At 68.2% G+C, this 113,822-nt stretch carries 102 protein-coding genes, 4 tRNA genes, 1 pseudogene and 1 riboswitch (2 of these 108 only partly in view); of the genes and pseudogenes, 71 read left to right on the top strand and 36 right to left on the bottom strand.

All coding sequences use genetic code 11. The features are described 5' to 3' along the window. Window positions 1-1,690 carry the 5' portion of an acetate--CoA ligase gene (locus QN206_00835; protein ID MDR7613351.1) on the bottom strand. 266 nt of this gene lie to the left of the window's left edge, so only the first 1,690 of its 1,956 coding nucleotides appear in the window; the start codon lies at window positions 1,688-1,690; its stop codon lies beyond the left edge, outside the window. A 73-nt stretch (window positions 1,691-1,763) separates the two neighbouring features. On the opposite strand from QN206_00835, the gene QN206_00830 reads away from it, so the two are divergent. Beyond that, window positions 1,764-2,483: a uracil-DNA glycosylase gene (locus QN206_00830; protein ID MDR7613350.1), complete on the top strand. Its 720-nt coding sequence runs from the start codon at window positions 1,764-1,766 to the stop codon at window positions 2,481-2,483. Next, a complete protein-coding gene (gene tadA, locus QN206_00825; protein ID MDR7613349.1) occupies window positions 2,480-2,935 on the top strand; it encodes a tRNA adenosine(34) deaminase TadA in 456 nt (151 codons plus the stop codon). The genes QN206_00830 and tadA overlap by 4 nt, the downstream gene beginning before the upstream one ends. A gap of 3 nt (window positions 2,936-2,938) precedes the next feature. Here the strand turns inward: tadA and QN206_00820 are convergent, their stop codons facing one another. Further along, window positions 2,939-4,690: a hypothetical protein gene (locus QN206_00820; protein MDR7613348.1), complete on the bottom strand. Its 1,752-nt coding sequence runs from the start codon at window positions 4,688-4,690 to the stop codon at window positions 2,939-2,941. A 111-nt stretch (window positions 4,691-4,801) separates the two neighbouring features. Between QN206_00820 and QN206_00815 the strand changes: the two genes are divergently transcribed. Continuing rightward, complete coding sequence (locus tag QN206_00815) at window positions 4,802-5,776, top strand: TAXI family TRAP transporter solute-binding subunit (GenBank protein ID MDR7613347.1); 975 nt, start codon at window positions 4,802-4,804, stop codon at window positions 5,774-5,776. A 6-nt stretch (window positions 5,777-5,782) separates the two neighbouring features. Here the strand turns inward: QN206_00815 and rpe are convergent, their stop codons facing one another. Continuing rightward, window positions 5,783-6,454 (bottom strand): ribulose-phosphate 3-epimerase, encoded by a 672-nt coding sequence (gene rpe, locus QN206_00810; GenBank protein ID MDR7613346.1) that lies wholly within the window; start codon window positions 6,452-6,454, stop codon window positions 5,783-5,785. Between the two features lie 87 nt (window positions 6,455-6,541). On the opposite strand from rpe, the gene QN206_00805 reads away from it, so the two are divergent. Together QN206_00805 and QN206_00800 are read left to right on the top strand one after the other, a co-directional pair. Continuing rightward, complete coding sequence (locus tag QN206_00805; protein MDR7613345.1) at window positions 6,542-7,276, top strand: DUF2334 domain-containing protein; 735 nt, start codon at window positions 6,542-6,544, stop codon at window positions 7,274-7,276. Continuing rightward, window positions 7,269-7,970, top strand: coding sequence for a glycosyltransferase (locus tag QN206_00800; GenBank protein ID MDR7613344.1), 702 nt, complete (start codon window positions 7,269-7,271; stop codon window positions 7,968-7,970). Before QN206_00805 ends, QN206_00800 begins: the two co-directional genes overlap by 8 nt. Here the strand turns inward: QN206_00800 and QN206_00795 are convergent. Continuing rightward, window positions 7,964-8,320, bottom strand: a complete 357-nt coding sequence (locus QN206_00795; protein ID MDR7613343.1) for a hypothetical protein — start codon at window positions 8,318-8,320, stop codon at window positions 7,964-7,966. The genes QN206_00800 and QN206_00795 overlap by 7 nt on opposite strands. 88 nt (window positions 8,321-8,408) lie before the next feature. Here QN206_00795 and QN206_00790 point away from each other — a divergent pair, with 88 nt between their 5' ends. The 3 genes from QN206_00790 to QN206_00780 are packed head-to-tail and all read left to right on the top strand — an operon-like array spanning window position 8,409 to window position 10,440. Further along, a complete protein-coding gene (locus QN206_00790) occupies window positions 8,409-9,560 on the top strand; it encodes an acetoin utilization protein AcuC (GenBank protein MDR7613342.1) in 1,152 nt (383 codons plus the stop codon). Continuing rightward, a complete protein-coding gene (locus QN206_00785; GenBank protein MDR7613341.1) occupies window positions 9,557-9,922 on the top strand; it encodes a hypothetical protein in 366 nt (121 codons plus the stop codon). Before QN206_00790 ends, QN206_00785 begins: the two co-directional genes overlap by 4 nt. Next, complete coding sequence (locus QN206_00780; GenBank protein MDR7613340.1) at window positions 9,919-10,440, top strand: GNAT family N-acetyltransferase; 522 nt, start codon at window positions 9,919-9,921, stop codon at window positions 10,438-10,440. The genes QN206_00785 and QN206_00780 overlap by 4 nt, the downstream gene beginning before the upstream one ends. Here QN206_00780 and QN206_00775 read toward each other — a convergent pair. Further along, on the bottom strand, window positions 10,420-12,480 hold the full coding sequence (locus tag QN206_00775) for a DEAD/DEAH box helicase (GenBank protein MDR7613339.1): 2,061 nt from the start codon (window positions 12,478-12,480) through the stop codon (window positions 10,420-10,422). The genes QN206_00780 and QN206_00775 overlap by 21 nt on opposite strands. 36 nt (window positions 12,481-12,516) lie before the next feature. Between QN206_00775 and QN206_00770 the strand changes: the two genes are divergently transcribed. From QN206_00770 to QN206_00760, 3 genes are read left to right on the top strand one after another with little or no spacing between them, the layout of a single operon-like run. After that, complete coding sequence (locus QN206_00770) at window positions 12,517-13,515, top strand: TGS domain-containing protein (protein MDR7613338.1); 999 nt, start codon at window positions 12,517-12,519, stop codon at window positions 13,513-13,515. 50 nt (window positions 13,516-13,565) lie between these two features. Further along, window positions 13,566-16,190, top strand: coding sequence for a PAS domain S-box protein (locus QN206_00765; protein ID MDR7613337.1), 2,625 nt, complete (start codon window positions 13,566-13,568; stop codon window positions 16,188-16,190). A 19-nt stretch (window positions 16,191-16,209) separates the two neighbouring features. After that, entirely contained in the window at window positions 16,210-17,271 is a 1,062-nt protein-coding gene (locus QN206_00760; protein ID MDR7613336.1) for an isocitrate/isopropylmalate family dehydrogenase, read from the top strand. Here QN206_00760 and QN206_00755 read toward each other — a convergent pair. After that, entirely contained in the window at window positions 17,262-18,437 is a 1,176-nt protein-coding gene (locus tag QN206_00755; protein ID MDR7613335.1) for an AI-2E family transporter, read from the bottom strand. The genes QN206_00760 and QN206_00755 overlap by 10 nt on opposite strands. Before the next feature lie 57 nt (window positions 18,438-18,494). Between QN206_00755 and QN206_00750 the strand changes: the two genes are divergently transcribed. The 8 genes from QN206_00750 (at window position 18,495) to QN206_00715 (ending at window position 27,480) form a co-directional block, all read left to right on the top strand. Continuing rightward, a tRNA-Asn gene (locus tag QN206_00750) sits at window positions 18,495-18,569 on the top strand. 77 nt (window positions 18,570-18,646) lie between these two features. Then, complete coding sequence (locus QN206_00745) at window positions 18,647-20,137, top strand: hypothetical protein (GenBank protein ID MDR7613334.1); 1,491 nt, start codon at window positions 18,647-18,649, stop codon at window positions 20,135-20,137. A 10-nt stretch (window positions 20,138-20,147) separates the two neighbouring features. Beyond that, window positions 20,148-21,236: a type IV pilus twitching motility protein PilT gene (locus QN206_00740; protein MDR7613333.1), complete on the top strand. Its 1,089-nt coding sequence runs from the start codon at window positions 20,148-20,150 to the stop codon at window positions 21,234-21,236. Window positions 21,237-21,248: 12 nt separating this feature from the next. Continuing rightward, window positions 21,249-22,310, top strand: a complete 1,062-nt coding sequence (locus QN206_00735; protein ID MDR7613332.1) for a PilT/PilU family type 4a pilus ATPase — start codon at window positions 21,249-21,251, stop codon at window positions 22,308-22,310. 173 nt (window positions 22,311-22,483) lie between these two features. Next, window positions 22,484-23,860, top strand: a complete 1,377-nt coding sequence (locus QN206_00730) for an ammonium transporter (GenBank protein ID MDR7613331.1) — start codon at window positions 22,484-22,486, stop codon at window positions 23,858-23,860. A 172-nt stretch (window positions 23,861-24,032) separates the two neighbouring features. After that, entirely contained in the window at window positions 24,033-25,472 is a 1,440-nt protein-coding gene (glnA, locus tag QN206_00725; protein ID MDR7613330.1) for a type I glutamate--ammonia ligase, read from the top strand. 73 nt (window positions 25,473-25,545) lie between these two features. Beyond that, entirely contained in the window at window positions 25,546-26,109 is a 564-nt protein-coding gene (locus QN206_00720; protein MDR7613329.1) for a response regulator, read from the top strand. Window positions 26,110-26,193: 84 nt separating this feature from the next. Then, window positions 26,194-27,480 carry a hemolysin family protein gene (locus QN206_00715; GenBank protein MDR7613328.1) on the top strand — a complete coding sequence of 429 codons (1,287 nt, stop codon included), beginning with the start codon at window positions 26,194-26,196 and terminating at the stop codon, window positions 27,478-27,480. On the opposite strand, the gene QN206_00710 is transcribed toward QN206_00715, so the two are convergent. Continuing rightward, the gene (locus QN206_00710) at window positions 27,477-30,173 is read right to left on the bottom strand and encodes a UPF0182 family protein (GenBank protein MDR7613327.1); all 2,697 of its coding nucleotides are present in this window, start codon (window positions 30,171-30,173) and stop codon (window positions 27,477-27,479) included. The two genes, QN206_00715 and QN206_00710, sit on opposite strands and share 4 nt — an antisense overlap. Window positions 30,174-30,334: 161 nt before the next feature. Between QN206_00710 and QN206_00705 the strand changes: the two genes are divergently transcribed. Beyond that, window positions 30,335-30,679 carry a metal-sulfur cluster assembly factor gene (locus tag QN206_00705; protein ID MDR7613326.1) on the top strand — a complete coding sequence of 115 codons (345 nt, stop codon included), beginning with the start codon at window positions 30,335-30,337 and terminating at the stop codon, window positions 30,677-30,679. 6 nt (window positions 30,680-30,685) lie between these two features. Continuing rightward, complete coding sequence (locus QN206_00700) at window positions 30,686-31,207, top strand: hypothetical protein (GenBank protein MDR7613325.1); 522 nt, start codon at window positions 30,686-30,688, stop codon at window positions 31,205-31,207. Here the strand turns inward: QN206_00700 and QN206_00695 are convergent, their stop codons facing one another. Beyond that, on the bottom strand, window positions 31,208-32,566 hold the full coding sequence (locus QN206_00695; GenBank protein ID MDR7613324.1) for a nicotinate phosphoribosyltransferase: 1,359 nt from the start codon (window positions 32,564-32,566) through the stop codon (window positions 31,208-31,210). Between the two features lie 119 nt (window positions 32,567-32,685). Between QN206_00695 and QN206_00690 the strand changes: the two genes are divergently transcribed. From QN206_00690 to QN206_00680, 3 genes are all read left to right on the top strand, one after another. Further along, the gene (locus QN206_00690; protein ID MDR7613323.1) at window positions 32,686-34,941 is read left to right on the top strand and encodes a xanthine dehydrogenase family protein molybdopterin-binding subunit; all 2,256 of its coding nucleotides are present in this window, start codon (window positions 32,686-32,688) and stop codon (window positions 34,939-34,941) included. Window positions 34,942-34,976: 35 nt separating this feature from the next. After that, window positions 34,977-35,054, top strand: a tRNA-Asp gene (locus QN206_00685). A gap of 3 nt (window positions 35,055-35,057) precedes the next feature. Then, window positions 35,058-35,133, top strand: a tRNA-Phe gene (locus QN206_00680). A gap of 107 nt (window positions 35,134-35,240) precedes the next feature. On the opposite strand, the gene QN206_00675 is transcribed toward QN206_00680, so the two are convergent. After that, window positions 35,241-35,423: a helix-turn-helix domain-containing protein gene (locus QN206_00675; protein ID MDR7613322.1), complete on the bottom strand. Its 183-nt coding sequence runs from the start codon at window positions 35,421-35,423 to the stop codon at window positions 35,241-35,243. Window positions 35,424-35,733: 310 nt separating this feature from the next. Here QN206_00675 and QN206_00670 point away from each other — a divergent pair, with 310 nt between their 5' ends. Then, window positions 35,734-36,729 carry a site-specific integrase gene (locus QN206_00670; GenBank protein MDR7613321.1) on the top strand — a complete coding sequence of 332 codons (996 nt, stop codon included), beginning with the start codon at window positions 35,734-35,736 and terminating at the stop codon, window positions 36,727-36,729. A gap of 540 nt (window positions 36,730-37,269) precedes the next feature. On the opposite strand, the gene QN206_00665 is transcribed toward QN206_00670, so the two are convergent. Beyond that, on the bottom strand, window positions 37,270-39,801 hold the full coding sequence (locus tag QN206_00665; protein MDR7613320.1) for an AAA family ATPase: 2,532 nt from the start codon (window positions 39,799-39,801) through the stop codon (window positions 37,270-37,272). 241 nt (window positions 39,802-40,042) lie between these two features. Beyond that, on the bottom strand, window positions 40,043-40,258 hold the full coding sequence (locus QN206_00660; protein MDR7613319.1) for a helix-turn-helix domain-containing protein: 216 nt from the start codon (window positions 40,256-40,258) through the stop codon (window positions 40,043-40,045). Window positions 40,259-42,146: 1,888 nt separating this feature from the next. Here QN206_00660 and QN206_00655 point away from each other — a divergent pair. From QN206_00655 to QN206_00565, 19 genes and pseudogenes are all read left to right on the top strand, one after another. After that, the gene (locus tag QN206_00655; GenBank protein ID MDR7613318.1) at window positions 42,147-42,476 is read left to right on the top strand and encodes a hypothetical protein; all 330 of its coding nucleotides are present in this window, start codon (window positions 42,147-42,149) and stop codon (window positions 42,474-42,476) included. A gap of 231 nt (window positions 42,477-42,707) precedes the next feature. Further along, on the top strand, window positions 42,708-46,061 hold the full coding sequence (locus QN206_00650; GenBank protein ID MDR7613317.1) for a DUF3883 domain-containing protein: 3,354 nt from the start codon (window positions 42,708-42,710) through the stop codon (window positions 46,059-46,061). A 59-nt stretch (window positions 46,062-46,120) separates the two neighbouring features. Continuing rightward, the gene (locus QN206_00645) at window positions 46,121-46,858 is read left to right on the top strand and encodes a hypothetical protein (protein MDR7613316.1); all 738 of its coding nucleotides are present in this window, start codon (window positions 46,121-46,123) and stop codon (window positions 46,856-46,858) included. Continuing rightward, complete coding sequence (locus QN206_00640) at window positions 46,855-48,144, top strand: Piwi domain-containing protein (GenBank protein MDR7613315.1); 1,290 nt, start codon at window positions 46,855-46,857, stop codon at window positions 48,142-48,144. The genes QN206_00645 and QN206_00640 overlap by 4 nt, the downstream gene beginning before the upstream one ends. Further along, window positions 48,132-49,337, top strand: a complete 1,206-nt coding sequence (locus QN206_00635) for a TIGR02391 family protein (protein MDR7613314.1) — start codon at window positions 48,132-48,134, stop codon at window positions 49,335-49,337. Before QN206_00640 ends, QN206_00635 begins: the two co-directional genes overlap by 13 nt. A 478-nt stretch (window positions 49,338-49,815) precedes the next feature. Continuing rightward, a complete protein-coding gene (locus QN206_00630; protein MDR7613313.1) occupies window positions 49,816-51,186 on the top strand; it encodes an ATP-binding protein in 1,371 nt (456 codons plus the stop codon). A 147-nt stretch (window positions 51,187-51,333) separates the two neighbouring features. Beyond that, the gene (locus QN206_00625) at window positions 51,334-54,012 is read left to right on the top strand and encodes a DEAD/DEAH box helicase family protein (protein ID MDR7613312.1); all 2,679 of its coding nucleotides are present in this window, start codon (window positions 51,334-51,336) and stop codon (window positions 54,010-54,012) included. Continuing rightward, window positions 54,009-55,508 carry a class I SAM-dependent DNA methyltransferase gene (locus tag QN206_00620; GenBank protein MDR7613311.1) on the top strand — a complete coding sequence of 500 codons (1,500 nt, stop codon included), beginning with the start codon at window positions 54,009-54,011 and terminating at the stop codon, window positions 55,506-55,508. Before QN206_00625 ends, QN206_00620 begins: the two co-directional genes overlap by 4 nt. Beyond that, the gene (locus tag QN206_00615) at window positions 55,501-55,821 is read left to right on the top strand and encodes a nucleotidyltransferase domain-containing protein (GenBank protein MDR7613310.1); all 321 of its coding nucleotides are present in this window, start codon (window positions 55,501-55,503) and stop codon (window positions 55,819-55,821) included. The genes QN206_00620 and QN206_00615 overlap by 8 nt, the downstream gene beginning before the upstream one ends. Then, window positions 55,818-56,213: a HEPN domain-containing protein gene (locus QN206_00610; protein MDR7613309.1), complete on the top strand. Its 396-nt coding sequence runs from the start codon at window positions 55,818-55,820 to the stop codon at window positions 56,211-56,213. Before QN206_00615 ends, QN206_00610 begins: the two co-directional genes overlap by 4 nt. Further along, the gene (locus QN206_00605) at window positions 56,206-57,465 is read left to right on the top strand and encodes a restriction endonuclease subunit S (protein ID MDR7613308.1); all 1,260 of its coding nucleotides are present in this window, start codon (window positions 56,206-56,208) and stop codon (window positions 57,463-57,465) included. The genes QN206_00610 and QN206_00605 overlap by 8 nt, the downstream gene beginning before the upstream one ends. Before the next feature lie 3 nt (window positions 57,466-57,468). After that, window positions 57,469-58,347, top strand: a complete 879-nt coding sequence (locus QN206_00600; GenBank protein MDR7613307.1) for a hypothetical protein — start codon at window positions 57,469-57,471, stop codon at window positions 58,345-58,347. A 94-nt stretch (window positions 58,348-58,441) separates the two neighbouring features. Continuing rightward, window positions 58,442-59,644: a hypothetical protein gene (locus QN206_00595; GenBank protein MDR7613306.1), complete on the top strand. Its 1,203-nt coding sequence runs from the start codon at window positions 58,442-58,444 to the stop codon at window positions 59,642-59,644. Between the two features lie 191 nt (window positions 59,645-59,835). Next, a complete protein-coding gene (locus tag QN206_00590; protein MDR7613305.1) occupies window positions 59,836-60,063 on the top strand; it encodes a hypothetical protein in 228 nt (75 codons plus the stop codon). Further along, window positions 60,056-60,415 carry a nucleotidyltransferase domain-containing protein gene (locus tag QN206_00585; protein MDR7613304.1) on the top strand — a complete coding sequence of 120 codons (360 nt, stop codon included), beginning with the start codon at window positions 60,056-60,058 and terminating at the stop codon, window positions 60,413-60,415. Before QN206_00590 ends, QN206_00585 begins: the two co-directional genes overlap by 8 nt. Further along, window positions 60,402-60,707, top strand: coding sequence for a HEPN domain-containing protein (locus QN206_00580; GenBank protein MDR7613303.1), 306 nt, complete (start codon window positions 60,402-60,404; stop codon window positions 60,705-60,707). The genes QN206_00585 and QN206_00580 overlap by 14 nt, the downstream gene beginning before the upstream one ends. A 17-nt stretch (window positions 60,708-60,724) precedes the next feature. Then, entirely contained in the window at window positions 60,725-64,096 is a 3,372-nt protein-coding gene (locus tag QN206_00575; GenBank protein MDR7613302.1) for a Swt1 family HEPN domain-containing protein, read from the top strand. Window positions 64,097-64,155: 59 nt separating this feature from the next. Beyond that, entirely contained in the window at window positions 64,156-64,626 is a 471-nt protein-coding gene (locus QN206_00570; GenBank protein MDR7613301.1) for a gamma-glutamylcyclotransferase family protein, read from the top strand. 52 nt (window positions 64,627-64,678) lie between these two features. Further along, a pseudogene (locus QN206_00565) lies at window positions 64,679-64,768 on the top strand (type II toxin-antitoxin system HicA family toxin). A gap of 196 nt (window positions 64,769-64,964) precedes the next feature. On the opposite strand, the gene QN206_00560 reads toward QN206_00565, so the two are convergent. Both QN206_00560 and QN206_00555 read right to left on the bottom strand, forming a co-directional pair. Continuing rightward, on the bottom strand, window positions 64,965-65,267 hold the full coding sequence (locus tag QN206_00560; protein MDR7613300.1) for a transcriptional regulator: 303 nt from the start codon (window positions 65,265-65,267) through the stop codon (window positions 64,965-64,967). A gap of 2 nt (window positions 65,268-65,269) precedes the next feature. Further along, a complete protein-coding gene (locus tag QN206_00555) occupies window positions 65,270-66,226 on the bottom strand; it encodes a sodium-dependent bicarbonate transport family permease (GenBank protein MDR7613299.1) in 957 nt (318 codons plus the stop codon). A gap of 283 nt (window positions 66,227-66,509) precedes the next feature. Here QN206_00555 and QN206_00550 point away from each other — a divergent pair, with 283 nt between their 5' ends. Both QN206_00550 and QN206_00545 read left to right on the top strand, forming a co-directional pair. Further along, window positions 66,510-66,692 carry a hypothetical protein gene (locus QN206_00550; GenBank protein ID MDR7613298.1) on the top strand — a complete coding sequence of 61 codons (183 nt, stop codon included), beginning with the start codon at window positions 66,510-66,512 and terminating at the stop codon, window positions 66,690-66,692. After that, on the top strand, window positions 66,689-66,892 hold the full coding sequence (locus QN206_00545) for a DUF2283 domain-containing protein (protein ID MDR7613297.1): 204 nt from the start codon (window positions 66,689-66,691) through the stop codon (window positions 66,890-66,892). The genes QN206_00550 and QN206_00545 overlap by 4 nt, the downstream gene beginning before the upstream one ends. Before the next feature lie 127 nt (window positions 66,893-67,019). On the opposite strand, the gene QN206_00540 is transcribed toward QN206_00545, so the two are convergent. Next, window positions 67,020-67,397: an OsmC family protein gene (locus QN206_00540; protein MDR7613296.1), complete on the bottom strand. Its 378-nt coding sequence runs from the start codon at window positions 67,395-67,397 to the stop codon at window positions 67,020-67,022. Between the two features lie 196 nt (window positions 67,398-67,593). On the opposite strand from QN206_00540, the gene QN206_00535 reads away from it, so the two are divergent. Further along, entirely contained in the window at window positions 67,594-68,094 is a 501-nt protein-coding gene (locus QN206_00535; GenBank protein MDR7613295.1) for a protein-tyrosine phosphatase family protein, read from the top strand. 116 nt (window positions 68,095-68,210) lie between these two features. Here QN206_00535 and QN206_00530 read toward each other — a convergent pair whose 3' ends face one another. Next, the gene (locus QN206_00530; protein MDR7613294.1) at window positions 68,211-68,744 is read right to left on the bottom strand and encodes a hypothetical protein; all 534 of its coding nucleotides are present in this window, start codon (window positions 68,742-68,744) and stop codon (window positions 68,211-68,213) included. 227 nt (window positions 68,745-68,971) lie between these two features. On the opposite strand from QN206_00530, the gene QN206_00525 reads away from it, so the two are divergent. Both QN206_00525 and QN206_00520 read left to right on the top strand, forming a co-directional pair. Next, window positions 68,972-69,181, top strand: a complete 210-nt coding sequence (locus QN206_00525) for a DUF2892 domain-containing protein (GenBank protein MDR7613293.1) — start codon at window positions 68,972-68,974, stop codon at window positions 69,179-69,181. A gap of 32 nt (window positions 69,182-69,213) precedes the next feature. Further along, window positions 69,214-69,675, top strand: a complete 462-nt coding sequence (locus QN206_00520; protein ID MDR7613292.1) for an OsmC family protein — start codon at window positions 69,214-69,216, stop codon at window positions 69,673-69,675. A 175-nt stretch (window positions 69,676-69,850) separates the two neighbouring features. On the opposite strand, the gene QN206_00515 is transcribed toward QN206_00520, so the two are convergent. Continuing rightward, a tRNA-Glu gene (locus QN206_00515) sits at window positions 69,851-69,928 on the bottom strand. A gap of 182 nt (window positions 69,929-70,110) precedes the next feature. Here QN206_00515 and QN206_00510 point away from each other — a divergent pair. Genes QN206_00510 through QN206_00490 form a run of 5 tightly spaced genes read left to right on the top strand, consistent with a single transcriptional unit; the run spans window position 70,111 to window position 74,549 of the window. Next, on the top strand, window positions 70,111-70,548 hold the full coding sequence (locus QN206_00510) for a carbon monoxide dehydrogenase subunit G (GenBank protein ID MDR7613291.1): 438 nt from the start codon (window positions 70,111-70,113) through the stop codon (window positions 70,546-70,548). Between the two features lie 49 nt (window positions 70,549-70,597). Beyond that, window positions 70,598-71,545, top strand: coding sequence for a diacylglycerol kinase family lipid kinase (locus QN206_00505; GenBank protein ID MDR7613290.1), 948 nt, complete (start codon window positions 70,598-70,600; stop codon window positions 71,543-71,545). After that, complete coding sequence (locus tag QN206_00500; protein MDR7613289.1) at window positions 71,542-72,672, top strand: glycosyltransferase; 1,131 nt, start codon at window positions 71,542-71,544, stop codon at window positions 72,670-72,672. Before QN206_00505 ends, QN206_00500 begins: the two co-directional genes overlap by 4 nt. Next, the gene (locus QN206_00495; protein MDR7613288.1) at window positions 72,669-73,850 is read left to right on the top strand and encodes an MFS transporter; all 1,182 of its coding nucleotides are present in this window, start codon (window positions 72,669-72,671) and stop codon (window positions 73,848-73,850) included. The genes QN206_00500 and QN206_00495 overlap by 4 nt, the downstream gene beginning before the upstream one ends. Window positions 73,851-73,856: 6 nt before the next feature. Continuing rightward, the gene (locus QN206_00490) at window positions 73,857-74,549 is read left to right on the top strand and encodes a polysaccharide deacetylase family protein (protein MDR7613287.1); all 693 of its coding nucleotides are present in this window, start codon (window positions 73,857-73,859) and stop codon (window positions 74,547-74,549) included. Here QN206_00490 and QN206_00485 read toward each other — a convergent pair. Beyond that, the gene (locus tag QN206_00485; protein ID MDR7613286.1) at window positions 74,514-75,107 is read right to left on the bottom strand and encodes a hypothetical protein; all 594 of its coding nucleotides are present in this window, start codon (window positions 75,105-75,107) and stop codon (window positions 74,514-74,516) included. The two genes, QN206_00490 and QN206_00485, sit on opposite strands and share 36 nt — an antisense overlap. Beyond that, the gene (locus QN206_00480; GenBank protein MDR7613285.1) at window positions 75,108-76,289 is read right to left on the bottom strand and encodes a CaiB/BaiF CoA-transferase family protein; all 1,182 of its coding nucleotides are present in this window, start codon (window positions 76,287-76,289) and stop codon (window positions 75,108-75,110) included. It abuts the gene before it with no gap. A 65-nt stretch (window positions 76,290-76,354) separates the two neighbouring features. On the opposite strand from QN206_00480, the gene QN206_00475 reads away from it, so the two are divergent. The 10 genes from QN206_00475 to trpA all read left to right on the top strand — a co-directional run bounded on the left by QN206_00475 (window position 76,355) and on the right by trpA (window position 85,603). Beyond that, a complete protein-coding gene (locus QN206_00475) occupies window positions 76,355-76,873 on the top strand; it encodes a TIGR00725 family protein (protein MDR7613284.1) in 519 nt (172 codons plus the stop codon). A 316-nt stretch (window positions 76,874-77,189) separates the two neighbouring features. Continuing rightward, window positions 77,190-78,044, top strand: a complete 855-nt coding sequence (locus QN206_00470) for a prephenate dehydrogenase/arogenate dehydrogenase family protein (protein ID MDR7613283.1) — start codon at window positions 77,190-77,192, stop codon at window positions 78,042-78,044. Beyond that, window positions 78,041-79,513 carry an anthranilate synthase component I gene (trpE, locus tag QN206_00465; GenBank protein ID MDR7613282.1) on the top strand — a complete coding sequence of 491 codons (1,473 nt, stop codon included), beginning with the start codon at window positions 78,041-78,043 and terminating at the stop codon, window positions 79,511-79,513. The genes QN206_00470 and trpE overlap by 4 nt, the downstream gene beginning before the upstream one ends. Beyond that, entirely contained in the window at window positions 79,510-80,124 is a 615-nt protein-coding gene (locus QN206_00460; protein MDR7613281.1) for an aminodeoxychorismate/anthranilate synthase component II, read from the top strand. The genes trpE and QN206_00460 overlap by 4 nt, the downstream gene beginning before the upstream one ends. Then, window positions 80,121-81,146, top strand: a complete 1,026-nt coding sequence (gene trpD, locus QN206_00455) for an anthranilate phosphoribosyltransferase (GenBank protein ID MDR7613280.1) — start codon at window positions 80,121-80,123, stop codon at window positions 81,144-81,146. Before QN206_00460 ends, trpD begins: the two co-directional genes overlap by 4 nt. Further along, a complete protein-coding gene (trpC, locus tag QN206_00450; protein MDR7613279.1) occupies window positions 81,143-81,925 on the top strand; it encodes an indole-3-glycerol phosphate synthase TrpC in 783 nt (260 codons plus the stop codon). Before trpD ends, trpC begins: the two co-directional genes overlap by 4 nt. A 13-nt stretch (window positions 81,926-81,938) precedes the next feature. Further along, on the top strand, window positions 81,939-82,982 hold the full coding sequence (gene trpS, locus QN206_00445; GenBank protein ID MDR7613278.1) for a tryptophan--tRNA ligase: 1,044 nt from the start codon (window positions 81,939-81,941) through the stop codon (window positions 82,980-82,982). Then, window positions 82,979-83,620, top strand: a complete 642-nt coding sequence (locus QN206_00440) for a phosphoribosylanthranilate isomerase (protein MDR7613277.1) — start codon at window positions 82,979-82,981, stop codon at window positions 83,618-83,620. The genes trpS and QN206_00440 overlap by 4 nt, the downstream gene beginning before the upstream one ends. Then, window positions 83,608-84,810, top strand: coding sequence for a tryptophan synthase subunit beta (gene trpB, locus QN206_00435; protein ID MDR7613276.1), 1,203 nt, complete (start codon window positions 83,608-83,610; stop codon window positions 84,808-84,810). Before QN206_00440 ends, trpB begins: the two co-directional genes overlap by 13 nt. Then, window positions 84,797-85,603, top strand: coding sequence for a tryptophan synthase subunit alpha (trpA, locus tag QN206_00430; protein ID MDR7613275.1), 807 nt, complete (start codon window positions 84,797-84,799; stop codon window positions 85,601-85,603). Before trpB ends, trpA begins: the two co-directional genes overlap by 14 nt. Before the next feature lie 22 nt (window positions 85,604-85,625). Here the strand turns inward: trpA and QN206_00425 are convergent, their stop codons facing one another. Further along, window positions 85,626-86,513, bottom strand: a complete 888-nt coding sequence (locus QN206_00425) for a manganese catalase family protein (GenBank protein ID MDR7613274.1) — start codon at window positions 86,511-86,513, stop codon at window positions 85,626-85,628. A 65-nt stretch (window positions 86,514-86,578) separates the two neighbouring features. On the opposite strand from QN206_00425, the gene QN206_00420 reads away from it, so the two are divergent. Next, entirely contained in the window at window positions 86,579-87,529 is a 951-nt protein-coding gene (locus QN206_00420; GenBank protein MDR7613273.1) for an AraC family transcriptional regulator, read from the top strand. Window positions 87,530-87,536: 7 nt separating this feature from the next. Here the strand turns inward: QN206_00420 and thiO are convergent, their stop codons facing one another. Genes thiO through ribD form a run of 5 tightly spaced genes read right to left on the bottom strand, consistent with a single transcriptional unit; the run spans window position 87,537 to window position 92,094 of the window. Then, complete coding sequence (thiO, locus tag QN206_00415; GenBank protein ID MDR7613272.1) at window positions 87,537-88,682, bottom strand: glycine oxidase ThiO; 1,146 nt, start codon at window positions 88,680-88,682, stop codon at window positions 87,537-87,539. A 2-nt stretch (window positions 88,683-88,684) separates the two neighbouring features. Then, a complete protein-coding gene (gene ribE / locus QN206_00410) occupies window positions 88,685-89,158 on the bottom strand; it encodes a 6,7-dimethyl-8-ribityllumazine synthase (GenBank protein MDR7613271.1) in 474 nt (157 codons plus the stop codon). Further along, entirely contained in the window at window positions 89,142-90,374 is a 1,233-nt protein-coding gene (gene ribA, locus QN206_00405; GenBank protein ID MDR7613270.1) for a GTP cyclohydrolase II, read from the bottom strand. The genes ribE and ribA overlap by 17 nt, the downstream gene beginning before the upstream one ends. Further along, a complete protein-coding gene (locus tag QN206_00400) occupies window positions 90,371-90,961 on the bottom strand; it encodes a riboflavin synthase (GenBank protein ID MDR7613269.1) in 591 nt (196 codons plus the stop codon). The genes ribA and QN206_00400 overlap by 4 nt, the downstream gene beginning before the upstream one ends. Beyond that, window positions 90,961-92,094 carry a bifunctional diaminohydroxyphosphoribosylaminopyrimidine deaminase/5-amino-6-(5-phosphoribosylamino)uracil reductase RibD gene (ribD, locus tag QN206_00395; GenBank protein ID MDR7613268.1) on the bottom strand — a complete coding sequence of 378 codons (1,134 nt, stop codon included), beginning with the start codon at window positions 92,092-92,094 and terminating at the stop codon, window positions 90,961-90,963. The genes QN206_00400 and ribD overlap by 1 nt, the downstream gene beginning before the upstream one ends. A gap of 470 nt (window positions 92,095-92,564) precedes the next feature. On the opposite strand from ribD, the gene QN206_00390 reads away from it, so the two are divergent. From QN206_00390 to nadC, 5 genes are all read left to right on the top strand, one after another. Next, window positions 92,565-93,503 (top strand): VOC family protein, encoded by a 939-nt coding sequence (locus tag QN206_00390; protein ID MDR7613267.1) that lies wholly within the window; start codon window positions 92,565-92,567, stop codon window positions 93,501-93,503. Between the two features lie 25 nt (window positions 93,504-93,528). Next, window positions 93,529-94,950: an aminomethyl transferase family protein gene (locus tag QN206_00385; protein MDR7613266.1), complete on the top strand. Its 1,422-nt coding sequence runs from the start codon at window positions 93,529-93,531 to the stop codon at window positions 94,948-94,950. Window positions 94,951-94,961: 11 nt separating this feature from the next. Beyond that, window positions 94,962-96,497: an ABC transporter substrate-binding protein gene (locus QN206_00380; protein MDR7613265.1), complete on the top strand. Its 1,536-nt coding sequence runs from the start codon at window positions 94,962-94,964 to the stop codon at window positions 96,495-96,497. A gap of 82 nt (window positions 96,498-96,579) precedes the next feature. Next, window positions 96,580-97,560 carry a quinolinate synthase NadA gene (nadA, locus tag QN206_00375; GenBank protein ID MDR7613264.1) on the top strand — a complete coding sequence of 327 codons (981 nt, stop codon included), beginning with the start codon at window positions 96,580-96,582 and terminating at the stop codon, window positions 97,558-97,560. Between the two features lie 2 nt (window positions 97,561-97,562). Beyond that, window positions 97,563-98,417 (top strand): carboxylating nicotinate-nucleotide diphosphorylase, encoded by an 855-nt coding sequence (nadC, locus tag QN206_00370; protein ID MDR7613263.1) that lies wholly within the window; start codon window positions 97,563-97,565, stop codon window positions 98,415-98,417. Between the two features lies 1 nt (window position 98,418). On the opposite strand, the gene QN206_00365 is transcribed toward nadC, so the two are convergent. Together QN206_00365 and QN206_00360 are read right to left on the bottom strand one after the other, a co-directional pair. Further along, complete coding sequence (locus QN206_00365; protein ID MDR7613262.1) at window positions 98,419-99,405, bottom strand: ribonucleotide-diphosphate reductase subunit beta; 987 nt, start codon at window positions 99,403-99,405, stop codon at window positions 98,419-98,421. A gap of 12 nt (window positions 99,406-99,417) precedes the next feature. Then, window positions 99,418-101,760, bottom strand: coding sequence for a ribonucleoside-diphosphate reductase subunit alpha (locus tag QN206_00360; GenBank protein ID MDR7613261.1), 2,343 nt, complete (start codon window positions 101,758-101,760; stop codon window positions 99,418-99,420). Between the two features lie 109 nt (window positions 101,761-101,869). Further along, window positions 101,870-102,067: riboswitch (cobalamin riboswitch) on the bottom strand. A gap of 111 nt (window positions 102,068-102,178) precedes the next feature. Between QN206_00360 and QN206_00355 the strand changes: the two genes are divergently transcribed. Continuing rightward, complete coding sequence (locus QN206_00355) at window positions 102,179-103,798, top strand: heme o synthase (protein ID MDR7613260.1); 1,620 nt, start codon at window positions 102,179-102,181, stop codon at window positions 103,796-103,798. Between the two features lie 18 nt (window positions 103,799-103,816). Here the strand turns inward: QN206_00355 and QN206_00350 are convergent, their stop codons facing one another. From QN206_00350 to QN206_00305, 10 genes are all read right to left on the bottom strand, one after another. Further along, on the bottom strand, window positions 103,817-104,464 hold the full coding sequence (locus QN206_00350) for a MarR family winged helix-turn-helix transcriptional regulator (protein MDR7613259.1): 648 nt from the start codon (window positions 104,462-104,464) through the stop codon (window positions 103,817-103,819). Beyond that, a complete protein-coding gene (locus QN206_00345) occupies window positions 104,461-105,783 on the bottom strand; it encodes a hypothetical protein (GenBank protein MDR7613258.1) in 1,323 nt (440 codons plus the stop codon). Before QN206_00345 ends, QN206_00350 begins: the two co-directional genes overlap by 4 nt. Window positions 105,784-105,789: 6 nt before the next feature. Further along, entirely contained in the window at window positions 105,790-106,725 is a 936-nt protein-coding gene (locus QN206_00340; protein ID MDR7613257.1) for a hypothetical protein, read from the bottom strand. Then, window positions 106,718-107,128: a cytochrome c-type biogenesis protein CcmH gene (locus QN206_00335; protein MDR7613256.1), complete on the bottom strand. Its 411-nt coding sequence runs from the start codon at window positions 107,126-107,128 to the stop codon at window positions 106,718-106,720. Before QN206_00335 ends, QN206_00340 begins: the two co-directional genes overlap by 8 nt. 4 nt (window positions 107,129-107,132) lie before the next feature. Continuing rightward, window positions 107,133-109,175: a heme lyase CcmF/NrfE family subunit gene (locus QN206_00330; protein MDR7613255.1), complete on the bottom strand. Its 2,043-nt coding sequence runs from the start codon at window positions 109,173-109,175 to the stop codon at window positions 107,133-107,135. 63 nt (window positions 109,176-109,238) lie between these two features. Continuing rightward, the gene (locus tag QN206_00325) at window positions 109,239-109,676 is read right to left on the bottom strand and encodes a hypothetical protein (GenBank protein ID MDR7613254.1); all 438 of its coding nucleotides are present in this window, start codon (window positions 109,674-109,676) and stop codon (window positions 109,239-109,241) included. Window positions 109,677-109,736: 60 nt separating this feature from the next. Beyond that, window positions 109,737-110,867 (bottom strand): chromate efflux transporter, encoded by a 1,131-nt coding sequence (gene chrA / locus QN206_00320; protein ID MDR7613253.1) that lies wholly within the window; start codon window positions 110,865-110,867, stop codon window positions 109,737-109,739. Between the two features lie 67 nt (window positions 110,868-110,934). Then, entirely contained in the window at window positions 110,935-112,137 is a 1,203-nt protein-coding gene (locus QN206_00315; GenBank protein ID MDR7613252.1) for a thiolase family protein, read from the bottom strand. Window positions 112,138-112,150: 13 nt separating this feature from the next. Next, the gene (locus QN206_00310) at window positions 112,151-113,812 is read right to left on the bottom strand and encodes an AMP-binding protein (protein ID MDR7613251.1); all 1,662 of its coding nucleotides are present in this window, start codon (window positions 113,810-113,812) and stop codon (window positions 112,151-112,153) included. Window positions 113,813-113,818: 6 nt separating this feature from the next. Beyond that, window positions 113,819-113,822, bottom strand: the final stretch of a protein-coding gene (locus QN206_00305; GenBank protein MDR7613250.1) for an ATP-binding cassette domain-containing protein. Its footprint extends 731 nt past the window's final position; the window shows 4 of its 735 coding nt (coding positions 732-735); its start codon lies beyond the right edge, outside the window; its stop codon occupies window positions 113,819-113,821.

The raw sequence follows: 113,822 nt of genomic DNA, 5'->3' as shown, positions 1-113,822 counted from the left end.
CCTTAAGCGGGTGCGGCACCCCGATGGCCGCGGCCTCCGTCACCGCGGGGTGCGCGGTGAGGGCGGACTCTACCTCCGCGGGGCCCACCCGCTTCCCCGCCACCTTGATGGTGTCGTCGGACCGCCCCAGGATGTACCAGAATCCGTCCTCGTCCCGCACCGCCCAGTCCCCGTGCACCCACACCCCGGGCCAGCGGGACCAGTAGGTCTCGAAGTAGCGCTGCGGGTCCCGCCAGAACCCCCGGGTGATCCCGGGCCAGGGCCTCGTGACCACGAGCTCCCCCACCTCTCCGGGACCCGCGGGACGGCCCTCCGGGTCGTAGATGTCCGCGGCGATCCCGAGGCACGGCCCCGTGAACGCGCACGGCCGGCAGGGATGGATCACCGTCCCGGCGACGAGGCCGCCCGAGACCTCGGTCCCGCCGGAGTAGTTGATGATGGGACAACGCCCCCGGCCCACCTGGTGGAAGTACCAGAGGTAAGGCTCCGGGTTCCACGGCTCACCGGTGGAGCCCAGGACGCGCAGGGAGCCGAGATCTGCCCTCCGCACGGGCTCCTCGCCGTACCGCATGAGGGCCCGCACCGCGGTGGGCGTAAGCCCCAGGATCGTGACCCGGTGCCGGTCCACGAGCGCCCAGAGCCGACCCGGGTGGGGGTGATCGATGGCCCCTTCGTACAGCACCAGGGTGGCGCCGAGGGAGAGGATCCCGAGCACTTCCCACGGCCCCATCATCCACCCCATGTCCGTGAGCCAGAACATCACGTCGTCTTCCTGCACGTCGAAGTGGAAGACCATGTCCTGGGCTGCCTTGACGGGAAAGCCCGCGTGCACGTGTACGGTTCCCTTGGGGCGGCCGGTGGTTCCGGAGGTGTAGATGATCATGAAGGGGTCCTCGCTGTCCATGACCTCCGTGGGGAATTCCTCAGGCGCCCCGGAAGTGGCCTCATGCCACCACACGTCCCGGCCCGGCTGCCACCCCTCCGCTTCGCCGAGGCGCTGCACCACGAGGAGGTGCTGCACGCTGGGGCACCGCCGCGCGGCCTCGTCCGCCACCGGCAGCATCCGCACCCGTTGTCCCCGTCGGTAGAATCCGTCCGCGGTGACGATCACCCTCGCCTCGCAGTCCTGGATCCGGGCCGCCAGGGCCTCCGCGCCGAACCCGGAGAACACCGGGGTGAAGATGGCACCGATCTTCGCGCACGCCAGGACGGCCACCGCCACCTCCGGGATCATGGGGAGATAGATGGCCACCCGGTCGCCCCGCCCCACGCCCAACTGCCGCAGGGCCCAGGCCGCCCGGCACACCTCCGCGTGGAGCTCCCGGTAGGTGAGGGTCCGGACCTCCCCGTCCTCTCCTTCCCACCGGACCGCGATCTTCCCCGCGAGGGGGCTAGACCGGTGCTTGTCCACGCAGTTGTGCACCAGGTTCAGCTTTCCGTCCACGAACCAACGGGGCCACTCGATCCCCCGGGAGATGTCCAGCACCTCCGTGTAGGGCTGGTACCACTCCATCCGCATCTCCGCCAGCGCCGCGTTCCAGAACCACGCCATCTCCTCCACGCTCCGCCGATACAGCTCCTCGTAGCAGGAGAACCCGTGGGCCTGCAGGAACCGGTACAGGCGGCTGCGCTCCACCCCCTCGGGGGTGGGCCGCCACACGATCTCCCGTCCCAGCACGGAAGTCCCCAACCCGACCACCTCCCCTCAGGGTTTTCCCCGTCCCCGGGCGCTCTCCTCCTCGGGCGGAGAGCGGGACGCTACCATGGATCCCGTGGAATCCCTGGAGGGTCTGGCGCGGGAGATCGTCCGGTGCCGGCGGTGCCCCCGACTGGTGGATTACCGGGAGGCGGTGGCGCGCACCCGGCGCGCGTACGCGGGCTGGACATACTGGGCGAAGCCGGTCCCCGGATTCGGGGATCCGCGGGCGCGGCTGCTGGTGGTGGGGCTTGCGCCCGCGGCCCATGGCGCCAACCGGACGGGCAGGATGTTCACCGGGGATCTCCCCGACGGGGCGTCCGTATGGCTGGTACGGGCCCTGTACCGGGCAGGGTTCGCGAACCAGCCCACGAGCCTCCACCGCGGGGACGGGCTGCGCCTCCTGGACGCCTACCTCACCGCCGCGGTGCGGTGCGCGCCGCCCCAAAACCGTCCCACCCCGGCGGAGTTGGAGGCGTGCTTTCCCTTCCTCGTGCAGGAGTTCCAGCGGCTTTGCCGGGTGCGGGTGGTGGTGGCCCTGGGGCGGGTCGCCCACGAGACCGTGCTGCGGCTGTACCGCCACTTCGGGGTTCCGCTCCCCAGACCCCGACCCGCTTTCGCGCACGGCGCCCTCCACCGGTTTCCGGGTGAGATCCTGGGCCGGCCGGTGCCCGCGGTGCTGTGTACGTATCATCCCAGCCGGCAGAACACCAACACGGGCCGGCTCACGGAGCGGATGCTGGACGAGATCTTCGCCCGGGCCCGCGCCCTGTTGGAGGAGGCGTGACGGACGAGGCCTTGATGCGGGAGGCCCTAGAGGAGGCCCGGCGGGCGGCCGCCTACGGGGAGGTGCCCGTGGGGTGCGTCGTGGCGTACCAGGGCCGCGTCATCGCCCGGGCCCACGACCGCCGGGAGAGCCTGGGGGATCCCACGGCCCACGCGGAGATCCTGGCCCTCCGGGCCGCGGCCCGGTTCGTGGGCTCCTGGCGGCTGGAAGGGTGTACGCTCGCGGTGACCGTGGAACCGTGCGTCATGTGCGCGGGGGCCCTGATCCTGGCCCGCATCGCCCGCCTGGTCTACGGCGCGGCGAGCCCGAAGAGCGGCGCGGTGCGTAGCCTCTTCCGCATCTGCGAGGATCCCCGCCTGAACCACCGGGTGGAGGTGGTCCCCGGGGTCCTGGCGGAGGAGGCGGCCGCGCTGCTGCAGGCGTTCTTCAGCCGCCTCCGGGGATTCCGGTGACCCCTACCGCACGGTGATGGGGAGGGTGACCGCTTCTCCCCCAACCGCCCACGGCGTGCGCACCAGCTCCGAGGGGTAGCGCTGGAGCTGGGAAAACCGGCGTGCCGGGGTCTGGGCGGGTGGGGCGTCCGCGGGGAGGAGCTGCACGACCACGTCGGTGTTGCGGCCGAAGGTCTCGAACGCCGTGACCTCCTCCTCCAGGCGCTCGAAGGCGGGCGCCTCAGGCTGAGGATCCGATCCCGGGAGAAGTCCCGCGGGGATCACCACGAGGCGCGCGCTTCCCCGGGGGAAGTCGGGGGGAATCGGGAGTTCTACGGTGCGCTCCTCCGGCGGTCCTCCGGTGGGTCGAAGCCGCAACTTCACCCGGAGGGTCTCCCCGGCCGTGACCGTGCGCTCCTGCGGCTCCGCATCCACCAGGACTGCGGTGCGGGCCGCCCGCGTGATCTTGACCTCTAAGCGGAGATCCACGGGCCGTACGGCGTCGTCGGGTCGGAACACCAGGCGCAGGGCCCGCAGGACGTCGGGGAGCACCGCGGCTGGCGCGTTCGTGGGGCTGTAGACCACCTGCGTGCGCACCGCCTCGCGCGGCAGGCCGATGCCGCGGGCGCGCACGGTGATCTCCGCGGTCCCCTCCCCTCCCGCGTCCCAGCCCCGCTGGATGGCGCTCAAGACCACGGAGGGCACCAGGAGCCGGACGAGATCCCGGCGGGACACCACCTGCATGCGCAGGGTGGCGGACCGCCCGCTCTCCACGTCCGTGGTGGTGACCTGCACGGAGAACACGGGAGGGATCGAGCCGATCTCCCCTCCGATGGCAGCCCGCCGGTCCTGGCGCACCACCCCCACCGCGGGCCCCAAGTCCCCCAGCTTGAAGGGAAGGACCGTGCTGCGGACCACCGCGTGCACGTAGGCCGGGGTGAGGAGGTAGCGGGCCTCTCCCAGACCCAGCAGAGGGTGGCCGAAGGCCAGGAAGCGGCGGCCCTCCCGGTACGTGAGGGTCCCGATGGCGGCGATGGAGACGTCTCCCCGGACGAGGACTGCCCCGATGGCGCTCCCCGGCACGAGCGGTGCCTCGAACGCGCGGGATTCCACCGGTACCTGGAGCGGAAGGAGGGGGTAGGATTCCAGGGCCTGCCGCAGCATCCGGAAGGCGGGTCCCTCGATGCCCGAGACCAGAAGCGGCGTGGTCACGGGCGTCATGGCCGCCACCGGCCCACCCGCGTCGTTCATCCGCCGCGCCCGCACGGGATCCTCCACCAGGACCACGGAGCGCACCGTGCGACCCGAGATCCGCACGGGCCGGTCCAGGGCCGTGGGCCCCCGGGGGACGGAGTCCATCCGCAGCACGTCCAGCATGGCCTCGATGGGGGTGAACAGGCCGAGGTCGCTGTCGGGCCCCGCGGAGGCGTAACCGTAGGAGAGGGCGCCCGCGATCCGGCCCTGGAGGTACATGGGGCTTCCGCTCATCCCCGCGGCGATCCCCCCGGATCGCCGGATGAGGGGACCGGAGGCCCGGAACAGCACGAGGGGGAATCCGGGGCCTCGGGTCACCCCCAGCACCTCGAACGGGAACTCCTCCACCCGGGTACCCGACACCACCGTGCGTCCCACCCCCCGCATCCCGGACCGGATGCCCTCCAGGGGAAAGATGCCCGGTTCGTCCCGGGCCGCTGCCGCCCCCGCCACCATCAGGAGCACGAGTCCTACCAGGATCCCGCCTCGCACCGCGTCATCCTCCCGAAACAGATCCATCATGGGCGACCTTTGCCCGCACCGCAACGGGGCTTCCCCCGGCGCGGGTGGGGCCTTGGGGAGAGGAGGGAGCAACGGGGGTGGAGAAGAAGAAATTTGAGGAGGGAGAGGACCATGCGGGCGACAGGGAGAGTGCGGCTTGGAGGTGCGGTCCTCGCGGTGCTCCTGCTCGCGGGGACGGTGGTCTCCGGCCCAACCGTGCGCCGGATCTCCATCGCCACGGGCGGGACCGGCGGCGTGTACTTCGTGCTGGGCGGGGGGCTCGCCCGGCTCATCTCCCAGTACATCCCGGGCGTCCAGGCCACCGCGGAGGTCACCAGCGCCTCCGTGGACAACATGCGCCTCATCGGCGCCAAGCGGGCGGACATCGCCTTCACCCTCAACGACACCGCCTACGACGCGTGGAAGGGACTCGCGGACTTCCGAGGAAATCCCATTCCCATCCGGGTACTCGCACCCCTTTACGACAACTACAACCACCTGGTAACCCTGGAGGGGACCGGGATCAGTACGGTGGCGGACCTGCGGGGCAAACGGGTCTCCGTGGGCTCTCCGGGGAGCGGCACAGAGGTCACGGCCCTGCGCATCCTCCGGGCCGCGGGCCTGGATCCCGACCGGGACATCCGCAAGGAGCGGCTGGGCGTGGCGCCCAGCGCGGATGCCCTGCGGGACCGGAAGATCGACGCCTTCTTCTGGAGCGGAGGCCTGCCCACCCCCGCGGTGCTGGACCTCGCCAGCTCCCCGGGGATCCGGATCCGGCTCGTGCCCCTGGACCCGGTTCTGGAGGCCCTGCAGAAGGAGTACGGCCCGCTGTACGCCCGCGGCGTGATCTCCCGCATCGCCTACCCGGGGATGGAGCGGGACGTGCCCACGGTGATCGTGGCGAACCTCCTGGTGGTGCATAAGGATTTTCCCGAGGACCTCGCCTACGAGATCACGAAGCTGCTCTTCGAGCGCAAGCGGGAGCTGGAGACGGTGCACGCAGAGGCGAAGAACATCAGCCTGCTGCGGATCGCGGGACGCACGCCCATCCCGTTCCATCCCGGAGCCGTCCGCTACTACCGGGAGAGGCACGTCCGGGGGTTCTGAACCGAATTATCGGGGAAGGGCGGAGCCGGCGGCCTCCCGGAGGGCCTGCACCGTGGTCGCCGGGTCCTTGTCCGGTCCGAACACCGCGGAGGCGGCCACCAGGATGGTGGCCCCCGCCTCCACCAGGGCCCGGGCGTTTCCCGGGTGCACTCCGCCATCCACCTCGATGTCCGTGGATAGCCCCCGGGCCTCCAACAGGGCCCGCAGCCGCCGCACCTTTTCCAGGCTTGCGGGGAGAAAAGCCTGACCGGAGAACCCCGGGTTCACGCTCATCACCAGCACCGTATCCACCTCCGGGAGGATCTCCTCCAGCACCCAGAGGGGGGTTGCGGGGTTCAGGGCCACGCCCGCCCGCAGGCCCAGCTCCCGGATCCGGCTGACCGTCCGGTGCAGGTGCGGGCACGCCTCCACGTGCACCGTGAGCCCCCATGCCCCGGCCGCCCGGAACGCCTCCAGGAACCGGTCGGGATCCGCCAGCATGAGGTGGACGTCCAGGGGGAGGCGCGTGCGGCGGTGGAGGGCCTCCACCACCAGCGGTCCCACGGTGAGGTTGGGGACGAAGTGACCGTCCATCACGTCCACGTGGAGCAGGTCCGCGCCGCCCGCCTCCGCCCGGCTCACCTCCTCCCCCAGCCGCCAGAAGTCCGCGGCGATGATGGAGGGCGCGATCCGGACCACCCGCCACCTCCAGAGCACCCGGGGCCTGTGCACCCAGGGCTTTGCTGCGCGCGCCGCGAGCAGTGTACCATAAGTTTCAGTTTTTCCGTGGCGTGGGTGGTGGTCTGCGTTCACGACGTGTGCCCCTCACAGCAGGAGGGCGTGCGCTGGCTCCTGGATGCCCTGGACGGCTTCGGCGCGGTTCCCCGGGTGCTCCTGGTGATCCCGCGGGAGGGAGGGAGGGAGCCGCTTGCGGATCACCCGGGCCTGGTCCGGCTGCTGCGGGAGGAGTGTGAGAAGGGCTCGGAGGTGGTGCTGCACGGGTACACCCACCGGATCGCGGGTGCCCTGCGGGGGGATGTCCTCACCCGGTGGCGCGGGCGGTATTTCGCCCCCCGGGATGCGGAGTTCGCAAGCCTCCCGGAGGCGGAGATGGAAACCCGGATCCGGGAAGGACGCCGGGCGCTGGCAAGCCTCGGGATCCCGGTCCAGGGGTTCTGCCCCCCGGGGTGGCTCGGGACGCCGGAGCTCCCGGGAGTGCTGCGGCGCCTGGACTTCCGGTACCTCCTGGGGATGAGCACCCTGCTGGAGGTCCAGACGGGCCGACGGCGGTTCCTCCCCTGGTTCGGACACATGGGCACGGGAGGGGCGCACGAGGCCCTGATAGGGCTCGGAGGCTGGGCGGGACTTGCGCTCGCCCGGTTGGGGTTCCCCTGCGTCACCGCCTTCTTCCACCCCCAAGACGCCCCCCGTTCATCCTCGGCGCGCCTCCGGCTCGAGCAGCTGGCCCGCCTCCTCCGCGGGCGACGCCCCACCACGTACGGAGCCCTCCTCGATGCCTGAGGTGGAGTTCTCCATCGTGATCCCCGCGCGGGACGAGGAGGCCTACATCCTGGGAGCGCTCCGATCCGTGCTGGACCAGCGTTACCCCCTCGACCGGGTGGAGGTGGTGGTGGTGGACAACGGGTCCCGGGATCGCACCGCGGAGGTGGTGTCCGGGTTCGCGGGGAAGCACCCGGACCTTCGCCTGCGGCTCATCCGGGAGCCCACCCCCGGTCGGGCCCGGGCGAAGAACCTGGGGGTGGCCGCATCGCAGGGCCGGTGGGTGGTCTTCCTCGACGCGGATTCCCGCATGAGTCCTGATCTTCTGGACGCCATCGCCCGTCGCACCGCGTCCGGGGAGCAGGCCGCGAGCATCGCGGTGCTCGCGGACTCGGAGGATCCCGTGGATCAGGGGTTTTTCGCCCTCATGGAGTTCGGGAAGCGCCTGTTCGGCATCCGGGCCCAGATGTTCTACTGCGCCCGCGACCTGTTCAACCACTTCGGGATGCTGGACGCGCAGCTGCAGATCGCGGAGGACCTGGAGTTCCTCCAGCGGCTGCAGCGGGGCGGGATCCGGGTCGGGCACGTGGTGGAGGCCGCCATCTACACCTCCCCGCGCCGGCTGCGGGCCCTTCCCCTCCGCCTGGGGGTGTTCGTGGTGTTCTTCCGCTGGGCCCTGGCCCACGTGGGGATCGGCCGGCGGTGGCCCTACTGAGCGGACGCCTCAGGCCGGATCCGTCCGCGGATCCGGGCCACGAGCTGCGCGATGGTGAACGGGCGGGAGAGCACCTCCAGCCCCAACCGCCGTGCCCGCTCCTGCTCCACCGCGCCCCCGAGGGCCAGAAGAGGAGCCTGAGCTTCCTCCCGCAGGCGGAGGATCGCCTCGTCCGGCTCCCTCAGCGCCACGAGGTCCAGCACCACCAGCCCGGGGCGGAGGCCCTGACGCAGGAGCAGGCGGCCGTGCCGCACGGTGGGGACCGCGGCCACCCCGTAGCCTTCTTCGCCGAGCTGGGCGAGCAGCAGCGACCGCACCCTCCGATCCGGCACGATGAGGAGGAGGTCCACACCCCCAGGATACGAGGGATCATGGACAGAAGGCACAGGCTCCGGGAGGATAGATCGGGAAGCCCCGGTCGGCTCAGGAGGGAGTTCCGTGGATACCTCGCCGAAATCCCCCCTGATCTACAGCGAGGCCTGCCTGCGCTATGACTTCGGCGGAGGACACCCGCTCAACAGCCGGCGCCTCCAGCTCACCGTAGACCTCCTTCGGGATCTGGGCGTTCTGGAAGAAACGGACATCCTCCCGCCCCGGCAGGCCACGGAGGAAGAGCTCCGGACCATCCACGACGCGGACTACATCGCCGCGGTGCGAGCCCTGAGTGCAGATCCCACGCGGCCTGTCCTGAGCCGCATGTTCGGGTTCGGGCCGGGGGACAACCCACCGTTTGCGGGCATGCACGAGGCGGCGGCCACCATCGTGGGCGGAGCCCTGGTGGCGGCGGAGGGGATTTTTACAGGGCGCTTCCCGCACGCCTTTCATCCCTCCGGAGGGCTGCACCATGCCATGCGGGCCCAGGCGAGCGGGTTCTGCGTCTACAACGACGTGGCCGTGGCGTGCGAGTTCTTCCGGCGTCGGGGCTGGCGGGTGCTGTACGTGGACGGGGATGCCCACCACGGGGACGGGGTACAGGCCATCTTCTACGAGGACCCGGGGGTCCTCACCCTCTCCCTGCACGAGAGCGGGGAGTACCTCTTCCCCGGCACGGGGTTCGTGAGCGAGACGGGCCGGGGCGCGGGCGCGGGGTATGCGGTGAACGTGCCGCTCCTCCCCGGCACGGACGATCTCTCCTGGATCGAGTGCTTCGAGCTGGTGGTGCCGGAGGTGGCACGGGCGTTCCGCCCCGATGTGATCGTCAGCCAGCACGGGTGCGACACGCATCGACTGGATCCCCTCACGGATCTCCGCTGCACCACCCACACCGCGGAGCACTTCGCCCGGAGAATGCACGAGCTCGCCCACGCGCTCTCGGGAGGGCGGTGGCTCGCCACGGGCGGGGGCGGCTACGACATCTGGCGGGTGGTCCCCCGGGCATGGAGCTTGGTGTACGCCGCGGTCTCCCACCGGGAGGTCCCGGAGGAGGTTCCTCCTTCCTGGATCGCCCGCTGGCAGCCGGAATCCCCCGTGGAACTCCCCAGGCGCATGCGGGACGACCCCTCCCGGGATGCGCCGGCGAGTCTCCGGCGGAAAAACCGGGAGACCGCTCAGCGGGCCCTGGACCAGGCCCTGGCGGCGTTGGGGGGATGAAGGTGCGGCCGGTGCTCTGGCTGGAGGACACGGAGGCGGGGTGGGAAGCCTTCCGGTACGCCCGGGAGCTGGCGGCCCTTCGCGGGGTGGAGCTCGTGGTGGTGTGCCCGCAAGGACTTGTGGACCGGGTGCGCTCCGAGGCGGAGGCTGCGGGAGCGGGGGTAGAGGTGCGGGTTTCCCCGGAGGCGGAGGGGGTGGTGAGCCTGCTGCGGGCCGCAGAGGAAGAGGGCGGGGAGATCGTGGTGGCCGCTCACCGCACGCCCACGGGCAAGGTGGTGCTGGGAGACCGGGTCACCACGGTGCTGCTGAACGCGCCCGGCCCCGTGGTGGTCTTCAAGCCCCAGCGGAAGGTGGGCGGGTGAGCGTCCGAGAGGGTGCCGTTCTGGAACGGTTTTCGGACCGGAGGGGCCGGGGCATCATGCTGCGCCCCGGGGGTCCCGGCTGGGAGGAAGCCCTCTACGGGATGTACCGGACGTACGACCCGTCTCAGCAGGCCCAGGGCATCCCGCCCCTCCACCCCGGGCGGCTGCGGGAGTGGCTGCGGTCTCTGCTGCTGGAGGGCATCAACCTCTTGGCGGTCCACGGGGATCGGGTGGTGGGGCACGCGGTGTTGATGCCGGACCGGCCGGGCTCGTATGAGCTCGCCATCTTCGTGCACCAGGACTTCCAGGGCGCGGGAGTGGGGAGCCGGTTGCTCCGGGCGCTGATCGTCCATGCCCGGAAGCAGGGAGTGGAGGAGATCTGGCTCAGCGTGGAAGCCTGGAACCACCGGGCCATCCGGATCTACCGCAAGGCCGGGTTCGGGAAGGTGGAGGGGGATCAGTGGGAGCAGATCTGGAGGCTGCGACTCGTCGGTGCCTCACACCAGGGGCGGCCGTAACAGGAGATCCCGGGCCCTGGCCGCGGCCTCCCGGAATGCGGGGTGGGGGAGATCCGCGAGTTGGTTGGCGATCTCCGCCGCCTGGAGGAGGATGCGTTGCAGATCCCCTTCCTGGGCGTCCAGCTGCGCGGCCAGGGCTCCGAACGCCACGCCCCGGATCCAGAGGACCGCGGCGGTGGCCCGCCGATCCGCGGGCGGCGGCAGCAGACGCCGTCGGATCCGATCCCACTCCGGTCGGAACTCCTCCACGAAGGGGTCCGGCTGCACCCCCGCCTCCGCTTCCCGGGCCGCGATCTCCCGGACCAGGGCCCGCAACGGCCCCAACTCCATGTCCTCCCCACGCCGGGGTGCCTGCTCGCTGCTGAGGGCCGCGGCGTAGGCCGAAAGCCGCTCTTCCTCCAGGGGCAGCAGGCCCCTCCGCACCAGCTCCGCGAGCACCAGGGCCCGGGGGTGGCGGATGAGGGCCGCCCAGGCCCCGTCCGGGGTGAGCCGCAGGTCCTCATCGAGGTAGCCGAAGGACTGCAGGACCCTGGCGCGTCTTAAGAACTCCTCCCGGAGCCCGCCTTCCATCTCCCGGAGGGTTTGCTCCAGCTCCCTGCGGCGGCGCTCCCGGCGGCGCAGCTGCCCGAGGGATCGGGCCGGGCCGGTCGGCAGCTGGGCCAGCAGACGCCGCAGCCGGGCGATCTCCTTCCGGCGCTGGTGGGCCGCGAGGGACCGGTCCAGTTCCGCGAGGGCCTCCTCCAGGGTGCGCCACCGGAGGAGGTTGAGGATGGAGGCGTAGCCGGGGGTGAAGGCGGACCGGATGGGCTCTGGCTCCGCGGAGAGCAGGGCCTCCCCGTCCGCGAGCTCCCCGGGCCGGGTGGCGGGGAGCACCACGAATCCAAGGGTGTCCCGGCCGCGGCGGCCCGCCCTGCCCGCCATCTGGTGGAACTCCGTGGCGGAAAGCCCCACGGGGCCTTCGGGGCTGTTTCGCACCAGGGTGGTGAGGAGGACGGTGCGGGCGGGCACGTCCAGGCCCGCGGCCAAGGTGGTGGTGGCGCACACCGCGCGCACAAGCCCCCGCTCCAGGAAGTCCTCCACCACCATGCGCCAAGCGGTGAGGTGGCCCGCGTGGTGCGCGGCCACCCCGGCGCGCAGGAGGCTGCGGCGCTGCGGGTGATCCCGTAGGTACGGGAACTCCTCCTCCCACACCGCCCACGCGGAATTCCGCTCCTCCTCCCCCGGGGCTCGGGCGGTCGCGAGCTCCCGCACCGCCTCGTCGCACTGCCGACGGGTGGGGAAGAAGAGGATGGCGGGCAGCAGCTGTGCCTCTTCCAGGGACCGCACCACCCGTCGGACCCAGTCGGGCGTCCGATCCAGCCTGGCCATGCGGTGAGCCAGCTCCAGGGGCAGCAGACGGCCCAGGCCGTCCGCGGCGATGGCGACGAGGGGCACGGGCCGGTGCTGCTCCTCCACGATGGCGGGCCTCCGACCTCGGACCTCCCGCATCCAGTCCGCGAGTTCCTGGATGTTGGGAAGGGTGGCGGAGAGGAGGAGGAGGGTGGTGGTGGGCGGCGCGTACAGGATGATCTCTTCCCACGCGGTGCCCCGCTCCGGATCGCTCAGGTAATGGGCCTCGTCCAGCACCACCAGGTCCGGCCGGATGGCACCCTCGTAGAGGGCGTTTCGGAGGATCTCCGTGGTGGCCACGATCACGGGGGCCTGCGGATGGATGCGACGCTCCCCCGTGAGGAGGCCGACCTGTTCGGTCCCGTACAGGCCGCAGAACCGCCGGTACTTCTGGTTGGAGAGAGCCTTGAGCGGCGTGGTGTACCAGGCGGTGCGGCCCTCCTGGAGTCCCTCCCGGATGGCCTCCTCCGCGATCCAGGTCTTGCCGCTGCCGGTCGGCGCCTCCACCAGCACGTCCCCCGTCCTCAGGGCTTCCAGGGCCCGGAGCTGGAACTCCGAGGGGGTAAAGGGCTGCGCCGGAGGACTTCCCACCTTCCGGAGGAGGGGCTGGAGGGCCGGGTGAACACCGGATTTCCGCGTTCGCGTCCGCATCCCTTTCATGATACGCGTGTGTAATCTAATAGCGGGATGCCGGCGAACCTGACCCCGGAGTACTTGGCCGCGGAGCAACGCTTCCGGGAGGCCTCGAGTCCTCAGGAGAAGCTGGAGGCCCTGGAGGAGATGCTGCGTACCGTCCCCAAGCACAAGGGGACGGAGAAACTGCAGGCGGACATCAAGCGCCGCATCGCCCGTCTCCGGCAGGAGATGCAGGCCCGCCGGGGAGCTTCCCGCGCCCAGCCCTTCTACCACGTGGAGCGGGAGGGCGCGGGACAGGTGGTGGTGATCGGCCCCCCGAACGCGGGCAAGTCGAGCCTGGTGGCGGCCCTCACCAACGCCCAGCCCGAGATCGCGCCCTATCCCGTCTCCACCCGAGCACCGGTCCCCGGCATGATGCGGTTCGAGGACGTGCAGATCCAACTGGTGGACACCCCGCCCATCTGCCCGGAGATGGACGAGGGATGGCTGTATGCCCTCATCCGGGCCGCGGACGCGGCCCTCTTCGTGCTGGACTGTAGCGACGACGGCATCCTCTACCTGGAGGACGCCCTGCGCTTGCTCCCCGCGGGCCGGGTATTCCTGGAGCGGGAGGACGCGCGTCTCGAGGACGACCCCTCCCTCCCCCGGGGGGCCCGCAAGCGCACCCTGGTGGTGGCCAACAAGTGGGACCTCCCCCGGGCGGAGGAGAACCTCCGGGTGCTGATGGAGCTGGTGGGCGATCAGCTCCCCGGTTCCCCGGTCCCCGTCTCCGCGGTCACCGGGTACGGACTCCAGCAGCTGCCGGGCCGGGTCTTCCGCATGCTGGACGTGATCCGGGTCTACAGCAAACCCCCGGGCCGCAAGCCGGACCTGTCCGTCCCCTTCGTGCTCCCCCGGGGCGCCCGGGTCCTGGACGCCGCGGAGGCCATCCACAAGGAGCTCGCGGAGCAGCTGAAGTACGCCCGGCTGTGGGGCCGGACCTCCCAAGGACAGATGGTCGGCCGGGATCACCTCCTGGAGGACGGGGACATCCTCGAACTGCACGGCTAGCTCTTTAGGAAACGGCACGAAAATTGCTGAACCTCTGAGGCTGCGTGGGCATGCTCTGGAAGAAGCCCGGTCCGCAGCGGCGCGCAGAGGAGCTCCGCGATCAGCTGGACCTCCTGTGGGATCTCGTGCCCGTCCCCCTCCTGCACGTGGGAGCCGACGGGAGGATCCTGCGGGCGAACGAGGCGGCCGGCCGACTGGTGGGCCTCCGCGCCTCTTCCCTGGTGGGGTTTTCGCTCCGGGACCTCCTGGAGCGGAGTTCCGACTCCCTGCGGTTCCTCCGGGCTCTCCCTCCCCTGTACACCCGCGGGGGGCGCCTCCGTCTCCGCCGGGTGAGCGGGGAGGTGGTGGAGGTGGAGGCCCGGGGGAGGAGAGCGGCGGACGGCTCCGCGTACCTGGCCTTCTCGGAGCCCCCGGGGATCCATGGGCGACCCCCGGTGGAGTGGATCCGGGGCGCCATCACGGACCTGCCCGTGGCGGTCGGGGTCTACGATCCCGAGGGCAACGCGGTGGTCACCAATCCTGCCTGGCAGCGGCTGTTTGGCATTCCTCCGGAGGAGGCCGGGCACCTGCTGCGCGATAGCCCGGTCTTCAACCCCGGGGATCGGCCTCTCCTGGAGGCGGCCCTGCGGGGGCACGTGGTGCGCCTTCCCCCCCGGGAATGGACCCCTCCCGACGGGAGCGCTCCCCGGGTGGTGGAGATGGTCCTGGCCCCTCTTCGGGATCCCCGGGGGACCTTGCACCACATCGCCGCCTTCGCCCACGACGTCACCGGCCGTTGGCGGATCGAGGAGAGCCTGCGGGAGTCCGAGGCCCGGTATCGGGTTCTCATCGAGGGATCTCCGGACGCCATGTTCTTGCTGGAGGACGGGCTGTTCCGGTTCGTGAACCGCTCCTTTGTTCACCTCTTCGGCGTCTCCTCCGTGGAGGCGGTGCACCGGATAGGGCTGCTGGCCCTGTGCGTGGAGGAGGATCGGCCCCGGGTGGCCGAGTACCTCGCGGATCGCCTGGCGCAGAGGGGGCGCGAGGAGGCGGTGGTGTTTCGGGGCAGACGGTCGGACGGGAGCGTGATCACGTGTGAGCTGCGGGCGAATCGGGTCCTCTTGGAGGGAAAGCCCGTCCTGATGGGGATCCTCCGGGACATCACCCATGAGCGCCACATGGAGCAGGCCCTCCGGTTCCAGGCGGAACTTCTGGAGTGCGTGCACGACGCCATCATCGCCACGGACTGGGAGGGGCGTATCCTGTACTGCAACCGGGCCTGCGAGGCGCTGTACGCGTGGCGGGCGGAGGAGGTGGTGGGCCGCCGACTCCAGGACCTGCTCCGGCCGGAGGGACGTTCCTTCGATCTCGACCGCATCCGGGCCGTCCTCCAGCGGGCGGGACGGTGGCGGGGGGAGCTGCAGCACCGTCGGGAGGACGGGCACCTCGTGTGGCTCTCGGCCACCCTGTCCGTGAACCGGAACGAGGCCGGGGAGGCGGTGGGGATCGTGGGCGTGTACCGGGACGTGACGGAGCAGAAGCGCCTGGAAGAGCAACTGATCCAGGCCCAGAAGATGGAGAGCCTGGGAACGCTGGCGGGCGGGATCGCCCACGACTTCAACAACATCCTGGGGTCCATCGTCGGCTACCTCGGCCTCATCAAGGAGGATCTCCCCGCGGAGGCCACCCTCCGCCAGTACTTCGAGGTGGTGGAGCGCAGCGCCCTCCGGGCCAGCGAGCTCACCCGGCAGCTGTTGGGATTCGCCCGCCGGGGGAAGTTCACGGTCCAGCGGGTGCAGCTCAGGACCCTGTGCGAGGAGGTGCTGAACCTGTTCCGGAGCACCCTCCACGAGCGGATCGAGGTGCGGACCCGCTTCCCGGAGGACTTGCCCGAGGTGGAGGGGGATCCCGCGCAGTTGCAGCAGGTGGTCCTGAACCTGTGCATGAACGCCAAGGACGCCATGCCCCAGGGCGGGGTCCTGACCCTGGAGCTCGGGGAGGCCCTCGCGGACGATCCCACCTCCCAGGGGCCTCCGGACCTCCGGCGCTACGTGGTCCTCACCGTCCGGGACACCGGGGTGGGCATGGACGATTACGTGAAGAGCCGGGTCTTCGAGCCCTTCTTCACCACCAAGGAGCCCGGGAAGGGCACGGGGCTCGGCATGGCCATGGTCTACGGGATCGTGCGCAACCACGGCGGGTTCGTGGACCTTCAGAGCGAGGTGGGCAAGGGGACCACGGTCCAGGTGTACCTGCCCGTGCCGGTGGAATCGCAACCTCAACCCGAGGAGGAGGCAGCAACGGGCGTGGCGGAAGGATCCGGAGAACTCATCCTCGTGGTGGACGACGAGGAGCCCCTGTGCAACCTGCTCCGGGAGGTCCTCACCCGCCGGGGCTATCGGGTGCTGGTGGCTCGCAGCGGCGAGGAGGCCGTTGACCTCTACCAGCAGTGGCGGGACGAGGTGGACCTCGTGATCCTGGACATGGTCATGCCCGGGATGAGCGGGGCGGAGGCCTTCGAGGCCATCCTCCGCCTCAACCCCAAGGCCCGGGTGCTCCTCAGCAGCGGCTACACCCAGGAAGGGGCGGCGGGGGAACTCCTGCGAAAGGGAGCTCGGGGCTTCCTGCAGAAGCCCTACCTCATCACGGAGCTCACCGCTAAGGTGCGGGAGGCCCTGGAGCCGAAGGACGGGTGAATCCGGGCCGGAGGGATCCTTGCCCACCCTCGTGGTGCTGCACGGGGACCAAACAGGAGAGGAGCTTCTGCTTCAGGCCCTCCGGGTGCTTGCCCCGGAGGTCATCGGCCTGGAGCTGGAGCTCCTGCACTTTGATCTGAGCCTGGAGAGCCGGCGGGCCAGCCGGAACCGCGTGGTCTACGAGGCCGCGGAAGCCCTCAAAACGTACGGCGTGGGCCTGAAGGCGGCCACCATCACCCCGGAGGGACCTGGGGACGTGGGGAGCCCCAACGCCCTCCTCCGGGAGGCCATCGGAGCGCAGGTCATCCTCCGCACGGGCCGACGGATCCCCGGGGTCCGCCCCGTGACGGGGGTGATGAATCCCATCAGCGTGGTGCGCATGGCGGTGGAGGACGCCTACGGGGCCCGGGAGTGGCGGGAGGGAGGTGGGCTCGAGGAGGTGGCTTACCGCACGAGTCGGATCACCCGCCGGACCTGCCGGGTCGTGGCGGAGTTCAGTTTCCGGCATGCCCGCCGCATTCGGGGCAAGGTGTTCGGAGGTCCCAAGTACACCGTCAGCCCCGTCTACGAGGGGATGCTGAAGGAGGAGCTGGATGCGGCCGCTTCCCGCCACCCGGACGTCCCCTACGAGCCGCAACTCATCGACGCGGTCTACGCCCTCCTCCTGCAGCCCAGCGAGGAAGCCCTCGTCATCCCCGCCCTCAACCGAGACGGCGACACCTTATCGGACCTCGTGCTCCAGATGTTCGGGAGCATCGCGGGCGCCGAATCGCTCGTGCTGGCCCTCGATGAGTCGTTCGAGCCCCGGGTGGTGCTCGCGGAGGCCCCGCACGGGACCGCCCCGAGGCTGTATGGCAAGAACATCGCGAACCCCATGGCCATGATCCTGGCCGCGGCCGCGGCCCTCGGTTATCTCCCGGACCCCCGGGCCGGACAGGCCTCCCGCGCCGTCTACGAGGCCACCTTTGAGACGGTGCAGGCCGGCGTGCGCACCCCGGACCTGGGCGGAGCCGCCACCACCACGGAGTTCACCGAGGAGGTCATCCGCCGGGTCGAGCAGGGACGACGGGCTCAGGGATAGAGCTCTCCCCCTCCCTCAGCCGCGGGGGCCTCCGGAGCCTCCCTGGATCTCCCGGAGGCCTGGGGGCCCCGCGCGCTTCGGGGGGCGGGGGTCTCGGGCGGGAGGTAGGCTTCAGACCGCGCGTGAGGGAGGGCCGCGGGCACCAGCTCCCCGAAGATCACCTGGAGGGCCGCCGCCACGGGAATGGAGAGGAGGACGCCCACGATCCCCATGAGGGCCCCGCCGACGAGCACCGCGAAGATGGCGAGAATAGGCGAGAGCCCGACCGCCCGGCTCATCACGCGGGGCACGAGGAAGTTCTGCTCGATCTGCTGGGCCAGGACGTAGAGGACGATCACCGCCACCAGCTTCCACGTGGGTTGGAACAGGGCCACGATCACCGCGGGAACGGCCCCCAAAAACGGCCCCACCACCGGGATGAGCTCCGTGAGCCCTGCCACCAGGCCCAGGAGGAACGGGTAGGGGATCCCGATGAGGATGAGCCCCACGGTGTCGATGGCGAAGATGGAGAGGGCCAACACGAAGGTGCCCCGGAGCCACCCGCTGAACTTCTGGGCGATGCGGTCCAGGACCAGGTCCACGAGCGGCCTCCGCTCCACGGGCCAGAGGCGCAAAAACCCCCGCTTCAGCCGGGGCCCCTCGATGAGCATATAGATCACGATCACGAGGACCGTGGTCACGGTGAACAGCCCGCTCACGAACCGACCGAAGACCTGGGCCGCGGTGCCGAAGTACCGGGAGAAGTTCTGCACCTCCTCCGGGAGCCGGCTCAGCCACCGGCTCACGTCGGGCATCCAGGGAAACCGCGCGCGGAGCTGGGTGAACCACCGCTCCGTCTCCTGGACGTACTCCGGGAGATGCGCCACCAGGGCGCTGAATTGCTGCACCACGGGCGTGAGGAGGATGGTGAGCACGAGCACCAGGGCCGCGAGGATGAGCACCACCACGAGGAAGAGGGCAAGCCCCCTGCCGAGCGTTCGGCCACCCGGAAGCCGGATCCGCTCCAGGGCCCCCACCGTGGGCGCGAGGCCCGCGGCCAGGATGGCGGAGATGAGGAAGAGCACCAGGATGTCCGCGAGGCGCACCGCCAGCCACAGCACCCCATAGGTGGTGGCCACCACCAGGGTGACGATGAGGGCATGGACCGCGACCTCGGTTCGCTGCATGTGGCCCCTTTGACAGGATACGGGATTCCGGCCTATGATCCTCGTGGCAGTTTGCGTTCCGCGGTAGCTCAACGGTAGAGCGCCCGGCTGTTAACCGGGGGGTTGCAGGTTCGAGTCCTGCCCGCGGAGCCACCTCCTCCGGCCCCCCAGGACGGCACGGATCTTGCTTATCCCCGGACCCGAAGGGCTGCCCGGGAAAGGAATCCGGAATGCGCACCCGACTCGGCGAGATCCTCCTGCAGGCCAACCTCGTCACCCCGGAGCAGCTGGAGGAGGCCGTGCGCCTCCAACGGCAGACGGGGCTGCGGATCGGTGCGGCCCTCATCCAGTTGGGGTATGCCTCGGAGGACGACGTGGCGTGGGCGCTGGCGACCCAGCTGCAGATCCCCTACGTCCACGCTTCCCCGGAGATGGTGGACCCCGCGGCCGTCCAGCTCCTGCCCCCTCACCTGATGGAGCGGTTCGAGGTCTTTCCCCTCCTCGTCTCCGGGGACGAGCTGACCCTGGTGATGGGGGACCCCACGGATGCGGAGGCCATCGCGGAGGTGGAGCGTGCCACGGGGCTGCGGGTCCTCCCCGCGGTGGACCTCTCCAGCAACGTCCGCCGGCTCATCCGGTCCTTCGCCCGGGGCCGCAGATCCCGGGGAGGGCCGGAGCTCGCGGAGATCCGGTTTCACCTCAGCGCGGCCGCGCAGGCTGGGGCCCACGAGGTCTACTTCGAGCCGTCCGGGGCTGGGGTCCGGGTCCGGTACCGTACCGTGGCGGGATTGGTGGAGAGCCGGGGCCCGCGGGTGGACCCCGGGGTCCTCGCCCGGCTCGCGGAGGATCCCGATCTCCTTCGCTTCCGGATCTCCCTCGCGGACCACGCGGTGACCGCCGTCCTCCGATCCCTCCAGGCGACCGGCGGTCACGCGCTGGTGGGGGTCCTGGAACCCGAAGCCGTCCCTACCCTGGCCGCCCTGGGTCTGGACCCTGCGATCCGCGACGGCATCGAGGAGATCCTGCGGGGCGGCGGGCTCCTGGTGGTGGGGTCCCCGGACGGCCTCTTCCGCCGCCGGCTCCTGCGGGCGCTGGCCCAGCAGGCCGCCCGGAACCCCGGTACCCGGACCGTAGCCGCGGGCCTGTGGCCTCCCGAGCCGATCAAGGGGGTCCTGGCGGTGGAGTCCCTCGAAGCCCTCTCGGAGACCTATGCGGAGTACCTGATCGCGGACGCGGGTCTGGACCTGGAGACCGCGGGCCAGCTGTGCCGGGCCCTGAGGCCGGGCTGTACCCTCGTGCTGGGCCTCCCGTACCTGCGGGTGAGCTGGGCCCTGGAGGGGTTGCTCTCCGCGGGCCGCCTCCTCCTGGAGCGGTTCCTCGCGGGCGCGCTGTGCGGGATGCCTGTCCCGGCTCTCTGCGGCTGCGCCGAGGTCCACGGGTTCCCGCCGGAGTGGCCCGGGGCATCCCCTCCGGGCCGGTGGGCCTCCGCGGTGGGATGCGAGCGGTGCCGGAACACGGGATACGAAGGGCAGGTCCCCATCTACGAGTGGTACCGGGCCGGCCCGGGCCTTGCCGAGGTGCTCCGGGCCCCGACCCACGCGATCCCGGACCTTCTGGCCCCCGCCCTCTCCCCCTCCCTCGAGGCCTGCGCCCGGGCCGCGGTGGAGCACCTGCGGGCAGAACCCCAGGCGGTGGCGCCCCTCGTGCAAGCCCGTGCGTGAGGAGGAGACCGTGGACATCACAGATCTTCTGGTGCTCGCCCGGGAACGGGACGCCTCCGACCTCCATCTCACGGTGGGAAGCCCCCCTCGACTCCGACTGCGGGGGGAGCTGGTGGACGTGGAGGGATGGCCGCCCATCACCCGGGAAGAACTCCACGCCATGCTCTACGACATCCTCACGGACGCGCAGAAGGCCCAGTTCGAGGAGCACCTGGATCTGGACTTCGCCCTTGAGCTGCAGAGCCTCGGCCGGTTCCGGGTGAACATCTTCCACCAGCGCACGGGCGAGGGGGCGGCCTTCCGCGTGATCCCCTCCCGGATCCGGTCCCTGGAGGAGCTCGGCCTCCCTCCGGTGCTGCGGGAGCTCGCCCTGCGGGAGCACGGCCTCATCCTCGTCACCGGCCCCGCGGGATCCGGGAAGAGCACCACCCTGGCGGCCATGGTGGACCTCATCAACGCGACCCGCCGGGTCCACATCATCACCATCGAGGATCCCATCGAGTTCGTTCACCCGCACAGGAAGGCCCTCATCAACCAGCGGGAGGTGGGCGTGCACGCGAAGTCCTTCAGCGCGGCCCTGAGGGCCGCGCTGCGGGAGGATCCGGACGTGATCCTGGTGGGCGAGATGCGGGACCTGGAGACCATCGCCCTGGCCCTCACCGCGGCGGAGACCGGGCACCTGGTGCTGGCCACCCTGCACACCAGCAGCGCGGCCCAGACCATCCACCGGATCATCGACGTCTTCCCCAGCCACCAGCAGGAGCAGATTCGGGTGCAGCTGGCGGAGACCCTGGTGGCGGTCGTCGCCCAGGTCCTCCTGCCCACCGCGGACGGCCTCGGTCGAGTTCCCGCGGTGGAGGTGATGGTGGCGACCCCTGCGGTCCGGAACCTCATCCGGGAGAGCAAGGTGCACCAGATCCCCTCCGTGATCCAGACGGGGCTCCGGGAGGGGATGCAGAGCATGGACCAGAGCCTGCGGCACTTGGTGAAGACGGGGAAGGTCACGCCCGAAGTGGCCGTGCGGTGGGCTACGGAAAAGCAGGCCTTCGCCCGGCCGGGCCTCGGCGCGGCCCCTCCTGCCCAGAGCGCCTGGAAGTAGCGGGAGGTGGCCATGCACGTGCACGACCTCCTCCGGGAGATGGTGGAGCGGGACGCCAGCGACCTCTACGTGAAGGTGGGCTCCCCGCCCACCTTCCGGGTCCACGGGGAGCTCCAGCCGGGGCCCTGGGAGCGGGTGACCCCGGAGGTGAGCCGGACGCTTGCGGATCAGCTGCTGGATGACGAGCAGCGCCGGCAGCTCCGCACGGAGCAGAACGTGGACCTGGCCTACAGCTTCCCCGGCGTGGGACGGTTCCGGGTGAACGTCTACCAGCAGCGGGGTTCCATCGCCCTCGTGGCGCGCCGGGTGCGCACGGACATCCCCTCCTTTGAGCAGCTGGGACTTCCGGAGATCCTCGCGGATCTGGTCATGCGGCCGAGGGGACTCGTGTTCGTCACGGGTCCTACGGGCTCCGGGAAGACCACCACCCTCGCGGCCATGATCGATTACCGGAACACCCACGCCTCCGGCCACATCATCACCGTCGAGGATCCCATCGAGTTCCTCCACCCCGACAAGCGCAGCCTCGTGAGTCAGCGGGAGGTCGCCACGGACACCCCCAGCTTCCACCACGCCCTGCGGGGAGCCCTGCGCCAGGCCCCGGACGTCCTCCTCATCGGCGAGATGCGGGACCGGGAATCCGCGGATGCCGCCCTCTACTTCGCGGAGACCGGCCACCTGGTGCTCAGCACCCTGCACTCCATCAACGCCTCTCAGACCCTGGAGCGCCTGCTGGCCTTCTTCCCCGCGGATCACGTCCAGGAGGTCCTGCACCGCCTCTCCCTCACCCTGGAAGGCATCGTCAGCCAGCGCCTGGTGCCCCGGTCGGACGGGCAGGGCCGGGTGGTGGCGGTGGAAGTCCTGGTGGCCACGCCCCGCATCCGGGAGCTCATCCGGCGCGGGGACCTCGCGGGGATCAAGGCGGCCATCCAGGCGGGAGGGGGAGAGGGGATGCAGACCTTCGATCAGGCCCTCTACGATCTCTACCGGAAGGGGCTCATCTCCCTGGAGGATGCCCTCCGGGCCGCGGACTCCCCCAACGACCTGCGCCTGCGGATTCGGGGTCTGGCATAGGCCCCGGAAAAATTTTTGCCGGAAATTCCCAAGAAGATGGTTGACAAGGACCCGGCCAGGTGATAGACAGACCCTAGACAGTTTCACAGGAATTTGTCCGTGGGCCGGGACGCCCACACCGATCGGTGTGGGCGTCCCTCTTTTTCATCCCGGTTCGGGGCAGGAGGCGTTCGATGCGAAGGGTTCTGCCCGTACTCCTCGTACTCCTGGTGCTCTGCGTGGCTGCACCCGGGTGGAGCGCAGACCCCAGCGGGGCACAGACCATCAAGCAGAAGCCGGAAGCGGCGGTGAACTTCGCCTGGACCCTCATCGCGGCGTTCCTCGTGTTCTTCATGCAGGCGGGATTCGCCCTCCTGGGGGCCGGGCTCATCCGATCCAAGAACACGGTGAACTACCTCACGAAGAGCTACATGGACTTCAGCATCGCCGCCCTCTCCTACTGGGCCTTCGGGTTCGCTCTCATGTTCGGTGGAAGCCAGCTCAGCAGCGGATTGGAGCACGGGAACGCGTGGATCGGGCTCTCCGGGTTCTTCCTGAGCGGGGCCGCCTACGACGTGACCACCATCCTCTACTGGTTCTTCCAGATGGTCTTCGCGGCCACCGCGGCCACCATCGTGGCGGGCGCGGTGGCGGAGCGGACGAAGATCACCGCCTACCTGGCCTACAGCTTCATCGTCTCCGCGGTGATCTACCCCATCTACGGGCACTGGGTGTGGGGCGGGGGGTGGCTGGCGAACCTGCCCTTCGGGGTGGGGGCCCGCGACTTCGCGGGCTCCGGGGTGGTCCACGCGGTCGGGGGGCTGCTGGGGCTCGTGGGCGCCGCCATGGTGGGCCCCCGCCTGGGCAAGTACAACCCGGACGGCACCCCGAACCCCATCCCCGGCCACAACATGACCTATGTGGTGATCGGGACCTTCATCCTGTTCTTCGGGTGGTTCGGATTCAACCCCGGCAGCACCCTGGCCGCCACGGACCTGCGCATCTCCGTCATCGCGGTGAACACCTTCCTGGCGGGGGCCGCGGGCGCGGTGGTGGCCCTGTACGCGAGCCTCGTACGCACGGGCAAGGCGGACATCGCCATGGCGTGCAACGGGGCCCTGGCGGGCCTGGTGGGGATCACCGCGCCGTGCGCGTACGTGGCCCCCTGGGCGGCGGTGGTGATCGGAGCCATCGCGGCCCTCGTGATGATGTGGAGTCTGGGGTTCGTGGAGCGGACCCTGAAGGTGGACGATCCCGTGGGCGCGGTTTCCGTGCACGCGGCCGGAGGGCTGTGGGGACTGTTGGCCGTGGGGATCTTCGCGGACGGCACGTACGGGGGCGTACGGGGCCTCATCGTGGGGGAGGTAGGGCAGCTCGTGGCCCAGCTCATCAGCATGGGGGTGGTGACCGCCTGGTCGCTGATCACGGGATACATCATGTTCGCTCTGATCCGCAGCACCATTGGCCTGAGGGCCTCGCGGGAGGAGGAGCTCCAGGGGCTGGACCTGCCGGAGCACGGCACGCCCGCATACGTCCTCGAGCCTACCCCGGTGCCCGCGGGCGGAGCGTGAAATCCAAGGAACGGGAGGGAACGCGATGGAAGCATGGCTCGCCCTGGGAACCTTCATCGCCCTGTTCTGCGCCTGGGTGGTTTTCCCCAGCCGCATCCTCCGGGGCCGCCGATCCACGGAGGAGGACGGTTAGCATCCGAACCCCAGCAGGCCACGGAAGGAGGGAGGCAACATGACGGGAAAGACGGCGCAGGATGTGCTGAGGCTGGTCAAGGAGAAGAACATCCAGATGGTGGATCTCCGGTTCACGGACGTGCCCGGGGTGTGGCAGCACGCCACCATCCCCGCCTCCGCCCTGGACGAGTCCACCTTCAAGAAGGGGATCGGGTTTGACGGCAGCAGCATCCGGGGCTTCCAGGCCATCCAGGAGAGCGACATGCTGCTCCTTCCGGATCCGGCGACCGCCTTCGTGGATCCCTTCCTGGAAGTCCCGACCCTGGTGATGATCTGTGACGTGGTGGATCCGGAGACCCGGGCTCCCTACAGCCGCGACCCCCGGTACGTGGCCAAGAAGGCGGAGGCCTACCTCAAGGAGACGGGCATCGCGGATGTGAGCTACTGGGGACCCGAGATCGAGTTCTTCATCTTCGACCACGTCACGTATGAGGTGCTGCCCCATCGCATGGGCTACTGCATCGACAGCCGGGAAGGGATCTGGAACACGGGGAACGACAACGGGAAGAACCTGGGCTACAAGATCCGTCCGAAGGAGGGCTACTTCCCGGCCCCGCCCAGCGACACCTTCCAGGACATCCGCAGCGAGGCGGCCCTGATCCTGGAGCAGATCGGGATCCCGGTGGAGATGCACCACCACGAGGTGGCCACCGCGGGCCAGGCGGAGATCGACATGGAGCGGGACACCCTGGTCCGGATGGCCGACAAGGTGATGATCTACAAGTACGTGATGCGCAACGTGGCCCGCCGACACGGATGCACCGTCACCTTTATGCCCAAACCCCTCTTCGGCGACAACGGCAGCGGCATGCACACCCACCAGAGCCTGTGGAAGGACGGCCGCAACCTCTTCTACGCAGAAGGAAAATACGCGGAGCTGAGCGACCTCGCCCTCCACTACATCGCCGGGCTGCTCACGCACGTGGACGCCATCCTGGCCTTCACGAGCCCCACCACGAACTCCTACAAGCGCCTGGTGCCCCACTACGAGGCGCCCGTGAACGTGGCCTTCAGCAAGCGGAACCGCAGCGCCTGCGTGCGCATCCCCATGTACTACACGGGCCCGGAGGCCGCGGCGAGCAAGCGCATCGAGTTCCGGCCTCCGGACCCCAGCTGCAATCCCTACCTGGCGTTCGCGGCCATGCTCATGGCGGGGGTGGACGGGATCCGGCGCAAGCTCGATGCCTCCCCCTTCGGTCCCCTGGACGTGAACACCTACGAGCTCCCGCCGGAGGAGGCGGCCCGGGTGAAGAGCGTGCCCGGTTCCCTCGGAGAGGTCCTCAGCGCCCTGGAGGCGGACCACGAGTTCCTCCTGGAGGGGGACGTGTTCACCCGGGACCTCATCGAGACCTGGATCGGCTACAAGCGGGAGAAGGAGCTCCACGAGGTGAGCATCCGGCCGCATCCGTACGAGTTCTACCTGTACTTCGACGTGTAACCGCGGCGCCCGCGCACACGGGCCAGGACGCCCCCGGCCAACGCCGGGGGCGTCTTTCGTTCGGGAGGTGCGTATGCGGATCCTCATCGCGGACGACGAACCCCTCATCCGGATGGGCGTGCGGCGCATCCTGCTGGACGCGGGACACGAGGTGGTGGGGGAGGCGGCTTCGGGCCGCGAGGTCCTGGAGCTGGTGGACCGGCTGCGGCCTGACCTCCTGGTGCTCGACATCCGCATGGAGCCCACGGACGGCATCGAGGTGGCCCGACAGGTTCGGGACCGGGTGCCGGTGGTCTTCCTCACCGCTTACGGTGACCGGGAGCTGCTGGCGGCGGCCGAGGCGGTCGGCGCCTACGCGTACATCACCAAGCCCCTGGTGGAGTCGGAGCTGCGGGCGGCGGTGGCCCTGAGTTACCAGCGGTTCCAGGAGGTGCGGAAGGCCCGGGAGGCCCTGGAGACCCGGAAGCTGGTGGAGCGGGCGAAGGGCATCCTGATGAAGCGGCTGGGCCTTGACGAGGAGGAAGCGTACCGCCTCCTGCAGCGGCGGGCCCGCAACCAGCGCAGGACCATGCGGGAGGTGGCCCAGGCCATCCTGGACTCCGACGCCCTGATCTCAGAGCGCCGCCCGCCCCGGTAACCGCCCGGTCCAAGAGGGCTCTGCCCTGCCGGTCCTGCCCGTGCAGCAGGGAGGAATCCGGAAGGGGGCGAACCTCAACCCCGGATGGCGTGGCTGGAGGAAGCCCTCGTCGTCCTCCTGCTGCTTCTGGCCAACGCGGCCTTCGCCGCGTTGGAGACGGCGGTGATCACGGCCCGCACCGCCCGCCTGGAGCGTCGACGGAGGGCGGGGGATCCGCGGGCGGAGGCGGCCCTGTACCTGATCCGCCACCGGGACCGGTTCCTGGCCGCGGTCCAGGTCGGGATCACCCTGGTGGGAACCTTGGCCTCCGCGTACTCGGGCGCCCGCATCGCGGAGCCCCTCGCCGCAGGCCTCCGGCGCTGGTCCCCCCTCGCCCCCTACGCGGATCCGCTGGCCCTGGGCCTCGTGGTGGTGCTCCTCACCTTCCTGTTCCTGGTGGTGGGGGAGCTCGCACCCAAGCGGGTGAGCCTGGCGCGGGCGGAGGAGGTGGCCGTGGCCCTCGCGCCCGCCATGCAGGGCTTCACGCGCCTCGTGGCGCCCGCGGTGGGGCTGCTGACCGCGGCCACGAACGCGGTGCTGTGGCTCCTGCGGCAGACCCGGGAAAGCGCCCCCCGCATGACCCTGGAGGACTTCGGCGCCCTGGTGGAAGAGAGCGCGCGCACGGGCCTCCTCCGGGAGAGCGCGGCCAAGGTCCTCTCAGGGGTGGTCCGGGTGACGAACCGGAGGCTCGTAGAGATCATGACCCCCCGTACGGAACTGGTGGGCCTCCCCACGCACGCGACCTTGGAGGAGGTGCTGCGCACCATCCGCGCTTCCACCTACTCCCGCTTCCCCGTCTACGACCGGGATCTCGACCACATCGTGGGGGTCCTGTACGCCCGGGATCTCGTGGGGTGTTCCGGGACGGAGGACTGGCGGAAGATGGTCCGGAGCGTGCCGAGCCTCCCGGAGACCGTGCGGGTCCTGGACGCCCTCCGGGTGCTCCAGGAGCACCGGGCCCACGCGGCGGTGGTGCTGGACGAGTACGGGGGGACGGCGGGGTGGGTGACCCTGGAGGACATCCTCGAGGAGATCGTGGGGGAGATCCCCTCGGAGTACGGGGAGGAGGAGCCGGAGATCGTGGTGCGGGAGGACGGGTCGCTTTTGGTGGACGGCCGCACGCCCCTCCACCAGCTCCTCTCCCGTCTGGGTCTGGAAGAGGAAGCCGTGGACACCGGAGAGGCCACCACTGCGGCGGGGCTCGTCCTGCACCTCATGGGCCGCATCCCCTCCGTGGGGGAGAAGGTGCGTTTCGGGGCGTACGAGATCGAGGTGGTGGACCTGGACGGCCGGCGCATTGACAAGCTGCTGGTGCGTCTGAGGACTTCCTAAGGCCGTAGCCGCCGGTGGAGCTCCCGCAGGAGACGGCCCACGGCCTCCATCTCCCGCTGGTATCCCCCGAGATCCCCCGACCGCAGCAGCCGCTGGGCCCGCTCGTAGTGCTCCAGCGCCTGCCCGACCAGCTCCGCGGATCGGGCGTCCAGGTCCGCCGGGGATCCCGCGGGGCGCTCTGCCGCGGCCCGGGTCCCGAATATCCGGCTCAGGGCCGCCTCCAGGGTCTCCTCCATGGCGATGCGGGGCCCGTGGGCCACGATCACCCGCTTGAGCTCGGGAAGCTGGCTCGTCTCCGACCGCAAGAAGATGGGCTCCACGTACAGGATGGAGTCCTCGATGGGGATCACCAGGAGATTCCCCCGGATCACCCGGGAGCCCTGCTGGTTCCACAGGGTGAGCTGGGCGCTGATCTGCGGGTCCTGGTCGATGCGGGATTCCACCTGCATGGGCCCGAACACCACCCGCTCCTTGGGGAAGAGGAACACTCGCAGCTCCCCCCGATGGGGAGGATCGTTTCGGGCCGCGAGCCAGGCCACCATGTTCTCCCGACGCTGGGCGGTCATGGGGAGGATGAGGGCGAACTCGGGTCCGGGCTCTCCCTGAAGCCGCAGGGTCACGTAGTACGGCTCCATGGGCTGCTGCTGCCCCGCGAAGATCTCCGTGGGCCAGGACCACGCGTCCTCCCGGTTGTAGAACACCCGGGGATCCCGCATGTGGTAGGTCGCGTACACCTGGGCTTGCAGCGCGAAGAGGTCCACGGGATACCGGAGGTGCTCCCGGAGCTCCGGAGGGAGGCGGTCTGCGGGCTGGAAGAGGCCCGGAAAGATGCGGGCCCACGTGCGGATGAGGGGATCCGCGGGATCCACCATGTAGAAGTCCGTGGTGCCGTGGTACGCGTCCACCACCACCTTCACCGCGTTGCGGATGTAGTTGATGCCCTCCACGGGCTGCGCGTACGGGTACCGGTTGCTGGTGGTGTAGGCGTCCAGAATCCAGAACAGGCGCCCGTTGGCGATCACGAGGTAGGGGTCCCTGTCGTATCGGAGGAAGGGTGCGAGCCGCCGCGCCCGCTCCAGGACCGTGCGGGCGAACAGCACCCGGCTCTCTGAGGTGATGTCCGTGGAGAGGAGGATGCGGAGGTTCCCGAACCGGGTGGCGAAGGCCAGCCGCCGCAGGGGGTGCGAGAGGGGAATCCCGCCCCGCCCCTGGTACCGGGTGGTGACGTTCTCCTCCCCTCGGGGGTAGTCGAACTCCGGGACCCGGGTCCGCACAATCACGTACTGGTGGGTGAGCTCCCCGAAGTAGATCTCGGGCCGGGTGATGCGGAGCTCCTCAAACTGCGCCTGCGGGGGGAGGTCCCGGATCCAGAACTCCGGCAGCCCCTCCGCGGAAGCCCGGTTCACGGGGCTTGCCACCGCCCCGTACCCGTGGGTGTAGACCAGGTGCTCGTTCACCCAGGTCCGGGCCTGCGGCGGGAGGCGGGAGAGGTCCAGCTCCCGGGCCGCCAGCATGAGCTGGCGCGCTCGACCCCCGATCCGGTAGCGGTCGATGTCCACGTCGTGGAAGGTGTAGTAGGCCCGCAGGGCCTGCAGCTGCCGGTAGGTCTCCAGGAGGGGCCGGTAGTCCCAGAGCCGCACGTTCTCCAGGGTGTCCCGGTTCCGCCCAAGGGCCTCCGGGGGGAGTTGCCCCGCGGCGGGAAAGACCTGCGTCCGCACCCCCTCCAGCCCGAAGGCGGCCCGGGTGGCCCGGATGTGGTGGGCGAGGTAGGGGGTCTCGCGGGTGAGCTCGCTCGGGGCCACCACCAGCTGCTGCACGAGCCCGGGCAACAGCCCCACGCCCACGAACCACGCCAGGATCTGGACGGCCACCACGCCCGCGGCGAACCGCACCGTGCGCAGCCACGCGTTCGCGAACAGCAGCCCTGAGGCCACCAGGGAGAGGTAGAAGAGGGCGTTCAGGGCGGGGAGGCGCGCGTGCAGGTCCGCGTACGTCATCCCGAAGAACAGGCCCCGCTGAGAGGTCAGCAACTCCAGGGCATCGAGCCGGAAGCCCACGGCCCGGACCAGGAAAAGCAGCGCCAGAAGCACGGAGAGGTGGGCCCGGGCTCCGGGCGGGAGGGCCCAGACCCCGCGGATCGCGAGGGTCGCGGTGTCCAGCAGGTACCCTGCGGTCACCCCCACCAGGGTGAAGAGCAGCCATCCCCACGTCAGGTCCACCAGGAACCGCCAGAAGGGCAGCCGCAAGAGGTAGGTGGAGAGGTCGAGCCCGAAGATGGGGTCCCGCGCGCCCGCAGGCTGCGCGTGCAGGAACTGCTGGAGGGCCAACCACTGGCCCGTGTTCGCCAGGGCCGCGAGGAAGGCGATCCCCGCGCACGTCCCGAGGAGGGCGCGCCGGGGCCACGGGGAGGGCGCCCGGGGGCGGAAACGGCCGCCGTCCCGGTACAGCTCGAGGATCTCCGGGCGGGTCCACCGGCGCAGGAAGGGCCGCGCGTTGAGGGAGAGGAGGGCGAACACGAAGGCGAAAACGAACCCTCCCACCAGGAGTCTGGACAGGAAGGGGATCCAGAACACCCGGGGATATCCGAGCTCCAAAAACCACAGCCACTCCGTGTACCAGTAGGCCAGGGCCGGCCACAGGACGACGCCCAGGAGGAGCAGGAGCGCGAGCAGCAGCCGCGGGAGGATGCTCACCGGGCGCCTCCCGCGGTCCCTGAGGGCTTCGCCTTCGGGGCCAAGGCCAGCTCAGCGTGAGGAGGGCGATCCCCGCACGGCATGCTCTTCCTCCACGTCCCCTCCATCCTAGCATCTCCCCACCCAGGGCCTGTCGGGTTTGTGTATGATGGGCGGGGGCGATGGACCCCAGTTCTGGGACCGGGGAGATGACCATGCCGAGTCGGGAGGAGATCATCGAGGTCCTCAAGACCTGCTACGACCCGGAGATCCCGGTGAACATCTGGGATCTGGGGCTCATCTACGACATCCAGCAGCAGGACGGCCGGATCTACATCCAGATGACCCTCACGGCCCTGGGCTGCCCCATCGGGCCCATCCTGGCGGAGGAGATCCGCGCGAAGCTGCTGGAGCTCCCGGGGGTGGAGGACGTGGAGGTGGAGATCGTCTTCTCGCCCCCGTGGACGCCCGAACGTCTCACGGAGGAAGGGCGACTCGTGCTGCAGAGCATGGGCTTCCCCGTATAGGTCCGTATGCCGGCACGCGACGGAAAGCAGGCGACCCGGAAGGCGGCCCCGCGTCCCGCTTCGCGGAGGGCGTTCGACCGGCTGTGGCCCTGGGTGTTCGGAGGCGTGGTGGTCCTGGGCGTGGCGGTGGTGGCGTACGGGATCCGGTCCCGGCCCAACTATCCCCGGGCCGGGGCCCACTGGCACGCGCCCTACGCGGTGGAGATCTGCGGGAGACGGCTCCCGCCGTTCCCCCCCAGCCCCGGCAACACCCACACCCACGGGGACGGGGTCATCCACGTGCACCCGGAAAGCAACGAGGAGGGGCGGCAGGCCACCCTGCGCACCTTCCTCCTCTCCGTGGGGGTTCTGGTGCGGGAACACGCCCTCACGCTCCCGGACGGCCGGACCTACCGGGACGGTGACCGGTGCCCGGATGGCAGGCCGGGGCGGTGGTCCGTGCTCGTGAACGGCAGGCGGCTGGAGGGCTGGCAGGAGTACTACCCCCAGGACGGAGACCGGATCCGATTCGTGTTCGGGCCGGAGTAACTAGAAGGCGGCACCCGCCATCGCCTGGAGCACGGCCTCCAGCTGCGGGCTGAGACGGACGGGATAGCGCCCGCCGTCCAACCGGCGGAGCTCGTCGGGGAGCATCCGGAAACGCTCGCCGCAGCGTCGGCGGGCGTCCTCCAGGCTCTCCCGGTGGATCCGGCGGCCCCCCCGCATGACCTCCACGAGGAGCGGCTCCGCCCCGGGCGGCGGGGGATCGTCCGCGAGGGCGATGATGTCCTCCTGCATCCGCCCTTCCCGGTACACCCGCCACACCTGCTTGCGGCCCGGGAGCGTGACCTTGCCCGTGCTGCGCTTGATGCGGTATCCCGCGGTGTCTTCCACCAGCTTGTAGACCCCGCCCAGGGCCGGCGCGTCGTAGGAGACCCCCATCTCCGTCCCCACCCCAAAGGCATCGATGGGGGCTCCCGCCTCCAGCAGGGCCGCGATCTTGTCCTCGTTGAGGTCGCCGCTCGCGAGGATCTGCACCTCCGGGAACCCGGCACTGTCCAGGATGGCCCGTACCTCCCGGCTCAGCGTCGCCAGGTCCCCGCTGTCGATCCGCACGCCCCGCAGCCGGTATCCCCGCTCCCGCAGCTCCCGGGCCACCACCACCGCGTTGCGGGCTCCCTGCAGGGTGTCGTAGGTGTCGATGAGCAGGATGCACCGGTCCGGGAACTGTCGGGCGTAGGCGCGGAAGGCTTCCAGCTCGTCCTCGAAGGACATGACGTAGCTGTGGGCCATGGTCCCGTACACGGGGATGCCGTAGAGCATGCCGGCCAGCACGTTGCTGGTGCCGGCGCAGCCCGCGAGGTAGCTGCTGCGGGCCACCTTCAGGGCCGCGTCCGTCCCGTGGTCCCGACGGGGAGAGAAGTCGATGACGGGACGGCCCCGGGCCGCCAGCACCACCCGGGCGGCCTTCGTGGCGATCAGGGACTGGAGGTTGATCTGGTTGAGGAGGAAGGTCTCCACGATCTGCCCCTCGATGCGGGGCGCGGTGATCTGCAGCACGGGCTCCGGCGGGAAGAAGACCTCGCCCTCGGGGATGGCCCGCACGTCTCCCGTGAACCGGAAGTCCCGCAGGTAACGGAGGAAGCCCTCGTCGAAGAGCCCAAGACCGCGCAGGTAAGCAATTCCCTCCTCCGGGAACCGCAGCCGTTCCAGGTAATCCAGCGCGGTGTCCAGTCCCGCGCTCACCAGGAACCCCCGGCGGGGCGGGAGGTTGCGCACGAAGAGGTCGAAGGTGGCGGGCTCGTTGCGGCCCTCCCGGAAGTAGCTCTGGGCCATGGTGAGCTCGTAGAGGTCCACCAGCAGCGCCATGTTCTGCTCGGTGACGAATTCCATCGCCTGGTCCTCCATCCCGCCCTCCGGGTCCGCTCCCCGTCCACTAGGATACGCGCTCCCAGACCGAGCGGAGCCTCCCCGTTCCTGATCAGGAAGCGGTACCCTAGTAGGGCAATCCTGCGAGGAGGACGGAGATGTGGGTGGGACGTCGGATCCCGCTTCTGGACGGACGGGAAAAGGTTTCCGGACGCCTCCGGTTTGCCGCGGACCTAGCGATTCCGGGTCTCCTGCACGCCCGGCTGGTGCCGAGCCCGGTGGCCCATGGCCGCATCCGGGGCATTGACGCGGACCGGGCCCTGGCGCTCCCGGGCGTGGTGGCGGTGCTCACCGCCCGGGATCTTCCCTGGTTCCGGCAACTCCCGGACAACCACGCCGCGGGCCTGCTGGCCCGGGAGCGGGTGGTGTACGCAGGGCAGCCCGTGGCCGTGGTCCTCGCGGAGCGGGAATCCGCGGCGGTGGACGCCGCGGCCCGGGTGGGTGTGGAGGTGGAACCACTTCCCGCGGTGGTGGATCCGCTGGAAGCTCTGGCGGAGGATGCGCCCCCGGTCTGGCCGGAGGGAATCCCGGGGCTGCGGACGGACGCGGGAGCCCACGCGGCGGGGGCGGAGGAAGCCGCGGCGGAAGCCCAGAGGTCTTCCCCCAACGTGGCCGCCCGGGTCCGATTCGCCCGGGGCGATGTGGCAAGCGGGTTTGCGGAGGCGGATCTGGTCCTGGAGTTCACGTACCGCACCTCCTCCGTCCACCAGGGGTACCTGGAGCCCCACGCCACGGTGGCGGCCCTGGACCCCTCCGGGGAGACCCTCGTCCTCTGGACCGGAACCCAGAGCCCCTTCGGGGTCCGACAGGAGGTGGCGCGGTTTCTGGGTTGGCCCGAGCACCGGGTGCGGGTGGTGCCCATGCCCGTGGGCGGCGGGTTCGGCGGGAAGTTCCTCCTCCTGGAGCCCCTGGCGGCGGCCCTGGCGCTCCATACCCGGAGGCCCGTGCGGATCGTGCTCACCCGCCAGGAGGAGTTCCTCCTGAGCAACCCGGTGCACGGGGCGGTCCTCACCCTGAGGACGGGGGTGCGCCGGGATGGGACCCTCACGGCCTTAAGGGCCCGGCTCGTGTTCGACGCGGGTGCCTTCCCGGGTTCTCCCGCCCGGATCGCGGCCTTCCTGCTGGGCAGCGTGTACCGGTTCCCGAACCTGGAGATCGAGGCGCTTGAAGTCCTCACCCACAAGCCGGGAAGTGGGGCATACCGGGCGCCCGGGTCGCCCCAGGCGGCCTTCGCCCTGGAATCCCAGATGGACGAGTTGAGGCGGCGGCTCGGGCTGGATCCCCTCGAGTTCCGCCTGCGAAACATCCTGCGGGAAGGAGACCCGCTCCCCGACGGCCGGCGCTATCCCCGAATCGGGCTTCACGCGTGCCTGGAGGCGATCCGGGAACATCCCCTCTGGGGGGAGGGACGGAGGGGCCCGGGGGAGGGCCTGGGGCTCGCGGTGGGCGGGTGGCCCGGAGGGTTGGAACCCGCGGCCGCCGCGTGCTCCGTGGACCGGGACGGGACCGTGCGGGTGCACGTGGGCGCGGTGGACCTGCAGGGAACCCACACGGCCCTGGGCCAGGTGGTGGCCGAGGTCCTGGGGGTTCCGCCGGAGCGGGTCCGGATCATCCAGGGAGACACGGACCACGCGCCGTACGCGGGCGCGAGCGCGGGCAGCAAGGTGATCTACACCGTGGGGCGGGCGGTGCACCGTGCCGCGGAGGAGGCCCGGGCCCAAATCCTGCGCATGGCCGCTCAGGTCCTGGAAGCTGCGATGGAGGATCTCGAACTGCAGGACGGGTACGTCTTCGTACGGGGCGTTCCCGAGGCGCGGATAAGCCTCGCGGAGCTGGCGGGACTCTCGCAGCGGTTCGGCGGGCGGTTCGAGCCCATCTGGGCGGTGGGGAGCTCCGCGCAGACGGAGCAGGCCCCCGCGTTCGCCGCGGAGCTCCTTCGGGTGCGGGTGGATCGGGAGACGGGGGAGGTGCAGGTCTTGGATGCCGTGCTCGCACAGGACGTGGGCCGCGCCATCAACCCGCTGCTCGTGGAGGGTCAGGTCTACGGCGGGATGGCGCAGGGCCTGGGGTGGGGGCTGTGGGAGGCCCTCTCCTACGACCGCAGCGGGATTCCCCGCACGACCTCGTTCCTGGACTACGCGCTTCCCAGGGCGACCAAGGTTCCTCCGATGCAGGGGGTGCTGGTGGAGGTTCCCAGCCCAAACGGACCGTTCGGGGCCCGGGGCGTGGGCGAGCCGCCCGTGGTGCCCGGCGCCGGAGCCGTGGCGAACGCGATCCGGGACGCGGTGGGATCGCGCGTGACGGAGCTCCCCATCACCCCGGAGCGGGTGCTACGGGCCCTGCGGAGCCTTTGACTTCTCCGGGCGGAGTTCGTAGACTACGGAATGGCGGGGGCGTGGTGTAGCCTGGTCAACACACCGGCCTGTCACGCCGGAGATCGCGGGTTCAAATCCCGTCGTCCCCGCCATATGCCTGGGTAGCTCAGGTGGTAGAGCAGGGGACTGAAAATCCCCGTGTCGGGGGTTCGACTCCCTCCCCAGGCACCAGCGGGAACCCAGGCAGCACAGGGGTTTCAGCCCGCGCGGGAGGTGATGCAGGAAGGGGCAAGGTTGGGCTGTGCAGCCAATATGCAGCCAATTGCGGGGTGGCACCCCTACCCGGCAGGCTGCCTGCCCCTAGCCCGCTCCTCAATGAACCTGAGCAATTCTGCTTCCGGGATCCGCCAGCCCGCCCGGCCCCGGAGGGGCACGCCCCGGAGCAGGCCGCCGCGCAACCACCGGCGGACCGACTCCTCGGTCACCCGGAGCCTGCGGGCTACCTCGCGCACGGTCAGCATCCGGTCCACACCCCAATGGTAGTGCCCAGGTGGGCATTGTCGCAACTATTGACTTCGTGACGCACTGTGGCGTACTATGAGGCATGGAGCAGATGAACGAGGGGTGGGAGACGTGGAGCGCGCTGCTGATCTGTCCGGCACCAACGGTGCCGCTGCGGGACGTCCGAGGCGCAGGCGGCGGGGAGAGGGCGCTCTCTACAGGCGGCGCGTCGGGGGGCGGACTGTGTGGGTCGCGGCCCTGAGCGCCGGGTGGACACCGAGCGGCAAGCGGAGGCGGGTCTACTTGTACGGCCGCAGCGCTAGGGAGGCGATGGAGAAGGCTGCCCGCGTACGGCTCCAGATGGCGTCCGGTCCCCTTCCTGAGCCTGGCAGGCTCAGCGTGGCCAAGTTCGCACAGCAGTGGTTGTCCGACGTGGTGTCGGTCAGCACCAGGCCGAGCACCTTGGCGTTCTACGAGTCGCGCGTCCGCAACCACATCGTCCCGGTCATCGGAGGAGTACAGATCGCAAAACTCTCCCCGATCCACGTGCAAGCGGTGCTGGCGGAGATGGAGCGGCGCGGTGCGAGCCGCAGCCATCAGCGCGGTGTCCTGCGCACCCTGCACCGGATGCTGGAGCAGGCGGTGACTTGGGGCTTCCTGCCACGGAATCCCTGTGATCTAGTGCCTAAACCCAAGGCAACCCAGAGGGAGATGTGCGCCCTTACACCGGAGCAGGCTGCCCGCTTCCTACAGGCCGCGCGCCAGGACCGATACTACGCACTGTTCGCCGTGCTGCTGGGGTGCGGCTTGCGCCTAGGCGAGGCCCTGGCCCTGACCTGGCCGGACGTGGACCTCGAGGGAGGCAAGATCACGGTCCGCCGGCAGGTCACATGGGTTAAGGGAAGGCCTGTGTGGACGGAGCCGAAGACCACCGCCGGGCGGCGGGTGGTGGACATGCCCAGGTTCGTGGTGGAGGCCCTGCGGGGGCATCAGGAGCGGCAGCGGGCTGAGGGGTGGTTGCTGAACGACCAGCTCCTGGTCTTCACCGATGAGGCCGGAGGCCCCGTGCGGCCCGAGAACCTGAGACGGCGCAACTTCGCCCGCGTGCTGCGCGCCGCAGGCCTCCCGCGGATGCGGTTGCATGACCTCCGGCACAGCTACGCGACCCTCAGCCTGAAGGCCGGTGTCCACCCACGGGTGGTCCAGCAGCAGCTCGGGCACTCCACCGTCACGACCACCATGGAGACCTACAGCCACGTGCTGCCGGGCCTGGGGCGGGAGGCGGCGGAAAGGCTGGACCGCGTAGTACGGGAGTCCGGGGCATGAGCCAGCCGCGGGCACCGAGGGGACCGTTAACGCGCAGCGTTAGGCTCGTGCCCCGGACCCCACCATCAGCCCCCCCTCTCCGTTGGCTGCACAATGGCTGCAACCCCTCCAGGAGGCCGCTGTGGCGCGGGTTTCAGCCCGACCTGGAGATTATCTCTCCTCGGCGCGGCCCCGGGGACCCGGACCATCATCGCCTCCTCGTCCCCGGGTTCACCTTCAGCAGGCGACGCTCCGCCACCCTCCACCAATCCGAGCCCTGGACCGCAACCTCCGCGTGGCGACCCCATAAATCGCCGTGTGCGCACCCGTGGAGGACGTATGTCGCGATGACCCTCTCGCAATCCGGACACACGGAAGCCCAGCATCCGCAGTTCAGGGCGATACCAGGAGTGCGTTCTCGAAGCCGGGACAGGTAGGCCAGTGGCACGTACCCCACGGTCTCCGGGCCGCCATCCCTGAGCACGACCACGCGCGCCAAGGGCACAAGCACCGCGATTAGGTGGCCATTCGCCTCCTCCCACCTCCACCACCCCACGCTCGTCACCTCCCCTCATCCTCCACCGGGATCGGCTCCTCATGCACCTCCGCGACACGCAGGCACGCCCCACACCGTGGCGGACCGTCCCCGCGAAACACCCCATTATGGGGGAGCACGCCGTGCGTCGAGCACAGGTAGACGACCCTGAACATCTCAACGCGGACTCGCCCCCGGGGCGCTGTGGGAGTCTCGGGCTCCTCCGGACCGTGCCAGGCCACGGGCTGGACCGGCCCCGGGGGGTGGCAGCGGGCGCAGACCCAACCCCCGCCCAGGTGGTCGGGTCGCCTCCACCACCTCCGCCCCCCGCAGGTCCTGCAGGTGGGCGCCTGCGCCTCCTGTGGGATGGTGTCCCGGGGGATCGGGGGCTCGAGCAGGTTCGCGATGGCCTCGGCCACCCGCTTGGGGTCTGTCCCGGGCCGCCGGGGGAGGGCTTCCGCCAGGCCCATGGCCCAGTCCGGGATGCTCCCCCCACCACCCTGGTCTCCCCCCGGGGCTGGGTCCCCCTCAGCCTGGGTCCCTTCCTGCTTGACCTCCTTGAGGCCCTCCTTCCCACCTGGGGTCCGGGGGTCCTCACCCCGTGGTCCTCCCTCGCCAGGGCTGGACTCCCCAGACCCGGGGTCCTTTCCCTGGGGTGGCACCCCTCCCTCCCCTTGGTCGGGCAGAAATTCGTTTCTGACCTCAGTTTCGTTTCGGAACCCGGCAGAAACGAATAAATCCAGATCTGACGCGGCTTCCGGCCGATTCGTTTCTCGTTTCGTTCCCCTAAAAGGGGATTCAGAAACGAAATCTTGCCCGGCCCCTCCAACCCGGTGCCGGAAGGGGTCCCCTCTCCTACCCGACCCCTCACGCTGGACCACCCCCTCCCCGCAGAGTCGCTCGAGGACCCCGAGCACCCGGGTCGTGGCGCCCTGGACCCCCTCCAGGATCTCCCGGGTGGTCGCCCCGGGGTGATCCCGGACGAACTCCAGGATCCTGGCCCGGATGTCTGCCTCCCGGGCCTCCCGCAGGGTCCCCAGGAACCTCCACCTACCCGGGCCCCAAAGCTCGAGTGCCCAGGTCTGCGGGGCTGCCAGTTTCGTCTCCAGGCCCAAGACGCGGCGGGGACCGACCGGCTCGTCCTCCTCCGTCTCGGCCCCCCGAGGGAGCCACAGCCGGAGGATGGACTTCGCCGCGGCTCGGAGCACGAATGACCCGGCCAAGTCGCTACCCACCTTGTTGTCGTGCAGGATCGTGATCAGCCCGCACTCCCCCGAGCGGGCGATCCGGTCGAGGCGGAGGGCGACCGGGCCCATCAACGCTGCGTCGTTCAACGCGTTCTCCCGGGGCGGGAGCAAGTGGAACAACGCATCCCAGATTGCCAGGGCTGGCTTCATGGAGAGCACGGCTTCCTCCATCGCGCCCAGGGCGTCGCGTGGATCAGGATTGTCTCGCAGGTCGAGAAGGAAAAGGTGGGGGTGCCTACGAATACCCATCTCCTCGAGGCGGTCAAGCGTAATATTGAGCGGGTCGTCTAGGAGGACGGCCACCACCGCCCCGGTCTGTACCGGGAACACCCCGAGGAACGGCTCTCCGGAGAGCACCGAACGTGCGAGTTCAAGGGCCAACAGTGTCTTTCCTCTCTTGTCCTTCCCCCCCAGCAGTGTCAACGCACCAGCGGGCACGAGAGGCTCACAAACCCATTGAACGGGCGGGGCTTCGAGTTCCGTGACCGGCCGGAAGACCGGCTTGACCTTCGCCGGCCCCGTGGATTCCGGCTCCACCGATTCCCGCGGACGATCCCCCTCGGGCAGCAACGCCAAGAGGTCCTTCCACCCTCGGCTCGAACACCCGAGGTGGTGACAACCCGCCGTGATCGCGCCGCTCGGGAGGACGACGATGTAGGCGGCCCGATCCCGGTGCAACTCCGGCTCCCACGGGCAGTTGCGAAACACCCATTTCCAACCACCGCCACCCCACGGCCCGCTGCGAGCCACCTCCAGGTTGAGCGCAGCAATGACCCGCTCCACCCGCTCCTTCGGATCTCCACGGTTCTGCCTGCGGTCCTCCACACGAGGCTCCGCAGGTGCTAGAGCCGCAACCGCACGCAGGGCCTCCTCGGGCACCACCTGCACCGGCTCTGGTACGTGCAGGATCCTGCACATACGGTGTGGCCGGTCCGGAGTAGGATCGCCCTTGCGGTTCGTGGTTCCCGGCAGGCGGACGATGCGGCCCGCGTTGAACGTCTTCGTGTCCACGAGGGTCGCCCCGTCCGTAAAGTGGAGGTCAACTGCGGCCAGGACCGCGCGCACCAACTCGGTGGAGGCCGCGTCGTTCGGGAGGTCAACCCGGTACAGCAGGTAGGCGCCATTGCCGCTATCCACCACCACGGGCTCGGGCCAGCCCTGCTCGCGGAGCCACTCCCGGACCTCCTCGGCCCGGTGCAGGGCCGCATCGTGCTCGAAGCCTGTTGCAGCAACACCGCCCGGTCGCGCAGGGTCCAAGTCAAAGAGGATCCACCGACGGCGCAGAACGTCGGCATCGGATGTGAGTGGCACTTCGCCTCCGCCCCAATTCAGCCGGTTCGCGCAACGTGCGAGCAGAGCCGGATTGATCTGGTTCAACGTGATGTAGATCCCATGCGCACCACGGCGGTCAAGTTCTTCAACCGCGGCCACGAGTGCGGTGCGGTTGTTGAAATAGCCCGCAACAACCCCGCGCCATGGTCCCAACGCCCGAACCTCAACCGCACCTCCGTCCGGATGAAGGGTGCTCAGGCCACGGAGGACCTCATCGCGGTCAATCATCCCCGTCATCCCCCTCGAGACCGCCCGTGGCCTCCCGGATCAACCTCAAAACCTCGGACGCCGGGATCCGCAGGCACCGCGGGCTGAGGCGCACACCGCGCACCAAGCCCCGCGCGATCAGACGGTACGCGGTCGCCTTGCTGATCCGTAGGGCAGACGCAAGCTGCTCGACAGTCAACAGCTCCACCGGCCGGGGCTGCTCTCGCATTTTGCTCACCTCCGTTCCACAGCGTCTCGTGGGGGCCACATCGTAGGCAAGGAGGGGCAGGCTCCGTTGCGGGTCCGGGCACCCGTGTTAACCTTCAAATGTGAACAAACGCATCATTGTCGCTTCTCTCCGGGTGCAACCACGGCGACGCAGGGCAGCAGGGGCGTCCGGCAGTGAGAAGGCCCTCACCCCTCCGCCCCCCAGGTTCATCAACATCACGGTCCCGGTGCTGACCCTCGAGCCGGTGTTTGAACCGTGGGAACTCGGCGGTAGTTGCCTCGGAGAGCGTGAGGTGATCGTCGGTGCCCCGGCGGAGGTCCCGCGGGAGTGGTACCCGTTGCCCATGGAGATCGGCCGGGTCCTGTCAGATCTTGTTGAGGCTCAGCCGCGCCTGTTCATCCCCGGACAGTGGAAAGGCGCTTCGTGGTACTTTCTGGCGTGCCCATCCCCCCTGTGCGCAGTCCAACTACGTCTGGACCCCCACAACCCGCGCCCCTGGATCGGGGTTGTCCTGGGGAAGAGGGAAGGAAAGGTGGCTGCCTTCCGCGGGAACCTGTGCCCCTGCATGCCGCATGCGTTGCATGAGAAATTCCGGGGGGTCTTGTTGGATAGCAAGGGGAGAGGTTCTTAAGTTCGGCGCGCCCCGAAGTAATCCCGTCTCTTTCTGCTCCCCCACAGCGGGTGGCCGGGAGATGGAGAGTGGGGATGGGAGCGGAAGTTCGGGGGGAGCAGCCCGTGGCGGTACAACCACCTCTCCCTTTTGGACCACCGGCTGCCCCGCTGGGTGAACTTCCACCCAAACAAGACCCTGGCGCGCTTCAACTTGCCCATCTCAAGGCGCTCCGCGATCGCATAGATTCCTGCGAGTCGGTGGTAGGGGCGGGTTCTGTGGGACCAGCGGGTGCACATCTGCGTCAACTTCTCGATGAGAGCCCTCGTCGGGGGCCTTCGGGGTGGGCGGCTGGCTCCGAGGTGGACGATGTACTCGCGACGTGCGTGCAGGTCGAGGACCCGGCACGTGACGGGGCGCCCCGGATAGGTTGCGCGGAGGCGGTGGTATAGGCCATGCAGGTAGTGTCCCCACACGGCCGCGAGGATCAGGTCATGTGGTGTCGGGGTCAGCCCCACGAGCCGAGCAGCACGGAGCGCGGACGCACACTCCCGGGGGTGGTCCCGCAGGGCACACAGCAGTGCAATCCCCGGGTCCTCTTTCAACCTGTAGGCCCCGCGATCCACAGTCACGAGATCCGGAAACAACCCGGCAAGCATCTTGACCCACTTCAGTGCGGTCCTGCGGCTGACGCCTAGATGCCACGCGATCTGCCCGGTGGTCACGCTCCCGTCCATCACCTTTAGAGTAACCCGCGGCGGTTCTTTTTATCTCGGCAAATCAGGAGGGTGCGCGCGCGACCCCGGGGCGCGGTCTTTTTCACGCGCCGCAGGGCCGCACACGCGCACCTACACCTGCGCGCACAGGCGGGACCACGGGGCGGACCACCCTGGAGGCGTGCAGCCAAACGTGCAGCCATTGGATGATCATTCGTGCAACTCCGCGAGATGTGGTATACATCTTGGTGCGCGTTAATGTAGCGTATGAGATACAAGGGGACGGTGTGCAACGTCTCTGGTAGGGCTGAAAATCCCCGTGTCGGGGGTTCGACTCCCTCCCCAGGCACCAGCGGAGAACCGCGCAGGAAGCGGGTATACCTTCCCGGCACCACCTGAGTACCCCTACGGGGTCGTGAGTCCGCGGCACCTGCGGAGGGTTTGGGGCGCCAGCAGGAGGCGAGGCATGTGCCCGCGCCTTGACCGCGTGCACATGTTCGCCTATTTTAGCACCAAAGCCGGTCCGGGAGTGCCCGGGCTCCGTGGGGGAGCTCGGGGCACGGTGAGACGGGGCATTCCGCATGCCTCCGTCTCCAGCGGGGTGGGTGTGAGGCTGGAAGACCTCAGGCCGCAAGCGACGGTCCGCGGCGTCCTCCCGGGCACCGCGGTCACCGTGGTGAACGTCCAGTGGTTCGGCACCGACGCCCTGGAGCTCACCTACAAGGATCCCGCGGGCCGGGTGGGCAACGTCCTCCTGTACCGGGACGACGAACCGCGCCTGGAGGTGGTCGAAGCCGGCCGCCCCTGGAGCTTCGACGGCCACGGGGCCTTGCTGTTCCTTGACTCGAGGGGTGGCCCAGATGCCGAGAGGAAGGAAGCATCACCACCCTGATCCGAACCACGGGCGCGACTTGGCAGGCAGGGTTCAGATGATTTACGTGGACTGACCGTATGTATCAAGTGTTCGGGAAACTTCCAGCCCCGCCTCGACCGCGACGCAGACGTAAAGGAAAGGGACGAGGATGTCGCTCACGAATCCGAGCAGATCAGGGTCTCTACCGGGGCCCTTTTTCGAGGAGCCGGGAAATTGAAAGAGTAAAGTTCATTTCGTGAGGCGAGGCCGATGGAAAACGATCTTCAATCCGGCGCCATCGTGGAAGGGGAAGTTTTCCCAGAACCTATCCGGATTCTGCTCGTGCAGCCCTTCGGCCCGAATCTCCGGGTGGGCGGGCAGGGGCTTCGCACCCGGCAATACCACGAGCGTCTCCTGACCCCGGAGCAGGTCGGTCGGCTGCGGATCATCCCTGCCGAAGCGCCGTTCGACGGCGACGCCCACCGCTTCCGACTGGGGGTGGAAGCGGCCCGCCTGGGGCTGGCCTACGACTACGACCCGTATTTTTCCCTCTCCATCGCCCGCGTGGACCCGCTGCCTCATCAGCTGGAGGCGGTCTATCACTACATCCTGCCGCTGCCCCGCATTCGCTTCCTGCTGGCCGACGATGCCGGCGCCGGAAAGACCATCATGGCCGGCCTGCTCCTCAAGGAGCTCAAGCTGCGCGGGCTGGTCTCCCGCACCCTGATCGTCACGCCTGCCAACCTGATGTTCCAGTGGCAGCGGGAGCTGCGCGACCGCTTCCGGGAGCGGTTTGATATCGTCCGCGGCGTGGACCTGAAATATGCCTACGGGGTCAACCCCTGGCAGGACAGGCCCCAGGTCATCACCTCCGTTGACTTCGCCAAGCGCGAGGACGTGCTCGGGAGCCTCCAGCGCACCACCTGGGACCTGGTCATCGTCGACGAAGCCCACCGGATGAGCGCCAGCGACCCGGAGCATAAGACGGAGCGCTATAAGCTCGGCGAGCTGCTCTCCCAGCGGACGCATCATTTCCTTCTCCTCACCGGTACGCCCCATAAGGGCGATCCGGTGAACTTCTGCCTCTTCCTCCAGCTTCTGGATAGGGATGTATACGCAGACGTCCGCAGCCTGGAGGAGGCCATCCGGCGCAACCACGCGCCGTTCTATCTCCGCCGGACCAAAGAGGCGCTCATCACCTTCCCCGACCCCGAAACGGGGAAGGTCCGCCGGCTGTTCACGAACCGGGAGGTACGCACCGTCCGCTTCGAGCTGGACGGCCCGGAGTTCGCCTTCTACGAGGCCCTGACCCGCTATGTGCAGGAGCAGTCCATCCGCGCCGCCGCCGACCCTTCCGCCCGTGGGCGGGCCCTCGGGTTCACCATGGCCATGTATCAGCGGCGCTTCGCCTCCAGCCTCCACGCCGTCCGCCGGAGCCTGGAGCGGCGCCTGGAGAAGCTGGAAGACCGCCTGCGCCGCCCCCGGCCAGAGGTCGCCGTGGACCTCTCCCGTCTGGAGGATCTGGATGAGCTGCCTGAGGAGGAAGCGATCCGGGTCGAGGAGGAGGTGGAAGAGGCCTCTCTCCCCTCCGAATCCTGGGAGATCCGACAGGAAAGCCAGGCCCTGCGGGCGCTGGTGCAGCAGGCCCGGGCTCTGGAGGAGCGGGAAGTTTCCTCCAAGCTGGCCAAGCTGCGCCAGGTGCTCACCGAACAGGGGCTCTTTGAGGACCCCCGCACCAAGCTCCTCATCTTCACGGAGTTCAAGGAAACCCTGGACTACCTGGTGGTCACCCTCCGCCGGTGGGGCTTCCGGGTTACCCAGATCCACGGCGGCATGAAGATCGGCGACCGGGACACGCCGGGCACCCGGCTCTACGCCGAGCGGGAGTTCCGGGAAGAGGCCCAGATCATGGTGGCCACGGAGGCCGCCGGGGAAGGTATCAACCTCCAGTTCTGCTGGCTGATGATCAACTACGACATCCCCTGGAACCCCATGCGACTGGAGCAACGCATGGGGCGCATCCACCGCTACGGCCAGGAGCGGGACTGCCTGATCTTCAACTTCGTGGCCGCCAACACCCGGGAGGGGCAGGTCCTGGAGCGCCTCCTGGAGCGGCTTCGGGAGATCCGTCGGGAGCTGGGCAGCGACCAGGTCTTCGACGTGGTCGGCGAGGTCATCCCGGCCAACTACTTGGAGCGGCTGTTCCGGGACCTCTACGCCGGGCGCCTCACTCCGCAGGCGGCCCTCGAGCGCCTCGTCCAGGACCTGGACCGGGAACGCTTCGCTCGCATCTGCCAGTCCACGCTGGAAGGGCTGGCCAAGAGAGAGCTGAACCTGTCGGCGATCCTGGGACGGACGGCCGAGGCCAAGGAGCGGCGGCTGGTGCCGGAGGTGGTGGAGACCTTCTTCCTGCAGGCGGCTCCCATCGCCGGCCTTCCCACGCCGAAGGGCCGCAACGGCGTTTACACCGTAGGGCGCATCCCCCGCCACCTGCAGCTCGTAGGGGAGCGTCTGGAGCCCCGCTTCGGTCCCCTGGGGCGGGAGTACCGGCGGATCACCTTCAACAAACAGCGCCTGACCGAGGACCCCACGCTGGAGTGGGTGACCCCCGGGCATCCGCTCTTCGAGGCCGTTCGGGAGGAGGTGTGGGAGAAGGCGCAGACAGACCTGAGACGGGGCGCCGTGTTCTATGACCTGCATCGGACGGCGCCGGCCCGGCTGGAGGTGTATGCGGCCTCCGTCGCAGACGGACGGGGCAACATCCTGCACCGCCAGCTCTTCGTAGTGGAGGTGGGGCCTTCGGGGGAGATGCGCCTGCGTCAGCCGACGCTCTTTCTGGACCTCATTCCGGTAATGCCGGGAACGGCGGATCCGCCGCCCATCTTCCCGGTCGACCGGAACGAAGTGGAGCGCTTCCTGCTGGAGAGCGGGCTTCAGTCTTTCCTGGGGAAGGTCCAGCAGGAGCGACAGAAGGAGCTGGAGACCATCGCCCGCCACGTGGAGGTGAGCCTGCTCACCCTCATCGACCGGCAGCAGCGGCAGATCGCCGAGCTTCTGGAGCGGCAGCAGCATGGGGAGGACGTGACGCTGGCCTTGAGCGAGGCGGAGCGGCGGCTGGAGGAGCTGAACGCGCGGCTGGAGCGGCGGCGGGAGGAGCTCCGGCGGGAGCGGGAGCTGGCCATCGCCGACCTCACCCATATCGGCTCGGCCCTGGTCCTGCCCCATCCCGAGCGCGAAGAGTTCGCGCCCATGGTGCGGGACGAGGAAATCGAGCGCATTGCGATGGAGGAAGCCATGCGCTATGAGCGGGAGCGGGGCTGGGAGCCCGAGGACGTCTCCGCCGAGGATCGCGGTTTTGACATCCTGTCCCGGCACCCGGAAAGCGGCCACGTCCGCTTCATCGAGGTCAAGGGCCGGGCCGGCGTGGGGCCGGTGGCCCTCACGCCCAACGAATACAAAACGGCCGAACGGCTGAGGGCGGACTACTGGCTCTACGTGGTCTTCGACTGCGCCACCCGCCCGCGCCTCATCGCCGTCCAGGACCCCGTCCGCCTGAATTGGGAGCCCATCGTGAGGATTGAGCATTACCAGATCGATCTAGAGAAGCTGAAAAGAATAGAATGAACGAGGGAGTAAGCAGGGAGAATACAGCTTGAGTATTAGGCTATCAGGAGGCTGACTAAATGAACACGATCTTGCTGGAGCCAGGGCTCTATGTAAATGTCTTCAGAGTGAACTTGCCAGATGAGCGCGTTAGCTTGATGCTAGCACCATCAAAAAACTTCGCCTCATTACAAGAATTGCGCACTGAGATTGAGCAGTTGGGATGGACTATTCATGTTTATCGATATCGAGATCAGATTTTCGGATATGGCCGAGATATGAAACGACTCGCTTCCAAGGGCTTTCAACAGCAACAGGTTCGGCTGCTGGAACATCCTCAATGGTGCGTTCGCCTGATCAATGAAGGCATTAGCAACCATCTGAAAACTCAAGGGTATCGCAAACGGCGCGGGAAAGGTCGCACCACGCTTTATGAGCCGAAGCCTTACCGCACTGCTGTCGCAGGGCGATTGAAAATCTTCCGTGGTTACGATTTGAGAACTATCTATATATGGCAAGGAAATCTTCCCATTTTGGGCTTGATTGTGGACATCTGCTGGGAAATACAAAACGAACACGGACAATGCCTCGATACTCGTGAAATTCAACGATATAATGCAATGGCAGAAATTGCACAAATTCAAGACGAATTTCTCCCAGATAATCGGATAAATCCGGAAGTCTCTCGGCTTAGACTGCACAATCACATTCTACCTTTTGTGCAGGCAAACAAAGAGTTCTCATTGCCTCTTGCTGAAAGCATAAAGGCAAGTTTGGAGGAAACACCGTTGCGCGTTATCCTGGGGGTGGTTCCATGAACGATTTCTATCTAACAGGAGAACAATTTACATTGCCCCCCTTGCGTTTTAGTCTTTCATCGTGGTCGGCGCAACATGAAGACGCAAGGCAAGGGCTGAGGCGGTATGGCCCGTATGATGCACAACATCTTGGCCTGGATAGGGTTCGTTGCGTTTTGGTGTACCCCAGGGAACTCTTGGATGAGCACAATATCTTGGTGTCAGGTCTTACTAACGGCAATGGGGCGTTTGCAGGGTTCCAGAGTCTATTCCGCATTCCTCTTGAATTCGTCGCTGAGAGACCGCTTGACATTGAAGCTCCGAGGGAAACGATAACGACTGTTCTGGTCAACGATAATCCTGATTTGGTTCTTGTCATTATGCCAACGAAAAATCTGACCCTATATGCTGAGGTCAAATCGCTTCTTTTAGGCAATGGAATTCCAAGCCAGGTTGTTACGGCGGAGGTACTTAGAAATACGAGAGGGCTTCCGTGGACCCTTGAAAATATAGCCCTGCAGATATATGCCAAGATTGGCGGCACACCGTGGACGGTTATGTCTCCTTCACAACAAAAAGAGCTTGTTATCGGGGTAAGCCGAGCGATGGATCGACAAAGGAATTACGTTGTGGGGTTTATAACGCTTTTCATGCAGGACGGGGATTACCAATTTCTGTATTCGCTTGCGCCCAAACCGGTGGCATGGGAAAAACTGGACGAGTATAGGAATGCGCTTGCCGATTTAGTTGTTGAGGCTTACAAGGAGTACGAGCGGCGACAAGGGAAACCTTCTTCAATTATAATTCATCTTTGCAAACGTCCGGGTAAGTTTAGGGAGATCGCGGCTGTAGAACAAGCGCTTCAGAGAATCGGCACTGATATACCATATGCCATTCTGCACTTAAACGATGATACTAATTACCGGTTGTTTGACACAGCACACCCGACCTATGTTCCTAAGCCCGGCATTAGGGTTGAGGTCAATCGTTACACGGCGCTACTGTTCTTGGACGGCCGCGTACCTGATCGAACAGGTCAGGAACTGCGCAGAAAGCGGGGTGTGCCAAATGTATTGGAAATCTACATGGACGCACGATCCACAATGTCGTCAAATGAGTTCCCCCGCCTGGTTCAGCAAGTTTTTGCCTTCGCCCGAGTTAACTGGAGGGGATTCAACGCCCAACTCAAGCCAGCTACACTGAACTATTCGTATCTGGTAGCTCGGCTCGTGTCTGAAATCGGGGCGGACAATTGGAGTCCCATAGCCAGTGCGGGCAAATTGAGGGATAAGGCATGGTTCCTGTAGATTTTTACCACTACAGACGTGAGCTGCGTCAGGCCCTGTTGAGGGAGCTGGAGGTTCTGAAAGACCGCTGGGATCCATTCGCGGCGGCCTGGTTGGGCTATGCATTGAGCGTTGAGGGGACCGAGAATAACCAACCTTTTGAGGAGCTTGTTTTGAAAATACGAAAATGGGTAGAAGAAGAACAGGTCTGGGATGTGCACCGGAATGTAGGACCAATAGCAGCGGCTTTCTGGTTAAACCGAAAAGCAGGCCGCTCCCTTGAACTTGAACCTGAGTGGTTCGCACGGTTGAGTGACAAGGTGCAGCAACTCGGCGCGGACGACAGATGGTCGCCTCTGCGTGATCCGGAGCAGGTGTTTCTCCTATCGTTGGGTTTCCAGGCAATGGGCAGCGACCGTGGAGGGGAATGTCTCCAGGCGATATTGAAAACTAAGGAGATTTCTAAAAGGGAAATGGGGCGTGGCCCTTTGTATAGGCGGATTCTCTATGCTGCGGCTCTGAGAGAGCTGGGGGATGATGTTTCCCGCCCACAAGGCGAGCCGCAGGACGAAGCGGACATTATTGCGCGAGTGTGGTGGGCCGAGCGTTATGGAGGGAACAAGCGAGAAGATTGGGAACGTTTTGGTAGTGTTCAAGAACGGATTGTTTTTGATGAAGGAGTACTACTATCACAACGCGTGTTATCTCCTACTGAAAAAGCTCTTCTATATGAGGCAATCGTAAGGGAGACTGAGCATCCGGATCCACAACTACTCTTTGATTACTTTCCCCTTCACAGACGAGTCAAGCAAGCGGCAGAAGGCTACTTCCGTGCTGGGAAATTCGTGGGAGCTGTGTTTGAGGCAACCAAGGTCCTCAACGAAGAGATTCAAAAGCGTTCCGGTATATGGGACAAAAATGAGGCCGAATTAGTTCAGGCAACAATGAAACAAATAGGAGAGCCTGCGAAATTGAGGATTCGCTTTAACGCTCATCTTGATAAGGAATCAGGTAAAAATGAACAAGCCGGACTGGCTTTGATTTGTGAAGGGGTTTTTAAAGCCTTCAGGAATCCGAAGGGGCATTTGCCGGAGAACCATGAACTGGTGCGTTTGGACCCGTATGAGGTTCTTCATCAATTGATTGTGATAAATTACCTGTTGTGGCGCATTGAAAATGCATCTGCATATATGGAGGGAGAAACGGATGCCTAACCCCATCCGCCGCCTCATTGAAACCGACGAGATGCCCATCGGGCAGATCTCGGCGCATGCCCGGAAGGGCCAGAATGTGCGCAAGGGCGCCCCCACCTCTGGTCATGCACGAGGCAACGATACCGGCGTCGACCCGTCCCACGCGGCGGCAACTTTCGGGGAAGCACCATGACCGATTGGACATGGGTGAAAGAGCAATCCGAGGGGCAATTCTTGGAGCGCAAAAGTTGCTATGACCGGAGGGACGACGTGCCCCGTCCCCGACCGGTCAAAGACGTGATCCGGGATGTGGCGGAAACGCTGGCGGCTATGGCCAATGCCGACGGTGGCACGGTCGTGCTCGGTATTGAGGATGACGGCACTGTTTCGGGCGTTCCGGAGCGCTATAACCTTGCGCAAGTCAGGACGCAGATCAGGAGCCTCATCCGCCCCCCCTCTGAGCTTTCGTGTTCATGAAATCACCCTGGAAGGGAAGCGCGTGTGGGTCTTCGAGACCGACTGGAGCCCGCAGGTGCATCAGCTCAGCGATGGACGCTACCTTTACCGTCACAATGACCAGAACCTGCCCTTCCCCGCCACGGACATTGAAGCCATCAAGAACGCACGTCGTAAACTGATCTGGGAAGATCAGATCGTCCCCGAAGCCACCCTGGCGGATATAAACACCGATCTGGTGAAAGAAGTCGTCGAGCGCGTAGGACTGGACCTGTCGGTCGAGGAAGCGCTCCTGCATTACCATCTGGCCGAGAAGCGAAATGGGCGTCTCTTCCTGCGCCGGGCTGCCCTGTTGCTCTTCGGCCGAGATCCTTCTCGCTGGCATCCCCGCTGTGGGATTGATTTCGCCGTCTGGCAGGGAACCGAGCGACGCACCGGCCCGGAATTCAACATCCGCAAGCGGCTTCGGATCGAAGGCATCCCGCTGGTGCGGCTGGTGGAGGAAGCCTACAGGACCATCCAGCCGTATCTGCCTGAGCGGCAGACCCTGGTGGACCTCTTCTTTGAAGAGCGCCTGGTCTATCCCACCTTCGCCTGGCAGGAAGCCATTGTCAACGCCATCGCGCACCGGGATTACGCTCTGGAAGGGATCGGTATCGAAGTGGATCTGTTCGATGACCGCCTGGAAGTGCGTAGCCCTGGCGAGCCGGTGCCGCCGGTGACCCTGGAACGGTTGCGCCGTCGCGAAAAAGTCCATGCCTCGCGGAACCCGCGGATCGTGCGGGTGCTGACGGACCTGGGCTACATGCGGGAGCGTGGCGAGGGCATCCCACGCATGTTCGAGGTGATGGAGCGTGAGGGGCTACGCCCACCCGAGCTTGCCATGGAAGGTGGCTGCTTTGTCGTCACCCTCCACAGCACGCCGATCTACCGACCGGAGACGATGTACTGGCTCCGGCGATACGAAGGGCAGGGGCTCACCCGCAATCAACTGCGGCTTCTGGCTTACGCCTACGAGCACGGAGGCCGGTTCACCAGCCGGGCTTATCAGAAACTGGTCGGTGTGGACCCCTACACGGCCAGTCGTGACATCAAGGACCTCCTCCGCCGGAGAATCGTGCGGCTCAACCAGCCTCGAGGGCGAGTGTATGAGATCATCCCGGAACCTGAGAAAGCGCCCCAGGAAAAGCCGCCGGAACTCCTTGCCCTGGAGCCGATCCTACATGAGAAAGGCTATGTCAAAAATGAGGATGTCCGGCGCGTTTTCGGCGTTTCACGGATTCAGGCCTTTCGGCTTCTTCAGCACCTTGTGGAGATGGGTTTTTTGAGGAAGCAGGGGAAAGGCCGAGGTGCTTGCTATGTAGCGATTCAAAATACATCAATCTCACGGGGAAATGCAATCATCTCTTCTTGAACGATGCATTTGGGGACTGATACATTTAGGCAGGGAGGAACAGGGATGTCTGATGGCGTGCACCGCCTGATTGAGGCCGACGAGCCCCCCCATCGGGCAGATCTCGGCGCACCCATCCAAAGACCACGGCGTTCGGGAGGAGCTCCGATGGGGATGAATGAAGCGGAAACCCGGGCAAGGCTTGTTGAGCTCAAACTTAAGGCTGCAGGCTGGACGGATCAACACCTTGGGAGGGAGTTTTATTACAACCGAGACCATCAATACACGCCCGGGAAAATTATTTTAGTTGGAGATCGCATCCGGCGAGGCAAGCCCAGGCGGGTAGATTACCTATTGCGCTACACCGATGGCTTCCCCATCGCCGTGGTGGAGGCTGAACCCGAGGACAGCCCGCCTGATGCCGGCCTGGAACAGGCCAAGGGCTATGCTCGGGACCTGGGGCTGGCTTTCGCTTATTCCACCAATGGACACAGGATCGTAGAGTATGACTTCTTCACGCACACCACCCGGGATTTGGATCGATTCCCATCGCCGGATGATCTGTGGCAGCGGTGGCAGGTAAACACAGGCCTGACCCAGCCGGTTCCAGGCCAGCTCAAAGAGGCCCCCAGTATATACGGGCTTCCAGAGAGGCAAACCAACCCCCTATTGTGTCCTTATTGCCCCGAGAGCCTCTGCGGCAAGCGCCCTTATTACTTCCAGGAAGTGGCCATCCGGGAGGTGATCCTCCGCATTATGCGGGGCCAGCGGCGGATCCTCCTCACGATGGCCACGGGCACGGGGAAGACCTTCGTGGCCTTCCAGATCGTCTGGAAACTCTTGAAGTCCCGGTGGCTGGAGAACCGCCATCCCGGACGGCCGGCGCGAGTGCTCTTCCTCGCCGATCGGATCGTCCTGCGCGACCAGGCCTACAACACGTTCTCGCCCTTCGCTACCGGGACCAGCGAGCCCCGCTTCCTCATTGAAGGCCATCCGCCCAACCTGAACCGGGACCTTTACTTTGGCATCTATCAAACCCTCTGGAGCCCCAACGAGGAAGGGAAGCGGCTCTTTGAGTGCTTTCCACCTGATTTCTTTGATCTGGTCATCATTGATGAGTGCCATCGCTCGGGCTGGGGAACCTGGCGGGAGATCCTGGACCACTTCTCCTCAGCCATCCACCTGGGGATGACCGCTACCCCCAAGCAGGATGAGAACATTGACACCTATGCCTACTTCTGCAGCGAAGAACCCGAAGTCTCCATAGACCCGGAACACCCCGAGCGGGGCACCTGGCGGCCTCCGGCATACCAATATAGCCTCGGCCAGGGCATTGAGGACGGGTTTCTGGCCACCTATAAGGTGCACGTGGTGCGCACCAGCGTAGATGCTCAGGGGCTCAGGCTGGAGGATGCCATGGAGCAGGGCGCAGAGGTCTTCATTCCTGAGGACGTGGAGCCCCGCCCCGTTTACCACACGCCCCAGTTTGAGCGGGAGATCACCCTGCCGGACCGCACAAGGGAGATGGTGCGACACCTGGCGGGGTTGCTCCGCCGCTTCGGGCCGATGGAAAAGACTATGGTCTTCTGCGTGGATATGGAGCATGCCCGCCTGGTGGCCCGATTGCTCCGGGACGAATTGGGTCCCGAGACCGGACTGGACAACTACGCTGTGCCCATCATCTCCGAAGAAGGAGAAGAAGCCCGCCGCTGGCTGGAGGATTTCGCCGACTCCAATAAGAAAGCGCCTGTGGTGGCCACCACTGCCGAATTGCTTACGACCGGCGTGGACGTTCCTCCTTGCCGGAACATCGTTTTTATGAAGACCATCTCCTCCCCTGTGCTCTTTAAGCAGATCATCGGGCGTGGGAGCCGTCTGGATCCCGCTACGGACAAATACTGGTTCCGCATCATCGACTATACTGGTGCCACCCGACTATTCGACCAGTGGGATCGGCCGCCCGTTCCGCCACCTGAACCGCCGGCGGGTCCTCTGACGGCGGGCGTGGATGGGGTTGTTTGCGATGCCGAGACTGGAGATGTTATCGTCGGCGCCTCTGTTTCCATCCGCACCGGACCCAACACCCAGCAGGGGCCTATCCGCACCGACGAGAACGGAAGGTTCGCATTCCGGAGCCTTCCGGAGGGAACGCTGACCCTCATCGTCAGTGCACCCGGCTATGTGCGGAAAGAGCTGCGCGTGGACACCGTTGCGGACGCGGTCCAATGGGTGGAGGTGCCGCTTAAGCAGCAAAAGGGCAAGCCCCAAAAGATCCGCGTAGAGGGGCTGGAGGTGGCTATTCAGGACGAGATCATCTTCACGATCGACGCCACCGGCCAGCAGTTGACTCTGAGGGAGTATCGAGATTACATCCGGAGCCGGGTCATCGAGGCGGCACCCACGCAGAAAACATTACGGGAGATCTGGGTGGATTCGGAGAAGCGCAGGCGTTTTATGGAGGAGCTGCGCCGCGCCAGCGTTCATCCCGAACTCCTGGCCGAGATCGAGGGACAGCCCGAAGCCGACACCTACGACCTCCTCGCCCATCTGGCCTTCGGGGCTCCCATTCGCACCCGCCGCCAGCGGGCGGAGGCCTTCCTGAATCGGGAACAGGCTTTTCTGCTCAAGCACCGGGAGGAAGCCCGCCGGGTCATTCTGGAGTTGCTCGATAAATACCGGGTGGGTGGAATTGAACAACTGGAGCCCGAGATCTTTGGGGTGTCACCTTTCCGGGAATGGGGCGGAGCGGTGAAGATCAAGGATTGGTTTGGCGGCCCTGCCCAACTCGGTCAAGCATTGAAAAGTGTCCGAGAACGGCTCTATCTCCGTGAGGAGGTAGCGGCATGAACCGTCCTCAAACCCGAGAGACCTTGGCTAACGAAATCTGGCGAGCTTGTGACATCCTCCGTCGTGACAACAACTGCGGCGGCATCATGGAGTATGTGGAGCACCTGTCCTGGCTCCTCTTCCTGCGCTTTCTGGACGCTCAAGAAGAGGAGTGGGAGACCCAGGCGACCCTCGCCGGCCGCCCCTACCGGCCTATCATTGAACCTCCCTACCGCTGGCGGGACTGGGCTTTGAAGGACTGGCCTGCAGATGACCTGCTTGCCTTTGTGCATGGGAAGCTTATCCCCTATCTCCAGAACCTGGGCGGTGATCCGTTGCGAGAAACCATCCGCAGCGTCTTCGCCGAGCGCAACGTCATCGTCTGCGCTTCCGGTTACAATCTCAAGGATGTCATCACGATCATCAACGGGATTGACTTTCATAGCCAGGACGATATCTTCACAGTTTCAGAGGTATACGAGTCTCTACTTTATCGAACGGGAAACGAAGTCGGTATTGCAGGCGAGGTATATACACCACGACCTGTAATACGATTCATCGTGGAGGTGGTGAACCCTCAGATCGGCGAGACCGTTTACGATCCCGCCTGCGGCACCTGTGGCTTCCTTGTAGAAGCGTATCTCTGGATGAAACGACAGGAGAGGACCCTGGAGGACCACCGCATGCTCCAGGAGCGCACGTTCTATGGTCAGGAGAAGAAGCCCATCCCGGCCCTTCTGGGGCTGATGAACATGGTCCTTCACGGCGTGGCCGCGCCCCGCATTTACCGCCGGAATACGCTGGAAGAGAACATCCGCCAGGTCACCGAGCGCTTTGATGTCATCATGACCAATCCGCCCTTCGGCGGTGTTGAGGGCCGGCACATCCAGGCCAACTTTCCCATCAAGTCCTCCGCCACGGAACTCCTCTTCCTCCAGCACATCATGCGCAAGCTCAAGCCCCGGGACGGCGCCCGCTGCGGGATGGTGGTGCCGGAGGGAACCCTCTTTCGCGGCGGGGCTTTCGCCGAGGTGAAGAAGGCGCTTTTGGAAGAGTTCAACCTGCACACCATCGTGAGCCTGCCGCCCGGTACGTTTGCTCCTGTAGATGTAAAGACCGCCCTCATTTTCTTTGAGTGGCCGGGACGCACTCGGGAGATATGGTATTACGAACTGCCCTTACCCGAGGGGCTGAAGAAATTCAGCAAGGGAAGCCCTATTCAGGACGAACACTTCGAAGAAGCGCGACGCCTCTGGAAAGCATGGGATGCCTACCGTAGGGGGCAGGGTCCCCGTGAGACCTGTCTCTCGGAGCGCTCCTGGATCGTGCCGGTGGAGGATATCAAAAAGCGGGGCTACGACCTCACGGCCCGCAATCCGAACCGCAAGGAAACGGAGGCCCTCCCCTCGCCGGTGGAGATCGTGGCGGGGCTACTGGAGAAGGAGCGGGAGGTCCTGAGCATTGTGGAAGAACTGAGCGAGATCCTCGGGAACAACCGGGAGGACGAGAATGGCTGAGGATGTCCGCGCGATTGTTCGCAGAGTGAAGGACTTCCTTGCAGGAAGGTACGGCTCCGGAATCAAAGCGGTGATCCTTTACGGATCTTATGCGCTGGGGACGGCCACCGAGGATTCGGATGTGGATCTCCTGGTGGTCGTTGAGGATTCCCTGGACCCCTGGCAGGTGCGGCGTTCCCTGGATGCGCTGCTCTTCGATATTCTGCTTGAGACGGGGGAACTCATTTCTGTGGTCGTTGTCCCTGAGGGGTATTACGAAGCGTATGCCTCGCCTTTCCTGGCGAATGTGCGCCGCGAAGGGGTGCACATATGAAGAAAGAGCTCAGGGATTTCGTTGCCAAAGCGGAGCGTTTCCTCCAAAGTGCCGAACATCTTTTCAAGGTGGGGGACTATGATTCCTGTGCCTCTCGCTGTTACTATGCCATGTTCTTCATGGCCGAAGCCGCCCTCATGCTCAAAGGCCTTTCCGCCTCCTCCCATCGCGGCGTGATCGGCCTTTTCGGCAAGCATTTTGTTCAGACTGGGATATTTGATCCTGAACTGGGGCGGGCGCTCCGGAGGGCTTATGATGTTCGTTTGACCGGGGATTATGCCGTTGGGATCACGGTAAGCCGCGAGGAAGCAGAAGACTTGCTCAGAGCGGCCCATGAATTTGTCGTAAAGGTGCGGGCTTACCTGGAGAGGGAGGCACAAAACCATGACTGAAGGACCCTACAAACTCCCCGAAGGCTGGCAGTGGGTGCGGCTGGGGGAGGTGTGCACAATCAATCCTCGGCGTCCTCGCATTCAGCGCGAGGAAAGTGAACCAACTACATTCGTTCCGATGTCCGCCGTTGATGATGCAACCGGCGAAATTGTTGCTGCTGAGGAGCGCCCTTTTGCAGAGGTCAGGAAGGGCTACACTTACTTCGAAGAAAACGACGTGCTTTTTGCGAAGATTACGCCTTGCATGGAAAATGGGAAGGCTGCGATTGCCCGTTGCCTGCGCGATGGTATTGGGTTTGGGTCGACCGAATTCCACGTCCTGCGCCCGGGGGAAAGCATCATTTCCGAGTGGATATGGCTCTTTGTAAGGCAGGAGTGCTTTCGGGAAGAGGCTAAGAAAGCGTTTCGAGGTGGCGTGGGGCAACAAAGGGTGCCACAAGAATTCCTCGAACAACATCCCATCCCCCTCCCGCCCCTTCCCGAACAGCGGCGCATCGTGGCGCGGATCGAAGAGCTGATGGCGCGGGTGCGGGAGGCGCGCCGCCTTCGCGAAGAAGCCCTGGAAGACGCCGAACGCCTTTGGCAGGCCACCCTTGCCGAAACCTTTCCCCGCCCCGACGTAGGGGCGCACGGCTGTGCGCCCCTGCCTGAAGGCTGGCGGTGGGTGAGGTTGGGGGAGGTGTGCGAGATTAATCCCCGCCGACCTCGCATGCAACGGGCACCCAATGCTTCTACGACCTTTGTCCCAATGTCGGCAGTTGATGATGAAACTGGAACGATTGTTGCCGCTCAAGAGCGCCCTTATGAAGAGGTTAGGAAGGGCTACACCTACTTTGAAGAAAACGACATCCTTTTTGCCAAGATAACACCCTGCATGGAAAACGGCAAAGCAGCGATCGCGCGCGGGTTGATAAACAGCATTGGATTTGGGTCCACCGAGTTCCATGTGCTGCGGCCAGGGAAAAACGTTATTCCAGAATGGATATGGCTTTTCATAAGGCAGGAGCGTTTTCGGAAAGATGCCAAAAAGGCCTTCCGGGGTGGTGTGGGGCAACAAAGGGTCCCCCAAGAATTCCTCGAACAATACCTCGTCCCCCTCCCACCCCTCGAGGAACAACGCCGCATCGTGGCGCACCTGGAGGCAGTGCAGGAGAGGGTCCGGGCGCTCAAGGAGGCGCAAGCGGCAACCGAAGCGGAACTTCAGCGCCTGGAGCAGGCCATCCTGGACAAAGCCTTCCGCGGAGAGCTATGAGGCATGCAGCGGGACCTCTGGGGCAATCCAGTCATCCGCCGCCAGACCTACCACCTGTTCCACGATGAAAGCATCCCCAACAAGCGCTGGTTCCTTGTGGGGCTTCTGTTTGTCCGGGATGCCGACCTGGAGAAGGTACAGGCGACCCTGCGGGATGGGAGACAAAGAGAGGACTACTGGGGAGAAGTGCATTTCTCCGACCTTCCTAAGAGCTTCGATGGGTCATACGGTGCTAAAGCGCGGATTGCCAGACGCTGGATGAATGCTTTCCAATCCGGGCTTGCCGACCTTGCCCGCTTCACCGTTCTGGCGGTGGATCGCCACAGCCCGGCTCACGACCCCAAACGCTTCCCCAAAGATTACCACGCTTATAACCGCTTCACTGCTATGGCGCTCAAGGCAGGCATCGCATGGTTCCTGGGGCCTGAAAACCTGGATGGGGTAGAAATCACGTTCATATCCGACGCCAAAGATCGGATGAGCCGGCCTGATCAAGGATGGATTGATAACTTTGAGGATTATCTTCCCTTCCGAGCTGAATTGGACGCACTCTTAGGAAAGTCGGAAGGCAAACCCTATCCTGCAGTAAAATTGCACCTGAGGTTGGAGGATTCCACGAACAACGATCTCCTCCAATTCTGCGACCTGCTTCTTGGCGCGACGCAACAAGCGATGGTGGGGAGCTCTTCCCGACCTGTGAAACGCGACCTCGGAAGGATGGTGGCTCACTGGTATCAGGATCTGCAGCAACCGCCATGGAAGCAGCAATTCAGGCTTCACCGCCGATTCAACCTCTGGGCATTCCCCGATAAGGAGGGCAAGCCTTACAATCGGGTTGCCCTTGCCCTCCAGACCGGCGATAGGCAACCGAGTCTTTTCTGACGCTATAGCGCCCGGGCGCGTTGCGTAGGCCTGTACGGGGGAAGACCGGGTAGAGGCAGCTACCCTCGTCCTCGTCCCCGCCCTGAGGCTGGTGGTGCTGGCGCCGGAGCACAGCTATGAGAACGCCCTGCGGGAGAAGACCCGCCGGCTGGTGATGGACATGATCCAGAACTGCGGCGGGCGGGGGCGGACCTACAAAAGCGGGCTTATCTTCGCCGTGGCCGAAGGCGACGCCCAGCTTCTGGATGAGGCCAGGACCCTGCTTGCCCTGGAAAGCCTGGAGGACCCCGCCGAGCGGGAGCGGCTCAGGCTGGACGATTCCCAGTTGCAGGAGCTCAGGGAGAAAAAGCAACGAACAGGGCGGAACCTGAAGGAGGGCGTGTGGCGGGCCTACCGGCGCGTGCTCCTTCTAGGGGAGGACAACGACATGCGGGAGGTGGACCTGGGGCTTTTGCACCCGAGCGCCTCGGAGTCCCTGACGAGCCTCATCCTCTCCCGCCTCAAGCAGGAGGGCCTGCTGGAAGAGGCCATCAGCCCGGACTTCCTGGTCCGCCACTGGCCGCCCGCTTTGGAGGAGTGGAGCACCAGGGCGGTGCGGGACGCCTTCTTCGCCTCGCCGCGGCTCCCGCGGCTTCTCCATCCTGATGTCCTCAAAAACACCATCGCCCGGGGCGTGCGGGAAGGCAAGTTCGGGTATTTCTCGATGGGCGGCCCCATCATCTGGAACGACCCCACCTTCACCCCGGAAAGTGTGGAGTTTGCAGAAGATGTCTTTATTACAACAAAGAAGGCTCCCCCTCCTGCTCAGCTCAGAATCGAGCCTGGGGAGGTGATACTTCGTCCGGGCGGGAGCGTTCAATTTCAGGCACTTGACCAGGATGGCCGGCGCATCGAAAGCGTGGTCTGGTCAGCCCGAGGGGGCGAAATTGACAGCAACGGGAACTTTGTGGCCGGGATTGAAGAGGGAGAGTTTGAAGTCGAAGCTCGAGGCGGGGCCTTAACGGCAAGGGCTGTAGTCCGTGTTCGGAAAGACGCAGTTCCGCCCCCACCCCCGCCGCCACCGCCACCCCCGCCGCGCCGCCTCTTCTGGGAAGGCGAACTTCCGCCGCACAAGTGGTCGCAGTTCTACATGAAGGTGCTCACCCACTTCGCCACCGACCCCAGCCTGCGCCTGCGTGTGCGCGTTGAAGTGGCCCCGGAAGGGGGCATCCCGCCCAATCGGCTGGAGGAGATCCAGGCCGCTCTGCGGGAGCTCGGCCTGGACCCCGGCGCGATGCAAACGAAGGAGGACACTTGAGGATGTTTGCTTTCGGCAAGCGTATCTGTTTTCTTGCCTACAAATCACGCAACAGCTGGAGGGGCTCCGGCGGGCGCTTAAGGCCTGGATCGAGCCGGAGGCGTTTGAGAAGCTTCGGGACACCCGCTCCTTCCCCTTCCAGCCCGGAGAGCACGGGCGGATTGCCGTGAAGTCGATTGACTTTCGAGGGAATGAGGTGGTGGGGTGATTTCGTTAGGCCAAGTTCCCGGGGGGAGCTGGCCCGCGATCTCGCCTCCCGCCTGTTCGCAATCGCGGAGAAGAAGGGCAGGTCCCAGGACGCGCAGGCCTACAACGCCTTGGTGCTGGGGTGGCCGGAGGTCGCTCGCCTCGCCCGCAAGGAGCTGCCCGTCGGCGTCCGGCTGTTTGCGGATACGGGGGAGGGAGGAGAACGTGAATAGGGACGAGAGTACAGCGGGTCTCCGCGACCCGGTCCTGGACTCTGCGGTGCGGCGGATCGTCGAGCGGCTCCAGCCTCTGCGCATCATTCTCTTTGGCTCGCGGGCGAGGGGAGAGGCGGGAAGATGGAGTGACTTTGATTTCCTCGTCGTTTTGCCGGAAGTTCGAGACAAACGCACTGCTATGGTGGAGGCGCTTCGTGCCCTGAACGGTCTGCGTGATCCCCAGGGGATGCCTGTCGCCGTAGATGTGATCGTCACGAGCCCGGCCGAAATTGACCGTCGCGGGGACGTGCCGGGAAGCGTCCTCAGATCAGCGTTGCGTGAGGGCAGGGTGGTGTATGAACGCGGCTAAGTGGACGGAGGAGGCGTTGCGTTGGCTCAAGTTTGCGATGGAGGACTTGAGGCAGGCAGAGACCCTTTTTCGGCATAACCTGAACGCGTTGCGCGACTTGCTGCCTGCCGGCTGGCGGGTGAAGGACCAGTACCCGGATCTTTCCGAACTGACGGTCTGGGCTATTGAAGCCCGCTACCCTGGGGACTGGCCAGAAGCAACCCGCGAGGACGCGAATCGTGCCGTTCTTGAGGCCCGCGGGGTCTTGGACTCCATCATCGTAGACTTTCGCAGCCGCGGTGTGGAGATATAGGGGCTGGGGGGTGAGCCATGGCGGTGACTAACCACGAGCGGGTAGGTAAGGCGCTGGACCTGCTGCGGGCGGGCCTGGGGCCGTTTGTCGAGCGGGAGCTCCGGGGACAGTACCGGGGTCAAGCAATGGCGGAAGCTCTGCGCCTTGTGGGGGACGACCGAAACGTGGCAAGTAAGCCCATTCGGGACTGGGACGTGGCAGCGTTGTTGAAAGTCATGGGGGCCGGGTGGGACGAGGTGTTCCGGCGGCCCCTGGGTCAGGCGGAGCGCAGTCTCGTCTCGGAGCTACGGGACTGGCGGAACAAGTGGGCTCACCAGGAGGCGTTCAGCACAGATGACGCCTACCGCGTGTTGGACTCCGCAAGTCGGTTGCTCTCGGCCGTCTCCGCTCCCCAGGTGGAGGAGCTTGAGCGGATGAAGATGGAGCTGCTCCGGGTTCGGTTCGAGGAGCAGGTGCGGGCGGAGCGGCGAAAGGTGGGCGGGTCTTTGGTGGAGGCCGCTACAGCCGGGGCCCTGAAGCCGTGGCGGGAGGTCATCAGCCCGCACCCGGATGTGGCCAGCGGCCGCTACCAGCAGGCGGAGTTCGCGGCCGACCTGTGGCAGGTGTACCGGGGCGAGGCCTCCTCGGAGTATCAGGACCCCGTGGAGTTCTTCCGGCGCACGTACCTGACGGAGAACCTCAAGCGGCTGTTGGTGAATGCGGTCCTTCGGCTGTCCGAAGGCAAGGGCGACCCCGTTGTGCAGCTGCAGACGAACTTCGGGGGCGGTAAGACCCACGCCATGATCGCCCTGTACCACCTCTTCTCCGGAAGGCCGCCCGCGGAGCTCCCGGGTGCGGACGCGGTGATGGCGGAGGCGGGGGTGAGCCGGCTACCGCAGGTGCGCCGGGTGGCCCTGGTCGGAAGCCGTATCTCCCCGGGCAACCCCACGGTGAAACCCGACGGGACGGTGGTCCGCACGCTGTGGGGCGAGCTCGCCTGGCAGCTCGGCTTCGCCGCCGGGGGCCTGGAGGAGGCCCGCAGGGCGTACGCTCGGGTGGCGGCGGACGACGAGAAGGCCACGAGCCCCGGGGACACGCTGCGGGAGCTGTTCGACACCTACGGACCGTGTCTGGTGTTGATCGACGAGTGGGTGGCCTACGCCCGACAGCTCCACGACACACCCGACCTGCCCGGCGGCACCTTCGACACCCAGTTCACCTTCGCCCAGGCGCTGACCGAGTGCGCCCGGGCGGCCCGCGCGTGCCTCGTGGCGATTGCCCTCCCCGCCAGCGACCCCGTATCCCCGTACGTCCAGGCGGAGGACATCGAGGTGGGTGGGATCCGCGGCCGAGAGGCGCTCGACCGGCTGCGCAACGTGATCGGACGGATGGAGGCGCCCTGGCGGCCCGCCACGCAAGAGGAGACCTTTGAGATCGTCCGCCGTCGGCTGTTCGAGCCCATGAGGGATCCCGAGCAGTTCAAGGCGCGGGACGTGGTGGCCCGGGCGTTCGCGGACCTCTACCGCACACAGAAGGCGGAGTTCCCCCCGGAGTGCAGCGAGCCGGACTACGAGCGCAAGCTTAAGGACGCCTACCCCATCCACCCGGAGGTGTTCGCGCGCCTGTACGAGGACTGGGGGAGCCTGCCGCGGTTTCAGCGGACCCGAGGCGTCCTGCGGCTGATGGCCGCGGTGATCCACAGCCTGTGGGAGCGGGGGGATAGGAGCCCACTCATTCTGCCCTCCACAATTCCCATGGACGACCCGCGGGTGCAGTTCGAGCTCACCCGGTACCTGTCCGAGAACTGGGTGCCGGTGATCGACAAGGACGTGGACGGGCCCAACTCGCTGCCCGTGCGTCTGGACGGAGAGGTGCCGAACCTCGGGAAGTACCACGCCTGCCGCCGCGTGGCGCGGACCATCTTCCTGGGGTCCGCGCCCACGCAGCAGGCCGCCCACCGGGGGATCGAGGACCGACGGGTGCGGCTGGGGTGCGTGGCGCCCGGGGAGACCCCCCAGATCTTCGGGGACGCGCTCCGCAGGCTCACGGGCGACGCCACCTTCCTGTACCAGGACGGGGTGCGCTACTGGTACTCGACCCAGCCCAACGTCACGAGTCTGGCAGAGGGCCGGGCAGAGCAGCTGAGGCGCGAGCCCGAGAAGGTGGCGCGGGAGGTGGAGCGCCGGGTGCGGGAGGACGTGAGGAAGAGCGGGGCCTTCAGCCGCGTCCACGCTTTCCCTCAGTCCCCTCAGGACGTGCCCGACGACCTGGACGCGCGCCTGGTGGTGCTGGGCCTGGAATTCCCGCACGCGCGGGGCGAGGAAAGCCCTGCCCAGCGGCGGGCCCGGGAAATCCTGGAGTCGCGGGGAGCAGGGCCTCGGCTGTACCGGAACACGCTGGTGTTCCTGGCCGCGGACCGGGCCCGGGTGCAGGACCTGGACGAGGCGGTCCGGCGCTACCTGGCGTGGGAGTCGGTGCTGGACGACAGGGAGGCTCTGGACCTCACGCCTCACCAGGTCCGGCAGGCGGAGCAGCAGAAGCAGGCGAGCGACCTGACCGTGAAAGCACGGTTGCCCGAGACCTTCTGCTGGCTGCTGGTGCCGGTGCAGCCTGACCCGACGGCGGAGGTCGCCTGGCAGGAAGTCCGGCTGCAGGGGAACGAGGGTCTGGCGGAGCGGGCGAGCAAGCGGTTGCTGCGGGACGAGCTGCTGGTGACGGTGTTTGGCGGACCGCGCCTCCGCCAGGAACTCGACCGGATCCCGCTGTGGCGGGGCGACCACGTGGAGGTGCGGCAGCTGGTGGAGGACTTCGCGCGGTACGTATACCTGCCCCGGCTGAGGGACCCGTCGGTCTTGGTAACCGCGGTTTCCAGCGGCGTAGCGCTCCTCACGTGGGAGCAGGACGGGTTCGCGTACGCGGACTCGTATGACGAGCGGGCGGGGCGGTACCGGGGCCTGCGGGCGGGGCAGCACGTACCCCTGTCGGCGGATGCTCCCGCGGGGCTGGTGGTTCGCCCTGAGGTGGCGCGCCGGGAACTGGACGAGGAGGCACGGCGGAAGTCGGAGGAGCCGCGCAGGGAGGCCAGGGCAGGAGGGGACACTGGCGAGGCGGTGACCACGGAAGCCACCGCCGGGGGCGAGACCGGCACGGAAACGGTGGTAGGCCCCAGGGTGGTCTTCCGCCGGTTCCACGGGAGCGTGGTCCTGGACCCACTGCGGGCGGGGGCGGAGGCCGGGCGGGTCCAGGAGGAGGTGGTCGCACACCTCGCGGGCCTGCCGGGCGCACAGGTGCGCGTGACGCTGGAGATCGAGGCCACCGTACCGGAGGGGGTGCCGGAGCGGGTGGTGCGGGTGGTGACGGAGAACTGCCGGACGCTGAAGTTCACCAGCCACGGGTTCGAGAGGGAGTAGGTTAGGTAGGGAACGGGAGGGCAGTAGTGGCTCTCATGTGAAGCGGGGGTCGGTGGGCAATGCAAGATGACACTGTGTGGTACTTTGCGTACGGGTCCAACCTAGATTCAGACCGCCTACACAAGCGCATAGGTCGTGATAGGGTGGACTCCAAGGTCGGCTATCTGCGGGACTACAGGTTTGCCTTCAATAAGAAGGGTAACGATGGGTCTGGTAAGGCTAACATCGTGCCGCGCGGTGGCAGTCAGGTGTGGGGTGCCGTCTATCGACTGACGAGCGCAGAACTTAGTTATCTGGATCGTTGTGAAGGGGTACCCGGTCATTACGAGCGAAGGCAAGTGGAGGTGATGACTCGCGAAGGTGAAATCATCCATGCACAGACCTATATTGCCAATCGCGAAAAGGTTAGCGCAGGTCTACGGCCGACCCGAGAGTATTTGGACCATATCCTGAAGGGGGCGAAGGAGCACGGTCTACCAGCGGAGTATGTCGAGGAGATTCGGAGATGTTCTGAGGGGCGCAGTGAGTAATAAGCGCGCCTTCTCCGGTGCGAGCCCGTGGTGGTGGTCGTGTGAGCAAGTTGTCCCGGACCACGACGAGCTGGATCGCGGTACCCTCCGGGCCATCCTCCGGTACGCGGGGCTGAGCGTGGAAGAATTTCTGCGCCTGTTGTGCGCCCCGCCGCGCACAGCTTCAGGGTGGCTACGCGCCGCGCGGTCGGCTGGACCTCCTGGGCCGAGCGTGGCGGATTCTCGATGGCGGATGCAACCGCCGGCTGCCTCCTGGGCTCTCGCCCAGGACAGGTGGTGGCCACGACGTGACGTCTCGAAAAGCCAGTACTGCCGGTAGGGTGTTCAGTTGTCCGTCTTCAGACGTACTTTTTCCCGCGTATCACCTCGACGTTCTCCACGTAGGCGATGATCGCGTAGTGAGGGAAGTAGGCCTCCTGGAGATGGGCGAGAATTCGTTCCGCCACTTCCTCGCTCACAATGGTCTCCAGTCGGATGTTCTTCCCCTCCCAGTCCATGGTGCGCAGTCCCCGGGAGCCCTCGCCTCGGGCGTCTGTCACGGTGTAGCCTTTCGCGCCCAGGCGCCTCAGATCGTCTACCAGGCGCTCCTCCAGGACGGCTTCCGCCACGATGGTCACGAGCTTTAGACGGACGAGTTCCACCTTCAACCTCCAAGCGCTCGGGCGAGGGCATGATACAGGGGGATCCCCAACGTGAGGTTAAATGGAAACGTGACCGCCAGGCTCGCTGCCAGATACACGCTGGGGTTGGCCTCCGGGAGTGCGATACGGACCGCCGCTGGGGCGGCGATGTAGCTCGCGCTCGCCGCCATCGCGCCGAAGACGGTTTTCCCGCCGACGGAAAGTCCCACCAGGTGCCCTAGGTACACACCCGCGACTCCGTGGACGAGAGCCAACACGATTCCGTAGGGCACCAGCCGCAGGCCGACATCGCGGAAGCTGCGGAGCCTCGCGGCTGCCACCATACCCAGGTCCATGAGGAACAGGGTGAGTGCTCCCTGGAAGGGCTCTACGAAAAAGGCTGCCACCTGCTTCATGCCCTGCTCCCCGGACAGGAAGCCCACGAGCAACCCTCCGACGAGGAGCACCGCGCTCTTTCCGGTGAGAACTTCTCGCAGGGCTGCGCCCGGGGAGCCACCCTTCCGTTTCGCCAACAGGAGGGCCACGACGATCCCCGGCACCTCGAGAACGGCCACCAGGGTCGGCAGGAACCCTTCCACCCGGTCGCCGGCTGCCTGTACGAATCCGAGGGCGGCGAGGAAGGTCACCGCGGAAACCGATCCGTAGTGAGCCGCGAGCGCAGCGGCTTCGATGCGGTTCACCCGAAGGAACCGTCGCGCGAAGACGTAACTCAAGAGCGGACGGCCGAGCCCGAGGGCCAAAGTTGCCAGGACAGGCCAGAGGACAGCAGCCGCGGTCGTCTTGGAGAGCTCGACGCCACCCTTGAAGCCGATGGCGAAGAGAAGGTAGATGGACAACGCGGTGTAGAGGGCCTCCGGGAATGCAAGGTCGCTCTGGAGCAGTCGAGCCGCCGCTCCGAGGAAGAAGGCCAGTACCATGGGAGACAGAAGGTTGAGTCGAACGAGGTCGACCGCGTCCATGTCGCCACACATTTTGCATTACGTAGGGATCGCGGTGCAAGGGGGAGAACGCACTCCGCGAGCTTCCAGCCCGAGCCGGCCCCGAACCGCGGGCTTGTGTACTGCGATCCACGGCCACAGGGTGGCGCAGATCACCGGTTTGGGGCCTGATCATGACCTCTCCTCCCCGTGATTGCCCAGAACAGCTCGACAGGCGGGCGGCCCCGGGTTCGGTAGCCCAGGTGGGCCGGCGGCGGTTGTAGTGGAGCGCCGGCGCACTGGCGAAGACGTTGCCAGGCAATTCATGGCCAGACCAGAGCAGACCTTCGATCTCCGGCCCGGCCGTTCGGTCCGCCAGTCCCGGATGGAACTGGGAGGAAAGGTGTACCTCGTGCGGGTCATCGTGGACGTAGACCGCACCCCGGCGGAGATGGTAACGGTCTATCGCACCAGCAAGATCTCGAAGTACTGGAGGCAAGGAGCATGAAGGTGATTTACGACCGGAGGACGGATACCCTGACCGTGATCCTCCGGGAGGACGTCTCCGTGACGGAGAGCGACGAGAACAAGCCCGGAGTGATCGTGGACTACGGTGACCACGGGAATCTCGTCTCTCTGGAGATCCTGGATGCGTCCAGGCGGGTGACAGAGGCTCGACGGATAAAGTATGAGACGGTGGAGTCGTAGACCCCACGGCTGAAGTCGGGGCCTTTCGTCGGGCTCCTGGGCCTCAGGCTCCGGACTCGCCGGCTGACGCCACCTGCCAGTGCACCGTAACCTGGGGGGTCGCGACCGCGACCGTGCCGTAGAGGGGTCAGCGGCGCTTGAAGGCCTCCACCAGCGCCTCCGCCTGCGCCGCGGAGACCCCTGAAAGCACGAGGTCCAGCCGCACCGCGTTGAACACCGTGAGGTCCGGCCGCACGGGCGCGGAGCGGTCCACGGTGCCCGCGATGTGGGCTTCCACCCGGGGCACGGGAAAGCCGAACTCCCGGGCCAGGACTTCCACGAGCTCCACCGCACAGCTCGCCACCCCCGCGAGGAACAGCTCCCCGGGCGTGACCTCCTCCCCGGGACACCCGTTCTGGACGGGCCCGTCCACCACCAGGTGGTGGTTCCGTATGGAGCCCATCACCCGGCCGAAGGTCCCGGAAGACCGGGCGTGGGCTTCGTAGACCCGCACCTCCTGTGCCATCTCCGCCTCCTCGCCGGCCCGGGCATGCGCCCGGAACCGGGAATCGATTCAAGTGGTGCGCCGAAGGAGTCCTTTCGCCTGGTCCCGGGCGAATTCCTGGGCGCCGGGCCACCCGTTGCTCGGGCTCCGCTGCCTCTGGCAAATTTCAGGTCCGAGACGGTCGGCGGGCGACGGTCCTGCCGGGTCAGGAGGGGTCGTGTTCCGCGAGGTCCGGCTCCCCGAGGGGACCAAGGGGCGGCTGTACCTGCACTCCATGCCCGGACGGTGCGAGCCGTTCGAGGAGGCCGTGGCGGAAGCCCGGCGCCTGGGCATCACGACCGTCGTGCGGCTGACGCCGCTGCACGAGGTCGCGGCGAACTCCCCGCAGTACGCGTGGCTGCTCCGCTCGGGCAGGCTGCCGTGGCGCGAGGAGGCCCTGGAGGTGCCGGACCACGGCGTGCCGGAGGACCGGGAGGGGTTCCTGCGGCTGGTGACCCACGTGGCGGACCGGCTGAAGCGGGGCGAGCGGGTTCTGGTCCACTGCGCGGCGGGCGTCGGCAGGACGGGGATGTTCGCGACGTGCGTGCTGCTGGCCCTGGGGTTGGACGTGGAGCAGGCCACCCAGCGGGTGAAGCAGGCCGGTTCCTGTCCGGAAAGGGGACAGCAGGAGGCTTTGGTCCGGTGGGCCGGGCAGCGGCTGCGCGCAAGGCGGCCGTAGTCGCTGCACCCCGGCCTCCCTCGCCGGGATGATGGTTTCGTGGACGCCGAACGTTTGCAACCCAGGTGCGGCCGCCTGCGGCGGCTTCAAGGGATCCCTATGCGTGTACCCCGGGTTCACCTCGAGTAGGAGCCGTCTGGGTTCAGGAGCGCTACGTTCGCGTCACCGCGCCTCGCCAGCTCCCGGATCACGTTTGCGGCCCATTGGAATCCCGGCGGTACTTCTTCCAGCAGGCGGAGGGCCTCCGCGAAGTCCCCGGCCTGGCGGGCCACCTCCGCCTTGGGCACCCTCTCGTTGGGGTTGTCCTCGTCCAACAGAGCGAACAGCCCGCGCAGGTTCTCGTAGAAGAGGTCACGGTACTCCGCGGGGATCTGCGCGCCGGGCCGGCCGCGGACCAGGTCGTTGATGGCCCACCACAGGCGGACCCGCAGGTACTGCTCTCTGTCGCGGCCGGACGCAAGACCGCCCCTCAAAGCTTCCGCGTAGCCCTCGATGCCCGGTGCCTGTGCCAACGGCGCCCGATACCACTCCTCTGGGAGCTGCCGTCCCGGGCCCGGCACGTCGAGCTCCCCCAGCTGCTCGGCGTCCTCCAGCCAGTAGAGCTGGCCGCAGCCGTGGCAGCGGGTCAACGCGGGCAGGTCAGGCAGCATGGGAGCCTCCCGTTTGCCGTCGCTCCAGTACACCGCGCCGAGGGTGTTGCCCGAAAAGATTGAACGCTGCAGCCCGGCGGTTTGGAAGTCAACGGGGAGATGGACGGGGTGGCGCACAATGAGGCTGGGAGGCCTGTCTGAGGAGTCGGTGGGCCCGGAGGTCGCAGGGGTGGCCTTGATAATACCCTACAGGGTATGGTATAAGGCCTACGAGGAGGTGGAAGGTCATGCGGGCGTGCAACGCAGGAACGGTAGACCGGGCGATCCGGATCGTGGTGGGGCTCGTGGCTCTGTGGCTGGGGCTGCGGCAGGGTGCCTCGGCCCTGGCGTACGTGCTGTACGCGGTGGCGGCCGTGGGTCTGGTGACGGGGGTCGTCGGGTGGTGCCCCCTGTGGGCGCTGCTGGGCGTCAACACGTGCGCGAGGCCGCGCGCGTGAGCTTTCCTGGACGGATCTGACGGAGCTCGGCCATGGCGGAAGCGGCGGACGTCATGCGGGCCCATGTGGCCCTGCGGCCCGAGGGCCGCTACCGGTTCCGGGTGGAGATGGACCGGCCGGAGTGGAGCTTCGTGGTGGACGAACCCCCGCCGCTGGGCGAGGGTGCAGGCCCCAACCCCGCGCGGCTGGTTGCCACAGCCCTGGGACACTGCCTGGCCAGCAGCCTCAGGTTCTGCCTGGACCGGGCGCGGGTCGCGGGCGAGGTGTCCGCGGCGGTGGACGTCGAGGTCCGGCGGAACGAGCGGGGCCGGTGGCGGATCAGCCGGGTGGAGGCGCACCTCGACCTGTCCGGGGTGGACCCCGCTCAACGCGGCGCCGTGGACCGGTGCCTGGCGCTGTTCGAGGACTTCTGCGTCGTGACCGCGAGCGTCCGCCAGGGCATCCCCGTGAACGTGCGGGTGCGGGTGAACGGAGAAGTCACCTCGGGGGTCTGACCCCAGGTGTCAGACCCCTCGGCCCGGACCCCTCGGCCCGCGGTAGACCACCCGCCGGAGGGCCGCCATGTTCTCACCGGATTCTCACCTTCGCGGTGCCCCGTGCGCTCCCTGGGGGTGTGGGCGGTGGGTGGACCAGGACGGCGCAGCGACGATGTCTGCGACCTGTCGCGGCTGGTGCCCCGGACGGGATTCGAACCCGTGTTGCCGGCTTGAAAGACCGGAGTCCTAGGCCTGGCTAGACGACCGGGGCACGCACCCAGCTCATGATACCACGCGACCTCCAGCCGACCTCCCGCTCGAGCACCGCTCCGCGGTGTCGTCCTTCGACGCCCCTGGCCATGGAGGCGTCCCCGTATGATAGGGTTTACGGGAGGATCCGGAGAAAATCCCGAAACCGGTGACCCTGCCAATCCACGAGGCTCGGAGGGAGCGATGAAAGTGGAGGGAACGCAGATCCTGCACGCGCCCCGGGAGCAGGTGTGGAAGCTTTTGGACGACCCGCAGGCCCTGGCGTCCTGTACGCCGGGACTCCAGGAGCTGCGGCCCTTGGGCCCGGACGAGTTCGAGGCCACCCTGTCCATCGGCATCGCGGCGGTGCGGGGGACGTACCGGGGGAAGCTGCGCATCACGGAGCGCACCCCGCCGGATCGGTACGCGGTCCAGGTGGAGGGGAGCGGGGCTCCGGGGTTCGTGCGCGCCACGGGCCAGCTGGAGCTCCTGGACCGAGGGAAGGAGACCGAGGTGCGCTGGTCGGGAGACGTGCAAGTGGGGGGGGCTCTCACCATCGGGAGCCGCATGATCCCCGGCATCGCCCGCATGCTCGCGGCCCAGTTCTTCGAGTGCCTGGACCGAAGGCTCGCTTCCGGATGAGAGCCCGGCGGTGGCACGGGGAGGAGGCGGGACGTAGAATGGGAGCGACTTGAACGAGCCGCTCTTGCTGGTCGTGAATCCGTACGCGGGTCGCGCTTCGGACCTGCTGCCGGCGGTGGTGCGCGCCCTGCGGGCCCGGGGGGTGGCCCACGAGGTGCGGTACGCCACGGGCTTTGAGGGGTTCGTGGCCCTCGCGGCGGATGCCGCGGACGCGGGCTTCCGGGCGGTGGTGGCGGTGGGCGGGGACGGGACCGTGAACGGGGTCGCGAACGGCATCATGCAGGGCGGATCCCGCATCCCCATGGGGATCGTCCCCGCGGGGACCGCGAACGAGTTCGCCCGGGCCCTACCCATCCCGCGGAGCGCGAGCAAGGTAGCCGCGGTGCTGGCGGAAGGGATAGCGGGCGAGGTGGACATCGCGCGGGTGAACGACCGGTACTTCCTGAACCTCTTCGGGTTCGGGTTCGATGCCCGGGTCGCCGCGGGCGCGCACCGCCTCCGGGACCGGGTGCTCCTGCGAGGACGCGCGGTGTACTACCTGGCCACCCTGCTGGAGATCGCCTCAAGCCGAGACCCCCTGGAGGTGGAGGTGTTCACGGAACAGGATGCCTTTCGGGGCCGGGTCCTGTTCGTGGCGGGGGTGAACGGCCGGATGTACGGGGAGCGGGTGCCGTCCTTGCCCTCCCCGAGCCTCCGGGATGGCCTGCTGGACCTGTACGTGGTGCGGGACATGCGGCGGGTCCGGTCCTTCAACGTGGCGGTGAAGATGATCCGGCGGACTCCCATCCCGGAGATCCTCATCCAGCGGGCCCGGGAGGTCACCCTCGTGGCGGAGCGGCCCGTGGAGGCCCACGTGGACGGGAACCTCCTGGGCACCTTCACCCGGGTGCACGCCCGGGTGGTGCCGCGGGGCATCCGGGTCCTGCTCCCCCCGGACGCCCTCCCCTGGCAGGGGACGGGGTCGGAGGCCCGGGAGGCGCTCATGCGCCGGGGATGAGGCCGGAAGGTCCCCGGATCCTCGTGCTCTCCGCCACGTACGGCGGAGGACATCAGCGGGTGGCGGAAGCCCTCCAGGCCGCTTGGGCGGAGCACTCTCCCGCCATCCGGGTGGAGATCGTGGACTTCTTCGAGACCTTCGTGAATCCGGCCCTCAACCGCATGGTGCGCTCCCTGTACGTCACCAGCGTGCGGCACGCGCCCGCGATGTGGGGCGCCTTTTACTACGCCACGGGCAACATCCGACCGGACTCCCCCACCCAGCGGCTCATCAACCGGCTCGGGAAGCGGCGTCTGACCGCGTACCTCCGCAGCACCCCCTTCGACCTCCTGGTGCACGTGCATCCCACGCCCGCCGGGGTGGTCTCCGACCTCAAGGCCGAGGGGGAGGTGCGCCACCCCTCCGCGGTGGTGCTCACGGACTACGCCATCCACTCCCAGTGGATCCACCCGCACGTGGACCGCTACTGCGTCCCCTCGGAGGCGGTCCGGGCGGGCCTGGTGGACCGCGGGATCCCCGCAGACCGCATCTTCGTCACGGGGATCCCGGTTCTCCCGGAGTTCACCCGCCCCCTGGATCGGCGGGAGGTCGCCCCGCGTCTGGGGCTGGACCCGCACCGGACCACGATCCTCGTCATGGCGGGAGCCTACGCGATGCTGGGCGGGATCCTCGACGTGCACCGGGTGATCCTGAGCCTTCCGCACCGGGTGCAGGCGGTCTTCCTCTGTGGACGGGATGCGGGGCTCGTGGAGCGGCTGCGGCGCCGAAGCCGCCGGCGGCCGGAGGTTCGGGTAGAGGGGTACGTGACGAACGTGGCGGAGTGGATGACGTGCGCGGACCTCCTGGTCACTAAGGCGGGCGGGGCGACGGTGTCCGAGGCCCTCGTGAAGGCGCTCCCCATGGTGATCTACCGGCCGATCCCGGGACAGGAGGAGTGGAACACCCAGATGCTCACCGCGGCCGGCGCCGCCCGGGTCGCCCGGAACCCGGAGGAGCTGAGCCAGGTGCTGGACGGGCTTCTGCGGGATCCCGGGGAGCTGGACCGCATGCGGCACGCCGCGCAGAGGGCGGCCCGTCCGGACGCGGCCCGGGAGGCGGCTCAACGGATCCTGGAGCTCCTGGCGTGAGGGTCTCCCGGCGGATCGGTCCGCACGCGCTCCTCATCGGGCTTTTCGAGTGTGCCCGGGGTGCCCTCCTCTTCACCCTCCTCCCCAACCACCTGCGGTTCGGCGTGGGACACCAGATGTCCGTGGTGGGTCTGGCCCTCTCCGCGTATTCCTTCACGGAGCTCGCCACGAAGGTCCCCTCGGGGTGGGTCATCGACCGGGTGGGCCGACGCGCTCCCCTGGTGGGGGGATTGGGGTTGTCCATCCTCTCCGTGCTCCTTCTGGCGGAGGCCCGACAGACCTGGGCCGTCCTCGCGGCCGCGGCCCTGGGAGGTCTTGGAGCATCCCCGGTCTGGCCCTCCGTGGTCTCCGGGCTCGTGGAGGCCACGGACGACGGCCGGCGGGGAGAGGCGGTCGGAGCCCTGCTCACCAGCTGGATGCTGGGGATCGGGATCGGGTTTGTGGTCACGAACTTCCTTCTGGAGATTCATGGGGCGGTGGCGTTCGGGTTCGTGCTCGGTTGCCTGGGGGCCACCTTTTTCCTGGTGCTCCCCGCCACAAGAGGGTTCCCCCGTCCGGAGGCGGCGGCCCGGGAGCGGCCGCCGCAGCAAAACGGCACGTCCGAGGTGCGGTGGCTGTGGCCGCTGTTTGCGGGGATGGTCCTGCAGACCGTGGGAGGCGGGATGCTCCTTCCCATCCTCTCGCCCTACGCGCGGGAGGTGCTCCACCTGACCCCCCTGCGCATCGGCGCCCTCCTGGCCGCGGGGCCCGGGCTCACCGTGCTCCTCTTGGTGCCCTTGGGGCGGGTGGTGGATCACGTGGGCCGGGTGGAAGTCCTTTCCATCAGCCTCGGAGCCGGGGCCGCGGTGCTCTTCATCCTGCCCTATCTCCGTTCCCTCTGGGCCCTCGTCCCCATGGTGGCCCTCCTCGGACTCGCGTACGCCACCCTCCTGCCCGCCTGGAACACCCTCGTGATGGATCTCCTACCCCCGCACCGCCGGGCCACCATGCTAGGGCTTGCCATGGCCCTGGAAGGACTCGGGGTGGCGATCGGCACGGCGGTGGGAGGGATCCTGTGGGACGCGTACGGTCCGGCGCAGCCCTTCCGGGTGGCGTCGGGCGTCCTGGCATGCGTGGCCGTCGGCTACCTCCTTCTCCTCCCCCGTTCCCTGGGGACTCCCCTGGGCCACCGGGCCTAGGCACCCATGGCGGTCGCGCGCGCCCTGGTGTTGGGAGGTCTCAGCCTCGGGGCCGCGTATACCCTGGGGGCTCAGGCCCTCACCCGACTGCGGGGAGCGGTCCGCACGGGCCCGCCCGTGCCCCAGGTGGCCCTCACCTTCGACGACGGCCCCCATCCAGTCTACACCCCCCGGATCCTGGAGGTCCTGGCGGAGCACGGAGCCGGGGCCACCTTCTTCCTCGTGGGGCGCCACGCGGAAGAGCACCCCGAGCTCGTACGCCGGATCCTCGCGGAAGGGCACACCCTGGGAAGCCACACCTACGCGCACCGCCACCTCTGGTCTCTGGGTCCCCGGGCCACCCGGGAGGAGATCCTGCGGGGACACCGGGTGGTGGAGGCGATCTTGGGGCGGTCCCTGCGCTTCTTCCGGCCGCCCTGGGGGGCGGTGAACCTCGCGGCGCTCGCGGTCTGCCGGAAGGAGGGCCTGGTACCCGTACTGTGGAGCGTGCGGGGAGAGGGCTACCGGTGGCGCCCCTCGTGGGAGGAGATGGCGCGGGTGGTGGTCCGAAGCGCCCACCCGGGTGCCATCGTGAACCTGCACGATCGCGGTGGGTTCCCGGATACCCCCGAGCGGGTGCTGCGGGCGCTTCCCCGGATCCTTGTAGGACTGCGGGCGCGGGGTCTACGGCCCGTGACGCTCGCGGACCTCCTCGGGTGAGGTGTCGTAGCGGGCGAAGAGGGTCCGGGCGGACATCCAAGCCTCCCGAGGCTCCCGGAGCCGCTCGCGGCCTAAGCTGCGGCGGAACCCCTCCGGGTGGGAATACCAGAGGAGGAACTTCAGCCAGAAATTCACGCCGAAGCGGGTGAGGGGGTTGCGGATGCGGTGGACCTCGAAGCCCAGCCGCTCGCTTCCCTTCCAGTACAGGGTGACCGCCCGGACCGCCACCACGGGGAACTCCGGGTGGCTCCGCAGGTACCGGGCCACCAGGCGCAGGCCTTCGGACATCCCCCGGCCGAACAGCAACCCCATGCGCCGGGGATCCTGGGTGGTCTCGTGGTACGCGATCAGCTTCAGGCTGTCCACGTGGATCTCCCCGACCAGGTCCCCCGGCCGGACCACGGTCCCGTCCTGCAGCCGGACCACATCACCCCGGTGTTGGCGCAGCTCCAGGCGCACGAAGCTGTGGGGCGCGAGATCCACGAGGCCGTGGCGCCGGGCCCACCACCGCTCGTACCGGGCGAAGAGGGAGAGCGGGAGGAGCCGGCGCAGGAGCACCTAGACGGCGCCCTCCGCCCGGAGGCGCGCGATCTCCTCTGGGGCGTACCCCAGTTCCTGGAGCACCGCCTCCGTGTGCTGACCCAGGAGCGGCGGTGGGGTGCGGACTTCCCCGGGTGTTTCGGAGAGCTTCACCGGGATCCCGGTCACCGTGACCTCCCCCGCGGTGGGGTGCGGCAGGGTCACCTTCATCCCGCGGTGGAGGGTCTGGGGATCCTCGAAGACCTCGGAGATCAGGTAGATGGGGCCGTTTGGGACACCGGCCCGGTCCAGGATCTCCCGCCACTCCGCGGTGGTCCGCTGTCGGAACCGGGCCTCCAGGATCGGGATGAGCTCGGAACGATGGCGGACCCGATCCGCATTGGTGGAAAACCGGGGATCGTCCCGGAGTTCGGGAGCCACCGCCTCACAGAACCGCTGCCAGATGCCCTCGCTCCCCACCGCCACGTTCAGGTACCCGTCCCGGGTGCGGAAGGCCTGGTAGGGGACCAGGTTGGGGTGGGCGGAGCCCATGCGCCGGGGATTCCGGCCCGTGGCGAAGTAGTTGGCCGCGGCGTAGGTGAGCCAGGCCACCTGTCCGTCGAGCAGCGCCGCGTCCACGTGTTGCCCCCGCCCCGTGCGTTCCCGTGCCCAAAGGGCCGCGAGGATGCCGTAGGCGGCGAACATCCCCGCCGCGATGTCCGCCACGGCCACGCCCACCTTTACCGGCGGTCCCTCCTCCTCGCCCGTGATCCCCATGATCCCGCCCATCCCCTGGAGGATGAGGTCATAGGCGGGTCTGGCCCGGTACGGGCCGTCCTGACCGAACCCCGAGATGGAGCAGTACACCAGGCGGGGGTAGCGTTCGTGCAGGGCGCGGTATCCGAGACCCAACCGGTCCATCACCCCGGGCCGGAAGTTCTCCACGAGGACGTCTGCCCGGGCGAGAAGCCGGTGCAGGACCTCCATCCCCTTCGGATGCTTGAGGTTGAGGGTCACGGACTCCTTGTTGCGGTTCACGCTGAGGAAGTAGGCGCTCTCCCCGCCGAGAAACGGCGGTCCCCACCCGCGGGTGTCGTCTCCGCCCTCCGGGGATTCGATCTTCACCACCCGGGCACCGAGGTCCGCCAGCATCATGGTGCAATACGGTCCCGCGAGCGCCCGGGTGAGGTCCACCACGAGGATCCCGTCCAGCGGCCGCATCAAGAGCAGGATACACGATCCCTTCCGCGTCCTCCTGCGGCAGAATGGGATCTCGGAGGTGCACGGTGGGAGGGAGCATCCGGCTGCGCATCGGGGTCGTGGGAGAGCGACAGACCACACCGCAGCTCTGGGAGGCGGCCCAGACCGTGGGGCGGGAGATCGCGCGGCGGGGCGGGATCCTGATCTGCGGGGGCATGGGCGGGGTGATGGAGGCCGCGTCCAAAGGCGCCCGGGAGGCGGGAGGGGAGGTGGTGGGGATCCTGCCCACGGACTCGGAGCGGGCGGGGAATCCCTACCTCACCATCCCCATCCCCACCGGCATGGGGGAGGGACGCAACGTGCTCGTGGTGCGGGCCTCCCAGGCCCTCATCGCCATCGGGGGGTGGTACGGGACCCTGGTGGAGATCGCGTACGCCCTGGCCCTGCAGGTTCCCGTGGTCGGACTCCGGACGTGGCGGATCGAGCGGCCGGGGCTGGAAGGGGATCCCATCGTGCGGGCGGACGATCCCGTGGAGGCGGTGGAGCTCGCTTGGCGGGCGGCAACCCGAAGGCGCCTCCGCAGGCCCCGGCTCCCACCTGGTTGACGGCCTGTGCTATGCTAGGGGCAAACCCGAGGACCGGGACGAGTAAGCCGGCCCAGGTGCCCCAAGAGAGCCGCGGAAGGTGGGAGGCGGCGGCGACCGGCCGGCGGAATGGGCCCGTGAGGGGCGGCCCGAACGACCTGAGGGGTCCAGTAGGCGCCGACGGGATTCCTGCCCCGTGAACCCGGCAGGCGGGATCGGCGGAGTTGCCTGTCCCGAGAGGGCCGTCGGGGAAACCCGACGGAAGGCGGGTGGCACCGCGGGAGAACCCCTCCCGTCCCAGCGGACGGGAGGGGTTTTGTTTGGGGCTCGGACCGGGGTGCGGGAAATCGTGCGGTTCCAGGTGGCGGCCATTGTGGGGACCGGCCTCATCGGCGGGGCCCTGGGCATGGCCCTGCGCCAGCGGGGGTGCGCGCAGACCGTGATCGGGATCGACCGGGATCCGCGGGCTGCCGAGCGGGCCGTGGAGCGGGGAGCCGCGGACGTGGCGAGTACGGATCTCGGTCGCCTCGCGGAGGCGGAGATCGTCTTCCTGGCGGTTCCCCCGGAGCAGGTGGTGGGGGTGGCCCGCGCGGCCCTCGGCTACCTGCGTCCCCAGACCATCCTCACGGACACCGCGAGCGTGAAGGCTCCCATCGTCTCCGCCCTGGAACGCATCGCGCCGCCGGTCCGGTTCGTGGGAGGACACCCCATGGCGGGGACCGAGGGGCAGGGGATCGAGGCCGCGGAGCCCGGCTTTCTCCGGGATCGGCCGTACATCGTGACGCCCACGGGGTTCACGGATCGGGAGGCGGTGCATCGCCTGGTGGCTCTCGCGCGGGCGATCGGGATGCGGCCCGTGGTGATGCAGCCGGAGGTCCACGACCGGCTCGTGGCCCTCATCAGCCACCTCCCGTACCTGGTGGCATGCGCGGTGATCCTGGCCGCCGCGGCAGAACCCGAGTCCCTCGGGGTAGGGGGGCCCGCATTCGGAGAACTTGCCCGGGTGGCCAGCAGTCCGCCGGCCCTGTGGGCTCAGATCCTCCGCCTGAACCGGGAGGAGGTTGGACGGGCCCTACGCGATCTGCGGGGGATCCTGGACCAGGTGGAACGCCGCCTCGTGGAGGGCGAGCTGGAGGAGCTGCTGGAACAGGCTCAAAACGCGGCCATGCGTGCGCGGGAGCGGAGGCCATGAGGACCCTGGAGATCACCCCTGGACCCGTGGGATTCGAGGCAATGCTGCGCGAGGGGAATCTCGTGCCGGTCTCGTGCGAGCTCCTGGCAGACCTGGAGACGCCCATCTCCGCCTTCCTCAAGTTGCGGGACCTGCCGGACGCCTTCCTGCTGGAGAGCGTGGAGGGCGGGGAACGGTTGGGACGCTATTCCTTTTTGGGCGCCCGCCCGAAGCTCGTACTCACCTACGACGGCCGGGTGGTCCGGTGCTCGGACGGTCGCACCTTCCCCGGACCCTTCCTCCCCGCGGCCCGCGCCGTCCTCCGTCCGTACCGCCAGGTCCCCGTCCCCGGGCTTCCCCGGTTCACGGGGGGGCTCGTGGGCTACCTCGGCTACGACCTGGTGCGGGACTGGGAACGGCTCCCCGACCGGCCTCCGGACGACCTCGGCCTTCCCGTCTGCCGCATGGGGCTGTTTGACACCGTGGTGGTCTTCGACCACGTGCGGCGGCGCATCCGGGTCCTCGCGAACGCCTTCGCGGAGGAAGGCGCGGAGGCTGCCTACCGTTCCGCCCGGGAGCGCATGGAGGAGGTCCTGGAGCGGCTGCGCCGGCCGGTCCCGGGATCCTCGCCGGAGGTGCGGCCGGTCCCGCAGGCCCAGTCCAACATGACCCGGGAGTCCTTCCTCGAGAAGGTCGAGCGCTGTCTCGCGTACATCCGCGCGGGCGACATCTTCCAGGTCATCCTCTCCCAGCGCTTCGCGCTTCCCGTTCCAGGCCTGGATCCCTTCCTCCTGTACCGGGCCGCCCGGGCCATCAACCCCTCACCCTTCCTGTTCTACCTGGACTTCCCAGAGGGGCAGCTCGCGGGCTCCTCCCCGGAGCTGCTGGTGCGGCTGGAGGGAGATCAGGTGATGATGCGACCCATCGCGGGGACCCGGCCCCGGGGCAGGACCCCGGAGGAGGACGCGGCCCTGGAGGCGGATCTGCGGGGGAGCGAGAAGGAACGGGCGGAGCACGTGATGCTGGTGGACCTCACCCGCAACGACCTGGGCCGCATCAGCCGCTACGGCACGGTACGTACCACGGAGCTCATGGTGGTGGAGCGGTACTCCCACGTGATGCACCTGGTGAGCACCGTCCAGGGGATCCTCCAGCCGGATCGGGACGCCTTCGACGTGCTGCAGGCGGTTTTCCCGCACGGCACGGTGTCCGGGGCCCCGAAGGTGCGGGCCATGGAGATCATCGACGAGCTGGAGCCCGTGGCCCGGGGGCCGTATGCGGGCGCGGTGGGCTACGTAGGCTATTCGGGCGCCATGGACACCTGCATCACCATCCGCACCCTGGTGGTGCGAAGCGGACGGGCGTACGTGCAGGCGGGCGCGGGCATTGTGGCGGATTCCGATCCGGAATCCGAGTACCGGGAGTGCGTGAGCAAGGCGGAGGCCCTGGTGCGGGCCGTGGAACTCGCGTGCACGGGGGGGATGGGATGATCCTGGTGGTGGACAACTACGACTCCTTCGCGTACAACCTCGTGCAGTATTTGGGCGAACTCGGGGCGGAGGTGATGGTCTACCGGAACGACGCCATCACCGTGGAGGCCATCGCCCGCCTGGGGCCCGAAGCGGTGGTGATCTCCCCCGGGCCCTGCACGCCCAACGAGGCAGGGGTCAGCAACGAGGTGCTGCGGGAGCTCTCCGACCGGATCCCGGTCCTGGGGGTTTGCCTCGGGCACCAGTGCATCGGGCAGTGCTTCGGCGGGCGGGTGGGGCTTGCGCCGCGGCCCGTTCACGGCAAGACCTCCCGCATCCTGCACGACGGCCGCACCATCTTCCGGGGCCTCCCCTCGCCCTTCGTGGCCACCCGCTATCACTCCCTGGTGGTCCAGGAGGAGGGTCTTCCGGAGGTGCTGGAGGTCTCCGCCCGCAACGAGGAGGGCCTCATTATGGGGCTGCGGCACCGGCACCGACCGGTGGAGGGCGTGCAGTTCCACCCGGAGTCCATCCTCACGGAGCACGGCAAGGCACTGCTGCGCAACTTCCTGGACCTCGTGCGTGACTGGCACCGCACGGGCAGATGGGGTGGGCAGGAGGGAGGATCATGATCCGGGAGGCGATCCGGAAGACGGTGGAGGGCATCTCCCTCTCCGCGGAGGAGGCGGAGCGGGTCATGGGCGAGATCATGGACGGGGAGGCCACCCCGGCCCAGATCGCGGCCCTGGTGGTGGCCCTGCGCATGAAGGGCGAGACGGTGGAGGAGATGAGCGGGTTCGCCCGGGCCATGCGGGCGCGGGCCTACCGCATCACGCCCCGGGTTCCGGTCCTGGTGGACACCTGCGGCACGGGCGGGGACGGAGCCCACACCTTCAACATCTCCACCGCGGCGGCCTTCGTGGTGGCCGGGGCGGGCGTGTCGGTGGCCAAGCACGGCAACCGGGCGGTGAGCAGCGCCTGCGGGAGCGCGGACGTCCTGGAGGCCCTGGGCCTTCCCGCGGACGCGGAGCCCGCACGGGTGCAGGAGGCCATCGAGCGGATCGGATTGGGCTTTCTCTTCGCCCCTCGGTTCCACCCCGCCATGCGGCACGCGGTGGGACCGCGGCGGGAGATCGGCATCCGCACCGTCTTCAACGTCCTGGGACCCCTCACCAATCCCGCGGGCGCCCGGCGGCAGGTGATCGGGGTGTACGACCCGCGACTCGTGGAGCCACTCGCCCTCGTGGCCCGGGAGCTCGGGGCCGAGCACGCGTACGTGGTACACGGAGACGGCCTCGACGAGCTCACCACCACGGGTCCCACACGGGTGGCGGAGGTGCGGGAGGGGCGGGTGCGCACCTTTGCGCTGGAGCCCGAACAGGTGGGCCTTCCGCGGGCGTCCCCGGAAGCCCTCCGGGGAGGCGATGCCCGCTACAACGCGCAGCGCGTAGAACGCGTCTTGAACGGGGAGCGGGGACCCTGCCGGGATGTGGTCCTGCTGAACGCGGCCGCGGCGCTGGTGGCCGCGGGAGCGGCGGAGGACTTCCGGGAGGGGATCGTGCGGGCCGCGGAGGCGGTGGACTCCGGGGCGGCCGCGGCGAAGCTCGCGGCCCTGCGGGCCTACTTCGGGGCTCAGACCGGCGCCGGGGGATGAGTGTCCTCGAACGGATCGTCCAGCACAAGTGGCGGGAGCTCGCGCAGGCCCGGGCCGCGTGCCCGGAGCACGAGGTAAAGAGGCGGGCCCTCACGGCCCCCTCTCCCCGGGATTTCGCCGCGGCCCTCCGGGGGGAAGGGATCGCGGTGATCGCGGAGCTGAAGGCCGCCTCGCCCAGCGCGGGAGTGATCCGACAGGATCTGAACCCCGCCGCCCTCGCCCGGGCCTACGAAGCCGGCGGGGCGGAGGCGCTCTCCGTCCTTACGGATCGCCCGTTCTTCCAGGGAAGCCCGGAACACCTGCAGGCCGCCCGGGAAGCCACCCGGCTTCCGGTCCTCCGCAAGGACTTCACCCTGGCGGCCTACCACGTGTACGAGGCGCGGGCCCTGGGGGCGGATGCGGTGCTGCTCATCGCCGCCATCCTGGACGACGCGCAGCTCCGGGCTCTTCGGGAGCTCGCGGAGGCGCTGGGGATGGCGGCGGTGGTGGAGGTGCACACGGAGGAGGAGGTGGAGCGCGCCCTGCGCAGCGGGGCCCGCATCATCGGGATCAACAACCGGGATCTCCGCACCTTCCGGGTGGATCTGGCGACCACCTTCCGCCTCCGCCCCCGGATCCCGGAGGGAATCCTGGTGGTGAGCGAGAGCGGCATCGCGCATCCGGATCAGGTGAAGGCCCTGGCGGAGGCGGGGGTGGACGCGGTGCTGGTGGGAACGGCCCTGGCGGGTGAGGCGGATCCCGCGGCGAAGCTCCGGCAGCTGCGTCCGGTGAAGGTGTGAGGAGGTGAGGGAGATGGCGCAGAAGGTGGGAACGGTGGACCGTGCGGCGTCGGGAGCGGCACCGCGTCAGGCGGTGCGGGTGTTCTCCGGGATCCAGCCCACGGGGCTCGTGCACCTCGGGAACTACGTGGGAGCCATCCGGCAGTGGGTGGAGCTCCAGGCCCAGTACGAGTCGTACTTCTGCATCGTGGACCTGCACGCCATCACCGTGCCCTACGAGCCGGAAGAGATGCAGCGGCGGATCCTGGAGGCGGCCGCGGCCAACATCGCAGCCGGGATTGACCCGGAGCGGTCCGTGCTGTTCGTGCAGTCCCACGTCCACCAGCACTGCGAGCTCATGTGGCTCCTCACCACCCTCACCCCCGTGGGGCAGCTGGAGCGGATGACCCAGTACAAGGAGAAGGCGCGCCGGGCGCGGCAGGGAGTGATGGCGGGGCTACTGAACTACCCCGTCCTCCAGGCCGCGGACGTGCTCCTGTACAAGGCCAGCCTCGTGCCCGTGGGGGAGGATCAGCTCCAGCACATCGAGCTCATGCGGGACCTCGCGGAGCGGTTCAACAAGCAGTTCGGGGAGACGTTCCCGCTGCCGGAAGCCCGGCTCACCAAGGGCGCCCGCATCATGGCCCTCAACGACCCCACGAAGAAGATGAGCAAGAGCATCCCGGGGAGCTACATCGCCCTTGCCGACGAACCGGAGGAGATCCGGCGCAAGGTGCGGGCCGCGGTGACGGATCCGGGCCCCCCGGCGCCGGGCGCCCGGGTGGAGGACGCGAGCCCCGGGGTCCAGAACCTCTTCACCCTGCTGGAGATCTTCGGTCCCGAGCACCTCCCGCGTTTCCGGGAGGCGTACGAGTCCGGCACCATCCGCTACAGCGAGCTCAAGCAGGTCCTGGCGGAGGCCATCGTCGAGCGGCTGGATCCCATCCGCCGGCGCTACCACGAGCTCCTGCGCCGGCCCGGGGATCTCTATGAGATCCTGGTGGAGGGTGCCCGGCGGGCCCGTCCCGTGGCCGAGGCCACCATGGAAGAGGTCTACCGGAAGATGGGGCTCAGATGACCCGGGTGAAGATCTGCGGGATCCGCACACCGGAGGAAGCCCGCGCCGCCGCGGAGGCGGGGGCGGACGCGGTGGGGTTCGTGTTCTGGCCCCGAAGCCGCCGGTACGTGGCACCCGAGGAGGCGGCCCGGATCGCCCGGATCCTCCCGCCCTTCGTGGTGCGGGTGGGGGTGTTCGTGAACGAGCCACCGGAGCGGGTGGAGGAGGTGGCCGCCCGGGTCGGGTTGGACGCGGTGCAGCTCCACGGAGACGAGCCGCCGGAGGCGTGCGCGCGGATCCGGCGGCGGGTCATCAAGGCCATCCGGGTCCGCGATGGGGAGAGCCTCCGGGCGGCGGCGGACTACCCGGTGAGCGCCCTCCTCCTGGACGCGTACGTCCCCGAGACCTACGGCGGGACGGGCCGGACCTTTGACTGGTCCCTGGTGGAAACGATCCGGCATCTGGAGCTCCCCCTGATCCTCTCCGGCGGCCTCACCCCGGAGAACGTGGCCGAGGCCATCCGGAGGGTTCGGCCGCACGGGGTGGATACGAGCAGCGGGGTGGAGACGCATGGACGCAAGGACCCCGAGAAGATCCGGGCGTTCGTGGCCGCGGTCCGGCGCGCGGACGCCAGGAGGGAGGAAACATGGGTGTGGTGACGCTTCCGGACGCCCGGGGACGGTTCGGCCCCTTCGGCGGCCGCTACGTCCCGGAGACCCTGATGCCGGCCCTCCTGGAGCTGGAGGCCGCCTATGAGGCGCTGCGGGAGGATCCGGAGTTCCGGCAGGAGCTTGAGGGGCTCCTGCGGGAGTACTGCGGCCGGCCCACGCCCCTGTACTTCGCCCGGAGGCTTTCGGAGCACCTGGGCGGTGCCCGCATCTACCTCAAGCGGGAGGACCTGCTGCACACGGGAGCCCACAAGATCAACAACGCCCTGGGGCAGGCCCTGCTCGCGAGACGCATGGGCAAGCATCGGGTGATCGCGGAGACGGGTGCGGGGCAGCACGGGGTGGCCGTGGCCACGGCTGCGGCCATGCTGGGCCTGCAGTGCGAGGTGTACATGGGGCAGGAGGACGTGGAGCGCCAGGCCCTCAACGTGTACCGGATGCAGCTCCTGGGCGCCCGGGTGATCCCCGTCCAGAGCGGCACCCGCACCCTCAAGGACGCCATCAACGAAGCCCTGCGGGACTGGGTCACCCACGTGCGTACCACCTTCTACATCATCGGGTCCGTGGTGGGGCCACACCCGTATCCCCGCATCGTCCGGGACTTCCAGTCCGTGATCGGCACCGAAGCACGCCAACAGGTCCTGGAGCGGGAAGGGCGGTTGCCGGACGCGGTGGTGGCCTGCGTGGGCGGCGGGAGCAACGCCATGGGCCTGTTCTGGGCCTTCCTTCCGGACGAGGCCGTGCGGCTCGTGGGGGTGGAGGCGGGCGGGCACGGGGTGCAAAGCGGCCGGCACGCGGCGAGCCTCGTGGCGGGAAGCCCCGGGGTACTGCACGGGGCCTACACGTACGTGCTCCAGGACGAGGCCGGACAGGTGCTCGGCACGCATTCCGTCTCCGCGGGCCTGGACTACCCGGGTGTCGGCCCCGAGCACGCGTACCTCAAGGAGACGGGACGGGCCCAGTACGTGGCGGTCACGGACGAGGAGGCCCTGGAGGCCTTCCACCTCTTGGCCCGGACGGAGGGGATCCTGCCGGCTCTGGAGCCCGCCCACGCCATCGCGTATCTCAGACACCTGGCCCCGCAGCTCGGCCGGGATGGGGTGATCGTGGTGGGACTCTCGGGCCGGGGAGACAAGGACATCGACACGGTGCGGCGGCACGGCGGCCATGAGCCGGTTTAGGGCGCTCTTCCAGAGGCTGCGGGCGGAGGGCCGGGCTGCCCTCATGCCGTTCTTCGAAGTTGGGGATCCGGATCTCAAGATCCTGGAACGTCTGATCCCCGCGGTGGTGGAGGCCGGCGCGGACGCCCTGGAGCTCGGGGTCCCGTTCTCCGATCCCATCGCGGACGGCCCAACCATGCAGCGGGCCGCCTACCGGGCTTTAACGCGGGGGGTGCGGCTCCAGGACGTTCTGGACCTCGTGCGCCAGGTGCGCCGCAGGGTGGACGTGCCCATCGCCGTGATGTCCTACGCGAACCCCCTTTTCCGGTACGGGATCGAGCGGTTCGCCCGGGAGGCCCGGGAGGCGGGGGTGGACGGCATTATTGCCGCGGACATCCCCGCGGACGAAGGGGAACCGCTCATCCGGGCCGCGCGGCCGGAGGGCCTCGATACCATCTTCCTCGTGGCCCCCACGAGCACCGAGGCGCGGCTGCGCACGGTCGCCTCGGCCACCACGGGGTTCCTGTACTGCGTCTCCGTCACCGGGGTGACGGGAGCCCGTGACCGGCTGAGCGAGGAGGCGGAGGACCTCGTGCGGCGGGTGCGGAGGGTCACGGACCTCCCCGCGGTGGTGGGGTTCGGGATCGCCCGTCCGGAGCACGCACAGGAGGCGGCCCGGTTCAGCGACGGGGTGATCGTGGCGAGTGCCCTCTACCAGGTGCTGGAAGCGGCCCGGGATCCCGTGGCGGCCGCGGTGGAGTTCCTGCGTCCCTTCGCCCGGGCCCTGCGTTCAGGCCCTGGATTCCTCGGGTGACGCCACCTGCCAGTGCACCGTGCTAACTTGCCGCGAGCTTCTTTGCCAGCTCCGCCATCTCCTCGGGGCTTAGACCCGGGGCGAACTCCTCCGGGAGCGGCGGCAGCACCGGCACGGGTCCTCCCGGAGGCGGACCGTCCACCACCACGAGGTCTCCGTCCCCCGTGGGAGCGGGACCGCGCCAGATGCGGGCGATGTCCCGGTAGTCCTCGGGGCTGAACCGGTACAGGGTGCGGTGCCCGCCCGCCTGCTCGTACTTCCGGGCCTCGGGGAACTTGGAATTGGGGATGTTGGGGATGGGCAAAAGCTTCGTGACGTTCACCCCCGTGAGGGTCTCCAGGGCCTTGCCGTAGGCGGTGGCGTGCACCCCGCCCCGCACCAGGAGGTAGCCGATCATCTCCCGGGCCACGGGGTTGCGGGTCATCTCGTAGACCCGGATCTTGTGCAGCCGCGCCCCGCACTCCAGGAAGAAGTTGTGGAGCAGATCCAGCACGAGGTTGCCGCTGTTGAACACGTAGTCCCCGTGCCAGAACCCGCCCATGGAGCCGCCCACGAAGGCGGTCTGGGCTGTGCTGATGAAGTGGTAGGTGGAGCGCACGTCCTTGCCGGGTTCGAGGGGCGCATCCACCGGATCCCTGGCCTGGGTGGCGCCCGTGAGCAGGAGGTTGATGGTGGCGGAGACGAGCTCGATGTGGCCCAGCTCCTCCGTGGCGATGTTCGCGATGAGGTCCCGGTAGGGCTTGAGCTGATCGTGCCCGCGGAAGTTGAAGGATTGGTAGGTGTAGTTCATGAGGGTGGACATCTCCCCGAAACGGCCGCCCAACAGGTCCTGCACCGCGGCTGCAGCGTTGGGGTCCGGCTCCTTGGGAGCCGGCAGCTCGATCTGCAACCGGTCAATCCGGAGATACACGGTATATCCCTCCTTTCGGGCTTGGCGTCCACTCCCCAGTGTGCGGGAAGGGGGTCCGGGGACAAATGCCGAAGCCGACCCAAACCGTGCCCGAACCGATCCACCCCCTCGTCTTCCGGGCCCACCTGGGGCATCCTGGGAGTGTGCAGGCGGTGATCCCGGATCGGAGGCTCGGATTCCCGCCCTACCCGCCCGCGGGGGAGCTCGGGGCGTGGGAGTGGGTGTGGGGACACGCGGAGGTCGAGTTCTTGGAGGGGAGGGCGTACGCGGGGGAGGCCGGGTGGTCCCTGGAACGCCGTGCGGTGCCCAACGCCCTCGCCATCCTGGTGCTGGAGGGCAGGAGCCGGTGGCGGATCGGGAACCGGTCCCTGGTCGCGGGTCCGGGGGATCTCCTGTTCATTCCGGAGGGGGTTCCGCACGCCGCGGAGGCGCCCATCCCTGTCCGCTTTCTCTCCGTCCACTTCACCGCCCGGGTCCTGGGGGCCCAGTGCCTGCTCCTGGTGCTGGGGTTCCCCGCGATCCTCGAGGGGAGGGAAGATGCGGGCGTTGTGCGGGAACTCGTGCGCCTTTCGATCCACCGGCCCGCGGGCTGGCGGCCGCGGGGCCGGGCCCTGTTGATGGAACTGCTCCTGCGGACGGTGCACGAACACCCCGGGGAGTTCCGGCCCCTGCAGATGCAGGAGGGACGGGCCCTACGGGTACTGTGCCCCGCGTTCCAACTCCTGGAGGCTATGGAGGGTCGGGTGCGGGTGGAGGAACTGGCGAAGGCCGCGGCGTGCTCGCCCACGTACCTCCGCCGGCTCTTCCGTGCAGGCCTCGGCATGTCCCCCAAGCAGTACCTTCTGCAGCGCCGGCTGCAGCGGGCCGCGGATCTGCTGCGTACCACGGACCACACGGTGCAGCAGGTGGCGGAGCGGTGCGGGTTTGAGAGCCTGTCCCACTTCCACCGGTGCTTCCGGGCCCGGTTCGGGTGTACGCCCCTTGAGTTCCGGACCCGGCTTGCGCAGCCGCCGTGAGGGATCGCTACTCCCGCCCGCGGGAGGCGGATCTGCCCCTCCGGAACCGATCCACGGTGAAGGGCCGGGCGATCTCCGGTAGCTCCCCGTGGAGGAGGTAGTGGGAGATGACCTCCGCGGTGATGGGGGCGAGCAGGATCCCGTTGCGATAGTGGCCGGTGGCCAGGACGAGCCCCTCCACCTCCGTGGGCCCCAGGATGGGCGCGTCGTCCCGGCTCCCCGGCCGGAACCCCACCCACATGTCCACGAGGGGGAGCTCCTCAACCCCCGGTAGCACTTCCCACGCGCCCCGCAGCAGCTGCAGGATCCCGCCCGCGGTGAGACGGCCATCGAAGCCCTTCTCCTCCACCGTGGCGCCCACCAGCAGCCGGCCGTCCCGCCGGGGCACGAGGTACGCCTCCGGCCCCCACACCACGTGCCGCAGAAGCGGCGCTTCCCGCCGCATCTGCAGGGCCAGCATCTGCCCCTTGACGGGCCGCACGGGAGGCCGCACGGAATCCGGCAACCCGGGGATGGTGGCAGACCAGGCTCCCGCCGCGAGGACGACCGTGGAGGCCTCCAGGAAGGCGTGCGGCAGGCGCACGCCCAGCACCCGGCCCTGGTCCACCACGATGCGGGTCACCTCCGTGTTCTCCCGCAGCCGCCCGCCCGCCCGCCGGAAGGCCTCGGCCAGGGCCCGGGCCACCTTCACGTTGTCCACCTGGTGGTCGAGGGGACTGTAGAGGGCGGCGACGACCCGGGGGGAGAGGTAGGGCTCCATGCGCCGGGCCTCCTCCCCGGCCAGCCACTCCGTGGGGAGATGCTGCCGCTTCTGGAAATCGTACAGGAACCGCAGCCGCTCCACGTCGTCCCGGTCCAGGGCCACCACCAAGGTCCCCTCGTCCCGGTAGTCCACGGGTATTCCGCTTGCCGTCTCCAGATCGCGGGCAAAGGCCGCCCACCGATCCCGGCTCGCCCGCAGCAGCGGCAGCATCCACTCCTCGCCGGGCTCGGCCTCCGCGTGCGGGGCCAGCATGCCCGCCGCGGCCCAGGTGGCGCCCAGGCCCGCCTGCCCCTTCTCCAGGATGGTCACCCCGCGTCCCGCCCGGGCCAGGTACCAGCCGATGCTGAGCCCGCAGATCCCGCCCCCCACGATCACCACATCCTCGGTCACGCCTACCCCCCGGCCTTCGGCAGCGTGCTCAGGAGATTGGCCATCTCGATGGCGGCCAGGGCCGCGTCTCGGCCGCGGTTTCCGGCCTTGGTGCCCGATCGCTCCAGGGCCTGCTCCAGGGTATCCGTGGTGAGGATCCCGTAGATCACGGGGATGCCGCTCTCCAACGCTGCCCGAGCAACCCCCGCGGCACTCTGCCCGGCCACGTACTCGAAGTGTGGGGTCTCCCCCCGGATCACGACCCCCAGACAGACCACCGCGTGATACCGGCCGCTCTGCGCCAGCCGCAGGGCCACGAGCGGGATCTCGAACGCTCCCGGGACCCAGGCCACGTCCACGTCCTCCACCCCGTGCCGCCGCAGGGTGTCCAGGGCCCCTTCCAGGAGCAAGCGGGTGATGGCCTCGTTGAACCGGCTCACCACCACGCCCACCCGGAGGCCGCGTCCCTCGAGGTGCCCCTCAAACGTTTGTCCCAAGGAGCTCCTCCACGCCGTCCAGCAGGTGGCCCAGGCGGATTTGCTTGGCGCGCAGGTACGGCAGGTTCTCCGGACGCACCCCCGCCACCAGCGGCAGGCGCTCCATCACCTCGATCCCGCCCCGCTGTACCGCCTCCACCTTGGCGGGGTTGTTGGTCAGCAGCCGCACCCTCCGGACCCCCAGCCGTCGCAGGATCTGGGCCCCCACCAAGTGATCCCGGGCGTCCGGCGGGAAGCCCAAAACCAGGTTGGCCTCCACGGTGTCGTGCCCCAGGTCCTGCAGCGCGTACGCCCGCACCTTGTTCACAAGCCCGATCCCCCGACCCTCCTGCCGCAGGTACACCACCACCCCACTCCCTGCGGCCGCGATCCGTTCGAGGGACGCGGCGAGCTGTGCCCCGCAGTCGCACCGCCACGACCCGAACACGTCCCCCGTGGTGCACTCCGAGTGCAGCCGCACCAGCACGGGCTCGGCACCGGAAACCTCGCCCAGCACCAAGGCCAGGTGCGTCTGATCCGTGTACCGGTGGGCGAAGGCCACGAGCTTCCAGGTCACCCCGTGGGCGGGAATCCGCGTCTCCGCCACGGGCTCCACCACGCACTCCCGCTCCAGCCGCCACCGCACGAGGTCCGCCACCCGCAGAACCCCCAGTCCGTGACGCGTGCAGAAATCCACCAGCTCCGGCAGGCGGGCCATGCGGCCGTCCGGGGCGAGGATCTCACAGATGGCGGCCACGGGTGGCAGCCCCGCAAGCCGCACCAGTTCCACCGCGGCCTCCGTGTGCCCCTGCCGCTCCAGGACCCCGCCCTCTCGGGCCACCAAGGGGAAGACATGGCCGGGCCGGTCCAGGTCCTCCGGCCGGGTGGCGGGATCCGCCAGGGCCCGCAGGGTGGTGGCGCGGTCGTAGGCGGAGACCCCGGTGCTGACGCCCCGGCGGGCGCTCACGGAGACGGTGAAGGCGGTCCCGAACTTGCTGGTGTTCTCCGCGGTCATGGGCGGGAGGTGAAGGGCCTGGGCCCGCTCCCGGGTGAGGGGGGCACACAGCAATCCCCGGCCTTCCCGCAGCATGAAGTTCACGGCCTGGGGGGTGGCGTGGGAGGCGGCGAGCACCAGATCTCCCTCGTTCTCCCGGTCCTCGTCGTCCACCACCACCACGAGCTCTCCCCGCCCGATCCGTCGGGCGGCCTCCTCCACGGAAATCCATGGTTCGCTCATCCCCTCTCCCTCCAGGCGCGCAGGAGCTGCTCCACGTACTTGGCCAAAATGTCCGCCTCCAGGTTCACGGGATCCCCGGGACGCCGCTCCCCCAGGGTGGTGTGGCGCAGGGTGTACGGGATGAGGCATACGGAGAAGGCCTCCTCCCCCGCGTCCGCCACCGTGAGGCTCACCCCGTCCACCGCCACGGATCCCCGGGGCACGAGGTACCGGGCCACCTCCGGGGGGGCGGTGAGCTCCATCCACGCGGATTCCCCCTCCCGCCGCAGGCCCACCACCTGCCCCACCCCGTCCACGTGCCCCTGCACGAAGTGCCCGCCGACCCTCCCCGTGGCCAGTAAAGGCCGCTCCAGGTTCACCGGATCCCCGGGCTGCCGCAGGCCCAGGGTGGTGCGGTGCAGGGTGGCGGGGCTCAGGTCCACGGCGAACGCGGGGGGACGGAGATCCACCACGGTGAGGCACACCCCGTCCACCGCGATGCTGGAGCCCACCCCGAGGTCGCCGACCACCCGCTCCGCCCGGATCCACAGGCGGTTTCCGGCGCGGTCCGCGATGCGGCCCACTTCCTCCACGATCCCGGTAAACATCACCGCCCCCGACGTCCCACGGCGGCCGTCTGCACGGGCAAAGCCCCACCCACCTCCGCCTCTACGCAAAGGTCCGGCCCCACGGGCCGCACCGTGAGGGCACGGAGCCGCAGGGCCTGCGCGATCTCCGCGACGCCCGCACCACCCACCGGGCCCGGGGCCTCGCGTCCTCCGATCAGCACCGGTGCGATGAAGGCCACGATCCGGTCCGCAAGCCCGGCTTGGAGCACCGCGGCATGCAGGGTGCTCCCGCCCTCCACCAGCACGCTCAGCACCCCGCGATCCGCAAGCCGCTTCAGGAGATCCCGCAGCGAGACCCGTCCGACCTCCTCCTCGCACACCCACACCTCCGCCCCGGCACGCCGGAGGGCTTCTGCCCGCTCGGGATGAGCCCGTGCCGTGGTGGCCACCACCACGGGGGAACTCCCTTCCCGCAGCATCCGAGCATGAGGGGGCAGACGCAGGCGGCTGTCAGCCACCACCCGGAGGGGATCCCTTCCGCCCGGAATCCGGCAGGTGAGGGCGGGGTCATCGCGCAGCGCGGTTCCGATGCCCACCAGCACCGCGTCGTGGATGTTGCGCAGCCGGTGGGCCTCTTCCCGGGCCTGCGGGCCCGTGATCCAGCGGGAGGAACCCGTGCGGGTGGCGATGCGGCCGTCCAGGGACATGGCCCACTTCACGGTCACGAGGGGAAGCCCGGTGGTGCGGTGCTTGAGATACGCGGCGTTGAGCCGGCGGGCCTCCTCTTCCAGCACCCCCACCTCCACCTCCACCCCGGCCGCGCGCAGCCGGGCGATGCCGCTTCCCCGAACCCGGGGGTCCGGATCCTCGTGGGCCACCACCACCCGCCTGATCCCTGCGGCCAGGATGGCCTCCGTGCAGGGAGGGGTGCGGCCGTGGTGGTTGCAGGGTTCCAGGTTCACGTACAGGGTGGCGCCCCGGGCGAGGGGGCCGGCCGTGGAGAGGGCCACCGCTTCCGCGTGCGGGCTTCCGGGGGCGGCGTGGTACCCGCAGCCCACCTCCTGCCCCTCCCGCACCACCACCGCGCCCACGAGGGGGTTAGGGCTCGTGCGGCCCTGTGCGAGACGGGCCAGGGCGAGCGCCCGCTGCATCCAGTAGGGATCGTCAAGCATCAGCGCCCGAAGGCAGGGACCTCCGGGCGCAGGGAAAACCGGCAGGCAGGCAGCAGGCTTCCGGTTTTGCCCGACCTTCTCCCATCCGGACTGTACCGTCGGCCCCGGACTCGCCGCCCTTGCGGCTCACCGGCGTCCACCGCGCCTCGGACCGTGCGCGGGTCGCGGGCTCGCGTCCAAAAGACGCTCACCGCCGGTCGGGAATCGCCGACGCTGCGGCCGGCTCACCCTGCCCCGAAGGTCGCGTTTCGGTTTACTGCTACTGTACTTCTGCTCCGGGACTTCCTGCAAGAGGATCCTGGAGTCCCCGGGAAGGGACCGGGTCTAACGCGCTCGCAGAGGGTTCCCCCACCCCCGCGGGCGGGGTTTCTTGACTTCTGTGCACAACCCGGCTTCAAAATGCTGTAGGGCGGGGAAGGGGCGGTGAGAAGGAACCCTGGGTCCGGACGAACCCTCGCAAGGAGCCGCGCATGATCCTCCGGCTTGCCCACGTGGAACTGCGGGTGACGGATCTCGAGTTCGCCCGGCGCTTTTACGTGGAGGTCCTGGGGTTTACGGAAGCGCTCCGGGTGGAAGGCGGCCTCTACCTGAGGGCATCGGAGGAATTCGATCTGTGGTCGCTCCGGCTGACCCCAGCATCCGCTCCCGGACTCGGCCATTGCGCGTTCCGGGTCTCCTCTCCGGCATTCCTGGAAGAGCTCGAAGCGCTCCATCGATCCCTGGGATTGCCGGTTCACCGGGTGCCTGCGGGGCAGGAGCCCGGGCAAGGGGAAGCGCTGAGAGCACGGACTCCGGAGGGATTCCCCGTGGAGTTCGTGCACGAGATGGAGGAGATCCCTCTGTACGATGCACGTCACAGGCCCCATCTTCCAACCCGGCACCTTGACCATCCGCCGGGCTCCCGGCCCCTCCGCATCGACCACATCCACCTCCGGACCCCGGACCCGGAGGGCCACCTGTCCTACTGGGAGCGGACCCTGGGGTTCCGGGCCTTCGCCTACGTGACCTCCGGGGAGCGGATTCGGAGTGCCTTCCTGCGCCGGAGGCCGGCGACCCACGACGTGGCACTGGCCACGGGGAATTCCCCAGGCCTTCACCATGTGGCCTACTACGTGGCGGACTGGAACGACCTGGCGTACTTCGCCAATCGGCTCAGCCGGTGCGGGATGTCGGAGCGGATCGAGCTGGGCCCCACGCGGCACAACCTGAGCAACGCCTTCTGTATGTACATCCGGGATCCCAGCGGGAACCGGCTGGAGCTGTTCACCGGAGATTACCAGCGCGATCTGGATCGGGAGCCCATCCGGTGGGAGGAGGAGGACTACCGCTTGCGCGGATGGAACGCGTGGAACACGTACATGCCCGCATCCCTGGTGGAATGTACGGGCATACAGGGCCCGTGGCCGTAAGGCCGAGTCCATGGGAGGGGACAGGATGCAGCCGGAGGGACGGAGAAGCTTGGAGGATCTTCTGCGCGAGGCGGGCTACGATGTCGTTTCCTTGCTGAGGAGAAACAACCCCGCGAGGAGGACGGGGTCCACCTTCGGCGAGTTCTCCCGGGTGCCCGCGCAGGTCTCGGGGTGGTTTGAGGAGACGAAGGCGTGGCGGACCACCGTGGCGCTGTTCGATCAGTCGCACCACATGACGAACCTGTTCCTCAAAGGCCCCGACGCCCTGTCGTTGCTCCGCTGGCTCGGGGTGAACACGTTTCAGAACTTCGCGCCGGGGCGGGCGAAGCAGCTCCTCGTCTGCAACGATGAGGGATATGTGATCCGTGATGCGGTGCTGTTTTACCTGGAGAAGGACCTCTTCAAGCTCGTGGCGAGGCCGCCTGCCCTGAACTGGGTGCAGTTCCACGCGGAGTCCGGAACGTTCAACGTCACCGTGGAGCGGGACGAGCGGAGCTCGTTTAATCCGAGCGGCCGACGGAAGCTGTACCGCTTCCAGCTGCAGGGGCCGAACGCGCCGAAGCTTCTGGAGAAGCTGAACGGGGGACCCCTCCCGGAAATCCCGTTCTTCCATTTCGGGAGCATCCGCATCGGGAACCGAACCGCATGGGCCCTGCACCACGGGATGGCGGGGGTGGCGGGGATGGAGATCTTCGGGCCTTGGGAGGAGGCGGAGGAAGTGAAGGCCACCATCCTCGAGGCCGGACAAGAGTTCGGATTGCGGGAAGCGGGGCATCGGGCCTACCTCGTGAGCATCGTGGAGACCGGATGGGTCCCCCTTCCGGTTCCGGCCATCTACACGGGAGAGCGGCTTCGGCCCTATCGGGAGTGGCTTTCCGCGGACAGCCTGGAGGCCACGGGGAGCCTGGGGGGGAGCTTTTGGGGGACGCGGATCGAGGAGTACTACCTCACCCCTTGGGATCTGGGCTACGGGCACCTGGTGAAATTCGACCACGATTTTGTCGGCAAGGAGGCCCTGGAGGAGAAGGCAAGGGACCCCCGGCGGAAGAAGGTGACCCTGGTCTGGAATAAAGAGGACGTGCTCCAGAAGATCTTCCGGCCGCTCTTCGAGGGAGGAACCCGGGGAAGGTTCATCGACCTGCCTTTGGTAGGATACGCCACGTGGCACTACGACAAAGTGGTGAGCCAGGCGGGAACCTGGATCGGATTCTCTTCCTTCGGCGCGTACAGCGCAAACGAACATGCGATCCTCACCGTGGGGGTGGTGGATCGGGAGTTCGCAGAACCCGGCACGGAGGTGGTGGTGATCTGGGGGGAGGGAGGCAGGGGGGACGAGGAAGACCCGGAGGTCCCGGTGGAGATCCGGGCCACGGTGGGTCCGGTGCCCTTCTCGGAGGCGGCGAGGAGGTACCGGGCGTCCGTGGGCGCCCGGCCGGTACTCGGGTGAGGAAGGAGGGGATGAGGGTGCGGGGAAAGGCATGGGTAGGCATTCTCCTCGCGGTCTGTTTGGCGGGACTCGGACTCCCGAGCAGGTCAGCAGCGGGCCCTGCGGGCGAGGTGCGGCGGGGGGGCATCCTGCGCCTCGGGGACGAGCTGCCCGAAGGGCTGTTCGGGATCCCGTGGAGAAGAGCCCCCCGGAGCACCGTGCCCGCGGTGCCTGTTTTCGAGACGCCGCTTTGGGTGGATGTGCGGGGGAGGGCGCATCCGCACCTGGTGGAACGTTGGAGCGTCGGCCCGGATCGGAGATCCGTCTCCCTGGTGCTTCGGAGAAACATCCGGTTTCACGACGGGACGCTGCTGAACGCACGGGCGCTTCAGTGGAATCTGCAGAAGCAGATCGAGATACGGCGGGCACCGGACATCGTGAAGGCCGTTGAGGTCCGTGGTCCCTTCGAGGTGGTCATCCATCTGGAACGGTGGGCCAACGGCCTGTTGCTGTGGGTGGGGGGGTTAGGCGCCACGGACGTGGTCTCCCCGGACTACGTCCTGAGGGTAGGCGAGGATCAGGCGGACGAGAGACCGGTGGGGACCGGTCCTTTTCGGGTCACCCGGTATGACCCCAAGGCCTTTGCGGAATACGTGCGGTTCGACGGGTATTGGGATCGCGGGAAACCGTACCTGGATCGCCTGGAGCTGCGATTCTTCGCGGAGATGCAGACGATGAAGGCCGCCCTGCTGGCCGGCCAGTTGGATGTGGCAGGATTCAACGATCCCGCGGTGATCGCGGAACTCCGGAGGAACCGGGAGCTCCGGGAGATCTCCGGTTTGCACACACTCAACTGGGCGCTCTGGCCGGACAGCGAGAATGCGGACTCGCCGTTGAGGGATCGAAGGGTGCGGGAAGCCGTCTCCCTGGCGGTGGACCGGAATGCCCTCGCGGCGGGGGTGGGCCATGGGGTTTTCCGGCCCTGGGGACAGATCGCGCATCCGGGGCACATGGCGGCGCTGGAGGGAAATCCCCTGGTGCGGTTTGATCCGGAACGGGCCAGGCGACTGCTGGCGGAGGCCGGATACGGGAATGGATTTCGGACAAGGATCATATCGGAAGCGGTTTCCCGGGACATCGCGGTGGCGGTTCAGGGATTCCTGGGGGGGATCGGGATCGAGACAGAGATCGAGATCGTGGACCGGGCGCGGATGGCGGACTACCAGCGGAGGGGGTGGAGGGGGTTCATCCTGCATCCCATGCCCTACGTGCCGAACTTCAACAGCTGGCTGGAGTTCTTCTTCATCCGGCATCCCCTGGGGCAGGTGAGCTTGAGGAGGCCGGAGCGGCTGAGGGAGATGTGGGAGGTTTCGAGAGCCACGATCCAGGAGGATCGGAATGCCACGCGGCAGATCCATCGGTACCTGCTCGAGGAGCTCATGGTGATCCCCCTGCTCACGGGGCCGCAGAAGGTGTATTTTGCCTGGCCGTATGTGCGGGGCACGCACCTCCTGGAAGGGGCCACCTGGCCGAGGTGGAAGCCGGGAGATGCCTGGATCGCCCGGTAGTAGAGAGGAACGGGGGAGCCACAAACCGGCGCCGGTTGACAGGAGCCGGGGAGCCGGCTAGGGTGTAGGGCGAATGAGGGCCATGGCGGCGGCTCCGGCAACGCTTCGGGAATCGCAGGAGGAGACCCGCAAGCTGGTGGAGGAGATCCAGCGGCTCCGGCGGGAGCGGAACGCGGTCATCCTGGCGCACAACTACCAGCTCCCGGAGATCCAGGATCTCGCGGACTTCGTGGGGGACTCCCTGGGGCTCGCCCAGGCCGCGGCCCGTACGCGGGCGGACGTGATCGTCTTCTGCGGGGTCCACTTCATGGCGGAGACCGCGGCCATCCTCTGCCCGGACAAGACGGTGCTCCTGCCGGATCTGGAGGCAGGGTGTTCCCTCGCGGCCACCATCACCGCGGAGCAGGTGCGGGCGTGGAAGCGGGAGCACCCCGGAGCCGTGGTGGTGGCGTACGTGAACACCAGCGCGGAGGTGAAGGCGGAGAGCGACTACTGCTGTACGTCCACCAACGCGGTCCGGGTGGTCTCCTCCATCCCGGCGGACAAGGAGATCCTGTTCCTCCCGGATTTCTTCCTCGGCAGTTACGTGGCCCGGGTCACCGGCCGCCGGATGCACCTGTGGATGGGGGAGTGCCATGTGCATGCGGGGTTCCGACCGGAGGACGTTGCGGAGCTGCAGCAGGCCCATCCCGATGCGGAGCTCCTGATCCATCCCGAGTGCGGGTGCGTGAGCGCCTGCATGTACCTCCTGGCCTCCGGCGCTCTCCCCGGGGAGAGCACGCACATCCTCTCCACGGAAGGGATGATCCGCCGGGCCCGATCCTCTCCCGCCCGGACCTTCTTGGTGGCCACGGAGACGGGGATCCTCCACCGCATGCGCAAGGAGGCGCCCGGGAAGGTCTTCCTCCCCGTGCGGGAGGACGCCGTCTGCCAGTACATGAAGAGGATCACCCTCCCGAAGCTCCACCGCTCCCTCCGGGACGGGGTGTACGAGGTGCGGGTGGACCCTGAGATCGCCGCCCGGGCACGGGGAGCCATCGAGCGGATGCTGGCCCTGAGCTGAGAATGCGGGCAGAGATCCCGCCCCTGGCCCTCGAGCGCATCGTGACCGCGGCCCTCCAGGAGGATCTGCCCTGGGGAGATCTCACCACGGAATCCCTCTTCCCCGCTCCCCTGCAGGCCCGAGGGGAGGTGGTGGCGAAGAGGCCTGGGATCCTGGCGGGCGTTCCGGTTCTGGAGGCGGTCTTTCGGCGGCTGGATCCGGAGGTAAAGGTCACCGGGCAGTGCCCGGAGGGGGCGGAGGTGGAGCCCGGCCAGGGGGTGGCGGTGGTGGAGGGGGACGCCCGGGCGCTGCTCGCCGGGGAGCGGGTCGCCCTGAACTTCCTCGGCCGTCTCAGCGGCATCGCTACCCTCACCCGCCGCTACGTCCAGGCCGTGGCCGGGCTTCCCTGCCGGATCGTGGACACCCGGAAGACCACGCCCGGGCTGCGGGTCCTGGAGAAGTACGCGGTGCGGGTGGGGGGAGGGGCAAACCACCGGTTCGGTCTCAGCGACGGGGTGCTGGTGAAGGACAACCATCTGAGCCTCCTGCGCCGGGAGGGCATCTCCTTGCGGGAAGCGTTAGCGCGGATCCGGTCCCGGGCTCCGCACGGGGTACGCATCCAAGTGGAGGTGACGGAGCTGGGGCAGGTGGAGGAGGCGTTGGAGGCGGGCGCGGACGCGCTGCTCCTGGACAACATGGACCTCCAGACCCTGCGGGAGGCGGTGGCCCTCTGTGGAGGGCGTGCGCTCACGGAGGCCTCGGGCGGCATCACCCTGGAGACCGTGCGGGCGGTGGCGGAGACCGGCGTGGACCTCATCTCCATAGGCGCCCTCACGCACTCCGCCCCCGCCCTGGACCTGAGCCTCGAGCTCCGATAGCCTACCGGTTGCGATCCGCGGCCACCTCGTAGTGGGTGTTCTGGGCCTCGAAGAAGTTCACGATCTCGGGGATGTCCACCTCCGTGGCCATCCAGGGGGCGGGGTTGGGCGTGTGGAAGTGGGCGCCGAGACCGAGTTCTAGGAGCCTTCGGTCCGTGACGTACTCCACGTAGGCGTTGAGGACCTCCGCACTCACCCCGATGAGGGGCTGCGGGAGCAGGGTCTGGTTGTACGCCCGCTCTAGGTCCACGGCCCGCAGGATCAGCTGTTTGAGTTCCCGACCCAATTCCGGGGTCAGCAGCTCCGGGTCCTGGGCGAGGAGTTCGGTGATGAGGTGGATGCCGAAGCTCAGATGCAGGCTCTCGTCCTTTAAGGTCCAGTCCACGATGGTCGCGAGCCCCCGCAGGAGGTTGCGGCGACGGAAGGTGTAGGCGAACAGGAACCCGCCGTAGAAGAACACGCCTTCGAGGATCACGTAGTAGCCCACCAGGTTGCGCAGGAACCGCCGCCGGTCCTCCACCCTCTCCACGTCCAGCGGTTCCAGCATCGGCCGGGCGAGCTCGGTGAGGAATGCCTCCTTGGCCCGGACCGCGGGTTCGTCCCGGTGCAGCCGGAACACCCGCTCCCGGTCCACGGGCAAGGTCTTCAGCACGTACTCGAAGGCCATGGTGTGATTGGCCTCCTCCCAGATCTGGCGGGCGAGGTACAGCCGTACTTCCGGCGCGGTCACGTACCGATAGAGGGAGAGCACTAGGTTGTGGGTCACGAGGGACTCCATGGGGTTGAAGAACCCCAGCAGCACCTCCACGGCCCGTCTCTCCTCCTCCCCCAGGCGCAGTTCCCAGTCCCGGACGTCGTCCGCGAGGGGGACCTCCTCCGGGAACCAGGTGTTGCGCTTGCCCTGCTGGGCGTGGGCATAGGCCCAAGGGTAGCGGAGGGGAAAGAGCTGGATGGGTTCGAGGGGATCGCCTCCCAGGAGCGGCCGCATCTTGTCACCTCCTCACGAAGCACAGGATTCGCACTGGACGTCACAGGCCGTCCCTTCCTGCGGCATCTCCAGGTTCCAGCGCAGTTGCTTGCGGGCTTTGTTCACGGGGATCGTGCTGGGTTCCGCGTACATTCGGGGAGCCATGAACAGGTAGTACGTGCTCTTGAGCCCCGCCCGCCACGCCGCCAGGTAGATCCGCTCCATGGCCTCCAGGGACCGATCCTGGAGGTACAGGTTGCGCGAGATGCCCTGGTCTACCCATTTCTGGGCCACGGCCGCGACCCGGATGTAGGCCTCGGGCGGGATCCGGTAGGCGGTGCGGTGCAGCACCCGGAGCCGATGGGGGATCTCCTGGATCTCCTCGATGTCGCCCCGCCCCTCCAGAATCCGCTCCCGCACCTGCTCCCACAGCCCAAGCGCCTGGAGCTGATCCACCAGCACCCGGTTGAACTCCAGGAACTTGCCCGAGAGGGTGGAGCGGGCGAAGACGTTGGCATAGTAGGGGTCGATGCCGGGCGTGGTGCCCGCGATCAGGCTGATGGTCGCGGTGGGCGCGATGGCCATCACGGTGCCGTTCCGGATCCCGCGCCGGACCCGTGCCCGCAACGACGCCCAATCCAGCCGCGCGGACCGGTCCACCTGCACCGCTCCCCGCAGCCGCACGAGTTCCTCCAGGGTGTCGAGCGGCACCTGCCCCCGGGCCCAGCGGCTTTCCGCGAACGAGGGGAACGGGCCGCGCTTCTGCGCGAGCTCGCAGCTCGTGAGGATGGCGCAGTAGCTCACGAGCTCCACCACCCGGTCCGTAAACGCACACGCCGCCTCATCCCCGTACTGCATGCCCAGGCGCGCGAAGGCCTCCGCGAGCCCCATGAGCCCGAGTCCCACGGGCCGCGTCCGGAGGTTCCCGGTGCGGGCCCGCTCGGTGGGGTAGAAGTTCAGGTCGATGACGTTGTCCAGGCCCCGCAGGGCAAGCCGCACCGTGCGCGCGAGCTTGTCCTCGTCCACCCCGTCGCGGGTGAGGTGGCGGGCGAGGTTGATGCTGGCGAGGTTGCACACCGCCATCGCCTCCGGAGAGGTGGGGAGGTGGACTTCGGTGCAGAGGTTGGCGCTGTGGACGACACCGGGGAGCATGCTGCGGGCGTTGCTGCTGTCCTTGAAGGCGATCCAGGGATGGGCGGTCTCCTGCAGGGTCGCCAGGATCTCCCGGAAAAGGCCTCTGGCACTCTCCACCCGGAAGGCCCGAGCGGGGAGGCGGCCGCCCCGGGCGTCCTCGATCCGGCGGCGGTAGGCCTCCCGGAAGGCCTCACCCCACAGCTCCGCGAGCTCCGGGGTGTAGAGGGGATCGAAGAGGTACCAGGGCTCGTCCCGTTCCACCCGCTCCAGGAACTCGTCGGGGATCCACAGGGCGGTGTTGAGGCTCGGGGCCCGGAGGTATGGGTCTCCGGCGTTGCGCTTGAGGTCCAGGAAGGCCCGGATCTCCAGGTGCCAGGGCTCCAGGTACACCGCGAGGGTTCCCCGGCGGCGGCCGCCCTGGCTGACGGCCTTGATGAGGGCGTCGAACAGATGCACGAAGGGGATGATCCCGGAGCTCGTGCCGTTGATCCCCCGAACCGGAGACCCCACCGCCCGCAGCTTCGTGATGGACGTGCCGATCCCGCCCGCGTACTTCGCGATCTGCCCGAACTCCACGCACGACTGCAGGATGTGGTCCATCTGGTCGAGGACGTCGGAGACGTAGCAGCTGCTGAGCTGGGGGTGCGGGGTGCCCGCGTTGAAGAGGGTCGGCGTGCTCGGGAGGTAGTCGAGCTGGCTTGTGGCCTCGTAGAAGGCCACGGCCCAGCGGTGCGGGTCTTCCTCCGCGAGGGCAAGGCCCATGGCAACCCGCAGGAACAGGTATTGCGGGAGCTCCAGGATCGCACGCGTCTCCGGATCCCGAACCAGGTACCGATCCGCCAGGGTGTGGAGCCCGATGAGGGGGAGGAGCTCGTCCCGCTCCGGGCGCAGGGCCGAGGCGAGGCGGTGGAGATCCAACCGCCGCAGGCGCGGATCCAGGGCCCCCACCTCGATGCCCCGCCGCACGTACGCCACAAAACCGGCCCGGTAGGTCCGGAGGTCCGGTTCAGGGGTCCCCAACACCTCCCGGTACAGGCGCCGGAGCAGGAGGCGGCAGCTGAGCCGCTCGTAGATCGGGTCCTCGTGGATCCGGGCCTGCGCGGCCGCCAGGGCCGCGCTCTCTTCCTCCCCCGCGGGGGCGTCCCGGAGGATGGGATCCTGCCGGAGGCGTCCGACGAGGACCTCCGCCCGGGGGAGGCCGCGGCTGATCCGCTCGAGCTCAGGCAACACCACGGGGCGCATCAGATCCCTCCCTCCCAAAGGTGTTCGGGGATTCCGCGGCACCACAGGAAGGGACGGGGAGCCCCGTGCCTTCGCCTCCACCTCCGCCTCGCCCCACTCCACGAGGGCACCACGGACCCCGCCTGCCGGCAGGTCTTCGGACTCGGGTTCCTCCGGATCGGACGCCTTCCCAGGCCTAGGCCCAGTGGCATGCCCGTCCTCTCCGTCCCCCTCACCGCGGCGGGCCCGTCCCGGACTCGCGTCCCGAAGGACGCTGCACCGGCGTTCCCTTTTAACCCAGAAAGGGACCGGCAGGCGCTATATCTTGTGTTCGATTGGGAACATAGCACCTAGATATTGGGATGTCAAGCAGTTGGCGCAATTCTGTTTGAGTTTTTCCGACCGATACGGCGGGGGAAGTTTGGGGGATAATGGCGGTGTGACGAAGGTACAGCGGCTTTGCCTGAGCGCCCTGGGTGTGGCGGGCTTGGTGGCGGTTCTCGGTGCGATCCTCCTGGAAGTGCCGCGGTCCTGCGCGGGCTGGCCGCTCTGCGGAGGGCGGGTGCTGCCGCCCGCGGGCGGTCTTGAACTGGTGGACTGGATCCACCGGTTCCTGGCCGCGTTCCTCGCGGTCGCCGTACTGCTCCTGTGGTGGTCCTCGCGGAGCGAGGGAGGGGCGCTGCGCTTTCTCTCGCTTGGGAGTTTGCTCGTGGTGCTGGTGGAGGTGGCCGTCGGGGCGCGGATTGCAAGGGGCGAGGACGCTTGGTTCTGGTCCGTGGTGCACCGGCTGCTCGGCCTCGGCTCGGTGTACCTGCTCGGCCTTACCTGTGTGGTCGCGTTCACGGGGCTGCAGGCCGCATCAGACCGGAGGACGGATCTCCTCACGGCCGGAATGGGGCTTGTGACCCTGGGGGTCGTCACCGCCGGAGACGGGCGGATGGCGGGGGCGCTCGCGATCCTCCTCGGGGGAGTGCTGCGGTTTTGGGGTGTCCGCTCGGAGGTGAGGCTCGTGGCGACGGGGATCGCCGCGCTGGGGGCGGTGCAGCTGGGGCTTGGGGTCTTGGGGATGGGAGGCCCACACGCGGCGGTGGTGGATGCGGTGGCCGGGGTGGGGATGGTGGGAGCGCTCGGGGTGGCCGCGGGACTGACCAGAGCGGGTTCGCCGGCGGTTCCGCACCGGGGACGGACCGGCGGGTTCCGGGCATACTGGGAGCTCGCAAAGCCCCGGATCGTGGTGCTTCTGCTGGTGACCACGGCCTGCGCCATGTTCGTGGCCGTGGGGAGGGATCTCCCGTGGGGGGTGCTGGTGGCTACGGTGGTGGGAGGCGCTCTCAGCGCCGCGGGGGCGAACGCCCTCAACCAGGTCCTGGATCGGGACGTGGACGCGGTGATGGACCGGACGAGGCACCGTCCGCTCGTGACCGGGCGGGTGGAGGCTGCCCACGCGCTGGCGTTCGGCGTGTTGCTGGGGCTTGTGTCCTTTGGGCTGCTGGCGGTCTTCGCAAACCTCCTGGCGGCCACCCTGGCCGCCCTCGGCTATCTCTTTTACGTGCTGGTGTACTCCGTCTGGCTGAAGCGCAGCACGGACCAGAACATCGTGATCGGAGGTGCCGCGGGAGCCATTCCGCCCCTCGTGGGGTGGGCCGCGGTGACGGATCGGGTGGATCTCCTGGGCTTGGGGATGTTCCTGGTGGTGTTCCTGTGGACGCCGCCGCATTTCTGGGCCCTGGCCCTGGTGCGGCGGGAGGACTATGCCCGGGCGGGGATCCCCATGCTCCCCGTGGTCCGGGGAGAGGCGCGGGCCCGGCGGGAGATCCTCGGGTACACCGCGGCGCTCGTGGCCACGACCCTGGGGATGGCAGGCCTGGGCCAGGTGGGGCTCCTCTACCTCGCGTCCGCGGCGGTGCTGGGGGCGCTGCTGCTGCGGGGCGCCTGGCGGCTCTGCCGGGAGCCGAGCCCCGAGGCCGCCTGGTCCCTGTTCCGGTTCAGCAACGTCTACCTCGCCCTGCTGTTTGCGGCGCTCGTGGCCGACCGACTCCTCCGCACGGCATCCGTGTGAGGACACGTGGAACGCGTTTTATCCGGGGGAGGCGGGTCCGACGTCCGCGGCCACGTGATCGGGGCAGTCCAGGCGGAGGTGCAGGTCCCCGAAGGGGGCATCCACGAAGGCGCAGTGGTGGGGGCGGACGGGGTCCGGATGGACGTTGGGCCGGAAGTAGACGCAGCTGAGGCACATGCGGGAGAGGGGGATCTCCCCCCGTTCCTGCAGGACCCGGATCATCCCCATCAGAGCCCGCAGGAGCACCGACTGCTCCTCGGGCGGTAGGGCCTCCAGGGCCTCCAGGAGGGAATCCGGCCAAAGGCGCACACGGCGGGCGAGCCGTCTCCCGGCGGGTGTGAGGGAGAGCTCGCGGGCCCGGCGATCCTGAGGGCTTGGGCGCTTGCGCAGAAATCCCTTGCGGACCAGCGCCTCCACCGCGTCGCTGGCCGTAGGGAGCGTCACCGCCAGGGCCTGCGCGACCTCCGAGACCGGGACGGCCCGCGGATCCCGGCTCAGGAGATGGGTAAGGATCTGGGCCTGTGTGGGGGTGAGGGCGTAGGGATAGGCGTGCTGCCAGGCCCGGTGGCGGAGCGCGAGGGCGATCTTCATAAGCCCCTGCACCACCTTCTGGGCCACCTGCGCCTCCTCCCCCGCAAAGGGGTCCGATGCCGGACGTCGCGTCAAGGATCCGACCTCCCGGGAGCAGGATGTTTCACGGGAGGCCGCCCGGAGGCGGCGCCCCGCATGGCGGCCACCATCCACGAGAGACCCATCAGGAGGGCGTACACCCCGGTTCCCGCGAAGAAGGTCCACCCCCCTACCGCGGCGAGGAGGGGAGATCCGAGCAGGACGCCGGTCCCCGCGAGGCTGCTTCCGCCCACGCTCAGGACGAATGCCACAACCCCTTCCCGCGGGAAGTACGGTGCCGGAAGCCGCGGGACCTCCTCCGCGCTCATCCCTTTCGCGTACCGGTAGTGCCACATGAGGAACGGGGTGACTTTATACAGCTGCCCCATGATGGCCCAAGTCACCCACCCGGCGAGGATCGCGAGTCCCGACGCGGATGCGAGCCGAACTCCCTCCACCCGTAGCCCGCCCGCGGCCCACCCAGCGGCCAGGGCTCCCAGCACCGCGGTCTGGACGGCGATGGCCCACCAGTACCCGTTGGTGAGGTCCGGGGCCCGCTGCCGGGCTCCCCGCAAGAACCGCACCAGATCCCGGGCATACGCCCAGGCCGCGAGGGCGCCCAGCCCCGCGGCGGCCCGTGCTAAATCCGCGTCCGCCCTCAAGGCCGCGACGACCAGGAGTGCCACGGAGACGTTCAGCAACCCGAGAAGCCAGCCCAGCGCGCCGTCTCCCGGTAGCCGCACCCCCGTGAACCGAGGCAAAAGGTAGTACGAGACGCTCACCACCAGCTGCCCGAACCATCCCACCAGTCCCACCGCCGCGTGGACGCCCACCCCCGCCCACAGCCATAGCCCCGGCGCGAAGCGGAACCGCCAGTTGAGGGCCATGAGCGCACCCCAGGTGACCGTGAGGAGGAGGGAAAACAGGGAGAGGAGCACACCGGTTACGGATCGGCTCCAGCGCCGGCGATGGGGGAGCATCCGCCCCAGCAAGACCACGAGCAGCCCCACGCTCGCCCAGGAAATCCCCCCGCCGACAGCCACCCAGTCCGCGTCCTGTCGCAGGAATCCAGTGATCAGGAGGAGTAACCCGAGGACGGTGAGGGCGAACTGCACGAGGGCTGGCCGTCCCGGGCGATGGGAGATCCCCAGCATGGCGGGGAACATCTGGTGGAGGGCTCCCATGGCGGTGAGGGTTCCCCATCCCAGGGTCCCGAGGTGGTTGGCGGCCAGGATGGGCCAGCTGCGGGGGGAAGTCGCGGCCAGGGCGGGCGCCACCCATGCCACCGCGGCGCCGAACAGGGGGAGCAGCAGCACCGCGGTGGCCAGGAAGGGCACGGCGAGCGAGAACCCGGGAAGGGCCACGAGCCGTCGCACGTTCCGCTAAGTCCGGACGGGAGTCCTCCGCATCCACGGCCTGGCCGCGGCGCTCACCCCGATGAGGACCAGGAATCCCACCACGAGCCCGGGAAGGGTCCGGGAGGGAGCCGCCAGCCCGGAGACCTCCACCACCACCGCACTCCCCGCCGGAATCTTCTCTCCCCAGGCGCGCACCACCCGTCTGCCCTGCACGGTGCGGGCTTCCCGACCGGGGAGGGAGGGGCTGCGGATCTCCAGGGGCTCGGGGGCGAACACGTCCAGGGCCGCTACCGGAAGGGTGACCGGGAGGGTCAAGGAGATCCGTCCGGCCCGATGGGGGACGCGATAGGAGAAGATCATTTCCCGGAGGCCGGGAGGAACCGGGAGGGAATCCACGAGCGCCCCACTGGCATCGATCCCCACCGGCGACATGCCCTGCCACACGGAGACCTCTCGGGCACCCGGAGGGAGCGGGAGCCGGAGGGTTCCCTCTTCCCCGCCCACGTAGGTACGCGGGGCGCGGTTGGCGAGCACCACCACCTCCCGGATCTCCAGCACCCCTCTTGTGACCGGCTCCAGCAGGAGCGCGCGCCGCAAAAGCACGAGATTCCGAGGATCCCGGGTGGTCTCGTACACCCGAACGGTGACTTCCAGGCGATTCCCCTTCGGTGCCAAGGGACCCTCGGTGTAGACCACGCCCCGGTAAAAGGCCTGGACCGCGTACGCCCGGAGCGAGGGGTCCATCTGCACCGCGAACCGCCCTGCGGCGTCCGTGTGGGTCACTTGCTCCTGCGGCTGCCGCCCCGCGGACATCCCCAGCACCCGCACCTCCACCCCGCGCACGGACCGGCCCGTCTCCCCGTGCACCACCCGGCCCGTAACCCGGAGGGGCTCGGAGGCGTAGGAGAAGCTGAGGAGAAGCCCCGGCGCGCAGAGGAGCAGGAGGAGCGCCCTACGCACTGTCCTCCCCGTCGGGATCCTCTGCCTCGGAAGGCGCCTTCTGCCCCGTCCTTCCGAACCGCACCACCACGTACGCGGCCCCGCCCAGGATGGTCAGGACGGGGGCGAGCCAGACGAGGGATCCCAGGCCGCGGCGGGGAGGTTCCGCGAGGATCCCTTCCCCGTACCGCTCCACGAAGTACGCGAGGATCTCTTCCGGGTGCTCTCCTCGCTGCAGCTTCTCCCGGATGATGGCCCGCATCTGGGCCGCCAGTTCCGAGGTGGACTCCGCCACCGTGCGGCCCGCACACACGGGGCACATCAGGCGGCTCGCCACCTCCCGCACCCGGTCATCCAGACCCTCCGCGGAGGCGACTCCCGTGAGGATCAGCACGAGCACCGCGGCGATCCAGAACCCGCGCATCCGCTCACCCCCCGTTCCGCCGGATCCCCGGCCTCGCGGTGATCAGGGTTCCGATCAGGAACAGCACCCCCCCCGCCCAGATCCACCGCACCATGGGGTTCACCCAGGCCCGGAGGGTGACGCGCCCCGTGGACTCGAAGGCTTCCAGCACCACGTACAGGTCCTCCCGGAAGGTGGAGCGGATGGCGGGGCGGCTGGTGGACTGGTCCCACCGGGGGTGGTAGAGCCGGAGGGGCCGCAGCACCGCGGTCCTCTTGCCCTCCCGGACCTCCAGTTCCGCCCAGGTGCGCTGCACACCCGGGGCTTCCTCTGTCCCGAGTCCCCGATAGGTGATCTCGTACCGCCCGATGCGGAATTCCTCCCCGGGTCTCACCGTGGCCTCCCGCTCCCGGACGTACGCGTGGCTTCCAACGATCCCCACCGCCATCACCAGCACCGCGAGGTGCACGAGATACCCGCCGTACCGTCGACCCTGGAACAGCCGCCACAGAGCCGCCAGGTAGGGTTCTCCCCTGGCCGTACGCGCCGAGGCTCCCCGGTGGTACTCCTGCAGGGTGGCCGCGGCCGTGAACGCCACCGCCGCCAGGGCCGCCACCACCCCAGGCCGCCGCAGCAGCACCCCGGCCGAGATCCCCGCCGCGAGCAGGGCCGCGAGGGGGAACCGGAACCGCAGGAGGGTCTTTCGGGTTCCCCGTCGCCACGGCAGGAGGGTGGCGATCCCCATGAGGGTCAGCAAGGCGATCCCCACGGGCCCGCTCACCTGCCGGAAGTACGGCGGTCCCACGAACACCTGCACGCCCTGAACGGCTTCGCTGAGCACGGGGAAGAGGGTGCCCAGGAGGACGGCGAAGGCGAAGCCCAAAAACAGCACGTTGTTGAACAGGAACGCCCCTTCCCGGGAGGCCAGGGAGAGCGTCACCGCCCGGTCCCGGAGCCGGTCCCACCGCCACGCGGCAAGCCCGGAGGACGCGCCCAATAGCCCGCCCAGGTAAACGAGGAACGGCGTTGCGATCTCGGACTGCGCGAAGGTGTGCACGGAGGCCACGAGCCCGGTGCGGGTGAGGAAGGTGCCCAGCTGGCTCATGGCAAAGGTGAGGATCACCAGGACCATGTTCCACGCGGCGAAGATCCCCGCCCGCTCCTGGAGGAGGGCGGAGTGGAGATAGGCGGTTCCCAGAAGCCAAGGCAGGAGGGACGCGTTCTCCACAGGGTCCCATCCCCAGTACCCGCCCCATCCCAGCACCCGGTACGCCCACCATCCGCCGGCCAGGATCCCCGCGCTGAGGGCCGCCCAGGCAAACAGGGTCCAGCTTCGGGTGGCCACGATCCATTCCCTGTCCAGGCGCCCCGTGAGGAGGGCCGCCATGGCGAAGGCGTAGGGGACCGAGAAGCCCACGAAGCCGAGGTACAGAAGGGGGGGGTGCACCACCATCCCGGGATCCAGGAGGAGGGGATTCAGGCCGCGACCGTCGGGAGGCGGGACCTCGAAGGTACGGAAAGGGTTCTCAAAGGCGGCCACGAGCAGCAGGAAGAAGGCCAGGACGGTGGACAGCACCAGGATCGCGTAGGGCAGCAGGACCGGATCCGTACGGCGGTGACGCAGCTGCGCCAGGGCCGAGAACGCGCTCAGCATCCAGGTCCAGAACAGCAGGGAGCCCGCCTGCCCGCCCCACAGGCCGCTCAGCCGGTACAGGAGCGGGGTGTCGAGGCTGCTGTTGCGGACCACGTAGACCAGGGTGAAGTCGTGCGTGACCAGGGCCACGAGAAGGGCCAGGAGCGCCACCGAGAGGAAGAGGGCGGGCGTGAGAGCCGCGTTGAGACCGCTTGCGGTCCAGGCCGGCAGAGAGCGCTTCAACCCGTAGAGCAGGGCCGCAATGGCGTAAAGGGTGCTTCCCAGAGCGATCCAGACCGCGGCGGATCCGACTAGGGCAAGGCCTTCCCCCCGGAGGCTCCAGAGGATTGCCACCAGCCCCGCACCCGTCGAAACGGCCGCGACCACCCCCGGCCACCGCCGGCCCGAGGGCGGTGCGGCCGCGATCGTTTCCATGCGTCCCTCCCGCGCGGTCCCGGACTCAGCCCTATTATGGCACGACCGCGCGGGAGAACGACTCTACCGGGTCTCCGCGATGAGGCGCAAAAGCTCTGCCACGCCTCTCGCAGCGTTCTTCCGCTGGCTCAACTCCCGGCTTTGGAGGCCCTTTACCGCGAGGTCCCGCGCGGCCTCCGCCACCAGCATCCAGCTTCTCCCCACCCGGTCGTTTTGCAGGTCCACGAGGATCCCTTGTCCCTGCCCCTCGCACACGTGACCCCAGGCCCGGTTGAAATGGCGACCCCGGGGTCCCTCGAGGCAGTTCAGGGCATGCCCCAAGTGCTGCTCCACGTAGCTCAGGGAGTCCCCGCCCGCGGCGAACCCCGCGTGGGTGGCCGCGGTCCTGGCCTGGACCTTCCAGGCCGGTTCCCCGCTCCCCGCGGGCTGCTGCTCGTGGTAGGAGGCATACCCCGCGGTCACGAGACCCGTGATCAGCAGGATGACTCCCGTCCAGCGCATCGGCAACACCTCCCGTTCCGGGTTTTGCCCTCATCCTGGGCCGGGAGGATCACGGATCTGTCACAGGCTTCGGATCAGAATCCCCGCCACGGCCCCCATCACGAGCAGCACCGCGGGGTTGAGGTTCGTGCGGAACAGGGCGAGGCCGGAGACGAGGGCGAGGAGGGCGGTGGGGAGATCCACGAGGGAGGCGCGGGCCAGGTACCAGGTCACCGCGGCCATGAGGGCCCAGGAGACCGCGTTCACCCCGTCCAGGAAGGCCGCGGCCCACGCGGAGCGCCGGAGCCGCGGGACGAAGGGATGGGTGGCGGCCACGAACCCGAAGGCGGGGAGGAAGATCCCCACGGTGGCCACCACGGCCCCCGCCAGCCCGCCCAGGAGATACCCGATGAAGGTGGCGGTGGTGAACACGGGCCCGGGCGTGATCTGGCCCACGGCCACCGCGTCCAGGAGCTGCGCCAGGGTCATCCATCGCAGCCGCTCCACGAGGTCTGCCCGCAGGAACGCCAGGAGCACGTACCCGCTTCCGAACAGTACGGCTCCGATTTTGAGGAAGACCCAGAACAGGGTCCCCAGGCTGAAAGAGGTCGGGGCCGCGGCCGGCAAGGCCGCGACCCCGGGCAGGAGCGCGAGCGCTGTACCGCCGGCCCCCACGCGCCGCACGAGCATGGTGCCGATCCCTCCCGCGAGCAGCAACACGAGTTCGTGCACGCCCAGCAAGTTCAGGACCAGACCCAAAAGGGCGATGAGGGCTACTGGGCGGTCCTTGAAGGCGGTCCGGCCCAGGCCCCACAAGGCGTGGGCTACGATGGCCACCATCACCGGCTTGGCGCCGTAGAAGGCCATGCCCACTTCCGGCAGGGACCCCCATCGCACGTAGGCCCAGGCGAGGGCGAGCACGAGGAGGAAAGCGGGCAAGATGAAGCTCGCGCCTGCCGCGAGGAGTCCCCAGTACCCTGCCCGGACATACCCGATGTGGATGGCCATCTCCGTGGAGTTGGGACCTGGGATGAGGTTGGTGGCGCCCAGGAGATCGAGGAATTCCTGGTCCGTGAGCCACCTGCGTCGGCGCACCACCTCCTCCCGCATCAGGGCGATGTGCACCGCGGGTCCGCCGAAGGCGGTGGCCCCCAGGCGCAGAAAAAGGGCGACCAGTGCGCCGAGGTCGCCGGGGGGTTGGGGCTTACCCATGGCCTCAGATTAGGGCACACCAAGGGTCTCCCGGCAAGCGGGGACGTTCCGGAGCGGGCCGGCGCGTTCAGCCGACCTGGAGGAGGAGGGCGGCGGCGCTATCCCCGGCCGCGCAGCCGGAGAACAGGCCGTACCCGCCGCCCACGAGCACCAGCTCTTCGATGAGCTCCATGAGGAGCCGCATGCCCGTAGGGGCCTGCGGGTGTCCGTACACCAGGGAGCTGCCGTAGTTGTTGAAGCGCTCCGGCGGGATCCCCAGGGCTTTCGCGAAGTAGAGGTCGTTGACCGCGAAGGGGTTGTGGGTCTTGAGGGCCCGCAGGTCCCGGACGTTCAGATCGGCCACCGCGAGGACCCGCTTCGCCGCCTCCGCGGTGGCCTCAGGCATGTACCCCTTTCGTACCCGGGCTTGTGCGAAGGCCACGAGCCGCACCGGGATCCCAGGGTCCCGGCTGAGCTCCCTGGCCCGCTCCCGGGTGGCCACCATCATGCCGCAGTTCCCGTCCGCGGGGTGGGTCTGGGTCCCGTAGGTCACCGTCCCTTCCGGGAGCACGGGCGCAAGGCGGGCGAGTCCTTCCGCGGTGGTGGGGTGGATGCCCTCGTCCCCCGTCACCGTGGCGAGGAGCTTCCGCCCCGAAGGATCCGGTACCTCGATGGGAGTTACCATGTAGCGCCGCTGGAAGGCGGCATCGTCCGCGAGGGCAGCCTGATACTGCGCGTACCGGAGCAAGGTGAGCTCCTCCTGGGCCTTCCGGGTGAACCCATGCTCCCGGGCCACCCGCTCCGCGGTCTCGATCTGGGCATTGCGAGCGTAGGGATCCAGAAAGAAGTTGTCCCAGACCCAGTCCTCGCTCTCCCCTTTCCCTCCGGGGCCCAGGGGGTTCGGATAGTAGACGTGGGGTCCGTTGCTGGTCCGGTCGCAGGTGATGGCCAGGATGGCTTGAGCTCCGCCCACCTCGATCTCCGCGGCCGCGTCCGCCACGACCCGCGCGGCGGTGGCGCAGGCCTGGCTGGTGGTGGGCCCCGTTAAGCGCTCGGCCCCCAATAGCCCAGCGAGCCACGGAGCCCCGAAGAAAGCGTGTTTGGCCGGTACGGTCATGCCGAGGCGGAGCCCGTCGAAGGCCGTGGGAAGGATCCCCCGGTCCCCCAGGGCCCGCCGGGCGATCTCCGCGGCGAACGGGATGGGGTGGAGGTGGGCGAAGCTCCCTTGCCACCGGACGAAGGGCGTGGACCAGTAGCCGCCGTACGGGATGAACACCCGCTCGAACCGCACCTTCCTCCCTCCTTCAGCGCCGCTTCACGGCCTGCGCCCACTTCCGGCGCTCCTCCTCCCGGAGCTCCCGGCGGAGCAGTTTGCCCACCTTGGATTTCGGCAGCATGTCGCGGAACTCGAGGGAGTCCGGCACCTCGTAGGGCGCCAGCCGCTCTCGGCACCAGCGCAGGAGCTCGTACGCGGAAACCCCACGCAGGTCCTCCTTGAGGACCACGAAGGCCTTGATGCGTTCTCCCCCTTCCGCATCCGGCACGCCCACCACGCACGCTCCGATCACCGCGGGGTGCTCCTGCAGGACGGACTCCACCCGGGCGGGTGCCACCCGGTAGCCCCGCTTCTTGATGAGGTCCGCGGACCGGTCCACGAAGTAGAGCCACCCATCCGCATCCATGCGCAGGATGTCTCCGGTTCGGTACCACACGCGCCCCTCGTACCAGACGAAGGCCCTCCGGGTCTCCTCGGGCTTGTTCCAGTAGGCGGTGGGGAGGTGCGGACCGGATACGAGCAGCTCCCCGGGCTCACCGGGAGCGCACGGCCGTAAGGTTTCGGGATCCACGATCCGGACCTCCCTTCCCCGCACCACCCGTCCTACGGTCCCATCCGGGAACGGCTGCCCTGCGGGGGTCATGGAGATGGCCCCGCACGCCTCCGTGGCCCCGTACCCCTGGTGGATCTCCCGGCCGAACCGCGCCTTCCACCGTCGAGCCAGCTCCAGGGGGAGGGTGTCACCCGCGGAGAAGCAGTAGCGGAGGGAGCGCAGGTCATACTCGTCCAGCCGGGGGTGCTCCAGAATGGTCCGGTACAGGGTGGGAGTCCCGAAGAGGGTGGTGACCCGGTACCGCCCGATGTGATCCAGGAACGCGTCCCAGTTCATGCGGGGCAGCAGGACCAGGGTCTCCCCGGCCAGGATCGCCCCGAGCCCTTGCGCTTGGCCCAGGATGTGGTACAGAGCGGCCCCCTGGATGACCACGTCCGAGCCCAGGGGGACCGCTCCGAGGCTGGTCTCCCGCTGGATCCGCATGCTCTCCAGGAGCGCTGGTTCGGAGATCGGTACGCCCTTGGGAGGTCCCAGGGTCCCTCCGGTGTACAGCAGCTCGCACAGTCCCTCCGGTCCCTTTGCACTTCCGGGTGATTCCCCCCGCCTTGCGGGTCGGGAGGAGCCCGCGAGGACCTCTCGGAAGGGGAAGACGAACTCAGAAAGCCGTACCCGGCCCGCGGGGAGCCGGTCGAGAGCTCTTGCCACGGCCCGCTTCCACCACGGGAGCAGGTCCCCAATTCCGGTTACTACCATGCACCGGAGGCCCACCTCCTGCTGGACCTGAGCCGCGTATCCGAACAGGGTATCCGCGCAGAACAGCACGGATGCCCCTGCATCCCGCACCACATACCCCACGTCCCGGGGCCCGTACTGTGGGGAGATCGGGACGGCTACCGCGCCCCGCCGCCGAAGGGCAAGCCAGGTCACGACCCATTGCGGGCAGTGGGGCATGTACAGCACGACGCGTTCCCCCGCCTCCACTCCCAGGCGCTCCAGGCCGCGGGCTAGGCCCTCCACCAGTTCTTCCAGGTCTCGGAAGGAGTAGCGTTCTCCCAGGTACACGAGGGCGGGGTGTCCCGCCCGGTCCCGGGCCGCTTTCCGGAAGGCCTCATCCAGCACCGACGTTCCTTCGCGCATGCGTCGTCAC

The organism is Armatimonadota bacterium (assembly GCA_031460175.1).
GTDB classification, from domain to species: domain Bacteria; phylum Sysuimicrobiota; class Sysuimicrobiia; order Sysuimicrobiales; family Sysuimicrobiaceae; genus Sysuimicrobium; species Sysuimicrobium tengchongense.
Note: the sequence above shows the minus strand (reverse complement) of the source record. Positions and strands in the feature narration are given on the sequence as shown.

What these genes read in the sequence shown, in the direction of transcription:
- QN206_00830 (MDR7613350.1), top strand. Translation starts at nt 1,764, where the DNA reads ATGGATCCCGTGGAATCCCTGGAGGGTCTGGCGCGGGAGATCGTCCGG.
- QN206_00820 (MDR7613348.1), bottom strand. Translation starts at nt 4,690, where the DNA reads ATGATGGATCTGTTTCGGGAGGATGACGCGGTGCGAGGCGGGATCCTG.
- QN206_00815 (MDR7613347.1), top strand. Translation starts at nt 4,802, where the DNA reads ATGCGGGCGACAGGGAGAGTGCGGCTTGGAGGTGCGGTCCTCGCGGTG.
- QN206_00800 (MDR7613344.1), top strand. Translation starts at nt 7,269, where the DNA reads ATGCCTGAGGTGGAGTTCTCCATCGTGATCCCCGCGCGGGACGAGGAG.
- QN206_00785 (MDR7613341.1), top strand. Translation starts at nt 9,557, where the DNA reads ATGAAGGTGCGGCCGGTGCTCTGGCTGGAGGACACGGAGGCGGGGTGG.
- QN206_00775 (MDR7613339.1), bottom strand. Translation starts at nt 12,480, where the DNA reads ATGCGGACGCGAACGCGGAAATCCGGTGTTCACCCGGCCCTCCAGCCC.
- QN206_00770 (MDR7613338.1), top strand. Translation starts at nt 12,517, where the DNA reads ATGCCGGCGAACCTGACCCCGGAGTACTTGGCCGCGGAGCAACGCTTC.
- QN206_00765 (MDR7613337.1), top strand. Translation starts at nt 13,566, where the DNA reads ATGCTCTGGAAGAAGCCCGGTCCGCAGCGGCGCGCAGAGGAGCTCCGC.
- QN206_00755 (MDR7613335.1), bottom strand. Translation starts at nt 18,437, where the DNA reads ATGCAGCGAACCGAGGTCGCGGTCCATGCCCTCATCGTCACCCTGGTG.
- QN206_00745 (MDR7613334.1), top strand. Translation starts at nt 18,647, where the DNA reads ATGCGCACCCGACTCGGCGAGATCCTCCTGCAGGCCAACCTCGTCACC.
- QN206_00735 (MDR7613332.1), top strand. Translation starts at nt 21,249, where the DNA reads ATGCACGTGCACGACCTCCTCCGGGAGATGGTGGAGCGGGACGCCAGC.
- QN206_00730 (MDR7613331.1), top strand. Translation starts at nt 22,484, where the DNA reads ATGCGAAGGGTTCTGCCCGTACTCCTCGTACTCCTGGTGCTCTGCGTG.
- glnA (MDR7613330.1), top strand. Translation starts at nt 24,033, where the DNA reads ATGACGGGAAAGACGGCGCAGGATGTGCTGAGGCTGGTCAAGGAGAAG.
- QN206_00720 (MDR7613329.1), top strand. Translation starts at nt 25,546, where the DNA reads ATGCGGATCCTCATCGCGGACGACGAACCCCTCATCCGGATGGGCGTG.
- QN206_00715 (MDR7613328.1), top strand. Translation starts at nt 26,194, where the DNA reads ATGGCGTGGCTGGAGGAAGCCCTCGTCGTCCTCCTGCTGCTTCTGGCC.
- QN206_00705 (MDR7613326.1), top strand. Translation starts at nt 30,335, where the DNA reads ATGGACCCCAGTTCTGGGACCGGGGAGATGACCATGCCGAGTCGGGAG.
- QN206_00700 (MDR7613325.1), top strand. Translation starts at nt 30,686, where the DNA reads ATGCCGGCACGCGACGGAAAGCAGGCGACCCGGAAGGCGGCCCCGCGT.
- QN206_00695 (MDR7613324.1), bottom strand. Translation starts at nt 32,566, where the DNA reads ATGGAGGACCAGGCGATGGAATTCGTCACCGAGCAGAACATGGCGCTG.
- QN206_00690 (MDR7613323.1), top strand. Translation starts at nt 32,686, where the DNA reads ATGTGGGTGGGACGTCGGATCCCGCTTCTGGACGGACGGGAAAAGGTT.
- QN206_00675 (MDR7613322.1), bottom strand. Translation starts at nt 35,423, where the DNA reads ATGCTGACCGTGCGCGAGGTAGCCCGCAGGCTCCGGGTGACCGAGGAG.
- QN206_00670 (MDR7613321.1), top strand. Translation starts at nt 35,734, where the DNA reads ATGGAGAAGGCTGCCCGCGTACGGCTCCAGATGGCGTCCGGTCCCCTT.
- QN206_00660 (MDR7613319.1), bottom strand. Translation starts at nt 40,258, where the DNA reads ATGCGAGAGCAGCCCCGGCCGGTGGAGCTGTTGACTGTCGAGCAGCTT.
- QN206_00650 (MDR7613317.1), top strand. Translation starts at nt 42,708, where the DNA reads ATGGAAAACGATCTTCAATCCGGCGCCATCGTGGAAGGGGAAGTTTTC.
- QN206_00645 (MDR7613316.1), top strand. Translation starts at nt 46,121, where the DNA reads ATGAACACGATCTTGCTGGAGCCAGGGCTCTATGTAAATGTCTTCAGA.
- QN206_00640 (MDR7613315.1), top strand. Translation starts at nt 46,855, where the DNA reads ATGAACGATTTCTATCTAACAGGAGAACAATTTACATTGCCCCCCTTG.
- QN206_00635 (MDR7613314.1), top strand. Translation starts at nt 48,132, where the DNA reads ATGGTTCCTGTAGATTTTTACCACTACAGACGTGAGCTGCGTCAGGCC.
- QN206_00625 (MDR7613312.1), top strand. Translation starts at nt 51,334, where the DNA reads ATGGGGATGAATGAAGCGGAAACCCGGGCAAGGCTTGTTGAGCTCAAA.
- QN206_00620 (MDR7613311.1), top strand. Translation starts at nt 54,009, where the DNA reads ATGAACCGTCCTCAAACCCGAGAGACCTTGGCTAACGAAATCTGGCGA.
- QN206_00615 (MDR7613310.1), top strand. Translation starts at nt 55,501, where the DNA reads ATGGCTGAGGATGTCCGCGCGATTGTTCGCAGAGTGAAGGACTTCCTT.
- QN206_00610 (MDR7613309.1), top strand. Translation starts at nt 55,818, where the DNA reads ATGAAGAAAGAGCTCAGGGATTTCGTTGCCAAAGCGGAGCGTTTCCTC.
- QN206_00605 (MDR7613308.1), top strand. Translation starts at nt 56,206, where the DNA reads ATGACTGAAGGACCCTACAAACTCCCCGAAGGCTGGCAGTGGGTGCGG.
- QN206_00600 (MDR7613307.1), top strand. Translation starts at nt 57,469, where the DNA reads ATGCAGCGGGACCTCTGGGGCAATCCAGTCATCCGCCGCCAGACCTAC.
- QN206_00590 (MDR7613305.1), top strand. Translation starts at nt 59,836, where the DNA reads ATGAGGTGGTGGGGTGATTTCGTTAGGCCAAGTTCCCGGGGGGAGCTG.
- QN206_00580 (MDR7613303.1), top strand. Translation starts at nt 60,402, where the DNA reads ATGAACGCGGCTAAGTGGACGGAGGAGGCGTTGCGTTGGCTCAAGTTT.
- QN206_00575 (MDR7613302.1), top strand. Translation starts at nt 60,725, where the DNA reads ATGGCGGTGACTAACCACGAGCGGGTAGGTAAGGCGCTGGACCTGCTG.
- QN206_00570 (MDR7613301.1), top strand. Translation starts at nt 64,156, where the DNA reads ATGCAAGATGACACTGTGTGGTACTTTGCGTACGGGTCCAACCTAGAT.
- QN206_00555 (MDR7613299.1), bottom strand. Translation starts at nt 66,226, where the DNA reads ATGGACGCGGTCGACCTCGTTCGACTCAACCTTCTGTCTCCCATGGTA.
- QN206_00550 (MDR7613298.1), top strand. Translation starts at nt 66,510, where the DNA reads ATGGCCAGACCAGAGCAGACCTTCGATCTCCGGCCCGGCCGTTCGGTC.
- QN206_00545 (MDR7613297.1), top strand. Translation starts at nt 66,689, where the DNA reads ATGAAGGTGATTTACGACCGGAGGACGGATACCCTGACCGTGATCCTC.
- QN206_00540 (MDR7613296.1), bottom strand. Translation starts at nt 67,397, where the DNA reads ATGGCACAGGAGGTGCGGGTCTACGAAGCCCACGCCCGGTCTTCCGGG.
- QN206_00530 (MDR7613294.1), bottom strand. Translation starts at nt 68,744, where the DNA reads ATGCTGCCTGACCTGCCCGCGTTGACCCGCTGCCACGGCTGCGGCCAG.
- QN206_00525 (MDR7613293.1), top strand. Translation starts at nt 68,972, where the DNA reads ATGCGGGCGTGCAACGCAGGAACGGTAGACCGGGCGATCCGGATCGTG.
- QN206_00520 (MDR7613292.1), top strand. Translation starts at nt 69,214, where the DNA reads ATGGCGGAAGCGGCGGACGTCATGCGGGCCCATGTGGCCCTGCGGCCC.
- QN206_00510 (MDR7613291.1), top strand. Translation starts at nt 70,111, where the DNA reads ATGAAAGTGGAGGGAACGCAGATCCTGCACGCGCCCCGGGAGCAGGTG.
- QN206_00500 (MDR7613289.1), top strand. Translation starts at nt 71,542, where the DNA reads ATGAGGCCGGAAGGTCCCCGGATCCTCGTGCTCTCCGCCACGTACGGC.
- QN206_00490 (MDR7613287.1), top strand. Translation starts at nt 73,857, where the DNA reads ATGGCGGTCGCGCGCGCCCTGGTGTTGGGAGGTCTCAGCCTCGGGGCC.
- QN206_00480 (MDR7613285.1), bottom strand. Translation starts at nt 76,289, where the DNA reads ATGCGGCCGCTGGACGGGATCCTCGTGGTGGACCTCACCCGGGCGCTC.
- trpE (MDR7613282.1), top strand. Translation starts at nt 78,041, where the DNA reads ATGAGGACCCTGGAGATCACCCCTGGACCCGTGGGATTCGAGGCAATG.
- QN206_00460 (MDR7613281.1), top strand. Translation starts at nt 79,510, where the DNA reads ATGATCCTGGTGGTGGACAACTACGACTCCTTCGCGTACAACCTCGTG.
- trpD (MDR7613280.1), top strand. Translation starts at nt 80,121, where the DNA reads ATGATCCGGGAGGCGATCCGGAAGACGGTGGAGGGCATCTCCCTCTCC.
- trpC (MDR7613279.1), top strand. Translation starts at nt 81,143, where the DNA reads ATGAGTGTCCTCGAACGGATCGTCCAGCACAAGTGGCGGGAGCTCGCG.
- trpS (MDR7613278.1), top strand. Translation starts at nt 81,939, where the DNA reads ATGGCGCAGAAGGTGGGAACGGTGGACCGTGCGGCGTCGGGAGCGGCA.
- QN206_00440 (MDR7613277.1), top strand. Translation starts at nt 82,979, where the DNA reads ATGACCCGGGTGAAGATCTGCGGGATCCGCACACCGGAGGAAGCCCGC.
- trpB (MDR7613276.1), top strand. Translation starts at nt 83,608, where the DNA reads ATGGGTGTGGTGACGCTTCCGGACGCCCGGGGACGGTTCGGCCCCTTC.
- trpA (MDR7613275.1), top strand. Translation starts at nt 84,797, where the DNA reads ATGAGCCGGTTTAGGGCGCTCTTCCAGAGGCTGCGGGCGGAGGGCCGG.
- QN206_00420 (MDR7613273.1), top strand. Translation starts at nt 86,579, where the DNA reads ATGCCGAAGCCGACCCAAACCGTGCCCGAACCGATCCACCCCCTCGTC.
- ribA (MDR7613270.1), bottom strand. Translation starts at nt 90,374, where the DNA reads ATGAGCGAACCATGGATTTCCGTGGAGGAGGCCGCCCGACGGATCGGG.
- QN206_00400 (MDR7613269.1), bottom strand. Translation starts at nt 90,961, where the DNA reads ATGTTTACCGGGATCGTGGAGGAAGTGGGCCGCATCGCGGACCGCGCC.
- ribD (MDR7613268.1), bottom strand. Translation starts at nt 92,094, where the DNA reads ATGCTTGACGATCCCTACTGGATGCAGCGGGCGCTCGCCCTGGCCCGT.
- QN206_00390 (MDR7613267.1), top strand. Translation starts at nt 92,565, where the DNA reads ATGATCCTCCGGCTTGCCCACGTGGAACTGCGGGTGACGGATCTCGAG.
- QN206_00385 (MDR7613266.1), top strand. Translation starts at nt 93,529, where the DNA reads ATGCAGCCGGAGGGACGGAGAAGCTTGGAGGATCTTCTGCGCGAGGCG.
- QN206_00380 (MDR7613265.1), top strand. Translation starts at nt 94,962, where the DNA reads ATGAGGGTGCGGGGAAAGGCATGGGTAGGCATTCTCCTCGCGGTCTGT.
- nadA (MDR7613264.1), top strand. Translation starts at nt 96,580, where the DNA reads ATGGCGGCGGCTCCGGCAACGCTTCGGGAATCGCAGGAGGAGACCCGC.
- nadC (MDR7613263.1), top strand. Translation starts at nt 97,563, where the DNA reads ATGCGGGCAGAGATCCCGCCCCTGGCCCTCGAGCGCATCGTGACCGCG.
- QN206_00365 (MDR7613262.1), bottom strand. Translation starts at nt 99,405, where the DNA reads ATGCGGCCGCTCCTGGGAGGCGATCCCCTCGAACCCATCCAGCTCTTT.
- QN206_00360 (MDR7613261.1), bottom strand. Translation starts at nt 101,760, where the DNA reads ATGCGCCCCGTGGTGTTGCCTGAGCTCGAGCGGATCAGCCGCGGCCTC.
- QN206_00335 (MDR7613256.1), bottom strand. Translation starts at nt 107,128, where the DNA reads ATGCGCGGGTTCTGGATCGCCGCGGTGCTCGTGCTGATCCTCACGGGA.
- QN206_00330 (MDR7613255.1), bottom strand. Translation starts at nt 109,175, where the DNA reads ATGGAAACGATCGCGGCCGCACCGCCCTCGGGCCGGCGGTGGCCGGGG.
- QN206_00325 (MDR7613254.1), bottom strand. Translation starts at nt 109,676, where the DNA reads ATGCGCTGGACGGGAGTCATCCTGCTGATCACGGGTCTCGTGACCGCG.
- chrA (MDR7613253.1), bottom strand. Translation starts at nt 110,867, where the DNA reads ATGGGTAAGCCCCAACCCCCCGGCGACCTCGGCGCACTGGTCGCCCTT.
- QN206_00310 (MDR7613251.1), bottom strand. Translation starts at nt 113,812, where the DNA reads ATGCGCGAAGGAACGTCGGTGCTGGATGAGGCCTTCCGGAAAGCGGCC.